This is a genomic window from Streptosporangium sp. NPDC087985, from assembly GCF_044741965.1.
Classification (GTDB): Bacteria; Actinomycetota; Actinomycetes; order Streptosporangiales; family Streptosporangiaceae; genus Streptosporangium.
This window is the reverse complement of the sequence record NZ_JBIUTQ010000018.1, coordinates 1-113,941: the sequence shown is the minus strand read 5'-3', so window position 1 is coordinate 113,941 and position 113,941 is coordinate 1. Positions and strand designations below refer to the sequence as shown.

Genomic DNA, 113,941 nt, shown 5'->3' with positions numbered 1-113,941 from the left:
ATCGCTGCCGATGACGCAACCATCGGGGACGAGCACATCAAGCGGAACCTGTTGCCCGGCGGCGGGGGCTCCCAGCGACTGCCGAGGCGGATCGGGCTGTCGCGTGGTCTGTTCTGCCTACTCACCGGCCATCGCATGAGCGGTAAGCAGGCGGAGGAGTGGGGCCTGGCTTGCGCCAGTGTGCCGGCCACAGATCTCGATGCGGCCGCCCTGGACATGGCGCGTGGGCTGGCCGAGCGGGACGGGCGGGCGTTGGACTCGATGAAGGCCATGGCCAGGCACGGCTACGAGATGCCGCTTCAGGACGCGCTCTGGTGGGAGCTGTGGACCCAGCATCGCTACAGGTCGGCATCGGGCGCCATGGACGCAGGCATCGCGGCCTTTGCGCAGGGTTCCGACAAGGGTGTGGCCCCGGCTGCCGGGGGGCGTTGATGGACCTATCTCTCGAGGGGCGCACGGCGGTTGTCACCGGCGGAGCCTCGAACATCGGCCGCTCGATCAGCAGGTACCTCGCGGAGGGTGGAGCATCCGTGGTGATCATCGACCGGGACGAGGACCAGGCCACACGCACCGCTGAGCTGTGCGGCGAGCGCACCTCCGTGCTCGTGGCGGATCTCTCCGACCTCGCCCAAGTGAACGACGTGGGCCAACGGCTTGTCACCGGCCATGAATCGATCGACATCCTGGTCAACAACGCCGGTTGGGTGAACACGCTGCCCTACCTGGAGAAGGAGCTCGATGAACTCCATCTGGAGGTCCGCCTCAACCTTCTCGCGCCCATGCTGCTGACCAAGATCCTGGTGCCCGGGATGGTCAACAAGGGCTGGGGACGCGTCGTGTCGGTGGCCTCGGAGGCAGGCCGCGTGGGTCAGCGTGGCCAGGTGGCATACGCCGCGGCCAAGAGTGGCGTGATGGGCATGACGCGCGCGCTCTCCCACGAAGTCGGTCGCCACGGCGTCACCGTCAACGCGGTATCGCCGGCGATGACGGTCCCAAGGTCCGCCGACGAGATCGGCGAGGGAAGCATGCAACAGACGCGCAACCGGCCGCCCGAGTTGATGGACAAGATCATCAAGAGCTATCCAGTGGGCCGAGTTGGCACGCCGGACGACATCGCGGCCGCCGTCGCCTTCTTGTGCAGCGAGCAGGCCGGGTTCATCACCGGCCAGACGCTCCCGGTCAACGGCGGATTCGTTACCACCTGAGAGAGACAGACATGTCAGCTGAAGAGTCGACCGTGGAATGGACGCCGTGGGTTGTCCCGCCGAACGCGCCGAAGCTGGACGAGGTGATCTACGAGCGCTGCAACAGGACGACCGGCGGGTCGGTAGCTCGGATCACCATCAATCGGCCCGATCGTTTGAACGCGATGACCAGCCACACCATGCGAGAGATCATGGAGGCGGTGAACGCCGCCAACGACGACGACACGGTCGGAGTCGTCGTGCTGCAGGGCGCCGGCGACCGAGCATTCAGCAGCGGGGGAGACGTCTCCTGGGAGGGGAACCGGACACGGGCTGACTGGTTCTTCGACGTTCCGCCGAACCACACGGTGCGTTTCTCGCTGAAGCCGGTGATCGCCGCCGTGCGCGGCTATGCCATCGGCGGCGGCAACCACCTCGCCTACACCTGTGACCTCACGATCGCTGCCGACAACGCGGTCTTTGGGCAGATCGGCTCTCGGGTGGGCAGCCCCGCCGACGGCTACATGGTGCGTTACCTGGTGCGGGTCATCGGAGCCAAACGGGCTCGGGAGATGTGGCTGACTCGTCGCCGGCTCAGTGCCCAAGAGGCCCTCGAGTGGGGCCTGGTCAACCAAGTGGTGCCGTTGGCCGAGCTCGACGAAGCGGTGCTCGCCATGGCCGACCGGATCCTCGACGGCAGCCCCACATGCATCCGCATCCTCAAGGCGGTCTTCGACCAGGAGATCGACGAGATGGCCGGCGACGTCCGGCGTACCGCCTATCTGACCGCGCCCCGGTTCGTGGGCGGGGACGAAGCCAAAGAGGCGGTGCTCGCCTTCAAGGAGAAGCGGCCCCCGCGCTTCTGGCCGGTCCCGCACGAGAACTGAGGCCGAGCCTGGCGCACGCCGAGTGCCATCGAGCTCTTGCACCCAAGGAGTCACTGTTGACTGACAACACCCGAACAGCCGCGGACATCACCGACGAGATGGCGGACGAGGCCAGGTCACTGATCGGTGTCTGGCTCCGCCGAGACGTGCACACCCCAGCCGTCGCGGAGGACATCGCACCGATCGACATTCGCCGCTGGGCGATGTACAGCGTCGGAGACGACAACCCCCTGTGGAGCGACGACGAGTACGCGCGCCGGACTATATGGGGAGGGATCGTGGCCCCGCCGACCTTCCTCTACACGATCGACAGCACCATCATCGCGCCAGGGTTACGAGGCATCCAGTGGATCTACGGCGGCACGCGCTGGGAGCACCATGTGCCGGTCCGGGTGGGAGATCGGATCACTGCGAGGGCCCGACTGATCAAGGTGACCGAGAAGACTGGATCGCACGCCAAGCGCTTCATCGTGCAGACCGGGGAGACGCTGTACTTCAACCAGCGCGACGAACTGGTGTCCCGGGCGGAGGCAGATGTCCTCCGGATCCCGCGCAAGGGCAGTGGAAAGGGCCTGGTGGGCTTCGAGAGCCGCAAGGCCGCCGGACGCCAGAAGTACACCCCCGAGCAGATCGAGGAGGTGCGACAGGCATACCTCTCGCAGAAGCCGCGCGGAAGCAAACCGCTCTACTGGGAGTCGGTCTGCGTGGGCGATGAGCTGCCGCCTATCCCCAAGGGCCCACTGACCATCGTCGACATCATGGCGTTCTACGTGGGACGCAGGAACACCTATCCACCGTTGAAACTCGCCTTCGCCGAGCGTGAGCGACACCCGGCGAACGTATTCGTGAGCCCGTCGACCGGAATCCCCGTGCACCCGGCCGCCGGCCACCTCGACGAGGAAATCGCCCACGAGGTCGGAATGCCAGGGATCTACGACCAGGGCTGGATGCGCGCCAACTGGCTGGGTCACCTGATCACCGACTGGTGCGGAGACCACGGCTTCGTCCGCAAGCTGGGCATCCGGCTCCAGTTGCCCAACCTCATCGGCGACCTCACCTGGTGCAGGGGCATCGTGGTCCGCAAGTACGTCGAGAATGACGAGCACCTGGTCGACATCGAATGCTGGGGGGAGAACCAACGAGGGGAGCGCAACGTCCAGGGCACCGCAACGGTGCGCCTTCCCAGTAAGGACGTGTCGAGCCTGGAAGGGGTCCGGCGTGGCTGACTCGACGAAGGTCGGTCCCCTTCACGGGGTGAAGGTCTGCGACTTTACGCACGGGGTCGCCGGGCCGTACACGACGATGCTGCTCGCAGACCTCGGCGCGGACGTCTGGAAGCTCGAGAAGCCGGGCCGGGGTGACGCGACGAGGTACATGAACGTCAGCAAGCGCTACCGCGGCGACATTCCGCGCAGCGGCGGCGACTACTTCCTGGCCATCAACCGCAACAAGCGGTCGGTCGGAGTCGACCTCAAGACCGAGGACGGACGCCGACTGGCGCTCGCGCTGGCCAGCCGCGCCGACATCGTGGTGTCCAACTTCCGGCCCGGGGTGATGGAGTCCTTGGGTCTTGGGTACACCGACGTCCGAGCGGTCAACCCTGGTGTCGTCTACGCCTCGCTCTCGGCGTACGGCGAACGCGGCCCGCTTGCCTCCCAGCCCGGCATGGACGTCGCCGTCCAAGCCAGGTCGGGCGTCATGTCCATCACCGGCTATGGCGGGATGGACCCGGTGAAGCCCGGTGTGTCGCTGGCCGACTTCGCAGGAGGATCCCACCTGACCACCGCTGTGCTGAGTGCTCTGTTCCAGCGAGAGCGCACAGGAGAGGGTCAGCAGGTCAGCATCTCCCTGCTCGAGGCCACCATGTCGATGCTGATCAACTACTCCGTGGCGGTCATCGACGGTGGCGCCGTCATCGCCCCGATGGGCTCGGGGCATCCCCAACTGGTGCCCTTCCAGGCCTTCCCCACCTCCGACGGCTACGTCGTCATCGGGACCGGCACGAACCGACTCTTCGGTGACCTCTGCGACGTGCTCGGGGCGCCAGAACTCAGGGACGACCCGCGGTTCCTCACCAACGTCGACCGGGTGGCGAACCGGGAGGAGCTCATCCCGCTGATCGAGAAGCTCACCCGGACGCGGGACACCGCGGAGTGGCTTGCCATCTTCGAGGAGAGCAGCATCCCGTGTGCGCCGGTCAACACGATGGAGCAGGCACTGACGGACCCTCAGCTGCTGGCCAACGACGCCATCGTTGAGGTCGACCATCCAGTCGTCGGGCCGTTGCACGTGCTCGCCAGCCCGTACCACTTCAGTGCCGCGTCGGCCGACGTGCGGATGCCGCCGCCGCAACTCGCCGAGCACACCGCCGAGGTCCTGTCCGAGGTGCTGGGGCTCGACGAGGACCAGATCGACTCACTGCGGTCGCGAGGAGTGATCTGAGATGTCCGCCGGCAGAGTGGTGGTGGCCGGCGGTGGACTCGGCGCCCTCCGCACCGTCGAGGCCCTCCGTGCACAAGGGTGGCCGGGGGAGATCCTCGTGGTCGGCGACGAGATCTACGCGCCGTACAACCGGCCGCCGCTGTCCAAGCAGCTGCTCCTCACTGAACCCGACCACAAGGCTGTGGCATTCAAACTGCGGCAGAGCATCAGCGACGTGACCTGGCGACTCGGAACCCGAGTAGAGCACGCCGATCTGATGGCCCACCAGCTCACGCTCAGCGACGGCAGCCACATCACGTACGACGCACTCGTCGCAGCGACCGGGGTGCGCGCCCGGCGCCTGGCGCCGGCGGCGGGTCGTTTGGACTGCCACGCCCTCCGGACCCTGGACGACTGCACGGGCCTGCGTCGGGCGCTCGTTCCGGGTTGTCGCGTGGTCGTCGTGGGAGCCGGCTTCATCGGCTGCGAGGCGGCCACCGCGCTGCGTGCGGCCGGCTTCGGCGTCGACGTCGTCGAGTGTGACCAGGAGGCCATGCAACGGCCGCTCGGCCCCATCATCGGCGGTGCGATCCGGGCCCGGCATGAGGCGCTCGGAGTGCGGTTCCATCTAGGCAGAAGAGTCCTGGACATCGTCGGCCCCGCCGGCTCGCCGGTCGTCGTCCTCGATGACGGGCGGGAGCTCCCCTGTGCGGCGGTGATCCAGGCGGTTGGTTCCATACCCAATACCGAATGGCTCGAGGGCAACGGACTCGACCTGACCGACGGGGTGGTCTGCGACTCCGACCTGCGAGTGCCTGGCTTCGATGACGTCTTCGCCATCGGAGACGTGGCGCGCTTCCCCAATGCGTTGTACGACGACGCGCCGAACCGGTGCGAGCACTGGCAGATGTCGATACTCACCGCGAAGCGAGCAGCCACGTCCATCGTCGCCGCCCTGCAAAGGGAACACCACGAGACGACCGCATTCGCCCCCGTGCCCTGGTTCTGGTCGGACCAGGACCAGGTGAAGCTGCAGGCCTACGGCAGGCCCGGTACTGGTACGGAGATGAACATCGTCGAAGGAAGTCTCGATGGCGACCTGATTGCCCGGTTCGTGAGGGAGGGACGCGTTGTCGGCGTCGTCCTCGTCGGCCTTGCCCACCGGGCCGCGCAGTACCGGGACTCCATCGGAGTTCCGGCGTGAGCCGTCATTCGAGGGAGCGGAGAGAGACACCTATGACAGAAGGTTCACAGCCGGTTGCGGGCGAGCAGGCCTCTGGGGCCCCGTTGGTCAGCCGGGCAGCGTTGTTGCGCGGTGTGCGGCAGAAGGTCGACATAGTCGGCATCGACGTGGAACAGCCACGCCGCGGCGAGGTGCTGGTGCGGATGGGTGCGACCGGAGTGTGCCAGTCGGACCTGTCGATCTACGAGGGTCGTCTGCCCAACCCGCTACCCATGGTCCTCGGTCACGAGGGTGCCGGATCGGTCGTCGCAGTGGGTGATGGCGTCACGTCGGTGTCGCCCGGGGACCACGTCGTACTTAGTTGGCTGGCCCAGTGTGGGCACTGCTACTACTGCCTTGCCGGCCAGCCGTCAGTGTGTGAGACCGCGAACGACGCGATGCTGCGCGGCACGCTGCTTGATGGGACCACCCGTTACTCGCTTGACGGATCGACCGTCTACCACATGGCCGGACTCGGCACGTTCTCCGAGCTGTGCGTGGTCCCTGAGGGCGCGGCAGTCAAGGTACCGCAGGAGATCGGGTTCGCCCAGGCGGCCCTCCTCGGGTGCAGCGTACTCACCGGCTTCGGTGCCGCGGTCAACACCGGCGGGGTCCGGCCCGGTGAAAGCGTGGCGGTGATCGGCTGCGGCGGGGTCGGGCTCAACGCCGTGCAGGGCGCCAAGCTGTCGGGGGCCAGCGAGATCGTTGCGGTGGACCTGCATCCCGAGCGGCTGGAACTGGCGCGCCAGCTCGGTGCGACATACGCCGTCACACCCCACGACATGCTGGTCAAGCAGATAAGGGGACTGACCCAGGGACGCGGCGTCGACGTCGCGATCGAGGCGGCCGGCAGACAGGAGTCGATCCGAGATGCGCTCCGCATGACCCGTAAGGGCGGCCGGATCGTGCTCGTGGGCGCCGGCCCGGAAGAAGTGCGGCTGAACGTGTCTGCCTTCAACGGGATCGTCCTGACTGAGAAGGTCATCCGCGGCTCTTTCTACGGCTCCTCTTGGGCGGCACGAGATGTGGAGCGGCTGACGAAGTTGTATGCGTCCAATCAGCTCAAGCTTGCCGAGCTCGTCTCGCAGACCTTCGCGTTCGAGGAACTCAACGACGCGCTGAGCTACTGCGCAGACGAACGGGGGGCTCGCGCCGTGATCCTCTTCGAGGACGGAGGAGCCGCGTGAGCCCGATGATGAAGCCGGTCCTTCTGGAGCTGCTCGACGCTTGGGCCGAGCAGTGCGGAAGCGACGCCGTTGTGACTGACTTCGACATCGCGAGGTCGCGCAACTCGGGTACGCCGCACCCCCGCGCGGCGCTTGCTCCGTCGTCCATTCGTGAGCAAGTCGGCGCGCTTGCCGCAGGGCTGCGCCGAGAGGGTGTGGTCAGGGGAGACGTGGTTGCGGTCCAGCTCCCCAACTGGCATGAGTACCTCGTCACCCACCTGGCCCTCTACACGCTCGGTACGATCACCCTGCCCATCTCCCCGATCTACCGGTCGATGGACGTACGTCGTCAGCTCGAGCTGAGCGAGGCGGCCATGCTGATCGTGCCGATGGCTCATAAACAGCGGTCCTACGTGGAGGATGCCGTCGCGCTGAGAGACGAACTGCCGTCGCTCAGTTCTGTCGTGGTGGTCGGCGAAACGGGTGGGGCGGGCGACGTGCGGCGATGGAGCGAGGTCCTCAACGACGGAAGGTCTCCCGAGCTAGAGGAGGAACGCCGGTCGCTTTTGCGTGGGGACCATGCTCTGGGCTCCAACGAGCTCATGCTGCTCAACTTCACCAGTGGCACCACCGGAGACCCGAAGGGCGTGATGCACTCGTGTGCGACCCTCTTGGCCGGCTTGGCGTCCATTGCGCGCCGACTACAGCTCACGGTGGAAGACGTCTTCCTTGTTCCGTCGACGCTCGGTCACGCAGCAGGGTTCGTAAACGGGATGTACCTTCCGCTCTTCCTGGGCGCCCGCGTCGTGTACATGGACGACTGGGACGCCGGGCTCGCGCTACGCATCATGGAAGACTGCGGGGTCAGCTACACGGCCGCCATGCCCACGTACCTACTCGACCTGTTGAGGCACGACGACTTCGCGGCTCGTGACATCAGCACCTTGTCGACGGTCCGAGTAAGCGGTGGCCCGATCTCACGCGCCATGATGGCCGACCTGCATGAGCGGCTGCCGAACGTGCGGCTGTGCCCTGGATGGGGAATGACCGAGTGCCTCTACCTCACATCAGCGGATCCCGACGACGACGTCGAACTGCGCAACAACACAGACGGGCGACCCTTCGACCTGTGTCAGGTCGAAGTGCGCGACCCGAGTTCGGCCCGGGCGCTACCCGAGGGCACGGTGGGTGAGCTGGTGGTGAGGACGCCTTCGATGACACTGGGCTACTACGGCCGGGAGGACCTCACGGCCGCCGCCCTGACCCCCGACGGCTGGTTCAAGACCGGCGACCTGGGCAGTATCCGTGGTAGCCACCTCCAGATCGCTGGCCGCAGCAAGGACATCGTCATTCGGGGCGGTGAGAACATCCCCGTCGTGGCGGTCGAGCAGCTCCTCGAGCAGCACCCGAAGGTGCGCAAAGCGGCCGTGATCGGGGTCGCCGACGCCAGGCTCGGAGAACGGGCCTGCGCGGTCGTGGAATGCCACGGCCAGGATCCGCTGACCTTCGACGAGATGAGGAGGTTCTTCGCCGACCGCGGAGCGACCAAGCACTTCATCCCCGAGCTGCTGGTGGTCACTGAGGAGCTCCCCCTCACCCCCACAGGCAAGATCCGCAAACACGAGCTGGTGTCCAAGTACGCACCCGCAGACGACTTGCCCCGGGCCGGGCGGCTGGCGGGTGGCTCGCGTGCCTGAGGCGCTGCCGTTGGCCGGTGTGCGGGTGCTGTCCCTGGCGGAGCAACTCCCGGGTCCGATCTGCGGCCTGCTGCTCGCCGAACTGGGGGCGGAGGTCACCTTGCTGGAGCGCCCCGACGGCGGCGACCCGCAACGGCAGGTGGGCCCTTGGAACTTCCGCTTCGCCGGGCGTGGCAAGCGGAGCGTCGCCCTGGACCTGAAGGACCAGGTCTCCCTGGCAGCAGCCCGACGTCTTGCTGCGAGCGCGCACATCCTGATCGAGGGCTTCCGGCCCGGCGTACTGGATCGCCTCGGGCTCGGGTACGAGGCGGTGAGCGCCACCAACCCCGCGATCGTGTACTGCTCCATCTCGGGGTATGGAAGCACCGGCCCGTTTGCGCAGGCGGCCGGCCACAACCTGAACTACGAAGCCATGAGCGGGATGCTCGCCCCGTTCGTCACCGGTGCGGCGAAGGAGTACTTCTTGGAAGCCCCGCCGTGGGGCGACATCACCTCCGGCATGCTGGCCGCGCTCGGTGTCGTCGCCGCTCTGCGTATGGCGGAGTCGACCAGCCAGGGGAGTCGGCTGGACCTGTCGATCACCGACAGCCTGGTGTTCGCGCTCGGTCCGGCCCTGTCACGGCACCTCAACGGGGCCGAGGCATTTCCCCGTCGCGAGGGGGCCTATGGGATCTTCCGATGCTCCGACGGCCACGTCGTGCTCGGCATCAACCACGAGGACCACATGTGGCGCGCGTTGTGCAGAGAGCTGTCCCTCGAGGGGTATGCCAGCCTCGATCACGAAGAGCGGCTTCGGCGCCGCAGCGAGATTCGCGAGGCGATCCAGGATGCGATGCTCACCCGGCCTGTGGAGCACTGGGTGCGCGAACTCTCCGAGGTGGCTGCGTGCTCGCCGGTCAACACGCTCGACGCCGTGGTGGGCGACGAACAGCTCCGCACCAGAGGGATCTTCACTGAAGCGACCACGGAGGCCGGATCGACGTTCGTGACAGTCCAGTCTCCGCTGGGACACCGTTACGTGAAGGGATCGCGGGTGCCGCAGTTGGGAGAGCACACTGCGTCCGTGCTGGCAGGGGTGGGAGTGACTGAACAGGAGATCGACCAGATCCTCCAGCACAACCAGAGGTTTGCGTCGTGACCACCCCCCTGACGGAGGCTCTTGAGCTGCGGTCAACGGGCACGGACGCATTCACCGGTCGCGTCCCGCCCACCGAGCTGCGCCAGGTCTATGGAGGGCACCTGGTGGGACAGGCGGCGCTTGCCGCGCGTACGACGGTGAGCCCAGGCCGACGGCTACACTCGCTCCAGACCTACTTCCTTCGTCCCGGCCGCAACGATGCCGAGCTGGAGTACCGCATACGGCGAATCCGAGACGGCGCATCGTCCTGCACTCGCCTCGTGAAGATTCGCCAGGGCGGCGTACAGATCGCGCAGGTCTCGGCATCCTTCACCTCTTTCGAGGCCCTCGAGCTCTCGTACCAGGTGCCGATGCCGACGGCGCCGCCGCCGGAGGCACTGCCCACCCTCCACCAGCGGGTGACGGACCACCCCGACGACTGGCCACTGCTCTATCGCACGTGGCGACACTTCGACGTGCGCTACGTCGAGGCGCCACGCGACCGACTTTCGGGATCGACGAATGGTCCGCGGACGTCGGCCCAGGTGTGGCTCAGGGCGGACGAGCCCCAACCGGACGACCCCGGCTGGCATGAGTGCGCGCTCGCCTACGTGAGCGACCTGACGCTGCTGTCGGTCGTGCTACCCGCGATGTCATTGCGTCCTGCGCTGCCAGGACTGCGGATGGCCTCCCTCGACCACATGCTGTGGTTCCACCAGCCGTGCCGGGTGGACGGTTGGATCCTCTATGACCAGTCCACCCACGCAGTCGGGGGAGGCCTGGGGCTGGCCTCGGGCCACCTGTTCCAGCAGGACGGCACGCTCCTGGCAACAGTTATGCAGCAGGGCGTGATCCGCCGTCCCGACGGCTGTTGACGTCCCCTGACTTGGATGTCAAACTTCGAACACTGACGACAGATTGGTCGTCATTCACTGGAGGCGTATCCATGAACCAAGTGGCGCAGGCACCTTCTTCGCCCATGATCGTGGACGGTCAGGAGATCGTCATCGACCCCACCGCTCCGAGCAACGTGGAGTGCCCCTTCCCGATGTACCGCCACCTTCGTGCTGAGTCGCCCGTCGCCTACATCGCCGAGCATGACTTCTACATGGTCACCACGCACGACTTGTGCATGACGGTGCTCCGCGACCCGGCGACCTTCCGCCAGTGGGATGGCGACGAGATGTTCGAGCCCGGCCAGGGGCCGCCGCTCGGCCGGCCAAGCAACTGGTCGCCTGAGGTGGCCACGGCAATGGAGGGCGCCCATCACCCGGTCTCGACTCTCGTGAACGCGAACCCGCCGCGGCACACCAGGTATCGCAAGCTTGCCAACTCCCTCTTCTCGGCACGTCGTACCGCGGATGCGATGGAAGGGCGGATGCACGAGATCGTCAACGACCTGATCGACGCCTTTCCGGCCGAGGGTGAGGTCGACTTCGTGGAGGCCTTCGCCGTTCCCTTCCCGATCCGCGTGATCTCCGAGGTCCTCGGCTTCCCGGCAGACCAGTACCAGACGTTCAAGCGCTGGACCGACTCGGCGATGGTTGCGATCGCAGGCGGTGTCGAAACGGATCGTCTGGTCCAGGCTGCCAACGACATCGTCGAGTTTCAGCGATTCCTCCTCGAGATGGTCGAAAGCCGGCGCAAGGAGCCGAAGGATGACGTCGTCGGCTACTTGGCAGCAGCCCAGCTCCAGGACGTCGACGGGCCGAGGCTGCTGGATGAACGGGAGACGATCGGTCTCGGTTTGCACCTGCTCACCGGTGGTGGCGAGACGACCACCAACCTGCTCGGGTCACTTGTGTACCGGATCAGCGTCGAGCCGGGCCTGCTCGAGAAGGTCTGTGCCGACCCGGCCAGCATCCCGTCGGTGATCGAGGAGACGCTCCGTCTGGACTCGCCGTTCCAGGCGCTTTTCCGGCGCACAACTCGCCAAGTCGCGCTCGGCGGTGTCGATCTCCGGGAGGGCGCGAAGGTGCTGGTCGCGTTCGGCTCTGCCAACCACGACGAGGCGCTCTTCTCCAATGGAGACGAGTTCTCCCTCGACCGCGAGGACTCCGGAGCCCACATCGCCTTCGGCTTCGGCACCCACTTCTGTCTCGGTGCCCCGCTGGCCAGGCGTGAGGCGCTGATCGCGGTGGAGACGTTGACCCGTCGGCTGCCGGGGCTGCGGCTCAAGGCCGGTGGCGACGTTGTCCAGCACGAGCACGCCTTCCTGCGTGGACTGCGCAAGCTCGACATCCACTACGACGCGGTGCTGCCCGCGTCGGCCGACGGCTCATGAGGAATCGTCAGGAGAACGCGCATGGTTGATCACTCCCATCTCTTGGGCGCGCTCCCAAGGGCAGAGATGCTCATCAGTGACAAGTGGCTTTCACATGGAAGTGCCGGGACATTCGACCTGATCGACCCATCGACCGGTTTACGGGTGACCGAGGTGCCCATGGGTGGACCGAACGAGGCCGGAAAGGCAGTGGCCGCGGCGTCTGCCGCTGCTCCCGCCTGGCGACGATTCCCACCGCATAAGCGGCGCGATCTGCTCCTGCGCTTGGCCGACCTCATCTCCGCGAACCGCGACCTGTTCGGGACAGTCGCCGCGGTGGAACAGGGGTTGCCCGGGGGGAGCATCTACGCCCGGCACTGCGCTGAGTGGGTGAGGTACTACGCGGGCTGGTCTGAGAAGATCCACGGCACCGTGAACCCGTCGTACCCGGTGGATGCGCTGGCCTATGTGGTCAAGGAGCCCTACGGCGTCGTTGCGGTGATCACCCCGTTCAACGAGTCATTGTCGGCGCTTGGCATGAAGGTGGCGCCGGCACTCGCGGCCGGCAACTGCGTCGTGGTCAAGCCGCCCGAGCAAACCCCTTTGCAGACCACGCTGTTCGCACGCCTGGCCTTGGAGGCTGGCATCCCGCCCGGTGTACTGAACGTGATCACCGGTGGCCCTGCAGCAGGGGAAGCGCTCGTCCGCCACGCCGACGTGCGCAAGGTCTCCTTCACGGGCGGAATTCGCACAGCGCGGGCGATTCTCAAGGCCGCCGCGGAGACGGTGACGCCCGTGGTCACCGAGCTCGGGGGAAAGTCGGCGAACATCGTCTTTGCCGATGGCGACTGGCAAGCGGGCGCGCGACTCTCCGCGATGAACGCATGCGTGAACATTGCGGGGCAAGGCTGCATGTTCCCGACCAGACTGCTCGTCGAGGAGTCGGTGCATGACGCCGTCGTCGAGGAGGTACGCCGTCTGCTCGCGCCTGTGACGATCGGCGATCCGGCTGACGATGCGACCGAGATGGGTCCGGTCATCGACCGAACCGCGATGGATCGCATTATGGGAGTGATCGAGCGAGCAGCGACGCACAGCAAACTCATCGTTGGCGGAAAACGGCGTGGCGGTGACCTCGCCGACGGGTTCTTCATCGAGCCGACGGTCTTCGACGACGTCGACCCTGACAGTGAGCTAGCTCGGGAGGAGGTCTTCGGGCCGGTCCTCGCCATCACCTCCTTCCGTGACGACGCCGAGGCGGTCGCCATTGCGAACGGATCGGAGGCCGGACTCGCCGCGTATCTCTACACCGACAATCTTCGGCGAGCGCATAGCATCGCCCGCGAGCTCGAGGCCGGCACGGTCGGCATCAATGGTATGACCACCGTGCCGCCGACCTTCCCGTTCGGTGGCTACAAGCAGAGCGGTGTCGGCCGAGAGGGAGGGCAGGACGGACTGCTCGAGTTCCTCCAGACCAAGACGGTCTACGTCCCGCTCGGCGAAGCCTGAGTCGCGCGCCACCCCACCATCCATCAGTCGTCAGGCCTGGATGGAACCCCCGAGCCCAGGACCGATCAACACGACGAGGGAGAAACAGCATGCACATCGAAGTTGACATGGATCTGTGTGACCTGCACGGTCAGTGCACCTTCGCGGCTCCCGATGTCTTCCGCTTCACCGACTCTGGGGACCTGAACTACGACCCGGAGCCATCCGAGGACCAGCGTGAGGCGGTGGAAGAAGCCATCGACGTCTGCCCCGTGCAGGCGATTACCATGCGCGTCTCGGGAGTGTTAAGCAAAGGGTAAGTAAAGGGTGTAACTAGAGCGCCGGTCATGTAATCCTGCCTGAGTTCGTGGTACCTCTTCCTGGTCGCGTGTTGCTCGGGGTCAGGGAGAGGCTCGTGGTTCATGCGTCCCAGGACATGGCGTCCACCGGTGGAACCGTCCGCGGCTGAGCAGACCGTCATCAAGCTGATCAAGCGGGCGAAGCTGTTCGTCTTCTTGCGCCTTAGCCGGCACGAGCTGTTCGACGAGGTGTTCCAGGCCGAGCTCACGGGCATGTACGGCCAAGCCGCCAAGGGGCGTCCGCCGGTGGCGCCCGCGCGGCTGGCGCTGGCCCTGATCCTGCAGGCCTACACCGGCGCCTCCGATGATGAGGTGATCGAGGCGATGGTGCCAGCGGCATGCGTACCTCTTCACCCGCCTCATCGACGTACGCGACCTCGAACCCGGCAAGGCCTGACCGCGAACTGCCTCCGATGGCAACGATCCACAGTGCGACGTTCATGAGATTTCTCCTTATAAGGGTTGTAGGCGGATCCGGTCTTGAAACCGGAGCGGCGATCGGGTCCCGCGTGGGGGCCAGGTCAACGCCCCCGGCCCCCTGGCGAGCGGTGTCTGGGCCGTACTGCTGATGCGAGGCGGCATCCGGCCAGGTCCTGCTCGTTATCCGTGCTGGCCGGGCTGGTAGTCGCCGGCGGGCTGCTGGGTGATGACGTTCACGCGGTTGGCGGCGTTGATGAAGGCGAGGAGGGACACCAACGCGGCGAGTTCGTCCTCGGTGTAGTGCTTGGCGGCATTCGCCCAGACCTCGTCGGTGACGCCACCGGCCGCGTCGGCGATGCGGGTGCCCTGCTCGGTCAGCTCCAGGGCGGCGCGTTCGGCATCGGTGAACACCGTGGCCTCCCGCCAGGCCGCGACCAGGTTGAGGCGGGTGAGGGTCTCCCCGGCGTGTGCAGCGTCCTTGGTATGCATGTCGACGCAGACTCCGCAGCCATTGATCTGACTGGCGCGGAGCGTCACCAGTTCGCGCGTCGCGGCCGGCAGCGTCGAGTCCGCGAGTGCCTTGCCCGCCGCGATGATGTGCTTCAGGATCTTGCCTGCGGTCGGGTTGCCGAAGAGGTTCAAGCGAGCATCCATTGTGCACTCCTTGCTGTTTGTAGCTGGTCGACCATGAGATGCCGGCGACCCGATCCTTGTGACAGCCCACATACGTGACGTGCGCCACAACCAGGCGACCGGCATCAGCCCATTCCTCTTGGCCCGGTGATCAGGAGGGCCCGCAGTGACCCACCCGCGGCATCCGAGCGCACCGCCGCATCTCGCGCACCTGCGGCCGTGGCGCCTGCCTTGACGTACCACAGGGCCGCCGGTTACTCCTCCGGAAAGGGCGACGCGTGGCGTTGATCATGTTCGCACTACGTTCTTCACCGTCGTGGTGTCACAAAACGGTGGGGCCCGGTGTCTTACGGGGGACACAACCGAGAGCGAACAGACAGGAGCCACCCATGGCCAGCGTTGCGGACCACGCCGGAGGTCGCGGCGGGGACATGAACGAGAACGTCCGCCCTGACCTCGCTACTGAGGCGTTCGTCACCCACCGCAACCTGCTCTTCACGGTCGCCTACGAGATGTTCGGCTCGGCCGCCGACGCCGAGGACGTCCTTCAGGAGACCTGGCTGCGGTGGGCGGCCGTCGATCACGCCACGGTGCTGGACCAGCGCGCGTATCTGGTCAAGATCGCCACCCGGCAGGCGCTCACCCGGCTGCGCACGCTCGGCCGCCGCAAGGAATCCTACGTCGGCCCCTGGCTGCCCGAGCCGCTGCTGACCGCGCCCGACGTGGCCGAGGACGTCGAGCTGGCCGACAGGGTGGCTCGCGTGTTCGCCGCCGGCTTGAAGAAGGTCGGCGCCGAGATGTCGCTCGAGCCGGTACAGGTCAATGGCGGCCCGGCTCTGATCGTCCGGCTCAACGGGGAGATCGATGGCGTCATGGCGGTCCGGGTCGAGGACGGCTTGGTCACCGGGCTCTACTACGTACGCAATCCCGAGAAGCTGTCGCGTGTGGAGCGGGAGACTGCCGTGAGCCGCTGAACCCCAGGGGACTCCGTCGGCCGCCGATGTGCCGGACGGGTCGGAGGACCGGCTGACCTCGGGGTGGGGCTACTCCCCGGTGAGCCCGTCCACCGACTCCCGGAGGAGGTCGGCATGGCCGTTGTGCCGCGCGTACTCCTCGATCATGTGGCTCAGGATCCATCGCAGGCTCGGTGCCCGACCGTCGGGCCAGGTGCGCCGGGCCCGACGCTCCAGGCCGCCGTCGGCCAGCGCCTCCGCGACCAGGGAGCGGGAGCGGGCCACGGCGTCCTGCCAGAGCGCATGGAGTTGCTCGGGGGAGTCCTCGGCGGCCGAGTGCCATTCCCAATTGGGGTCGGCCCTCCAGTCCACTGTGTCCCACGGGGGCTGCCGGTCTCGCCCGTGCAGCCACCGGGAGAACCAGTCGTCCTCAACGTAGGCCAAGTGCTTGAGCAACCCGCCCAGGGTCATCGACGAGGCGCCGACGGTCGCCCTCAGGCCGGCCGCGTCCAGTCCCGCGCACTTCCACGCCAGGGTCGCGCGCTGGAACTCCAGGAAACCCAGGAGGGTGGTGGTCTCGTCGGCCGCGAGGGGAGGTTCCGGACGGCCCTGCTCGTCTAGAGGGATCATGGGCGGTGAGTCTAGGCGCTGAACCGCCCAGTGGCATCGTCAGGGAATTCGTCGGTTTCGCCGCTGCACTCATTTGCTACCGCCGCCTCATCAAATGGTTGGCGGCCGGGGAGGCGGTGCTCGTGGTGGCCGCATGAACCCGAGTTGGCCACCAGGGTCACCAGGGTCCCTGGTGGCCACAGAACCCTCTCTGTGACCTGGTGGCTTGGGCAGACCGGGCAGGAAGTCCCAGAGTTCGGCGCCGCACCAGCCGCCGGGGGCGGACCAGCCGCCGCGCCGGTTCTGACCTCAGCCAAACCCACCGGGACGGCGCGACTGGCGCCGTCCCGGCCCTGGCAGAGACATCCGATGTAACGAGATCATCTGACGACGCTACGTTTGGTCTTCGGGAGTGCCTCGATCATCGACCTCGGGACGTTGAGCGTATCGGCGCTGACTTGCGGCGGAGTGTTGGCCATCCACTGCATCGCTGAAATGTCCTCGAAGAGCGGATTGCGGAACATCTCGAGGAAGACCAGTGGCTCGTTCCCGAGGTTCTCGATGTAGTGCCCGTAAGCGAACGGCACATAGCCGACGTCACCGGCCTGGAAGTTGAACGTCCGTGCCAGGCCCGAGCTGGCGAACACGCCCATCCGGCCGAACCCGGAGATCCAGTACTGCCACTCGTCGTCGGTCGGATGCCAGTGCAGCTCACGCAGACCGCCCGGTTCCACCTCCACGAGAGCGGCCGAGATGGTGGTGGCCGCCGCGAAGGTCCTCGAGTCGACGATCCGCACCGTGCCGCCGTCGAACCGGATCGGCTCCTGTGCGTGCATCCGGTGCTTGAAGGTCCGCGGCACGTCACCCGTGGGGCTGACCACCCGGTCGGACTCCAGGGGAGGCGGCACCTGGCCCTGGAAAATGTATTTCTCCTTCTCCGGCATGTTCTCCATCTGCTCGAGCGTCCAGCCAAAATTCTTCGCCAGGACACTCTTCGGCGTGTGCGCGAAGAAGTCACTGATCATAAATGTGGAATTCTCGGAGAATGATCCGTCATCGAAGACCAGCAGGAACTCCACACCCTCCTCGAGCGCCTGGATGTAGTGCGGCACACCCTTAGGGAAGAACCACAGGTCGCCCTTCTGCACGTCGTCGAGGAAGTTGCAGCCCTCCTGGTCGACGGCGCCGATCCGGCAGCTGCCCTCCAGTACGTAGGCCCACTCCGCCTCCTTGTGCCAGTGCAGCTCACGGTAGGCGCCCGGGTTGAGGTGCATGTCGACGCCGGCCAGCGTGGTGGCGATCGGTAACTCGCGCGCGGTGACCTCCCTGGTCCATCCGCCCTCCTCGATCCGGGTGTGCGCCATGGAGAAGGAGAATTTCATGTTGGGCACGGTGCCGTGGTCGGTGACCGGCGGCGTGAGCAGGTCCGGATTCTGAATGTCCAACTCGATGTTCCGGGGGCCCGTGTCGACGCCTCCCTGGCCGTCTCGTTGGGGCTGCGGAATGTTCTTGTACGTACGGTTGCGCATGTGAGTTCATCCTCTGTATCGGTGTGATGGACAAATGACGCGGGTGAATGACATAGGGGCGACTGGCAGCGACTTCCGTGCTGTTTCGGAAGTGAACGGGGGCTTCAGAAAAGGAGCGTGAACGGCAGGCAGACGCCGAGCGCGGCCACAATCGCGCCCGTCACCCCGGCGACCCGCGTGGTGAGCGGGGCGTTGACGAGCGGGCCCATCAACGCCCGGTCCCGGCAGAACCCGACGAGGAGGAACAACGCCACCGGTACCCCCAGCGAGATCACCACCTGGCTCGCGATCAGCAAGGCGGTGAGGGGCACGCCGATGCTCAAGGCCAGCACGGACGGCGCCATCGTCACGATCCTGCGCACGTGGGGGGACACCCGCCAGCCGAGGAATCCGTGCATGACCACATCTCCCGCCAACGTGCCGACCCCGGCCGACGAGATCCCGGAAGACAGTAGTGCCACGGCGAACGCCAGGGCGGCGAAGCCGCCGACCCGGCCGGCCAGCTCGGAGTGTGCGTCGATAAGGTCGCCGGTCCACGTCCCGCCCGTCGCGGCACCGAACCCGGCACCCAGGGCGATCATCGACACGTTGACGCCGGTGGCGATGCCTAGGGCGAGCATGCAGTCGAGGCGCAGTGCACGACGTACGAGCCCGGGCTGCCTGCGAGCGGCGTCGGCCGACATCCCATGGCCCTGGACCAGCGCGGAGTGCAGATAGACCGCATGCGGCATGACCGTGGCGCCGACGATTCCCATCGCGAGGACCAGCGAGCCCGAGCCGGCAAAGCCCGGGACGAGCCCGGCCGCGAGCCCGGCGGCTGACTGGTGGCCCACCGCGACAATGTCATAGCAGATGCCCGCGCCCACCAGCACGAGTGCGGCCGCGCTCATCAGCTCGAACCGGCGGGTACGGCCCTGCCGCCGCAGTTGTAGCAGCAGGAGCGACACCGCGGCCGTCACCGCGGCGGAGAGAGCTGCGGGCATCCCGAACAGCAGCCGCATACCGATCGCCGCGCCGACGAACTCGGCCAAGTCAGTCGCGAGCACGACGATCTCGGCCTGGGCCCACAGGAGTCGGATCCCCCACCGCGGGAGTCGCTCGCGGCACAGTCGCGGCAGACTCTGGCCGGTCGCCATCCCCAGCTTGGCGGCCTGGAACTGGATGAGGATGGCCACGAGGCTGGCGACCACGACCACCCACACGAGCAAATATCCGTGCGTGGCGCCGGCCGTGAGATTGGTGGCGACGTTGCCTGGGTCGACGTAGGCGATGGCCGCCACGAACGCCGGACCCAACATCGGCGCAATCCGCGAACGACGGCCCTCGCCTCCCGAGACGCTGAAGTCCGCCGAAACGACCGAGGCGCCCGGGATGGCGTCATGGTCGATGGTATTACGAACGATCACTTGCTTTTCCCGTCCAGGTCGACATCCGATAAACCTGCAATTCGGCTCGTACCCCAGAGATGAGAGCCAGAGGGTTTGAGGCACGAATACCCGCGCCTCCGGATATCGACACGGAAAGCCATCCCACAAGTGAGCAAATAGAAGGCAGCATAACGAGAAGCGGCGAATTCTCTCACAAATCTGAATTTATCAGTTGGGTATCCTGAGAAATAGGCACGAATGTGGCTGCACAACTACCGCAAAAGCCGTCGTGCTGTATCGACACCTGACAGATAATCCGCTACGCATGCATATCGGTCCTGGAGACCCAGGTCGAGGCCGTGACCGTGGCCATCTCGGGGAACGGCTTTGCGCACCATGTACGCGACCCCGGGCCTCGGTGGAATCCTGACGGTCGCTCCTCGGCCAGTCCCAGCTCGTCGCACAGCGGGTCTCCGTGCATTACCGCGGCCTGCGGCGCACGGTCCGGTCCGGCTGCGGCACCGAGTGCGCGCCGGTCCTGAGGGGACAACAGCCGGGTGGCGTGGATCAGTGAGGCGGTGCCGAAGCCCTGGCAAGACCGCGCTTGTGGGCGCGGTGCACGACCTCTCATTACGAGGGCATCGCACGGGCATGCCGGCCAGGCCACGCGACGAGCGCCATCCCGCGCCAGACCGAGACGAGCCCGGCGAGCAGCGTTGGAATCGGCCGGCGTCCATTGTCCGTCGCGGGAGAGGTGCAGGATCTCCCCGCTAATTACGTCGGAGTACGCGTGGGCGGTCAGTGAATGGGTACGTTTGTGTTGGTTTATGTTGATTTAGGTCAAAACTGGGCGTATGGCGGGGGCGGTGCGTGTAGTGCGGCCGCCGGCCGCCGGATGAGAGACGGGGGTACGGATGGGCACCAGCGATGGGCGGCCGGTATGAAGGCCGTCGTCTTCGCCGGCACCCGCTCCGTCGCGGTTGAGGACGTCCCCGACGCGGTGCTCGAGGAACCCGAAGACGTCGTCGTCCGGATCAGCTCGAGCGCGATCTGTGGGACCGACCTGCACATGTACGACGGGCGCACGGGAGCCACGCCTGGCCTGGTCCTGGGGCACGAGCCTCTCGGTGTCATCGAGCAGGCCGGTTCCGCGGTCGAGATGGTCAAACCCGGGGACCGGGTGGTGATCCCGACCCACGTGTACTGCGGAGTGTGCGTCAACTGCGCGCGGGGACTGTCGGCCGCCTGCCTGCGAGTGCGCCCGGGTGGCTTCGGCGCGGCGTACGGTTACGCGGGTATGGGGCCTTACCGCGGCGCACAGGCCGAGCTGCTGAGGGTGCCCTTCGCCGACGCCAACTGCATCCCGGTGCCCGGGGAACCGGGCGACGATCGTGAAGACGATCTGGTGTTGCTGGCCGACGCGTTCGTGACCGGGTGGCATGCAACTGAGTTGGCGCAGGTGACCGCGGGCGCGACGGTCGCGGTGTTCGGCGCCGGGACCATCGGCCTGCTCGCGGCCTACAGTTCCCTGCTGAAGGGTGCCGCCGAGGTCTACGTCGTTGATGCGGTACCCGAACGGCTGGACAAGGCCGGGGAGATCGGCGCCGTTCCCGTCGACTACCGGCTGGCGGATCCCGTGGACCAGATCTGCGAGCTTCGCCGGGCTGGTGGCCTGGCGCCCGGTGAGGCGGCGATGAGCGGGGTCCAGGTGGGCATCGACGCAGTGGGATTCCAGTCTCACGACCGCCTGGAGCCTGGCGTGGAGAACCCGACTCAGGTCATCAGCGATCTCGCCCGGCTGGTCAACCCGACCGGGCATCTGGGCATCATCGGTGTCTACGCCGAGAAGGATCGGCATCCAGCCCCCGAGGGGCACGCCGACGGCCGCCTGACGGTGCCGTGGGCGACGTTCTTCTCCAAGGGGGTTTCGGTGAGGTTTGGTCGTACGCACGATCGTCGCTACACGGTGTTGCTCCGCGACCTCGTGCTGTCCGGCCGGGCCCGTCCCAGTGTGGTGGTCACCCATCATGGGCGGCTTGATGACGCGCCCGGGTTGTTCCGGGCCTTCGACCAGCGCGTCGACGGAGTCATCAAGGCCGTCCTGCGGCCGTGACAGCTGGCACATCGGGGGGTGGATGGCGATGGCAGGGCCGGGGCGGGAGGTGATTCCGCAGGCGGTGCTGAGCCCGCTGACGAGGGCGGCACTCTTCCTCGTGGTGACCGTCTACCGTGCCGTGGCCACACCAAGTGACCTGCTGTTCCACATCCGGGCCCGTGGCGGCCGGGTGGATGGGGTGGTCTTCCATATGGGTGATCGCTTCTTGGCGCTAGAGAAAGGGCAACCATGAGTGACATTCCTCTCAGCAAGCAGATCAGGGTCGTCCATAGCGAAGCCCTCGACAGAAACACGACGCAGACTCCTGGGCTGATCCGCGAAGTAGCCTTCGATGCCCGGAACCCGGACGCGGCACATCTTTCGGCGTTCCTGAGCACGGTCAAGCCCGGCGCGGCAACCGGAGCGCACCATCACGGGGAGCAGGAAACCGTCCTGTACGTCATCAGCGGCATGGCCCGGTACCGGTGGGGGAACCGGCTGGAGAACGTGGCGGAAGCGGGACGCGGTGACTTCGTGTTCGTCCCCGCCCATGTCATTCACCAGGAGATCAATGCCTCCGCCGAGTACGAGACGGTCTGGGCAGTTGTGCGGTCCGGCGTGGACCCGATCGTTGTCAACCTCCCTGAGCTCGACAAATACATCGAGGCGCCGGCGGTCGAGTACACCGTCCCGGAATAGACCGCTGAGGGCGGCTCGAAGACCGAAGGCCCCACTGTGCGTTCGCGTGCACTGCGATGTGCAAGGCGGTGAGCAGACAGGGCCCCCGCCTTGATTCGCTATGTCCAGTTCCGGCATGTTGATCAGATGTTGTAGACGGCGAAGGCGGCATCGCGGTCGAGGAGGTTGCGGCGGGCGCGGGCGCTGTTGGCTCGATCAGCCAGACGCATGGAGCCGATTTTCCACGCCCCAGTGGGTACGTTCGTAATGGTTGAGGTGGGCGGCCCCGGCCAGGTCGGCGGGCAGGCTGGTGATGCCGTACACGATTTCTTTGCTGGTCCAGATGCCGTCCAGGTCACCGACGTCGCGGCGGAGCCGGAATGCCTGCCGGGCGCCGGGGAACAGCGTGTCATTGGCTTTTACGGTGCGGATGGTCCGGCGTTCGGTACAACCGTGCCCGTGATCATCGTCGATGGCGGCGCTCTGGGTCCAGTCGGCGTCCGGGCCCGACAGCAGGACCTGGGCGGCGGCACGGGCCAGCAGCTGGTTGCGCTTCAAAATGAGGACGTAGTGGGCGTTCAGCTGGCACGAGCGCGACCCCTGTGACGATCTTCGGATTAGTCCCCCTATCCCTTCCGGTGACGCCGCGCAGGCGTGAAAATGGGTCGGGTTGCCCGCCGACGTCGGTGTCTTATCTGGGATCTGGAACCCGTGGATTAGTCTGACGCCGGGGCCCGACCTGGAAGGGTCACGCACTGTCGCTTCGAGCACGCCGGTCAGAATTTCGGTTCCCGACCGAGGCCCCCGGGCATCCCCCCACCTACCCCCGACAGGTGATGGAGGACGGTTCGCGTGGCGATACGAGAACCTCATGAAATCCCCGATGAGGAACACGAGCAGATCTTCGAGCGGGTCTGCGCGATCGATGTGGCCAAGGACTCCGGCAAGGTGTGCATGCGCGTGCCACACGAGTCCAAGCCGGGCCGGCGGCTCAGCAAGGTGTGGGACGTTGCCGCCACGTTCAACGCGGTCACCGAGCTCGCCGATCATCTGGTGTGCCAGGGGATCGAGATAGTCACGGTCGAGTCGACCTCCGACTACTGGCGGATTTGGTTCTATCTGCTGGAAGCGGGTGGCCTGAGGGTCCAGCTGGTCAATGCCCGCGACGTCAAAAACCTCCCCGGCCGCCCGAAGACGGACAAACTGGACAGTGTCTGGTTGGCCAAGCTGACGGAGAAAGGGCTGCTGCGGCCCTCGTTCGTGCCGCCGAAGGAGATTCGTACGCTGCGGGACTACACCCGGATGCGGGTGGATCTGACTCAAGAGCGGACTCGGCACTGGCAGCGCCTGGAAAAGCTGCTGGAGGACTCGCTGATCAAGGTGTCGTCGGTGGCCAGCAAGCTGGACACCGTCTCGGCCCGGGACATGGTCGAAGCGCTGATCACGGGGGAACGCAACCCCCGGGTCCTCGCCGATCTGGCCCGCGGCAAGATGAAGGCCAAGAACGCCGCCCTGATTGAGGCGTTGACTGGCCAGTTCGACGACCACCACGCTGAACTCGCCCGGATACTGCTGGACCAGATCGACGGCCTTACCAGGCAGATCGATCACCTGACCGTCCGGATCGAGCTGTCACTCTCAGCCATCCCCGCCGCTCAAGCTTCCCCGCACAGAGACGGCCACGGCTGTGACTGCGGCTCCGATGAGTGTGACCACTGCCAGGTGGCACACGTCCTGCTCCCGGCGCTGGAGCGGCTGGATGAGATCCCCGGTATCGCCCCGCACATCGCTCAGGTGATCATCGCAGAGGTCGGACTGGAGATGAGCCGGTTCCCCACCGCGGGACATCTGGTGTCCTGGACCAAACTCTGCCCGCGCACCATCCAGTCAGGGGCCAGGAGCAGATACGGTCAAACCGGAAAGGGCAACCCGTACTTGAAGGGTGTACTGGGAAACGCGGCCGCCGCTGCGGCCAGGAGCGACACCTTTCTGGGCGAACGCTACCGGCGGATCGTCAAGCGCCGCGGCAAGCTCAAAGCCCTGGTTGCCATCGCCCGGTCCATCCTTGTCATTGTCTGGCATCTGCTCGCCGATCCCACCGCCCGCTTCAGTGACCTGGGCGCCGACTACTACGCCAACCGCATCGACAAGGGGAAGAAAGCCCGTAACCACATCCGGCAGTTGGAAGCGCTGGGCTTCACCGTCACCCTGACCCAGGCCGCCTGACCCATACCGCCGCTGACCAGCCCCCGACCGACGATCGCCGGCCGGGGTTCGCTGCCGCCTGCCCAGCTGAGGTGGTTATTTACCGGTCAGACCTGAAAGATCATCAGAAGTCGCGCTCTTTTGCACTCCACCTGCCGAAACCCTCAACCACGCCATAGACACGGGCGCACCAGCATGCCGCTGGAGCGCGTAAAAAGGGGGATCTGCCTGGATCGGCGCTTCGGGCACGACGGTCGCGGCCGTCGAGGGCGAGACGCTCGGCCGGTCCCGGGGCGGCCTGACCAGCAAGCTGCATCTGGCGGTGGATGCCCGCTGCCGGGTGCCGGCGGTTGTCCTCACCCCCGGTCAGACGGGTGACAATCCGCGCTTGACCTCGCTGGTCGACCAGATCACGCCGCCTGCCGGCCGCAGGCGGCGTGGCCGGCCGTACACCTTCGACGCCGAGATCTCCGAGCGGCGCAACGTGGTGGAGCGGGCCATCGCGCGGCTCAAGCAGTACCGCGCGCCGGCCTCGCGCTACGCCAAACGCGCCGTCATCTACCGCGCGCGGATCCTACTCATCGCGGCCCTGACCTGGCTCTCATGATTCACAAGACAGGATCTAGAGGCAACGTTCGCCCTGCTCCGATGTGACGTACCAGGTGGGACGGACAGCGGTTGGTGACGGCTGTGGTGGGTCAGGCTCGCGGTGCGAGCTTTTCGAGGTCGTCGATGGTGCCGGACATGATGACCCGGAGATGCTCGGTGATGTGTTCGGCGGGCCAGTCCCACCAGGCCAGCTCCAGAAGGCGGGCGATGTCGTCGTTGTTGTAGCGGGTGCGGATGAGTTTGGCTGGGTTGCCGCCGACGATGCCGTAGTCGGGGACGTCGTCGACGACTACGGCGCCGGAGGCGATGATCGCGCCGTGTCCGATGCGGACGCCGGGCATCACCATGGTGTTGTAGCCGAACCAGACGTCGTTGCCAATGATGGTGTCGCCGCGGCCGGGCAGGCCGGTGAGCAGGTCGAAGTGTTCGGCCCAGGATCCGCCCATGATGGGGAAGGGGAAGGTGGAGGGGCCGTCCATGCGGTGGTTGGCGCCGTTCATGATGAACCGGACCCCGGTACCCAGCGCGCAGAACTTGCCGATGACCAGCTTCTCCGGCCCGTAGTGGTACAGCACGTTGCGGGTCTCGAACGCAGTCGGCTCGTCCGGGTCGTCATAGTAGGAGTACTCCCCGACCTCGATGAGTTCGGAGGTCACCAGCGGCTTCAGCAGCACCACGCGCGGCTGGTCGGGGAACGGGTGAAGGGCCGTCGGGTCAGCGGGGATCCGGGTCATGGCAGTGGCTTTCAGCTCGGGAATGGCTGGCAGGTACCGGTCGCGATGGGGACAGGTCCGGACGTCATAGCGATCAAATGTCAAAGGCCCATGGTCAGGCCGCTCACGGCGACCGCGATCTCGTCACGGAACGTCCGGCCGGCGGCGTCCCGGGCGACCTCTGGATCCGTACCGGGCCACAGATGGGTCAACAGCAGGCGTGCGGCGCCAGCCTGGGCGGCCTGGTGCCCGGCTTGGCGGGCGCTGGTGAGGTAACCAGCGTCGTCGGGCGGCATGCTGTCGGGATAGGTCGCTTCGGCGATCAGCAGGTCGGTGTCACGGGCCAGCGTGACCAGGTCCGGGCTCGGTCCGCCATCTCCGGTATAGGTCAACGACTTACCCCCGGCCATCACCCGCACCCCCGCGTTGGACACCCAGTGCGGAAGCAGCACCGTGTCGACCGTGAACGGGCCAAGGGCCAGCCGGTCACCGGCGTCGAACTCACACAACCGGTACGCCTCCTCCAGCATCCCCGGCCGATCCAATGACAAGACCACCTTCAACGCTCCGGGCAAGGCATAGACCGGCAGGGGCGGTGGCCGCCGGCCGCCGAGCGCCCGCGCCCGCAGCAACGGGTTGAGGTCGGCGCAGTGGTCCGGATGCCCATGACTGATCACGACCGCGTCGATCTGCTCGGCCGTCGTCGATTCCAGCAACCGTGGCAGAGCCGCATACCCCAGGTCGAGCAACAGCCGGAAACCGCCGTATTCCACTAGAAAGCCACTGCACGCCTGTTCCGCAGTGGGTCATGCTCCGCAACCACCAAGAATAGTGATCTTCATACGACCGATAATGCCATCGATCCGCTGGCAGGAGCCGGGACCCGGCGGGTCCCGTTACAGGTGATCGACAGCCGCCGCGAACACGACCGGGTCACCAACGACCCGCAGGAACCAGCCGACCTCGATTACGAGGAGGACGGACTGTGATCCCCGTTCAGCAATGGGGCGAGCGCCCGGCGCAGATCGTCAGGCTCGCGGTAGACGACGCCGGTCATGCCCAGCTCGATCGCGGCGTCCACGTTCGAGGCTCGGTCGTCGACGAACAGGCAGCGGCCGGCGGCGACCCCTGCCGCCCGTGCGGCGGCCTGGTAGATTCGCCGGTCCGGTTTGGCCGCTCCCACCTGAGCACTCGTGACCACCGCGTCGAAGGAATAGTCCAGCCCGGCCGCCTGGAGGACCGCGTTGATCTGGATCGTCGAGTTGGACACCAACACGACGGGCACCTGGGTTCGGACCTGCCGCAGCAGGCCGACAACCTCCGCGTCGATCCGGCACCCCGCCTCGACGAACCCCCGGCTCAGCTCCGCAGCCTCCTGCGGGCCGACCAGCCCGGTGAGTCCGGCGGCGATCGCTTCCGTCCACTGCCCGGCCGTGATCTGCCCCAGGGCCGCCGGAACGGCCAGCTCCGGAGCGAAGGCGACCTTCTCCGTGGTGCCCGCGGCCAGGCCGCAGATGCGTTCACGCTGCTCGTGCTCGGTCAGGTCGACGTAGCCGATCACGTCATAGAAGTCACACAGCACCGCATCGAAGGGCATCGGTTCTCCTGTTCATCCACGTAGCCGCTCCCGCCAGGGACGCGTGCCGTACTCGGTCGCCAGAGCCTCGTCCAGCCAGCCCCGCTGCCTCTCGGCCAGCAGCGGCAGTACCCGGTCGAAATCCAGCTCGTCCTTTCGTCGATGCGCTTGTCGTTGACCCGCGGGGCCTTGACTTCGATCGCGCCGGCCGCGGTGAGGATCTCACGCGGCTGGTGGGAGCCGTTGCGGACGACCAGGCGGTGGCCGTGCTCGTCGCGCTCGTCGGCGAAGGCGGCGATGTAGGCCTCCACCTCGGCCTGGAGAGCGGCGGCGAGCATCTTGCGGGCTCCTTCGCGGACGATCTGGTCGATCAGCGAGGACGAGGCGGCGCTCGCCGTACCGTCGTGGTCGTCAGCGGGCAACTCGGGCACTACGGTAAGCGGCACGGGTGTGCCTTCCCGACCGACGTTGGCGCGTCGGCCTTATCTCGAAACCATCATCGGATGATCCGGGAAGGTACACCCCTTCCCGGCAGATCCACAGGTTTCGATCATTGCTCCGTTGTGACGGCGGTTGGTCCTATGAGCTTGAACTGATCGCCAGGCGCGTCAACTATCTCGCGTAGCGGCCGACAGCCGGCCTTCAATCAAGAAGATCCGACAGTTCGGCCATAAGGGCGGGTGGCACCTCACTCCTGAGAAAGCGGTTGTCGATGCCGCATCCCTTGGTCCAGACCGTTACGCCAGCGGGAGGTCCTTGAGAGTATCGGAAGATAAGACGTATGGACGGCGTCGCTCCTGCCGGGCAGGATCCCTCTTCTTTCTCCGTCGGTCGAGAGACGATCTTAGCCGATATTTCTTTCGCAACGTCTTCGCCGTATGTCTTCTTTCGCGGCGCCGTGGCGCTGAGCTTGCAAACGGTAAGCCCAATCGCACCCTTGGGTACCATCTGCCTGTCCTGTCCAGTCCTTCCGCGCCCCGGATCGCACTGGTCTGTCGGGTTGAGAGACGGCCAGCGCCTTGTATTGTAGGCGGCGCTCACCGCGTCTCCGATATAGGACATTGTGTGGAACGCGCCGTTCGTCGTTACCACACACTGATTATCGTCATATGCGGTTCCGATCCATGACACACTGCCATTGCTGTAGCGCAAGCGGATGAGGTAGCTGCGCGGTATAGAACCGATCAGAGTGCAGGCTCGCCAGGATGGCGAAGCGGCAACGGGAAGATGATTGAAATCAGTCACCATCGCTGTCAGACCATCGGTCAACTGTCGCGGTGCGGTCGCTCGAAATCCCTTCGCATCGTAGGCACAGATATCTGCCTCTAGAGGGGTACCCGGCACAAGGCGTTCGCGGGTTCCTGATCCAACGGATGGCACCCAATCTCCTGGTGTCCTCCCTGCCCAACTAGTCGGACACTCCGGGGGGGACGATGCCGGCGGTGGGGCAGGTGGGGCGCATGCTGATGCAGCGAGCAACCCGAATGCGCTCACCATCGCAGAGATGGTCTTTCTCATGGTCTTTAGACGCGTGGCATCCTTAGTCGGTTGCTGGACTGATATCACAGTGCTGGTCGGTCGGGCGCGAAGAGACGTCAGGCGTCCGAGACGAGGCCTGGACGCCTGACCTGTGTGCTTGGCGTGTTTAGTTCGTCACGGATACACGGGAGTGATCGTTTCGAAGGATCTTCGTGTGCCCGAACCCGCTGCCTTGCTTGGCGTATCCGTAGGTCCGTTTCTGCATCGAGTCCACGTCGAGGAAGGCGAGCACGTCTGCTCCGGGCAGCAGCGGCGTATGCGCGGCCAGACGGGCCGGCAAGGCGCGGGAGACTTTCTCGATCTGGCGGACGTTCCCCCACCTCAGGCAGCGCAGGAACGAGCCGAGGGTGGACGGGGCGCGGATACCGGACAGCAGCTTGTCCATGCCGCCGTGCCGTAACGCGTCCAGATCGGCGATGGAGTCGGCCCCCGCGGCCAACCCGGCCAGGATCGAGCCGATTTTCGCCGCCGCGTTCACGCCGAGCCGGTCGGCGATGGCGACGTGCTCGTCCACGAGTCTGTCCAGGTCGCAGCGCTCGGCCAGCCGCATCACCGGCTCCAGCCCGGCGTAGGCGACGAGGTGCTCGTCGTCGAAGCTCGCATGGGTCCTGGCGGGGGCATGAAACAATCGCACTTACGAGGTGTCCTTCGGTTGCGGATCTTGGAAGCGTAGAGAACTCCCATCATCCCAGGCCGGAGGGCACCTCCTCTCATTTCAGCGCAATCAAGTCAGATTCGACTCGGTGCATCCAGGTTCAGCGTCTTGTTGTGAACACGAATGCGGGAGGTGGGGGGCGGTGGCGCCTTGCTGAACGCGGTGCTGTATGGGAGATGGAGGTTTGTCTGGCCCTCCAGAGTCGCTCTGCGGGGAGAGGCTCCTAGTGCTACAGACCCGTGAAGCAGAATGAAAACGCTCACTTATCCAGAAATTGCTGGTTCTTTCCGATCCCGCGATGCTACGGATAACACATGCGAAGATCACTGGTGGTGCCGGTAACGATCATAGGAATATTGCTCGCCCTCGTCGGGGTCGTGGTCGCAGCCGTGGCGCTGGTGTTCGCCGCGCTGGACCCGGCGCCCCTCGGAGTTGGAGCCAGCGCGTCACCGGGGCCTGTGGGTTCCCTGCCGTCGCCGACTCCGGTCGCGGATACGGGCGCGGCGACAGCCCCCGAGGAGAACCCCGACGAGAGCGCGGACGAGGACGAGGAAGGTCCCGAGGAGCGCCTGGCCGCCGGGAGGGCGTGGCCGCTCAAGATCAGCCAGGCTACCCGCGACAAGCTGGTCGCCGCGAGCCGCGCCGCCGTCGGCCCTTCCGCGGAGTCCGCCGGGGTGGCCACCGGGGGAGTCGTCTACTACGGCGTGGTCTACGGCGAAAGCGAGGCGGCCGACACCTACTACGTAGTTGCGGCGCTGGGCGGGCTGCACTTCTGGACACGCGAGGGGCACGGCGACTGGCGTTTCCGAGGTGACTACGACGTGCAGGTCTGCGCGCCGCCCGTACCCACCCCGTTGTATGCCGCGTGGGGGTTGAATTTCTCGACACGGAAACCGGGCGAATACGAGCTTTGCCGCCAATGATCGTGTTTTCTGATCGGATGCCTCGACATGCAACTTCAGGGTGAAAAAGGCTCATTGGGGCAGGGACTGCAACGCCCGCCCGCGCAGATGGCCAGGGCTGCCATGACGAGCACAATGTGGCGCAGGATCGCGTGATAGAGGCTGTCGATCACTGTCAAAGGCGCGGCCCGGGCCGAGGGAGAGCGCGGCGAAGGCAGGCGGGGTGAGTGGGGAGCCCGGTCTGTCGGCACCCCGTCGACGACCGGACGGCGCTCCGGACGTCCTCCCCGGCCATGACCGTGCCACCGTGTCCGTCCCCCGTAGGGCGGCGCAGCCGATGCGCGGCCCCCGGCCACTCCGCGCGGCAACCTGTTTGGCCATATGCGTATCTCGAGGCAGGCCGGCCACACCGTGACAAGACCCTTCCAGTCGGACGTCAGTTGGTGTGGGTGTTGGGTAGGTGGTCGCCCACGTGGCCGACCCAGATCTTGCCGGTGCTGCCGCCGGAGTCGTCGTGGAAGTGGATCCGGGGTGCCGGATGGCCGCCTTTGCGGATCTTGATGTGCGCCTCCATCAGCACCTTGCCGGAGGGGTGCACCTCCTGGGGGACCGCGAACATCCGCCTCGCGCTGTACTTGCCGTTCGTGGTCACCGTCCGGGACTCGCTCATGGCGACCATGCCCGCGGGGATCGTGAGCCGGGCGGCGCTCCTGCACCAGTCGAAGAACCCCCCGGCGAACTCGCCCGCCGACCGGGCCTGCGCGAACGCGTCCAGCGCCCGCAGGGCATCCCAGGTCTTGGCGGCCCAGGCCCGTGCGAGCGTGGGGTAGGCGAGGTCGAGTTTCGTCGCCTCCGCGTCCGTGTCGCCGATCTCCACGTGGACGAGCGTCTCCCGGGCCAGGTTCAGGGCGTCCATGAGGCTGGCCGGCTCGGGGGAGGGCTCACCGGAGGTCAGTCCGAAAGCCGGCTGACCGGCCTCGGCCAGCCGGGCCTCCAGCCAGCGGACCCGCTCTTCGAGCTTGCGGGCGCCCGAGACGGCCTCGGCGTACTCCTGCTGGAGGATCTCGTGCTCGGTGCGGAGCCGGTCGACCTCGCCTGCCAGCCGGTCGCTCTCGTCCTCCGCCTCGGCCAGCAGCGGATCGCCGCCCTGCCGTACGGCGATCAGATCGCGCAGCCCCTCGACGTGCGCGCCGAGGGTACGCATCCGGCGCAGTATCTCCCCGTTCTCCGAACCGTTCCCCGCCGATGCCGCCGCGAGGTCGAGTGCCGCCTCCAGTTCGCCCCGCATCTTGCCGGCCACGACGTCGGCGACCGTCTGGGCGAATTCCCCCATGTCGAAGGCGGACTGTCCCGGCTGTGGGGGCTGCGTGATCACGGCGGGCTCCGGCGCCGCCACGGTCGCAACGTGAACCTCCCTGTCGGGAACGCCCCCTCCGGGCTCGACGGCGGGTTCGGCGACGGGTCCGGCCCCAGGAGGGGCCACCCGGGGAGGGATCACCTCGGGCGCGGGCCGCCCGTTCATCGCCAGCATCCAGCGGCGCAGTTTCTCTCCCGGACCGGAGTCGGCCGAGACCGGCCTTGATGCCACCGCCTCGGCGATGGCGCCGATCTGGGCCTTGCCCGCCAGGACCCTGGAGACGATCCGATAGGTGCGTTGGACGTCGTCGGGCAGCGGACGCCGGGAGGTCTCGCCGACGACGCCCCCCGCCACCAGGGCGAGAGCCTGCTCGCCCTGCTTGCGGATCGTCGGCCCGCCCATCGGGCGGTGCCGGTAGGGGTAGCTCTCGGTGGCCGGGTCGAAGTCCGCCACGTAGGTGCGGAGGCCCCCGCCGAACACCCCGAGATCGGAGCCCATCGCCTCGTTGAAGCGGCCCTGGGCGCGTAGATCGGCGAAGCGCACGACCACGCCCACTCCGGCGACGGCGTCGGCCAGGTGCTCGGCCCTCGTCCTGGCGCCCTGCGGATCGTGGGGGACCACCGACACGACGATCACGGCGACCCGGCGGTCGCGCTGGGAGAGCAGGTGGACCAGCCGGTGGACGTCGCCCTCGTCGACCGCGTCCGCGGTGTCCGTCAGGTGCACCGCTCCGTCGGTGATCCGCGCGGTGCGCAGGTAGGCCTGGACGAAGCCGGGGGCCTGCCAGGCGTCTGTCTCCCCGTCCTCCTCGACCCTGACGACCACCCAGCCCGTCATCCCGGGTACCGACTCCGCATAGGTGACCCGCGTGCGTACCAGCCTTCCGCCGCGGGTCTCCTCCAGGACATACCGGCCACAGTCGGGCTTACGGTCCAGGCGGACTCTGGCGCCGTCCGTCTCGAACTCCTGTGACGGCTTGCCCGCCCCCGGCGCCGGAAGCCCTTTGGCGACGAGCCAGTCTCCGAAGGTACGGCGGAGCCGGAGAGAGATCGGCGCGGTCCTGTCGCGGAGGACCGCCTGGTAGACGGGGTTCATATTCGGGGGCATGAGGCACGTTATCCAGCACTGTGGGGGTACGGCCTGCCGAATGCGGAGAGCTGTACCAGAAGTGACCGGAAAAGCCTGCCGTCGAGCGCGCCCCCGGCCGGAGCCGATGCCGTTAGGTCGTCACGGCGGGAGCAGCTTCTCCGACAGGTGTTTGGCCAGCCCATCGGAGGCGGCCCTGACCATCTCCAGCACGTCGGCGAAGCCCTCGCGGCCGCCGTAGTAGGGGTCGGGCACCTCGGCGTCCAGCGGTGCGGCCGGGTCGAACGAGCGGAACAGCCGCACATCCGCGCCGGTCGGAGCCAGGCGGTGCAGAGCCCGCAGGTTCTCCCCGTCCATCGCCAGCACCAGGTCCACCCGTCCGAACCAGTCGGCCAGGAACTGCCTGGCCCGGTGGGAGGAGCCGTCGTAGCCGTTCTCGGCCAGCATCGCCGCGGCCCGCTCGTCCATCGGGTTCCCCTGGTGCCAGCCGCCCGTGCCCGCGCTGTCGACCGAGACGGCGTCGCCCAGTCCGTGGTCGGCCAGGGTCTTCCTCAGCACGACCTCGGCCATCGGTGAGCGGCAGATGTTCCCCAGGCACACAACACATATGCGGTAGCTCATCGTCCCAGGATGCCGTCTGCCGGACCATCCGCAAAAGCGACGGATCGCCTCTTGCCGCCCGGCAGGGTCCTCCGGGTGACCAGCCGGCGCGGTGGAGCGGCCGCTCCCACCGCGCCGGACACCCTGTCACCGCCTTTGGAAGGTCAGTGGTAGAGCCGTGCCGAGAGCCGGAGGGTGTCCGCGGCGACCTGGCGGCCGAGCGTCGCCCCGGCCTCGTCGGCGGATCGGGTGTGGATGCCCGACCAGACACGGGCGTCGATGTTCTCGTTGGTCAGTTCCCTCCAGGCCGTGTAGGCGTGGGTGGTCCCCGGCGCGGTCGGGCTGGTGAGGATGAGCGTGCCGGCGATGCGGGCGCCGGTCAGCGCGGTGAGGATCTGCTCGGCGGCACCGGCGTAGGTGCCGTGGCCGCTGGGGTAGTCGGGATGTGGCGGCGTCGCGTGCAGCGGTATCCAGGTCGGGTCGGGGACGGTGAGGGGGTCGCCGTCGACGTCGGCGTGGTGGATCGCGGTGATGGGGCGCCACCGCAGGTAGGCGTACTTCGCGTCGGATGTGGCGATCTGGGTGTCCACCAGTGCCACGTGGAAGAGCGCGACGAGCTCGGTCCGCGAGAGCAGCGAGCCCGGCGCCCCGGCGAGCGCCGCCCGCAGCACCCCGGTGTAGATGACCACTGGGGATCCCAGCCAGAACTGGGCGTTGCCCGTCTGGGCCGGGGTGCGGGCGAAGCTGTTCGCCGCGCCGTACACGCGCACCTCCTCAAGGTCGGCCCGGTAGCGGGCGGAGCCCAGCGCGGGCGGCGGCCCCGGGCGGAACCGGTCGGCGCGCTCCAGGAGGAAGGGCCTGGCCTGGCGTACGCCGGCGTGTATGGCGGGGCCGTAGTACGGGGGTGTGGGCTGCCAGATGCCGGGCGCGGGGTAGGGGACCTGGTACGGCGGGCTGACCGAGCCCGGGTCGAGCCCGTCCCCGGCCCGCTCCGCGAGTAGCTCCTCCGCCCTGCGCACCCCCGTCGTCACGCCCAGGTCCTTGGCGGGGCCGTCGGGTATGCGCGCCAGCGTGGCCGCCAGTGCCGCGTTCAGCTCGGCGGTGCGGGCAGGGATGAGGCTGACGAGTGAGGTGCGGACGGCCGAGGCGAGCGCGGCGTCCTGGAAGGCGTCCGAAGAGGGGCCTGATTTGAGGGCGCGGGCGGCGGACAGCCAGCTGATCGCCCAGGTGCGGTTGTCGGTGACCTGGCCCGTGAGGTGGGCGGTGACGGCGGCGGCGGTGATGTCGTACCACTCCAGCGCCACGTCACCACGGCGGGAGGAGCCGGTCGTAGGTGAGGAGGGGGCCGCGGGCGCAGCCCCCGCGGTCACGGTGGTGAGCGCGGTGACGGCCGTCATGACTACTGTCCGCAGCCGGGCGCGGCGCCGTACGGCCGCGCGCGGAGGGTGAAGCGACTCGATCGTCATCTCGTGAAGATTCCTCTCTGGACATCGCGGAAGATGTGGGCGCTTCGCGAGGCCCAGGTCATGAGGGCACGGGAGCGCTGTACTGGCTGGCTGGCCGGCCATGGCAGGTCGAAGCAGTCGCGGAGGGCTGTTCCGGTGTATTCGCTCCGTAACAGTCCGTGTGCTCTCAGTATGGACATAACCTGCCCGGCAAACGCGTCAAACCCGCCGGTCAGCTACGGAGATATGACATTGAACCCGTCGAGGGCGCCACCGGAATCCGCACGACGGGTTCTCCCGTCCGCCGCCGAGCGGCCGCCGTCAGGCGGTGGTGGGCAGCCAGACGCGCATGGTGGCGGGGCCGCGGTTGCCCCACCGGTGGTACGGCACGAGCCGCAGGGGCTCGCCGGCCGGAGCCGGGGCGGGCTGACCCGGCGGGGCCGCGCTCTGCGGCGCCTGTGGTGAGGAGTACGGCCAGGCGTCCGCGGGCGGGTGGAGGAGCGAGGCCTGGACGTCGAGTTCGACGACGCCGTCGAGGAGATGGTGTTCCACCGGCGTAGCCGTCCCTGCCCGGATGAGGGAGAGCGGGGGCTCGTCGCCCACCGATTCGGCGCAGTACACGAGCGGGCCGCGTTCGACCGCCGCACAGCCGCGGACGGCGTCGGCTCGCGGGTCCGGGTAGGTCCAGCGGGGCGTCATCGGCAGGTCGAGACGGATCTCGTCGCCCGCCCGCCATTCCCCCTCGGCGACCGCGTAGCCCGGGGACACCGGGCGGACGGCTCCGCCGTAGGAGAGACGGGCGCCGGAGGCCCACGGCGGGACCCGCAGGGAGATCCTCCCGGAGCCGGCCTCCAGCACGCGGACGGTCACCGCACCGGACCACGGATAGCCGGTCTCGACGCGCAGGGCGAGGCCGCCGTGGCGGATCTCGGCCGGGGCGTGGTGGTGGATCTGCACGCCGGAGGCGTCGGAGGTGGCCAGATAGGCGGCCAGCGAGGCGTACGTGCGGGCGATGTTGCTGGGGCAGCACGACACGGTGAACCACGGGGAGCGCAGGCCGCCCTCGGCCACCTGGTTGACGCCCTCCAGCGGGCTGGCGGGTACCCGGACGTGCAGCGGGCTGGCGTAGAAGAACGAGCGGCCGTCCAGGGCGAGGGCGGTGGCCAGCACGTTGAACATGGTCCGTTCCGCCAGGTCGGCGTAGCGCACGTTACCTGTGGCCAGCAGCAGCCGGTGGGAGAGCATGATCGAGCCGATCCCGGCGCAGGTCTCGGAGTAGGCGCGGTCCGGGGGGAGCTCGAAGTCCTCACCGAAGGACTCGTCGGAGTGGCGCGAGCCCAGGCCTCCGGTCAGATGGATGCGCCGGGCGACGGTGCGCTCCCACTGCGCCTCGATCGCCGACAGCAGTTCGGAGTCCCCGGTCTCCACGGCGACGTCGACCGCACCGCTGGCGAGATACACCGCCCGTACGGCGTGGCCGCGGAACACCCGTGCCCGCCGTACCGGCAGGTCGTCCTGGAAGTAGGCGCGGCCGAACGTGATGTCGCCGAGAGCGGGCAGGCCGCGGCGCTCGACGAACCGGCGGGCCATCTCAAGGTAGCGTTCGGTGCCGGTCGCCCGGTACAGCTCGACCAGCGCCATCTCCACCACCGGATGGCCGCATGTCTCCTGGGTGTTCATGAAGCGCCGGCAGATGTGGTCGGCCGCGCGGAGGACGACCTTGGTCAGCTCGTCCTCCCCGTGCGCGCGCAGCCGGGCCACGCCCGCCTGGATCAGGTGGCCGTAGCAGTAGAGTTCGTGGCCCCACTCGAAGTCGCTGTAGCGGTCGTCGTACCAGCGGGTGTTGAGGTAGCCGTCCTCCTCCTGTGCGGCGGCCACGGTCGCGGCCAGCTCCGGCAGGTTCGGGTGGTCCGCCCAGGCCATCGCCTCCAGCAGCTTGTAGATCTCCGAATCGCTGAACTCCCGGCCCTGCCGGGGGTGGGCGCCGCGCTGTGCCGGAGTCGCGCCGAGCCGGCGGAAGTTGCCGATCCAGCCGGTCCGCTCCATCCATTCCTGGCAGTGGGCGATGGTGACCTCGCGGTTGAGCGCGATCCGATCGCCCCAGAATCCGGGTGCCGGCCGTACCGAATCGGTTCCCAGGGGAGACAGCACGCCCGAGGAGGGCAGGACAGGACTAGCCACGCAAGGCTCCTGACATGAATCCGCGCACGTAGTGGCGCTGCAGGACGATGAAGAGGATCAGGCAGGGCACGGCCATGACCATGACCCCCGCCTGCAACATGCCGTAGTCGATGGCGCCGAACGTGCGCTGGGTCATGCTGACCACGGCCACCGGCAGGGTGAAGCTCGCGCCGTCGTTGAGCAGGATGAGCGGCGCGAAGAAGTCGTTCCAGGAGGCGAGGAAGGCGAACAGCCCGACCGTGATCAGGGCGGGCCGGACCGCGCGCAGCAGGATGAGGGCGAAGGCCCGGAAGGTGCCGCAGCCGTCGACGAGGGCGGCCTCCTCCAGTTCGCGCGGGAGCGCCTCGAAGGCGTTGCGCATCATGAACAGGGCGAACGGCAGCTGGAACATCACGAAGACGAGGGAGAGCCCGACCAGGGAGTTCTGCAGGCCGATGTAGCCGAGCAGGACGTAGAGCGGGATCAGGATGGTCGCGTAGGGCACCATCAGGATCGCCAGCGTGGTGAGGAAGAGCAGGTTCTTGCCGGGGAAGTCGAAGCGGGCGAAGGCGTAGCCGCCGAGGGCCGAGGTCGCCAGCGTTCCGGCGACGGTCATCGCCGACACCAGCACACTGTTGGTCAGGTAGGTGCCGAGTCCCTCCCCGAAGCCGGCCATCTCGGTGTAGTTGCCGATCCCTCCGTCGAAGGAGGACCAGCCGCTCCACAGCAGCGGAAACAGGAAGAGCACCGCCAGAGCCGACATCGTGCTGTAGTAGCGCGTTCTCGCCAGCGGTCGCCGGCTTCTCACTTCGACCTCCTGAGTACTCGCATCTGCAGGGCGTTGAGCGTGACCAGGGCGACCAGCAGCACGACCGACAGGGCTGCGGCGCCGCCGAGGTCGAAGCGGAAGAAGGCGTCGCGGTAGACGACCATGACCATGGAGACGGTGCTGTTGTCCGGGCCGCCGTTGGTGAAGACGAAGAACTGGTCGAAGGCGAGTAGCGAGCCGGTGATGCTGAGGATGAGCAGTAGGGCGAGCGTCGGCCGGAGCAGCGGCAAAGTGATCTTGGTGAAGGTCTGCCACCGGGTGGCGCCGTCGCTCCTGGCGGCCTCGTAGACCTCGACCGGGATCGACTGCAGGCCGGTGAGCAGGATGAGCATGTTGAACCCGGCGAACCGCCACAGAACCAGTGCGATCGTGGAGAACAGCGCCATGTTCGGGGTGCCGGTCCACTTCACCGGCTCGTCGGTGATCCCCAGGGCTCGCAGGATCGGGTCGATCGGCCCGAAGTCGTTGTTCAGCATGCCGTAGAAGAGCAGCGCCGCCGAGGCGAAGCCGACCGCGCCCGGCAGGAAGAACGCCGTGCGGAAGAACCCGACGCCGGGTCTGCGCTCCTGTACCAGCAGGGCCAGGCCGAGCGCCACGGCCGTCAGCAGCACCGTCGTGATGGCGGTGTACTTCAGGGTGAAGCCCACCGCGTCGAGGAAGAGCGGGTTGTCGGCGATCTTGGTGTAGTTGTCCGGGGCGTTGAAGGCCGGCCGGCCGAGCAGCGGCCAGCGGTTCAGCGACATCCAGACGACCAGCGCCAGAGGCACGACGAACAGCACGCCGACGACCAGTGCGGTGGGGGCGGCGTAGAGCCAGCCCTGGATCCTCCGGGTCCGCCACCGGGGCGGCAGGGACGCTGCCCGTACCGCCCGCCCGTCGTGTCTTGGCAGTGTCACCGTCATTGCTGCAGCGACTTGGTGATGTCGGCGTTGAGTTCGGCGACCTTGCTCTCGTCGCCGAACACCGCCTCCCGGGCCAGCCGGAGCCATGGTCCCTGCGGGTCGTTGTAGGTCTGCCCGAAGCGCAGCGCGTACGGCGTCTGCCCCTTGGCCACCAGCGAGTTGATCATTACCACCCTCGGGTCGGTGGCGGAGTACTTGTTGCCGGCCAGGTCGGTGCGGGCCGGGATGTCCTTGTTCTTGGCCATGACCTCGACCTGCGCGTCGTCGGAGACCGTCCAGGACAGGAAGTCCCAGGCGGCGTCGGCGTTCTCGGTGGTGGCGGAGATGCCGATGGAGTCGCCGCCCACGAACGTCGACTCGCCGCCGTCGGGGCCGGCGATCGGCGCGACGCCGATCTTCATCTCCTTGGGCATCAGGCCCAGGGTGGTCGAGGGCATCGGCATGACGCCGATCTCTCCCTTGGGGAAGAATCCGGTCCAGGTCGGGCCCTGCTCCTCCTTGGCGGTGGGGCCGGTGACCCCCTTGGCGTACAGGTCGCGGTAGATCTTGAACACGTCGGTCATCGCGGCCTGGTCGTTGAGCGAGGTCGTGCCCTCGGGGTTCATGACCTGCCCGCCGGAGGCCCACACCGAGGGCCAGAAGGTGAACACGTAGCAGCCGCCGCAGTTGCCGCCGAAGAACGTGCCGTGCACCTTGCCGTCCTTGCCGAGCTTCTCGTTGATCGTCGTAGCCTGCTCGGCGAACTCCCGGAGCGTCGTGGGCCCCTTCTCCGGGTCCAGCCCGGCCTTCTCGTACAGGTCCTTGTTCCAGAACCAGACCGACAGGTCCAGGGTGTGCGGGAGCGTGTACGACCGGCCGTCGAACGTGCCCAGCTTGATGTGCGAGGGGGCGAGACTGTCCTTGTACGGCAGGGCGCCCAGCCGGTCGGTGATGTCCAGGAACAGGCCCTGTGAGGTGTAGTTGGGCACGAAGATCACGTCAGCGGCGAAGATGTCCGGCAGTTGCTTGGCGCCCGCCGCCGCGGCGATGCGCGGCTGGTAGTTGTCCGTCGGGATGACGGTCAGCTTCACCTGGTTCTTGTGGCTCTTGTTGTAGGCCTCGACCAGTCGCTCGCTCTGCGCCTGGGTCGCGGCGCGCGTCCACATGGTGATCGTGACGCCTGCGGCGTCCGCGGGCTGTGCGGCTTTCGGGTCGCCCCCGCCGCAGGCCGCCACCGAGGCGGCGGTGAGCAGGCACAGCAGTGCGATCCCGGCCTTGCGGCCCCGGGGCGAACGTGGATTCATGGCCTCTCTCCTTCTGGTATCCCCCGAGACACACGAAACAGAACTAAAAGGTTTTCGGAAACGTAGAAGAAACCTTGGAGGGTGTCAATGGCCTTGATGGTGCTGCTCTGCTGAGATGACACTTGCTCATCAAGGGAGCCCTGGTTAAAGTCTGTCCAACAACCTAGGGCTGTTGCAGTACCCAGGGGGAAGTTGGAGAGAAAAGGATTTCGGTAGATGGCCGGTAGGGGATCACGCGCGGTGACCATCAGTGATGTGGCCACCCTGGCGGGGGTGTCGATCGCCACCGCGTCCAAGGCGCTGAACGGGCGCGACCAGGTGCGGGCGGAGACCCGGCAGCGGGTGCTGGAGGCCGCGGAGGAGCTCGCCTTCCGGCCCAACGCCCTGGCCAGAGGGCTGCTGTCGGGACAGACCAGGATGGTCGGGCTGCTCACCAGCGACAGCGTCGGCAGGTTCGGCATCCCGGTGCTGCTCGGCGCGGAGGACGCGTTCGGCGCGGGGGAGATGGCACTGCTGCTGTGCGACGCCCGCGGCGACGCCATCCGGGAGCAGCACTACATCCGCACATTGCTCTCCCGGCGGGTGGACGGTCTCATCGTGGTCGGAGAGAGCACGGACACCCGCCCGTCCATCAGCCGCGACCTGCCCGTTCCCGTCGTCTACGCCTACGGGGCGTCCGACGATCCGGACGACGTCTCCTTCGTCCCCGACGACGTGGGCGGCGCGGCACTCGCCGTACGGCACCTGCTGGCCACCGGGCGGCGCAGGATCGCGCACGTCACGGGGCCGATGGACTACAAGGCCGCGAGGGACCGAGCCGAGGGCCTGCGGACGGCGCTTCAGGAGGCCGGTATCGCCCAGGCCGGCGAGACGCTCTCCGGCGCGTGGTCGCAACGCTGGGGCCGGCACGCGGCGGAGGTGCTGCTGATGGCCGAGCCGGAGGTGGACGCGGTGTTCTGCGGGAGCGACCAGATCGCCGCCGGATTCGTCGAGGCCACCAGGGAGCGGGGGCGCCGCATCCCCGACGACATCGCGGTCGTCGGCTACGACAACTGGGAGGTCCTGTCCACGGAGACGCGGCCCGCACTGACCACGGTCGACATGAACCTGGAGACCCTCGGCCGCACCGCGGCCAAGCACCTGTTCGCCGCCATCGACGGCAGGGCCACGCCGGGAGTCCACCGCATGCCCTGCCGGCTCGTCATCCGTGACTCCACCGCCCCGCGCGGGGCCGGCTGACGCGGCCGAGGTCGTTCTTCCGTAACCGAATTCCTCCGGCGGGCAGGGACGGCGTCAGGGGCCGGCCCGGGCCGACCGGCCGCCGGAGGTCCGGCCGACGCGCCGACCCTTGACACCGGGGTTCCATGGGCTCACTGTGTTGCGCATAGCGCCGCATGTTCCGCCTTATGAAACCGGGGTTGGTCTGTGATGATCCCTGCGTGCCCCCTCGCGGCCCTTCCACGGGGCGAGGCCTACCGGCTCGACATTGACCCGCCCATCGCTGTCTTCCATACCGACGACGGTGAGATCTACGCCGTCGACGACACCTGCACGCACCAGGACGCCTCACTCGCCGACGGATGGCTGGAAGGCTGCGAGGTGGAGTGCCCGCTGCACGCCTCGCGCTTCGACCTGAGGACGGGCAGGGTGGACGGCCCGCCGGCCAGACTGCCTCTGCGCACCCACCGGGTGGTCGTCGAGGACGGCACCGTCTATGTCGTCCCGTCGCAGGAGCCGCCCGGCCCGCGGCCGGAGGTCCGGGCGGGAACGGAGGCGTCATGACCGCGAGAGACCTGCCGCCCAGCCTGATCACCACCCTGCCCGGCGGGCACTACACCGATGAGCGCCTCTTCGCCCTGGAACAGGAGCACATCTTCGAGTCGATGTGGTTCTGCGCCGTCCGCGCCTCCGACCTGGGCAGGCCGGGCGCCTTCAGGACGGTTCAGGTGGGGCGGGAGAGCGTCCTGGTCACCCGGGCCCGGGACGGTTCGGTCCGCGCCTTCCTCAACGTGTGCCGCCATCGCGGCGCCCGGCTCCGCACCGAGGAGTCCGGCGAGGTGAAGCGGGCGTTCCGGTGTCCCTACCACGCCTGGACCTACGATCTCGACGGCAGGCTGGTCGCCGCCCCGAACCTCACCCGGATGCCCGACCTCGACCGGGTCGAGTACGGCCTGACAAACGTCCACGTGCGCGAATGGCTCGGCTACGTGTGGGTGTGCCTGGCCGACGATCCGCCGTCGTTCGAGGCGGACGTGGTCGGCGAGGTGCGGACCCGGCTGGGCGACGAGGAGCTGATCGGCAACTACGGCGTCGACGGGCTCGGGGTGGGGCGCAGGATCGTCTACGACGTGAAGGCGAACTGGAAGCTCATCGTCGAGAACTTCATGGAGTGCTACCACTGCGCCACCATCCATCCCGAGCTCACCGAGGTGCTCCCGGAGTTCGCCGGCGGCTACGCGGCCCAGTCCTTCGTGGGACACGGCGCCCGGTTCGGCGAGGACATCCGGGGGTTCACCGTCGACGGGTCCGAGGGCGTGGACCGGATCCCGGGCGTCAGCGAGGACCAGGACCGCCGCTACTACGCGATCACCATCAAGCCGCAGGTGTTCGTCAACCTGGTGCCCGACCATGTGATCATCCATCGGATGTTCCCCCTGGCCGTCGACCGGACGGTCGTCGAGTGCGACTGGCTGTTCCGCGGGGACGTCGTGGCGGAGGGCAGGGATCTCGGGCCGTCCGTCGAGCTCTTCCACCGGGTCAACGTGCAGGACTTCGAGGCCTGCGAGAGGTGCCAGCCGGCGATGGGCTCCCGGGCCTACGCCCGGGGCGGGGTGCTGGTGCCCAGCGAGCACCACATCGGGGCGTTCCACGACTGGGTGCTCGCCAGGCTGCCCCGGGCGCCGGCGTAGGGCGGACGCCGCGGGGGGCGAGTGGGAACGGGCGCCCGGCAGGCCGGCGGGGCCGGGCTCAGCCGGTGAACCCGAGGCGGTGGCTGATGTCCTCGGCGCCCGCGGTCAGGACCGGGGCGAGCTCGCGCATCCGCTCCACGCTGAACCGGTAGGCCGGACCCGAGGCGCTGACCGCGGCGACGACCTCGCCGTCGTGGGAGCGGACGGGGGCGGCGATGGCGTTCAGCCCGATCTCCAGCTCCTCGGCGGTGACCGCGTAGCCCCGGCGCCGGGCCTGGTCGAGCTGCTCCTCAAGCACGGAGACCGAGGTGATCGTGGCGGGCGTGTAGCCTTCGAGGCCCGCGGCGGCGATCAGCCGGGCCCGGTGACGGTCGTCGAGATGGGCCAGCAGGACCTTCCCGCTCGACGTGGCGTGCAGGGGGGTGAGCTGCCCGACCCAGTTCTGCGCGGTGACCGCCGACGGCCCGCGCACCTGGTCCAGGTTCACCGCGTAGTGGGACCGCAGGACGGCGAGGTTCACCGTCTCGCCGATCTCGTCGGCGAGCCGCCGGCAGACGGGACGGCTCTGCTGGGTGAGGTCCAGCCGGCCGGCCACGCCGCCCGCGAGGCGGATGATCCCGAAGCTGAGCCGGTATTTCCCCCGGTCCTCGGCCTGCTCGACCAGGCCGCGGGACTCCAGCGCCCCGAGCAGCCGGAAAGCGGTCGACTTGTGGACGCCGATCTCGACGGCGACCTCGCTGACCCCCGCCTCGCGGCGCTGGGAAAGGATCTCCAGGATGCTGATGGCCCGGTCGACTGACTGCACCCCGCCGCCGCTGTCGGTCCGATCACTGGAGGAAACATTGCCCATAGCCGGACTGTAGGCGCTGTGCGGAACGTCCGTCCAACGCGTCACACCACATGGGTTGCGAATAGTGCACTATATTGCGCCACTCGATACGATCTTTGCCATCACCCCCTGCTGCGCGAGACGAGGCAGACATGTACGACTTCGTCATCGTTGGGGGCGGATCAGCCGGAAGCGCCCTGGCGAACCGGTTGTCCGCCGACCCCGCCAACCGTGTGCTGGTGCTGGAGGCCGGCCGCTCCGACTTCCCCTGGGACGTCTTCATCCACATGCCGGCCGCGCTGACCTTCCCCATCGGCAGCCGCTTCTACGACTGGAAGTACGAGTCCGAACCCGAGCCGCACATGAACGGCCGCCGGATCTACCACGCCCGGGGAAAGGTGCTGGGCGGGTCCAGCAGCATCAACGGCATGATCTTCCAGCGGGGCAACCCCCTGGACTACGAGCGCTGGGGAGCCGACCCGGGTATGGAGACCTGGGACTTCGCGCACTGCCTGCCGTACTTCAAGCGGATGGAGAACTGTCTCGCCGCCGATCCGGACGACCCCCGGCGAGGGCACGACGGGCCGCTGACGCTCGAACGCGGGCCCGTGCGCAACCCGCTGTTCACGGCCTTCTTCGAGGCGGTGCAGCAGGCCGGGTATCCGCTGACCGACGACGTCAACGGCTACCGCCAGGAGGGATTCGCGCCGTTTGACCGTAACATCCGCCGGGGGCGCCGGCTGTCCGCCGCCCGCGCCTACCTGCACCCCGTCAAGCGGCGCCCCAACCTGGAGGTCAGAACGCGGGCGTACGTCACGAAGATCCTCTTCGAGGGGAACAGGGCCGTCGGCGTCGAGTACAACGGCCGGACGGTCCGCGCGGGTGAGGTCATCCTCTGCGGCGGCGCCCTCAACTCGCCGCAGCTGCTCCAGCTCTCCGGCGTGGGCAACGCCGGAGAGCTGAAGGCCCTCGGCGTCGACGTCGTGCACGACCTGCCGGGGGTCGGGGAGAACCTGCAGGACCACCTGGAGGTCTACATCCAGTACGGCTGCAGCCGGCCGGTGTCGATGCAGCCCGCGATGAAGTGGCGCAACCGGCCGTGGATCGGCGCGCAGTGGCTGTTCCTGCGCCGGGGACCCGGGGCGACCAACCATTTCGAGGCGGGCGGCTTCGCCCGCGGCAACGACGACGTCGACTACCCCAACCTGATGTTCCACTTCCTGCCCGTCGCGGTGCGCTACGACGGCTCCGCGCCGGTGGGCGGGCACGGCTACCAGGTGCACATCGGGCCGATGTACTCCGACGCGCGCGGCTCGGTGAAGATCAGAAGCACCGACCCCCGGGTCCACCCCGCACTGCGGTTCAACTACCTGTCCACCGAGCAGGACCGGCGGGAGTGGGTGGAGGCGGTCCGGGTCGCCCGCGACATCCTGACCCGGCCCGCCATGGACCCGTTCAACGCGGGGGAGCTGTCGCCCGGGCCGGGAGTCCAGACCGACGAGGAGATCCTGGACTGGGTCGCCAGGGACGGCGAGACCGCGCTGCACCCCTCGTGCACCGCGAGGATGGGCACCGACGCCCTCGCCGTCGTCGACCCGCTGTCCATGAGGGTCCGCGGCCTCGACGGGCTGCGCGTCGTGGACGCCTCGGTCATGCCGTACGTCACCAACGGCAACATCTACGCGCCGGTCATGATGGTGGCGGAGAAGGCGGCCGACCTGATCCTGGGCAACACCCCGCTCGCCGCCGAACACCTCGACTTCTACCGGCACCGCTCACAGTGAGAGGCCCACTCCGGCACGCCGGATGCTCGCCGGCCGCGGCGGCACCGCCCGTCGGGAGAGGCCCGCCCCCTCCTTGACAGCGTGACGGCCGCGGGAGAATCTGTTGCGGAAAGCGCACCGCGTTCCGGGTCGCGCAACGACGGAGGTGTGCATGGCAGGCCGGCGCGTCGTCATCATCGGAGCCGGAGTCGTCGGGGCGGCCCTCGCGGACGAGCTCTCGGCGAAGGGCTGGGACGACGTCACCGTCGTCGACCAGGGCCCCGTGCCCGTCACAGGCGGATCGTCGTCCCACGCACCCGGACTGGTCTTCCAGACCAACCCGTCCAAGACGATGACGGAGATGGCCCGGTACACGGTCGAGAAGTTCAGTGCGCTCGGCTGTTTCCTCCAGGTGGGCGGCCTGGAGGTGGCCACCACCCCCGGACGGCTCGCCGAACTGCGCCGCCGCCACGGCTGGGCCACCGCCTGGGGCGTCGAAGGGCGGCTGCTCACCCCCGCCGAATGCGTGGCACTCCACTCCCTGCTCGACCCCGGCCGGGTGCTGGGCGGGTTCTTCGTGCCCACCGACGGCCTGGCCAAGGCCGTCGACGCCGTCGACATCCAGCTCCGGCTGGCCCGGGAGCGGGGCGTGCGCGTGCTGGAGCGGCACGAGGTGCGGGGCATCCGCGTCGAGGACGACCGGGTCGCCGCCGTCGTCACCGACCGGGGCGAGATTCCGGCGGACCTCGTGGTCTGCTGCGCGGGCATCTGGGGACCGAAGATCGCGGACCTGGTCGGCATGGCCCTGCCGCTGACGCCGCTGGCACACCAGCTCGCCTGGACCGGCCCCGTCCCCGCGCTGCGCGGGCAGGCCGAGGAGGCCGTCCGGCCGATCCTGCGCCACCAGGACGCCGACCTGTACTACCGGGAGCGGGCCGACCGGCTGGGCATCGGCTTCTACGGTCACCGCCCGATGCCGGTGCGGCCCGCCGACATCCTCCCCGTCGAGGCGGCGGAGGTGATGCCGTCGGTGCTGCCGTTCACCGCCGGCGACTTCGCCCCCGCGTGGGCCGAGACTCAGGCGCTGCTGCCCGCCACGCGGGAGGCCGAGATCGAGGAGGGCATCAACGGCCTGTTCTCCTTCACCACCGACAACATGCCGCTGCTCGGTGAGTCCCCGCAGGTCAAGGGCTTCTGGGTGGCCGAGGCCGTATGGGTGACGCACTCGGCGGGCGTGGCCAGGGCCATGGCCGAATGGCTGGTGGACGGCCACTGCTCGTCCTTCGACCTGCACGAGTGCGACGTCAACCGCTTCGAGCCGCACCAGCTCGCCCCCGACTACGTTCTCACCCGCGCCGCCCAGAACTTCGTCGAGGTCTACGACATCATCCATCCGCTGCAGCCGCCGGAGAACCTGCGCCCGCTGCGGGTGAGCCCCTTCCACGCGCGGCAGCGGGAGCTCGGCGCGTGCTTCCTGGAGGCCGGCGGCTGGGAGCGCCCCCAGTGGTACGGCGCCAACGCGCCTCTGCTCGAAGGCCGGGACATCCCCGAGCCGGACGGGTGGGCCGCCCGCCACTGGTCGCCCATCGTCGGCGCCGAGGCCCAGGCCTCCCGGGAGTCCGTCGCGTTGTACGACATGAGCGCGCTCAAGCGGATCGAGGTCAGCGGGCCCGGAGCCGTCGCCTTCCTGCGGCGGCTCTCCACGGGCGACATCGGCAGACCCGTCGGCTCGGTGACCTACTGCCTGCTGCTGGACGCCGACGGCGGCATCCGCAGCGACATCACCGTCGCCCGTCTCGGCCGTGACCTGTTCCAGGTCGGCGCCAACGGCAACCTCGACCTCGACTGGCTCCACCGCCACCTCCCGGCCGACGGCTCGGTCGTGGTCCGCGACATCACGGCCGGAACCTGCTGCGTCGGCGTCTGGGGACCCCGCGCCCGCGACCTCATGGAACCGCTGGCCGGCGCCGACTTCTCCCGCGACGGCTTCGGCTACTTCCGCGGCCGGCGGGGTCACGTCGGCACGGTGCCCGTCACCGCGCTCCGGCTGTCCTACATCGGGGAGCTCGGCTGGGAGCTCTACACGACGGCCGACCTGGGCGCGAAGCTCTGGGACACCCTCTGGGAGGAGGGACAGAGCCACGGGATCATCGCGGGCGGACGCGGCGCCTTCTCCAGCCTGCGGCTGGAGAAGGGCTACCGCGCCTTCGGCACCGACATGACCTGCGAGCACGACCCCTACGAGGCGGGCCTGGGCTTCGCCGTACGGCAGGCGGGCGAGGACGACTTCATCGGCCGCGCGGCTCTGCGGGAACGCCGCGCCTCGGTGCGGCGACGGCTGACCTGCCTGACGATCGACGGCTCCGCCGCCGTCGTGATGGGCAAGGAGCCCGTCTACGACGGCGACACCTGCGTCGGATACGTCACCAGCGCCGCCTACGGCCACACCATCGGCAAGGGCATCGCCTACGCCTGGCTGCCGGCCGCGCTCTCCACGCCCGGTCAGGCGCTCCGGATCGGCTACTTCGACCGGCGGATCGCCGCCGTCGTCGCCGAGGAACCCCTCTACGACCCGGCGATGAAGCGTCTGCGCGGTTAGGAAGGACCACGATGAGCGCCCACGATCCCGCGGACGGCCTGCCCGAGCACCCCGACCGGCTGTGGAACAGCCCCGAGCCGGAGCGCTCCTACGACGTGGTGATCGTCGGCGGGGGCGGCCACGGCCTGGCGACGGCTTACTACCTGGCCAGAAACCACGGCATCACCAACGTGGCCGTACTGGAGAAGGGCTGGCTGGCGGGCGGCAACATGGCCCGCAACACCACCATCATCCGGTCCAACTACCTCTGGGACGAGAGCGCGGGCATCTACGAGCACGCGCTGAAGCTGTGGGAGGGACTTGAGGAGGACCTCGGCTACCCGCTCCTGTTCAGCCAGCGCGGGGTGCTCAACCTCGCGCACAGCCGGCAGGACGTCCGGGAGGGCGTGCGCCGCGTCAACGCCAACCGGCTCAACGGCGTCGACGCCGAATGGCTCGGCCCCGACGAGGTCGCCGAGGTCTGCCCGATCGTCAACGTCTCACCCGACGTGCGCCACCCCGTGCTGGGCGCGACCTACCAGCCGAGGGCCGGGATCGCCAAGCACGACCACGTCGCGTGGGGATTCGCCCGGGCCGCCGCCGCGCTGGGCGTCGACCTGATCGAGCACTGCGAGGTCACCGGGATCGACGTCGGGGGCGGGCGGGTGCGGGCCGTACAGACCACCCGGGGCCGCATCGCGGCGGGCAGGGTCGCGCTGTGCGCGGCCGGCCACTCCTCGGTCGTGGCGGGGCTGGCGGGGGTGGAGCTCCCGCTGCAGAGCCACCCCCTGCAGGCGCTGGTCTCGGACCTGCTGGAGCCCGTGCACCCGACGGTGGTCATGTCCAACGCCGTGCACGTCTACGTCAGCCAGGCGCACAAGGGCGAGCTGGTCATGGGAGCGGGCATCGACGCCTACAACTCCTACCGGCAGCGCGGCGCGTTCCACATCATCGAGCGGCAGATGGCGGCGGCCCTGGAGCTGTTCCCCGTGTTCGCACGGGCGCACGTGCTGCGGACCTGGGGCGGGGTGGTGGACGTCAGCCCCGACGCCTCACCGGTGGTCGGGCTCACCCCGGTGGACGGCCTCTACGTCAACTGCGGCTGGGGCACCGGCGGGTTCAAGGCCACGCCGGGCGTCGGCTGGTGCTTCGCGCACACGGTCGCCCACGGCGAGCCGCACCCGCTCAACGCCCCCTTCTCCCTCGACCGATTCACCACGGGCGCGCTCGTCGACGAGCACGGCGCCGCCGCAGTGGCCCACTGAAGGAGATCCCCACCGATGCTGCTGATCCCCTGCCCGTGGTGCGGGCCCCGCGACGAGGCCGAGTTCCACTACGGCGGGCAGGCGCACGTCGCCTATCCCGATGACCCCGGCGCCCTCTCCGACGCCGAGTGGGCCCGCTACCTGTTCTTCCGCGACAATCCCCGGGGGCCGTTCGCCGAGCGGTGGAGCCACACGGCCGGCTGCCGCCGCTGGTTCAACGTGGTCCGCGACACCGCCACCAACGAGATTCACGCCGTCTACCGCGTCGGCGAGCCAGGGCCGGTGATCGCTTGAGCTCCCAGCCGTTCCGCAGGGCCGGACACCGGGGCGAGAGGCTGCGGTTCCGGTTCGACGGCCGCGACCTCGAGGGGTACCGGGGTGACACGCTCGCCTCCGCGCTGCTCGCCAACGGGGTGCGCACGGTCGCCACGAGCGTGCGGCTGGGCCGTCCCCGGGGCGTCTTCGCCGCGTGGACCGAGGAGCCCAACGCCCTCGTCCAGATCGAGCACCCCTTCCCCGAGCCGATGCTGCAGGCCACCGTCGTCGAGCTGTACGACGGGCTGGTGGCCAGGGGCCTGCCGGGGAGAGGACGGCTGGGCGGGGAACCCGACCCGGCGCGCTACGACGGCGTGTACGCCCACTACGACGTCCTGGTGGTCGGAGCCGGACCCGCCGGGCTCTCGGCCGCCCTGACCGCCGCCGCGACGGGTGCCCGGGTGATCCTCGCCGACGACCGGCCCGTGGCCGGCGGCAGCCTGCCGGACACCGCCGAGACGGTCGGTGGCGTCCCCGGCGCGGACTGGGCCGCCGCCGCGCTGGCCGAGCTGGCGGGCCGTCCCGAGGTGCGGGTGCTCGCCCGCACCAGCGTGTTCGGCTACTACGACGACAACTACCTGGTCGCGGTGGAACGCCGCGGCGAGCGGGCGTCCTCCCGGGAGCGCGTCTGGCGTATCCGGGCCCGCCGCGTCGTACTGGCCACCGGCGCGCACGAGCGGTCCATCGCCTTCGCCGGCAACGACCGGCCCGGCGTGATGCTCGCCTCCGCCGCCCGCGCCTACGTCAACCGCTACGGAGTCCTGCCGGGCCGCCGCGCGGTGGTCTTCACCGCCGGCGACAGCGCCTACGACGCCGCCCGCGACCTGGCGGCCGCCGGCGTCGAGATCGCCGCCATCGCCGACGCGCGGCAGGCCGTACGGCCCGGCGCACCGCAGGGCGGACCGCGCGACGCGCGGCAGGACTTACGGCGAGGCGACGGCCGGGCAGGGGACGGGACAGACCTGCTCACCGGGCACGTCGTCACCGGCGTCGCCGCGGGCGAGGACGGCGCGGTCTCCTCGGTGACCGTCTCCCTGGTGACCGTCCCCGGGAGCCGGGAGATCGAGGCGGACCTGCTGCTCGTCTCGGGCGGCTGGAACCCCGTACTCCATCTGTTCGCGCAGGCGGGCGGAGAGCTCCGCTACGACCAGGAGCTCGGCACGTCCGTCCCCGGAGCGGTCCGCCAGGCGGTGGAGGTGGCGGGAGCCGCGCGGGGACTGTTCACCCTGGACCGCTGCCTCGCCGACGGCGCCGAGGCCGGGGCACGGGCGGCGGAGGCGGCCGGCTTCCCGGCGGCCCGCCCCGGGCCGGCTCCCCGCGCCGGGGACGTCCCGGTGGCCGCCGAAGGCGTCACCGCGGCACGCGCCGAGCACGGCACGGCGGCGCATGAGGAGGATGGCACGGCGGAGCGAGCCGAGCACGTGTGGCTCGTCCCGGCCGACGACTACCGGACCCACTTCGTCGACCTGCAGCGCGACGTCACCGTCGCCGACGTCATGCGCGCCACCGGGGCAGGGCTCCGCTCGGTCGAGCACGTCAAGCGTTACACCACCGCCGGGACCGCCCACGACCAGGGCAAGACCTCGGGCCTGCTGACCAGCGGGGTCGTCGCCCACCTCCGCGGAGTGGACATCGCGGAGCTCGGCACCACCACCTTCCGCGCGCCGTACATGCCGGTCTCCTTCGCCGCCCTCGCCGGGCGCGACAGGGGAGTGCTGCACGACCCCGTCCGGGTCACCCCGCTCCACGAGTGGCACGTGGCGCACGGCGCGGTGTTCGAGAACGTCGGCCAGTGGAAGCGGCCCTGGTACTACCCCCGCGCCGGTGAGGACATGGAGGCCGCCGTCCTGCGGGAGTGCGCGGCCGTACGGCAGGGCGCCGGATCGATGGACGCCTCCACACTGGGCAAAATCGACATCCAGGGACCGGACGCCGCCGAACTGCTCGACCGGCTCTACACCAACATGATGAGCACGCTCGCGGTGGGCGCGATCCGCTACGGGGTGATGTGCCGGCCCGACGGGATGGTCTTCGACGACGGGACGGTGATCCGCCTGGCACCGGACCGGTTCCTGGTGACCACGACCACGGGTAACGCCGCCGCCGTCCTGGACTGGATGGAGGAGTGGCTGCAGACCGAGTGGCCCTCCTTGCGGGTGTACTGCACCTCGGTCACCGAGCAGTGGGCGACGGTGGCGCTCGCGGGACCCGGCTCCCGGGCCGTACTGGCCGGACTCGCCCCCGGACTGGCCGTGGACAGGGTGAGCTTCCCGTTCATGACGTGGCGCGACACCACGGTGGCGGGCATCGAGGCGCGGTTGTGCCGGATCAGCTTCTCCGGCGAGCTGGCCTACGAGATCAACGTCAGCGCCTGGGACGGGCTCGCGCTGTGGGAGGCGGTCCAGGCGACCGGCCTCGTCACGCCGTACGGGACCGAGACCATGCACGTGCTCCGGGCGGAGAAGGGCTACCCCATCGTCGGCCAGGACACCGACGGCACGGTCACCCCCGCCGACCTCGGCATGGACTGGGTGGTGTCCAGGAAGAAGGCAGACTCCGTCGGCAGGCGCTCCCACGCCCGCGCCGACACCGCCAGACCCGACCGCAGGCACCTGGTCGGACTGCTGCCGGTCGACCCGGACCGGCTGCTGCCCGAGGGCGCCCACCTGGTGGCCGCCGACCGGCTGCCCGAGCCGCCGGTCCCGATGCTCGGCCACATCACCTCCAGCTACCGCAGCGCGGCGCTCGGCCGGACCTTCGCTCTCGCCCTCGTCAGCGGCGGCCGTGAGCGGCTCGGCGAGCGGCTCTACGTGCCGGTCGGGGCCGAACTGGTCCCCGTCACCGTCACCCACCACGTCCTCTACGACCCCGAGGGAGCGCGCCGGGATGGCTGAACGACTGAGCCCGCTGGCCCGGGTCGAGCCGGTGTCGGGCGAGGGCCTGCGCATCGCGGAGGTGCCGTTCCTCACCCAGGTCGATCTGCGCGCCGATCCCGCGAGCGACACGGCCCGCGACCTCGGGATCGCCCTGGGCGTGCCGCTGCCCACCGAGCCCAACACCTATGCGCGTGGGGACGCCGACGTGCTGTGGCTCGGCCCCGACGAGTGGCTGGTCGTCGGGGCGGCGGGCGACGACGGTCTGGAGGCCAGGCTGCGGGCCGCCGCCGGAACAGGTCATGCCGGCATCACCGACGTCTCCGCCCAGCGGACCACGCTGCTGGTGGCCGGGCCGCGCGCACGTGACCTGCTGGCCCACGGCTGCGCCCTCGACCTGCATCCCCGCCTGTTCGGGCCCGGCCGCTGCGCCCAGACCATGCTCGCCCGGGCCCAGGTCATCCTCGCCGCCCACGAGGACGACACGTTCCGGGTGTCCGTCCGGTCGTCCTTCGCCGGCTACCTCGCCGCCTGGCTCCTCGACGCGGCAGTCGAATATCTCGACGCCGGAAAAGCCATGGAATCAGCGCCGGGACATGGGCCATGATCCCTCCATGACCTCACCCATGTCCTCGCCTTCGATCGAGATCCGCTCCGCGTCCCCCGAGGACGCCGCGCTTCTGGCCGAGCTGAACGACGCCGTGCACTCCGTCCACGCCCTGCACCGGCCGGACGTCTTCCGCTCCCAGCCCGCTCACGACGACCTGGTCCCGATCTTCAAGGCCCACCTGGCCCGAGAGGACGCCCGCGCCTTCATCGCCCGGTCATCAGGGCGACCGGTCGGATACGCTCTCGCCGTGATCGTCGACCGTCCCGGTGACGCCCTTATGCAGGCAAGGAGGTTCATCAGCCTGGAACACCTGGCCGTCACCTCCGAAGCGACCCGGACAGGCGTCGGCACCGCCCTGCTCGACGCGGTGCGCACATCGGGCAGGGAGGCGGGATGCTCCCGCCTGATCACCGATGTGTGGGACTTCAACACGGAGGCCCGGACTTTCTACGAGGCCGCGGGATTGGCTCCGATGCGGCACTGGCTGGAGCAGCCGCTCTGATGATCTCCTCACCGCCTCGTCGCCGGTCTACGCGGGTGCGTACGTCAGGCAGTCGGCCTCGTCCTGCGTGTAGCCGATGTCGATGCCGGGCGCCTGGCATTCGAGTTGCACGTTGTGTCGGCAGTCGGCCATCTTGCAGGCGCCCACCCGGCCCACCGTCGCCTGGTCGCCTCCCTGTGCGGGGGCGGTGAGGAACGTGTCGCAGTGCGCGTGGGACAGGTCACCGACCGTGATGGCCGTCGCGTGACACATTCGGTCGCGGTTGTACGCGCACGACACGGCCTCGCAGCGATTGATGACAGGCATCTCCATGACGGTTCCCCTAATAAATTGCGTTGATAGTCACGGTTTTCGTCCTGGCTCATACCACTGTCGACCAGTTCGTTAAGCTCCGCCGCAGTCCTAGGCTTGGTAAGGAGGCGCCCGGCGGCAGCTGACCCGGGCGGCACCTGCACGTGGCCTGGGGCATCAGGTCGTAATGTGACCGCAATCTCGAATTAAGGGCATGTACAGGGGCCATCCCGATCGCCCCTGTACATCGAAACCGGGATTAGCGTGGAAGGCAGACGACGCCTCGACGAGGAGAGATCATGTCTAACACTCGCGAACTGTTCGACACGATGACCGCCAAGGCCGGACTGAGCAGCGACGTCCTCGCCAATGCCGTGGACACCCTCCAGGAATGCGAGGAAGTGGTGACCGCCTGCGCCATGGGCATGCTGGGCGAACAGGACGCGCTGCACATGGCGTCGGCGATCAGCCGGGACCTGGACTGCGCTGACGTCGCAGGGACGACACGCCGCATACTGACCCGGGGCAGCGGTCCCGACAACAGCCTGATCAGTGCGCAGGTCGAAGCCTGCCTGCTGGCGTGCGAACGTAGCCACGCGCTGTGCAGCCAGCACGCCGCTCGCCACGCCCACTGCCAGATGTGCACGGATGTCACGCGCCGCTGTGCCGATATGTGTCGGCAGATTCTCGGAGAACTTCGCAGGTAAGCACGCGCTGCCGCGCGGTCCAGTGTCTTCCGAGGGGCCCGGCGAACACGTGCGTGTCCTGGTCCAGCAGGAACACCATGAGCTCGCCGGGCATCCGGAACGGAGAGAACCCGTCCTGGACGAGGACCGCTACTCCGCCGCCGTGGCGGCGCCGAGCAGGTCGCGGATCCGCGCCGTGGACTCGGCGAACTGGGGCTGGGCCATCGTCTCGGCGTAGTCGCGGGAGTCGGGCAGGTCGACGGTGATGACCTCGGCGACGGTGCCCGGCCTCGCGGTCATCACCAGGACCCGGTTGGCCAGGTAGACCGACTCGGCGATGGAGTGGGTTACCAGGAGCACGGTCGTCCCGGTCTCCCGCCAGATCCTGTGCAGCTCGATGTTCATCTGCTCGCGGGTGAGCGCGTCGAGCGCGCCGAACGGCTCATCCATCAGCAGGACCGGCGGGCGGTGCAGCAGCGCCCGGCACAGTGCCACCCGCTGCTGCATGCCACCCGACAGCTCGTGCGGCAGAGCGTCCTCGAAACCGGTGAGCCCGGTCATCTCGATGAGCTCGTCCGCCCGCTTGCCGGCCTCACCGGCGGGCATACCGCGCATCTCCGCCTGGAGCAGGATGTTACGGCGTGCGGACCGCCATTCCAGCAGGGCCGCCCGCTGGAACACGTACCCGATGTCGTTCCTGGTGCCGCCGACCGTATCCCCGAACAGCCGTACGGCTCCCGCCGACGGCTTGAGCAGTCCCGAGACCAGCTTGAGCAGGGTCGACTTGCCGCAACCCGAGGGGCCGACGATCGAGACGAACTCCCCGGGAGCGACGCTCAGGGAGACGTCTCGCAGCGCGGTCACCTCCTTCTTCTTGGCCCGGAACCGGACCGCGACGGCATCGAGCTCCACCGCCGCGACCGTGCCCGCGCTGCCGGGCGTGCGCTCGGCCTCCAGGTTGCCTTTCATCAAAACTCCTTGAGCGTGGAGACCCGGGGCTTCAGCCCCGGGCAGGAAGTCGACGTGCTCATCCCTTCGGAGCGAAGCTCTCGTCCCAGTAGGTGGCCGGCGACTCGGCCTTGGTGATCACACCGGCCTTGGCGAAGGTGTCGATCGTCGCCTGCCAGTCGGCCTCGGTGTTGATCCCCGGCGCCATGTCCTTGGTCGCGTCGGTGTGCAGCAGCGTGACGGTGGTCTTGAACTGGTCGAGCAGCACCTGCGGGCTGGGAAGCTGCTCGGAGGCTCCCGCCATCGCCTCCACAGCTGCCTGCGGGTCCTTCTCCGCGACGGCCCAGGCCTCGCTGGTCGCCGCGACCATGCGCTTCACCAGGTCGGCCTTGCTCTCCAGCGTCTTGGTGGAGGCCAGCAGGCCGTTGCTGTAGAAGTTGAGGCCGAACTCGGAGAACCGCAGGTACGAGACCTTCTTGCCGGCCTTCTCCTGCATCGTCGGCCCCTGGTCGGAGGCGTAGCCCAGCAGGGCGTCGGTCTGCCCCGAGATCACGGCGGCGATCTTGCCCGCCGGGTCGGTGTTCTGCATCTGCACGTCGGTCTCCGCCAGGCCGTTCTCCTTGAGGAAGGCGGGGAACGTCTTGGACAGGGCGTCACCGGCCGTGCCGGCGATCTTCTTGCCCTTGAGGTCGGCCGGCGTGCTGATGTTCTTCTCGTCGAAGAACTGGACGGAGGCGGGCGTGGTCTGCAGGTAGACACCGAGGCTCTTGACCGGGACCCCCTGGCCGATGGACGCCAGCAGCGCCGGGGTGTCGGCCCAGCCGAAGTCGGTCTGATCGGCGCCGGTGGCCTGGATGGTCTTCTGGGAACCCTGACCGGCCTGGATCTTCAGATCGATGCCGTGCTTTTCGAAGACGGACTGCTTCTTGCCGAGGTAGAACGGCGCGTGCTCGCCGTACGGGTACCAGTTGAGCGTGAGGGTCACCTGGTCGAGCTGCTTGCCCGACGCGTCGGTGGTCGTGCCGTCTCCGCCGGTGCCGCAGGCCGCGACGAGGAGGGCCGGCATCAAGGCGGCGATGAGGAATCGAGATTTCACGGGACTGCCCTTCTTTGGGGGGATGATGGTCACTGCCTCGTCTTTCAGGGGGTGGCGGTTACCGCCTCGCCTCTCCGGCTGGCGTGCCAGGGCAGCATCCACCGCTCGGCGATCTCGACGAGGACGAACAACACGACACCGATCAGCGACATCACCAGTAGTCCCGCGAACAGCATGGGAGTGTCGAGGTTCCCGTTGGCCTGCAGGATCACGAAGCCCAGGCCCTGGTTCGCCCCGACGAACTCCCCGACCACGGCGCCGGTCACCGCGAGGGTGACGGCCACCTTCAGCCCGGAGAACAGATGGGGGAGGGAGGCGGGGAAACGGATCTTGGCGAAGGTCTTGAGCGGGCTCGCGCCCATCGTGGAGGCGAGCTGGAGCATCTCCGGGTCGACCGACTTCAGACCGGTCACCATGGCGATCACGACGGGGAAGAACGCGATCAGGACGGCGACGACGATCTTGGGGGTCAGTCCGAAACCGAGCCAGACCACGAACAGCGGGGCGATCGCGATCTTGGGGACGACCTGGGCGAAGAGCAGGATCGGATAGAGCGTCTTCTCCACCGTCGTGGAGTAGACCATGACCACGGCCGCCAGCACACCGAAGATCGCGGCGATGGCGAAGCCGAGGATGGTCTCGTAGGTGGTCACCCAGGTGTGCTGCCAGAGATAGGGCCACTTGTCCGCCATCACGGCCAGGGTCGTGCCCGGCGAGGGGACGAGATACGGCGGCACCAGCTGAGCGAAAGTGATCGCCCACCAGACCGCGAAGCAGGCGGCGAGGAGTGCGGCCGGGCGCCAGCTCTTTTCGAGCGCGGCGAGCAGCCGACCCTCGGACCCGCCGAGGTTCATGCTCATGGTGAGCACCTTCCTTCTACTCGCGTGTGGGCGTGGCCCTTACGCAAGCGCTTTCTCAATGATCGGAAAGCGCTATCCGAAAGCGCTTTCCGGTGTACGGTAGAGCCCTCTCACATACGGGTCAAGAGGAGGTGACGGGCAACGTGGGCGAACAGACGCAAGTTACCCTCAGCGACGTCGCGCGGGCAGCGGGCGTGTCACCCGCCACCGCCTCCCGTGCGCTGAACGGCACCACCCGTGTACGCGCCGACCTCCGAGAGCGCGTCCTGGCCGCCGCCGGACGGCTCGCCTACACCCCCAATGCCCACGCCCAGGCGCTCGCCCGCGCTTCGAGCCAGGCGGTGGGCGTCATCTGCCATGACGTTAGCGACCCCTACTTCGCCGGGATCGCCCGGGGGGTCATGCGCGTCGCCGCCGAGCACGACCTCCAGGTCATCATGGGCAGCACCTTCCGCGACCCGGCCCGCGAGATCTCCTACGTCTCCATGATGCGCGGCCAGCGCGTCAGGGCGATCCTGCTGATCGGCTCGGGATTCGAGGATCGCGCCTGGCAGGCGGCGATGCGGGAGGAACTGGCCCGCTGCAGCGCCGCGGGGGCCAGGATCGCGGCGGTCAGCCGCCATCAGGGCCTCCGCATCGACTCGGTCCTGCCCGAGAACCGCACGGGGGCCACCGCGCTCGCCAGGGCGCTGCTCGACCTCGGCCACCGCGACTTCGCCGTGCTCACCGGGCCGGCCACGCTCACCACCGTGATGGATCGCCTCAACGGCTTCCGGGACGCGCTCACCGAGGCGGGGGTCACGCTGAACCCGGGCCAGATCGTGGAGGGCACCTTCAGCCGTGACGGCGGCTACCGGGCCGCCACCGAACTGATCGCCCGTGGACTGCGGGCCACCTGTGTCTTCGCCTCGACCGACATCATGGCGGTCGGCGCGCTCGCCGCCTTCCGGGACCACGGGCTGGGCGTGCCCTCCGACATCTCCCTCGCCGGATTCGACGACATTCCCGTGGTCGGTGATCTGACACCGCCGCTGACCACTGTGGCGCTGCCGCTGGAGGAGCTCGGAAAACGCGTCATGGCGATGGCCCTGCGGCCCGCCACGGCCGGGCGGAGCCGCATCGAACGCATCCCGAGCACGGTCGTCCTGCGGGCGAGCACCTCGGCCCCGACCAGAAACCCGCTTATCGAAAGGATCTCACCGTGACTCTGACCGGACTCTCCATCGACCGGGTGGAGACCTACGCCGTCGCGCTGCCGACCCTGCGCTCCTTCGGCGTCTCCGGCGGGTCGGTCGCCGTCGCGGGGCAGCCCAGTATCCGTGTCCTGGTCAAGGTGAGCGCCGAGGGCGTCCACGGCTGGGGCGAGGCCACCCCGATCCCCGCGTGGACCTACGAGACGGCCGAGTCGATCGTCACCACCATCGACCGTTACCTGGCGCCCGCGATCATCGGCAGGCCGGCCTGGGACCTCGACGCCGTCACCACGGCGTTCGACCGGGCGATCAACCGGGGCCTGTCGATCGGCGCCCCCCTGGCCAAGTGCGCGGTCGACGTGGCCCTGCACGACCTGCTGGGCCGGGCCGCCGGTGTGCCCGTCGGCGTGCTGTGGGGGCAGCGCCGCACCGAGGAGGTACAGCTCGCCTGGATCGTGTCCGGGCAGACGGCCGAGGAGGTGGCCGAGTGCGTCGCCGAGGGGAAGGACGCGGGCTACCGCGCGTTCAAGGTCAAGATCGGGTTGCACTCCGAGGAGGCCGACCTCGCCGTGGTGGCCGCCGTGCGCGACGCGGCGCCGGACGCGCCGCTCTGGGTCGACGCCAACCAGGCATACACCTGCGACACCGCCCTCCGGCTGGCCGGACGGCTGCTCGAGCTCGGGGTGACCGCTTTCGAGCAGCCGCTCCCCGCCAACGACTTCGCCGGGATGCGGCGGATGCGCGACGTCTCACCCCTGCCCGTGGCTCTCGACGAGAGCCTCAGGCACCCCACCGATCTGGCGGCCCTGGTACGGCTCGGCGCGGTCGACGTGGCGATCGCCAAGGTGCAGCGGAGCGGCGGTCTGACCCTGTCGCGGCGCCTGTGCCAGCTCGCCGAGGACTGCGGCGTCCGGCTGATGGGCTCGGGACTGACCGACTCCGACCTCGGGCTGGCCGCTTCCCTGCATCTGTTCGCGGCGCACGGCATCACTGGGCCGGTCGACCTCAACGGCAGGCAGTTCATCGCCTCGCCCTATGCCGCCGGCGCGACGGTCAAGATCGCGGACGGTGTCGCCCACGTCCCCACCGGACCGGGGCTCGGCGTCGAGGTCGACGAGAGCGTGGTCCGCGAGCTGGCGGTCGACGTCCTGACGGCACGTCCCTGACGGCGACGCGCGGCCGGCCGCCTCTCCCCGTGGCGGGGGGAGGCGGCCGGCCGTCTCCGCTACGCCGGTGACATCGCCGGATCGGAGCGTTCGGCCGGCGGCGGGGGCTGGTCCTCGTCCAGCAGGGTGGTCTCGTCGAACGGGACCCGGCCGGCCAGCACCTCGGCCGCGCGTTCCCGGTCGAACTCGCCCGTCCAGGTGCCGATGAGGACGGTGGCGACCGCGTTGCCCGCGAAGTTGGTCAGCGCCCGGGCCTCGGACATGAAGCGGTCGATGCCGACGATCAGGCCGACGCCGTCGACCAGCTCGGGCCGGTGGGACTGCAGGCCCCCGGCGAGGGTGGCCAGGCCCGCGCCGGTGACCCCGGCGGCCCCCTTGGAGGCGATGATCATGAAGACCAGCAGGGAGATCTGCTCGCCGCCCGAGAGGGGGGCGCCGGTGGCGCTCGCGATGAACAGGGTGGCCATCGTCAGGTAGATGGCGGTGCCGTCGAGGTTGAAGGAGTAACCGGTCGGTACGGTGATGCCCACTACGGGGCGGCTGACCCCGAGGTGTTCCATCTTGGCGATCAGCCGGGGCAGGGCCGGCTCGGAGGAGGAGGTGCCCAGGATGAGCAGGAACTCCCGGCCGAGGTAGCGCAGCAGGGACAGCAGGCTGACCCGGGCGAACATCCAGAGCACCGGCCCGAGCACGCCGAACACGAAGAGCAGGCAGGTCGCGTAGAAGGCGAGCATGATGAGGCCGAGGCTCTTGAGCGCGTCGACACCGGTGGCGCCGACGACCGCGGCCATCGCGCCGAAGGCACCGACCGGGGCGGCCCACATGATCATGATGAGGACGCGGAAGACCAGCCGCTGGATGTGCCCGACGCCGGTCAGGATGGGCCTGCCGCGCTCCCCCATGGCCTGCACGGCGAATCCGGCGAGCAGGGCCACCAGGAGAGTCTGCAGCACCTGCCCCGCGGTGAACGCCGACACCAGCGTGGTCGGGATGATCCCGAGCAGGAAGGTCACCGTGTCGCTCTCGCCACCCTTGGCCGCCTCGGCCTCGGCGGCCTTGCGGAGCTCGTCGGTGAGCTGGAGGCCGTTGCCGGGATCGATCAGGTTGCCCACGACCAGGCCGATGACCAGCGCGACGGTCGACATGACGAGGAAGTAGCCGAGCGCCAGGCCGCCGACCCGGCCGACCTTGGCGGCCTGGGTGACCGAGCCGACGCCGAGCACGATGGTACAGAAGATGATCGGACTGATCATCATCTTGATCAGCGCGACGAAGGCCGTGCCCAGCGGCTTCAGTTCCTTGCCCAGGTCGGGGGCCACGAGCCCGACGGCGATCCCCGCGATCACCGCGACAATGACAGCTATATATAGGTAATGAGTACGATCTCGGGACATAGCGGACACTCCATCTTCCCGGTCCGGACGGAAATTCTGGTCGAGTGACTATGTGCCGACGATGTGACCCACGTCACCATTGCGTACATTTCGTTCGTGGACGTAGGGAAGCTCGTGGGATTGAGGACGTTGTCCGGATGGACGCGCCGCTGGAGCCTGGCCCGGCAGATGCTGGCACTGCAGATCGTTGTGGTCGGGGTCACCGTCGCGGGAGGCGCGGTGCTGACCCTCCTGCAGGCCCGCGAGCTGCTCGTCGAGGAGGCCGCCGGGAAGGCCAGGGCGGTGACCGTCAGCGTGGCCGGCTCCCCCTCGGTGCTGGCCGCCCTCGGCGACTCCGCCGTGCTGCAGCCGTACGCGGAAAAGGTGCGGCGGGAGACCGAGGTCGACTTCGTCACGATCATGAGCACCGGCGGGCTCCGTTACACCCACCCCAACCCGGCCCAGATCGGCCACCTGTTCCTCGGCACCATCGCGCCCGCCCTGAGAGGGGAGACCTTCACCGAGACCTACACCGGTACCCTCGGCCCCTCGGTGCGCGCCGTCGCCCCGGTGCGTGACACCGACGGCAGGGTGCGGGCACTGGTCAGCGCGGGCATCACCGTCGAGAAGATCGGCGTCAGGCTCCACGGGCAGCTCGCCGGCGCCGCCCTCATCGGCCTGCTCGGCCTGTCCGCCGGCGGTGCGGGCACCTACCTGGTCGGGGCCCGGCTGCGCCGCCAGACCCACGGGATGGGCCCGGGCGAGCTCCGCCGGATGTACGAGTACCACGACGCGATCCTGCACGCCGTACGGGAAGGACTGCTGCTGGTCGACGACACGGGCAGGCTGACGCTCTGCAACGACGGCGCCAGGGGGCTTCTGGGCCTGTACGGCGAGGCGGACGGGCGGCACGTCACCGAACTGGACCTGCCCGCCTCCCTCACCGAGCTGCTGGTGAGCGGGGAGAACCGGACCGACGAGATCCACCTGACCGGGGAGCGGACACTCGTGGTGAACGTCGCCGTGGTCCGCTCAGGCAACCGCTCGCTCGGCACCGTGGTCACCCTGCGCGACCACACCGAGCTGCAGTCCCTGACCGGGCAGCTCAACGCCGAACGCGGCTTCGCCGACTCCCTGCGCGCCGCCGCGCACGAGTCGGCCAACCGCCTGCACACCGTCATCGCCCTCGTCGAGCTGGGCCGCGCCGAGCAGGCAGTGGCCTTCGCGACCGCGGAGATCCGGGCGGCGCAGGACCTCACCGACCGGGTGGTGGGCGCGGTACGCGAGCCGGTGCTCGCGGCGCTGCTGCTGGGCAAGAGCGCCGAGGCCGCGGAGCGCGGTGTGGAGCTGGTGATCAGCCCGGACACCGGACTCGACGACATCGGCCTGGACGACCGGGACCTGGTGACGATCGTCGGCAATCTGATAGACAACGCGGTGGACGCGGCCATGGCGGGTGTCCCGCCCGCGCGGGTGGAGGTCCGCATGCTGGCCGACGAGACGTCCTTCCTGGTCAGCGTCGCCGACAGCGGGCCGGGACTGGACACGGCCACGGCACGGGAGGCGTTCCGGCCAGGCTGGACCACCAAGGGCGACGGACGTGGCCTCGGGCTGGCCATGGTGGGACAGGCGGTCCGCCGCCTGGGCGGTACGGTCGACGTCGGCGGCGGGCCGGGAGCGGTGTTCACCGTACGGCTGCCGCTGCGTGGGGAGGGCGTTTCATGATCTCGGTGCTGGTCGTCGAGGACGAGGAGATCACCGCGGAGGCGAACCGCCTCTTCGTGGAACGGGTGCCCGGTTTCCGGGTGGAGGGAGTGGCCAGGTCCGGCGGGGAGGCTCTGCGCTTCCTGCGCCGGCGGCCGGTGGACCTGATCCTGCTCGACCTCTACCTGCCTGACATGCACGGGCTGGAGGTGTGCCGGGCCCTGCGGGCGGCGGGTGTGCTCTCCGACGTCATCGCGGTCACCTCGGCGCGCGACCTGGCGGTGGTCAGGGCCGCGGTCTCCGTGGGCGTGGCCCAGTACCTGCTCAAGCCCTTCACGTTCGCCTCGCTGAGTGAGAAGCTCACGCGCTACGCGGCGTTCCGGTCGTCGATGGAGGGCTCGGGTGAGGCCAGCGGCCAGAGCGAGGTGGACCGGGCCCTGGCCGCCCTGCGCGGCCCGGCACACAGCCCGCTGCCGAAGGGGTTGGCCCCGGTCACCCTCGACGCCGTACTGGCGGAGCTGCGCAAGGCTCCCGGAGGCGTGTCGGCGCAGGCGGCCGGCGCCGCGATCGGCGTCTCGCGGGTGACCGCCCGCCGCTATCTGGAACACCTGACGGGCAGCGGCGTCGCGCGCAGGGTGCCGCAGTACGGCGGGGTCGGGCGGCCCGAACTGCTCTATCGGATCATCTGAGCCCTCCGTCGAGGAAGCCCTGCCGGAGATGTGATCAGCTGGCGCGGTCGAGCGGTTCCCGGGGCGCGTCCACGATCACGTCGGAGAAGATGTCGACCAGCAGGGCGATCACACCACCGACCACGATGATCCCGACGCCCACCCAGACCAGCATCCAGTTGGGGCCGAGACACAGGGCCACACCACCGACGGTGAACCCGAGCAGAATGACGATAACCGCAAGCCAAGACTTGGGGCTTCCTCCGTGGCTTCCAGCCATGAGCCTTTCCTGTCCTCTCTGTGAATCAGTGATGCGCGCCGTTCGCCGCGGCGATCACCCTGGTCAGTGACTGGTGGAGCTCCTGCAGCTCTTCCAGTCCCATACCCAGGCGATCCACGACGGACGACGGGATCCCCTCAGCTTCGCTCCTCAGTTTCCAGCCCTCCGGAGTGAGCGTGACCTCCAGGACACGTTCGTCCCTGCTGTCGCGCCCTCGCCGGATGTAGCCGCTCGCCTCAAGACGTTTGAGGAGCGGGGACAGCGTACCGGGGTCGAGTTGCAGTAGCTTGCTCAGCTCCTTCACAGACAGCGGCGCGTGCTGCCAGAGCGCGAGCATCACCAGATACTGCGGGTGGGTCAGCCCCAGGGGTTGTAGCAGCGGCCGGTAGACCCCGATGACGCTGCGCGAGGCGACTGCCAGGGCAAAGCACACCTGCCGCTCCAGATTAAGCGGATCAGTCATATCGCTCACATACACCTCCTACCCGACATAGTACGATAGTTAGTACACAAACTATTGTGACCCCAAGTATCGGGCGGCCCAAAGGAGTCCCATGTTCAACCGCAAGCCGATCGAGGAGCGGATCGCCGAACGGGAGGCCCAGCGGCCGGTCCTCTCCGAAGGCAAGCACTTCGAACACGGACCGGCGAAATTCATCTTCATCTTCGTCATCGTGTTCGTGGTGATCGGCCACCTCGCCGGCCTGCTCCTGTTGATGGCCATGGACCTGAAGTGAGGTTCCCCTCGGCTCCGCCCGGGGTACTTTTTGACGGCTATCCTTTCGGATAAGAGTCTTGCGTATTTGTAGCCAACCGGATCCCGTTGAGGACGTGAGAGGATGATGGTCCGGTTGGCCGAGGTGGACTGCCCGCCCAGATCAGGAGGTCCGTATGTCTGACGTCACGCCGGAACCCGAGAGTTCCGAGGATGAGCTGAAGCGCAAGTTCCGTGAGGCCCTGGAGCGGAAGAAGGTCGCCCAGACGGACGCGAACGCCGGTGGCAGGGGAAACAACTCCTCGAAGATCCACGGCGCCCACGGCCCGGTCGGGGGCAAGCGTTCCTTCCGCCGCAAGAGCGGCGGCTGAGCACAGCCTGACAGCCTCCTGGGCTGCGTCCACGGCCGCCGTGTACGGCGCCCGGGAGGCCGAGGAACCCGGCACTAACCGTCCCCGCGCCCGTCGGAATCCCCGATGAGCACCTCCAGCCCGTCCAGTAGCCGCCGCAGCCCGAACTCGAACAGCGTGTCCAGGTCGAGGGAGTTGGGGGGGATCTTCGACAGCAGCGGGAACTCCTCCATACGCGGGAGCAGCTCCGAGTCGATCCACTCCTGGTCGGTCATGCCGGTCTCCTGTGCGGCCTCGGCCTCGGCCTCCAGGTTGATGGCGGTCCCGCGCACGTAGTTGGCCACGGTGGCATAGATGTGAACCATCGTGACCGGGTCAAGGCCGAGGCCGTCCACCGCGCGCATCGCCCGCTCGGCCTGGACCATGGCGTTGGGCGTGGGCAGCGGGCGGGTGAAGGAGGCGGCCTGCGCCAGCCAGGGGTGGCGGTGGTAAAGGGCCCACTGCGTCCTGGCGGCCAGCTCCATCCAGGCCCGCCAGCCCGGCGGCGGCTCGGGGAGCGCGCCCTCGGCCAGCACGGCGTCGGTCATGAGCATGAGCAGCTCCTCCTTGCTCGCCACGTACCGGTAGAGCGACATCACCGCCACCCCCAGGCCGGTCGCGATCCTGCGCATGGACAGGGTCGCCAGCCCCTCCACGTCGGCGATCCCGATCGCGGCGCGCACGACCCGCTCCCTGGTGAGCTCGGGCCCGAGGGTGGGTCTACGGGGGGCGACGGCCTCCGTGACGGTGTCCGCGACGACGGTCCCGATCCCCGGTACGGCCCGCACGAGCCCCTCCTGGCGCAGGGTCGTCAGCACCTTGCTGGCGGTCGCCATCGCCACGCCCCACTCCTGGACGATCTGCCGGGTGGAGGGCACCCGGTCGCCGGGGCGCAGCCGGCCCGCCGCTATACGCCGCCGCAGCTCGGCGACGATCCGCAGGTACGGAGGCTCTGTCCCGTCCACTGTTCACGCTCCCGGTGCTCTAGTGCACTAGATTTTGGTTTTCCCGGCTTCATACTGCCACAACCCCAGTGCACTAGTGCGTTATTTACATCGTAAGTGCACTATGGGTACGGTGTACGCACCACGGAACAAGGAGCGCGTCATGAAGAACGTCCTGATCTCCGGCGCCAGCGTCGCCGGGCCCGCCCTGGCCTACTGGCTACGCCGCCACGGCTTCACCCCGACGGTGGTCGAGCGGGCTCCGGCCCCGCGCCCCGGCGGCCACGCGATCGACCTGCGCGGTGTCTCCGTCGACGTGGTCAGGCGCATGGGGCTCCTCGAGGAGGCCCGGCGCGTGGCCGTCGACTGCAGAGGGATGTCCTACGTGGACGCCACAGGCAGGCGCGTCGCCGACATGCCCGCCTCCTTCCTCGGCGGAAACGGCGTGGTCGGCGAGGTGGAGATCCTCCGCGGTGACCTGGTCGACATCTTCTACCGGGCGACCGGGGACGAGGTGGAGTACGTCTTCGATGACACGATCACCTCGCTGACCCAGACCCCCGACGGCGTGCATGTCACCTTCGAGCGGTCCGCGCCGCGCGTCTTCGACCTGGTGGTGGGCGCGGACGGCGCGCACTCGGTGACACGGTCCCTGGCCTTCGGCCAGGAGTCGCGCTTCAGCCGGGAGCTCGGCTGTTACGTGGCGTACTTCACCGCGCCCAACGTCTTCGACATCCAGCACTGGGACCTCTTCCACAACATGCCGGGCAGGAAGGTGGCGGCGCTGCGCCCGTCCCGGCGGCCCGAGGAGGCCAAGGTCCTGTTCGGGTTTGCCTCAGGGCCGCTCGACTACGACCACAGAGACACCGAGAGGCAGAGACAGATCGTGGCCGAGGTCTTCGCCGGAGCGGGCTGGCAGGTGCCCAGGATGCTCCAGGCGATGGAGGCGGCCACCGACTTCTACTTCGACTCGGCCACCCAGATCGTCATGGACGGCTGGTCCCGCGGCAGGATCGTGCTGCTCGGCGATGCCGGATACAGCCCGTCGCCGCTGGGTGGCGGAGGCACAGGGCTGGCAGTGGTGGGCGCCTACGTGCTGGCCGGAGAGCTGGCCGAGGCCGGTGGGGACCACGCGGCCGCCTTCGCCGCCTACGAGCGGGAGATGCGCGACTTCGTGAGACAGAGCCAGAAGCTCCCACCGGGCGGCGTCAACGGCTTCGTGCCCAGATCGCAGCTGGCCATCCGGATGCGCAACCTGTCGATCAGGACGCTGCCCCACCTGCCGTGGGCAGGCCTGATCGAGAAGGCGGTCAACAGGTCCGACGCCATCACTCTCAAGGACTACGGCCTCACCGCCACCCCTTTCGGTGAGCCCGGCATCACGAGGTCCCGCTGAGATAGACCTCCTTGGCCAGCTTGGTCACCTGTCCCGTGGAGCGCTGCCAGGTGGTCCCCGAGGGGTGGGCGGTGAGCAGGACCATGATCCATCGTTCTCCCGGGCCGACGAGTCCGGTGGTGTGCAGCACCGGGTGACCGAAGTCGGGGACCGGACTGCTCACCGCGGTTCCGGCCGTTGCTCCAGCAGCCGCTCCAGCAGGTGCGGACCCGGGCGACGCGGCCACGTCCTGCGCCGGGCTCAGGACCGGTGCGGCCCCGGGCGCTGCAGTCTGCTCGCACCGGACCGGGGGCGTCGGGCCGTACCCTGACCAGCCCTGCTTGACCGCCCACGGCCCGGTGACCCCGCGCGGGATACCGAAATACTGGTCGAAGCCGTCGGAGCCACACTGCCCGGCCTTGCGCAGGTGGCCCAGGATGAGGCCGCTGACTTTCGGGTCGGCGCGGTCGAGCAGGTAGCGGTAGGTCCGGACGACGTCCAGCGCGCTGAGTGAGGTGTAACCCCAGAACCCCGGCAGGTTGGCGGGCGGGGGAGTGGTGTCCGTCAGCTGCAGCTTGCGTGCCATCCGCTCGATGATCTTTCCTTGGCCGCTCCGGGTCCAGAAAGAGGTCGCCGCGTGGTCGTCGCTGATCCGCAGCATGGCCTTGAGCAGGGCGAGGTCTCTCGGGGGGACGCTGCTGTGCGACTCCAGGTAGTCGATCGCGATCATGATCTTCACCACCGACGCGGACCGGAACTTCCGGTGCGCGTTGCGGTACAAGGTGACTCTGCCCGTCTGCCGGTCGAAGACGGCATATGAGGCGGTCATCCCGGCCGGGACCTGTGGCTTGCCGGGGGGTGAGGCGGAGGCCGGGGAGGTGGCCGCCAGGAGGGGGAGGGCAGTCGCGAGGAGTGCCAGGAAACGCGTCACGCGTAAATGCCTACCAGATCCCGCCGGGGAGCGGGGGTGGCTCTCCGGAGGCGGCACCCCCGCCCGCCTTGGCCGGCGGGGGTGCCACTGGGCTTTCCCGGCGCGTGGACCCGGCAGGGGATCACGCGCAGGGAAGGTCGTCCGGGGGGATCAGGCCCGTTTGGCGATGGCGGTGATGAGGGGCTGGACGAGGCGGGCGGCAAGGGGGCCGAACGCGGCGAGGATGAGAACGTAGGCCGCGGCCAGCGGGCCGAGGTCGGGGTGGGCTCCGGCGGAGACGGCAAGACCGGCGATCACGATGTTGAACTCGCCCCGCGGGATGAGCGCGATTCCGGCCCGTGCCCGGCCGGCCTGGGCGATGCCCGCCCGTTTGGCCGCGTAGGCGCCGGTGAGCAGCTTTGTGATCATGCTGATCACGGCGAGCGCGATGGCCAGCCCGGCGACCGGGCCGATCTTGGTGGGGTCGGTCTGCAGGCCGAAGAAGACGAAGAACACCGCGGCGAACAGGTCCCTGAGTGGCGTCAGCAGTGCCTGGGCGTCCTCGGCCAGCTGACCCGACAGGGCGATGCCGACCAGGAACGCGCCGACGGCGGCCGAGACCTGGAGCTGCTGGGCCACTCCGGCGACCAGCAGCGCGAGCCCGACGACCTTCAGCAACAGCACCTCGGAGTTGGGGCTGGAGACGAAGGCCTCGATGAACCTGCCGTAGCGGAGCGCGATCAGCAGCACGACGCTGACCGCGGTCAGTGCGATCCCCACGGAGATCGCGCCGCCGACGAAGCTCACTCCGGCCAGCACAGCGGTGAGGATCGGCAGGTAGACCGCCATGGTCAGGTCCTCGAAGACCAGCAGCGACAGCACCACCGGGGTCTCCCGGTTACCGATCCAGCCCAGGTCGGACAAGACCTTGGCGGTGATGCCCGAGGAGGTGGCGTAGGTGACACCGGCCATGGCCACCGCGGCCACCGGCCCCCAGCCGAGGAGCAGGGCGACGATCGCGCCGGGCGCCGCGTTGAGCACCAGGTCCACGACTCCGGCGCGGGCGTTGCCCTTCAGGCTGGTGACGAGTTCATCGGCATTGTACTCCAGGCCGAGGGTGAGCAGCAGCAGGATGACGCCGAGTTCGGCACCGATCGCGATGAAATCCTCGCTGGTGGCCAGGGGCAGGATGCCACCCTGGCCGAAGGCCAGTCCGGCGATCAGGTAGAGGGGAATGGGAGAGATGCCGACGCGCATGGCCAGCGCGCCCAATACACCGAGTCCGAGAAGAACAGCTCCGAGTTCCAGAAAGAGAATTGCTGTGTGCACCCGCTGCCCTACCCGTTTGTCAGGATGTCGGCGGCGGCGGCAGTGCTCTCCGGGCTTCCCACCACGACAACCACATCATCATTGGAGAACACGAACTCAGGACCCGGGCTGGCGAAGACCTGCCCGGCGCGGACCACGGCCACGATGGAGGCACCGGTACGGGTGCGGACGCGGGCGTCGCCCATGGGCCGTCCTGTGTACGGCGTATCGGGAGGTATGGGGAACTGCAGGCTGACCAGCCCCTCGACCTCGCGGTGCAGGGCGTTGAGACGCTGCACGATGCGCGGGGCGCCGAGCAGCTCGCAGAGCGCGTCGGCCTCCTCGTCATTCAGCTTGACGGTCTCACATACCCGATCGGGATCGTCTGGGTCGTATATCACCAGATCGCGGCGGCCGGTCCGGTGGGAGACGATCCCTATTCGCCGGCCGGAGCGGGTGGTGAACTCGTGCCGCAGTCCGATTCCGGGCAGTGCCGTCTGCTCGACCTCCACGGTGTCAGTCCTCCGTTTGTGCATGTATCGGGTGTTTGGACGAACCTACCAATCATGTGGCAGACGAGCGCACTCGGAATAACGTATATTACCGGCTTCCTTTGTGGGTAATCTGTCTCCGGGTTGATCCCGCCGTACTCCCCGTCGCGAAAGGCTACGGCGGGCGGCATCGTTGCCGCCCGCCGTAGCGGTCTGTCCGGGTGGGCCACCCATCTACCGGTGGCCCACCCGGACGGTGTGCTTGTTTGCCGAGACGACCACCGTCAGGGCCGGGGTCCGTCCGGCGTCACGGGCAGGACGCCTCACCGCTCCCGGCAGAGACGTTCACCGCGCTCCAGGCGGCCTTGACCGCGTTGACCTCGACGCAGCTGCCCGGGAAGAGCTGCTTGGCGGCCGCCACAGTGGTCGACCTCGCCTTCGCGTGCGTCCACGGGACGGTCTTGCTGTTCAGCCCGGCCATGAAGATCTGGCCGGCCTTCTGGATGCCGATGCCGGTCAGTTTCGTCGGGCCCGAGCAGACGGAGCTGGCCGGCTTACCCGTCGGGTTGGTGCCCTCGGCGAGCAGGTAGAACCAGTGGTTCTGCGGACCCGCCGCCGCGTGCACCTCGGTGGAGGGGATGGACGAGCTGTAGCAGTTCGGGTGCCCCTTGGCCGAAGGGTTGTACATGTTACGGATCTCGCCCGTGCCGGTCAGGTTGACCATCTCGCCGACCAGGTAGTCCGGCGCGTCAAGAGTGGCGGGCTGGTTGGCGAAATGCTCCAGCAGCGCGCCGAAGATGTCGCCGGTCGACTCGTTCAGACCCCCTGTCTCATTGCCGCTACCCGCGCCGCCACTCCCGGAGTACTGGAAGATGGCGTGACCGTACTCGTGACCGACCACGTCCATCGGGGTGGCCTGCCGGGTGTTCGCCTGGTTGTGCCCGAAGTTGGTGTAGCTGCCGTTCCAGTAGGCGTTGACGGCGTTCAGGCCGACCCGGGCGGGGAAGCCGCGGCCGGAGCCGTTGAACCCGTTGCGGCCCAGCCAGGTGCGGAGCATGTCCCATTCCTTCTGGGCCGCGTACATCGCGTCGACGCAGGCCGTCTCCAGGTTGGTGCCCGTGCCGTTGCCCCAGGAGTCGGTCGTCTTGGTGTAGGCGGTACCGCCCTGCCCGCCGCAGCTCAGGCCGGGACGGGTGGTGTCGGTCATCGAGTACGAGCTGCCCGATCCCGAGGTCTGGATGGTCACCGGGTTGCCGTTGTAGAAGCTGTTGCCGCTTCCGTGGCGGACGTCGTCGTAGGAGTCGATGATCGACCCGTCGATGGCGTTCACGAAGACGTGCTGGACGCTCGGGGCCTCCTGGGTGGCGCCGTCGACGACCACCTCCCAGGCCAGCTTGGGATCCGTGCCGGCCGCGTACACGATCAGCTCGGGGGTGCCCACGCTCTCCACGACGGCCAGCTGCGCGCGGGCGATGTCGGCCGCTGCGGCGGCGTCCACCTTGCTCGTGACGTCAATCGCGATCCTGGCCCGCTGGCCCGAGGCCACGGACCCGACCTGCGCTCCCGTGCTGTCGGTCGACACGATCACGTCACCGCCGTAGACCCGCAGCCCGCGGTAGGTCCGCGAGTAGGTCAGGTACTGCAGGCCGCGGGCGCCGGAGATGTTGTTGGCCAGGGTGAACTTCTCGTCCTGCCCCTTGAGAAGGGCGTCGCGTCTGGCGGCGATGGCGCTGTCGGCGGTGGAGGCCGCGCGCCTGCGCGACTCCGGGTCCGGCGGCGCGAACGCCGGCGGGTCCGCGGACACGGTACGGGCGGCGGTGCCCGCCGGTGTGGAGGCGGCGCTCACCGCCGTGGGGGTGATCATGGCGGAGACGGCCAGTACGGCCACGGCGCCAAGCTTGACCTTCGGATTCACGCGGGGTGACTCCTCTCGGTGTCCCTTGGGGGGAAGAGGGATACAAGGAGCCCTAAAGATCCGGGCTCCACCAAAATGGCACCGAGAAAGGCGGGTGAATACTCGCAAAACCCCATAACGTCGCGGTATGGGCGATTACGCGTACTGCGAGACCCTGGCCGGCACGTGTGCGGGGCGACGTGGTCAGGCGCGCGCGGCGGCGCGGCGGGCGGCGGCCACGTCGGCGAGGGCCACGGCCAGCGCGGCCAGCACGGAGCCGATGGTGACCAGCAGCGCGTACCGGAACGCCAGGGCGTAGTCGCCGTGCGAGGAGGCGACCTCGGTGAAGAACACCGAGCCGATCACCGCGATGCCCATGGCCGCGCCTATCCGCTGGCCCGTCTGCAACACGCCGCCGGCGGTGCCCGCCTCCGCGACGGGTACCTCCCACAGGGTCAGCGTCTGGTTCGGGGAGATCACCAGGCCGCTGCCCAGGCCGGCGAAGAGCAGTGGCAGCGCGATGGCCCAGGCCACGTACCGGCCGGGGACCAGCTGTACGGCGAGCTCCGTGGCGGCCAGCCCGACGGCGACCACCACCAGTCCCGCCGCCACCATCAGGCGGCCGAACCTGATGACGGTCCGGCCCCCCAGTACCGAGGTCGCCGCCGACCCCGCCGCGAACGACGTGCTCGCCAGGCCCGCCTGCAGGGGTGAATATCCCAGGCCCTCCTGCAGATACAGGGTGAGGATGAAGAAGATCGAGGTGAAGCCCGCGAAGTAGAGCGCCATGAGCAGGGCGCCGAAGGCGTACGACCGCCTGCCGAACAGGGACAGGTTGACGATCGGGTCACTGCGCCGGCCGTACCAGCGCTCCCACCCCAGGAAACCGGCGATGACCACGGCCCCGGCCACCAGCAGCAGCCACCTGCCCTGGCCCTGCCACCGCTGCCCCTCAACGAACGGCAGCAGCACCAGGACCACGCCGACGGCGAGCAGCAGCACGCCCACCGGGTCGACGCTCTGCCGCCGTCGCCCCTTCCGCGACGTGGCCGGGATGTAGTGGTAAGCCAGCAGGATGGCCAGGATGCCGATCGGCACGTTGACGTAGAAGACGAGCCGCCAGCCGTTCTGCTCGCCTCCCAGGTGGATGAGCAGCCCGCCGAGCAGCGGGCCGATCGCGGTCGAGACGCCGATGGTGGCGCCCAGCAGCCCGAACGCCCGGCCCCGCTCCGAACCCCGGAAGAGCTGCTGGATCAGGCCGCTGACCTGTGGGTTGATCACCCCTCCCGCCATGCCCTGGACGAGCCGCGCGATGACCAGCCAGGTCGAGCTCTGGGTGATTCCGGCCGCCGCGCTGGCCAGGGTGAAGAGGGCGACGCCGAAGACGAACACGTTGCGCCGGCCGCGCATGTCGCCGAACCTCCCGGCGGGGACCAGCACCAGCCCGAAGGTGAGCGCATACCCCGACACCACCCACTCCAGGTCGCTCTGCGGGGCGTGCAGCCCGGTGCTGATGGAGGGCAGTGCCACGTTGACGATGCTGACGTCCAGCAGTGTCATGAAGCCGGCCACCAGGCAGACGGTCAGCGCCTTCCACCGGCGCGGATCCGCCCCCTCCTGTCGCTGTCCGGGCGGCGACGTCCCCTCCGGCCGTGCCCCCGGGCTCATCCGGCCACGCGTCGGCTCGCGCGGCCGGGTCTCGTGCCCTCGGGGTCTCTGGGCGACGTGAGCGATCGGCTAAGGACGACCATGACAGCCTCATTCTCGATCTCTGGCCGGGTGTCCGTGATCCCCGTCCGGGCCCTCCGTGTTTCAGTAGGACATACCTACCCTTTCCGTACGGCCCAACCATGCCGAGCCCCCCGGCGACCGTTACTCCGTGTCGATGCCCCGGCCTTTCCCGGTGGTTCATCCGCGTGTTCTGTGCGCTCGTAGGGCGTCGATCACCCAGGTGTACGCCGAGGCCTGCGGCACCGGGGAGGGCCGGCCGTTGATGATCCCCATGAGCTGCCGGTACCGCTCCGCGCGTACGTCCATACCGGCCGTCAGCCGGCCCAGCACCTCGGCGCGGTCGGTGTCGCCCAGGAGACGGTCGAGGATCTCCCCGGCCTCCGGCGACTCGGGGGCGACGCCGCGTTCGCGGGCCTCGTCGCTGAGCCAGGTCAGCTTCTTGGCGAACCACAGGTAGGCGCCGGGTGTCTGCTCCTGCCCGGCCCGTCCCCGGGCGTGGAGCTCCATCACGTGACGCATGTGCTGCCGGAACGCGCGGTCCTGGACCAGCTCCGCCATCTCCACCCAGGCATCGACCTGCTCGGCGGTGGGATCCTCGGGCAGTTCGGGGGTCGTGTCGCGCATGCGGGCCTTTAGCTGCGGGTCGGCGTCCAGGTCGCCGAAGACCTCGTCCACGAAGTCCTCGATGATCTGCCTGCGCTCCTGCGCGGAGAGCTTGGCCAGTCTGTTCATGAGTGTCATCTCCTCGGTGTCGGACCGCCGGTTCGCCACTGTGGACAGCACGGCCCGGCGCAGCCGCAGGGTGCGGATCTGCGCGTCCAGTGCCTCCACGTGCGTGGCGGCGACGTCAGCGACGGTGGTCTCCTTGGCCAGCACGCGCCGGACCTCGTCGAGTCCCAGACCCAGCTCACGCAACGTGGCCACCAGCTCCAGCCGGGCGACGGACTCGGCTCGGTACAGCCGGTAGCCGCCGTCCGTGCGTCCCGCAGGGGGCACCGCGCCGATGTCGGACCAGAAGCGGATGGTCCGCACCGGCAGCCCGGTGAGCCGAGACAGCTGCCCGATGGTGAGCAGCACCGCACTGTCGTCGTTCATGCCGGTGAGTGTGGACCCTCCAGCGGCTGGAGACTCAAGTCCCCGCCGCGAGGTGACCGGTCCGTTGAGGAGACCTCATCGACCGAGGACGTGCTGCCAGTAGGGATCGCGGTAGAGGACAACGGTGGTGCCGCGGAGTAGCTCGTCCGGGGCGGAGACCAGGGTGAGCTCGCCCGCGGCCTCAAGCTGGCGCAGGACGTCGCGGACGCGCGGACCCACGGGCAGGCGGCCGACCGGCAGGCCGAGGGTGGAGCGGACCGTGTCGGCCACCTGGGAGAGCTGGAACGGCCCGGTGAGCGGGGCGATCAGCGTGCGGACGAGATCGACGGTGATCATGGTTTCCGCCTCGACGTAGGCCAGCTCCCAGGTGAGCTGCGCCTTGCGCCGGCCGGTCCCCGCGCAGGCCGTGCACTCCTGGGAGAAGCCCGGCACGATCTCCTCGATGGCGGAGCCCAGGCATGTGGTGCACTGGTTGGTCTCCGCCGCGTGCAGCTCGGCGGCCGGCCGGTCCGCCAGATGCGTGCCACACAGGCACAGGTAGAGCCGGAACCCACCGCGGACCAGGACGAGATCGTCGGCGTCGTCGGGAATCTCTTCCCACAGTGCGGTGATCGTGTGCTTTCTCATGGTTGTGCGACTCTACCGAACTGTGGGCCAGTGCTCCGGCGTTCACGCCGGGGGTGAAGGCCCACGCGGGAGTGCCCGCCAGGGCGCGAGCGTGCCCTGGCCTTCCGTGCCCGTGAGCAGGCCGGCTCACACGGGTCGTTTCCGCTGTTCGATGTCCTGCTCAAGGACCGTAAGCGGTGCGCCGCCCACGCTTGCGGCGAAGGAGGAACCGGACCACAGATGCCCGCCCCACAGGCACCGGCGGACATGAGCGCCGTATTCCTTGCCAAGCATCCGCGCCCAGAGGCCCTTCGGTGAGCCGGCGAGCGTGGACAGGGCGACCTTCGGCGGGTGGTGGACCAGCGGGTGGACGTGGTCGTGGTCGCCGTTGAACTCGCGAAGTTCGACCTCGAAGCCGGCGCGGACCTCGCGCCTGGGTTCCTCGCAGCGCACCGGCCTCGGGTCGCTGCACCCCCCACGCCGGTACCTCGTCACGGACACCACGGGTGCGTGCGGGGTGCGGACAACACGGCGTCCGGTGCGCACCTTGGGGTTTGGATTCCATCACGGTGACGTAAACCAGACGATACGATCACGGTGTGGAGTTGGTGAAGCGGGCTCGGGCGCATGTGGCGCGTCTCGACCTCGGCGCGGCCCAGGTGGCGGTGCTGGACGCTCAGGCGCACACCGCCCGCGCGCTGTGGAACCTGCTGCATGAGTACGTCACCTTCCGCCAGGGCCGGTTCGCGACGTTGAAGGACTGCGACGCGGCGATCCGGACAGCCCGCCGCGAGATCTACTGGATGGGACAACTGCCCGCCCAGGCGGCGCAAGCGGTGTTGAAGACGTATCGGCAGGCGTGGGCGAATTTCTTCAACCCCGACCACCCCGCCCGGCGGCCCACGTTCAAGGGCCGGGTGCGGTCCCGGTTGGCCGTGGACGTCCCCTAAGCCCGCGATCTGCAGATCAAGCGGGTCAACCGGCGCTGGGGCGCGCTCAATCTCCCCAAGGTCGGGCGGGTGCGGTTTCGCTGGACCAAGGACCTGCCCGGCCTCACCAGGGGCGGCCCCGCCGGACAGATCACGGGAGCGCGGCTGGTCAAGGATGCTCACGGCTGGCAGGTGGTGTTCCGTACCCAAATTCTCCTCGCGCCGGCTCCGGCCGCGCACCCGGGCCACACGGTAGGGATCGACCGGGGCCTCACCGTCGCGCTGGCCCTGTCGGACGGCACGATGCGTGAGCACGCCCCCTGGCTCACGCAGGGGGAGAAAGAACACCTGCGCCGGCTGGAGAAGACGTCGGCTCGCCGGCGTGCGGCCCGGCCGAAGAAGACCCGCCCCTCGGGGCGGGAGCAGCGCACCTACGATCAGATCGCCCGGCTGCGCGCGACAGCCAAGCGCCGAGCCGTCGACTGGCAGCACCAGACCACCACCGAACTCGCCGACACCTTCAGTGTGATCAAGGTGGAGAACCTGTCCATCGCGAACATGGTCAAATCCGCCAGGGGCACGATCGAAGCCCCAGGCAGGAACGTCGCCCAGAAGGCGGGGCTGAACCGGTCGATCAGTGGCGAGGCGTGGGGCCGGACCGTCACCCTGCTCGAATACAAGAGTGCCGACCGGGGCGGACAGGTCGTCAAGGTCCCCGCCGCGGGCACCTCACAGACGTGCCACCGATGCGGTCACCGTGATGCGGCCGGCCGCAACAGAACCGTGTTCGCCTGCACCAACCCCGTGTGCGGTTGGGTCGGCCATGCCGATACCAACGCCGCGATCAATATCAACAACGCCGTCGGAACGCCGGTGTCAGGACGTGGAGACCTCGGGGTTACCCGGTCTGTGAAGCGTCAACCCCCGCGCGCCGCTTAACCGCGACGCGACGGGAGAGTCTCCGGCCTTCAGACCGGGGAGGAGTTCAACTATCTTGACCACCGCCGCGCAGTTCGACGGGGACCAAGCGCATCGGAGCGCTCCACAGCCATTCCTCGGTGACGTAGGTGGCGGTCAGCAGCGTCATCAGGGCCAGGATGCGCTCCACGGAGGTGGAGGGGTGCGCGCCGCAGTCGCCGAACCGGCACATCCAGAGCTCGAACAGGCTGTCGTCGCTGAGCTGGTCGTGAACCGAGGGCCTGGCGACGCTGAAGCCGTCCTGCCAGATGTCGACCGAGGAACCGGCGAACGGGAAGGCGCCGGTCAGGATGCCGCCCCCGGAGGTGACCAGCCGGGCGACGCGGTCGTGTACCGGCAGGACGCCCTCCGTCTGGAAGAGCACGACCCCGCCGCCGGGCGGGCTGGCGACCCGCAGGAACTCGACGGGGAAGGCCCGCTCGGTCTCCCACAGCGCGCAGGCCTCCACCGGCGGGCAGAGTCCGGGGTCGGCTCCCAGACGGCGGATGACCTCGTCCTCGGTCACCCCTCCGACGAAGGCGATGCAGAACTCCTCCTTGTAGTTCTCATAGGAGAACATCATCTCGTCGACGGTGTCCTGGAGCTCACGCAGCCGTGGGCTGACGCGCGGTGCCCCCGGGAGATGGACGAACAGGTCGGACAGCTCGGTGAAGAGCGCCTGGAGGCCGGGGGAGCGCCCGGCGATACACGGCCGCCAGGGGTCGGCGCCCGCGGCCAGCAGGAGCCGGACGGCGTCGTCCTGGCCGTACCGCACGGCCTCCCACAGGGGGGTGGCCCCGTAGCTGTCGGCGGGGTCCACCTCGGCTCCCGACTCCAGGAGCAACTCGATCACCTTGACCGCGCCCTCCTGGGCGGCCTGGTGCAGGGGGGTCGAACGCAGCCAGAAAAGTCGTTGCCCGGGGTCGAACCCGTCGGCCAGCCGTTCCCGGATCTCCGCCAGGTTCGTGTCGCTCCAGGCACCTATGCCGCCGACCCACTCGTCGTCGCTCACTGTTGTTCCCAATCTTGTAGCGCTGAGTGGATCAAATCAGTCTAAGGCGACATTTTCGGCTAGGGCAGTGCGTGACAACCGGTTGGAAACGCGCGTCGTCTCCGGAAGGTGGTAACGGGGGGCCGGAGCCCGTCCTGGATCGCTTCGGTCTCCAGGACGGTGCGGGGAATCCGCGCCTTCATGTGTATATGATCGCCATTTTTAGAACATGACAACACATAGCGGTAGTTTGCGGCGATTACCAAGGGCGCGGTAAGCAGATTTCGGGGAAAGAGGTCGGACATGTCAGTGCTTGTGGCGTTCAGTGTGACTCCGATCGGGGCGGGAGAGGACGTCGGCGAGCTCGTCGCCGAGGCGGTGCGGGTGGTCCGCGCGTCGGGACTGCCGAACCGGACCGACGCCATGTTCACCACGGTCGAAGGGGAGACCTGGGACGAGGTGATGACCGTGGTGCGGGACGCGGTCGCGGCGGTCGAGGCGCGGTGTGGGCGGGTCAGCCTGGTGCTCAAGGCCGACATCCGAACCGGGCAGGGCGGGCGGCTGGACGCCAAGGTGGCCACCGTCGAACGGCACCTCGCCTCCTAGACTCCTGGACGCGCCTCTCGGAGCCCGCGGTTTCACCGTCCGCGTACGCGGAGCGGTCATTCCGGCGGGAACATCGGCGGGGCCGGGGTCCGTTGCATGATCAGGACTATTCGGGAGCGTGGGCTGGTGGCGGGAAAAGGATCGATCGGGCGCGTTCTGGCGGGCGGGCTGGCACTGGCAGCCGCAGGGTGGGTGCTGAGGGACATTCCGGCGGAGCTGGGCGGCCGGGCCACGGGGGAGCGGCTGGCCCGGATGCTGCGCTCCCCGCGGTTCCGCGACGGCGCCTTCCACAACACCGTGCCAGGCTCCTCCACGCCACCGGTGAGCAGCGTCCCGGAGTTGCTCCGCGAGTTGATCTTCAACCGTGACGCCCGACTGCCCGCCGGCCCGGTCCCGCTGGTGACCTCCCCGGTCACTCCGCCGTCGGCGACTGGGCTGAGCGTCGTCTGGTACGGCCATGCCACCACGCTCGTGGAGATCGAGGGACGGCGCGTCCTGTTCGATCCGGTGTGGAGCGAGCGCGCGTCACCCTCACAGCTGGTCGGCCCCCGGCGGCTGCACCCGCTGCCGGTCCCGCTGGCGGCCCTTCCGGCGCTCGACGCGATCGTGATCTCCCATGATCACTACGACCACCTCGACCGGGCCACGGTCCGCGCGCTCACCGCCGCCGGACGCGCGCCCTTTCTGGTCCCGCTGGGCATCGGCGCCCACCTGGAGCGCTGGGGCGTCCCCGCCTCGCGGATCGTCGAGCTGGACTGGGAGGAGGAGACGAGCGTCGCGGGCCTGCGGTTCGTCGCCACGGCCGCCCGGCACTTCTCCGGGCGCACCCTCACCCGCAACACCACCCTCTGGGGCTCCTGGGTGGTCGCGGGAGCGACCAGGCGGGTCTTCTACGCGGGGGACTCCGGCTACTTCGACGGATACGCCGGCATCGGCGCCGCGCACGGCCCGTTCGACCTCACCCTGATGCCGATCGGCGCCTACAGTCCCGCCTGGCCCGACATCCACATGAACCCTGAGGAGGCGGTCAACGCCCACCTCGACCTGGGCGGCAGGCTGCTCCTGCCCGTCCACTGGGCGACCTTCACCCTGGCGGTCCACCCGTGGGCCGAACCCGCCGACCGGCTCTGGCACGAGGCCAAGGCCCGCGACGTCCACCTCGCGGTCCCCCGCCCCGGCGACCGCGTCGACGTCGACGACGTCCCCCTGCTGGACGGCTGGTGGGAGCTGCTCGGCGGCGGGGAGACGACCGGCCGGTCGAGATAGGCGTCAGACCGCCGAGGCCCGGACCACCCGGCTGGCCACTCCGGGGCCGGAAGGGGGCCGGGACACGGTGTCTCCGTGGAATGTTCCACAACTGTCCAGAAAGGTGAGATCCGTCTCGCCAGTCACAATATGATGTCTAACTTCTTGTCGATCTATGGGTCAGGCTTGACCGTACCTCCGTGCGGGTAACCGGTCTGATCCGTCTGGGGGGACAGTGCCGGTCTTCGTCATACGTGGTGCGGGGTCGTCGAACCGATGAGTCCTCCGGCGGAGCAGTCGAAGATCATCCTCTACGACTACGAACGGTTCAGCCAGCTGGCCGGACCCTTGACCGAGCCGGAGCCTGGCCGGCCGTACCGCGTCCAGTACCGCTCCATGCTGGCCAGCGAGCCGCACCAGGTGCGGGCGGTGCTGCTGATGGCCGCCGCGCTCGTCGTGGAGTTCACCATGATGGGGTGGCTGCTGCTGCCCACGCACTGGACGACGCGTCCCGACCCCTACGGTGTGATCCCCTGGTACCTCCCGGTCGCCGACAGGTTCATGCTCGTCGCGATCGCACTGATCGAGATATTCCGCCTGGTCAGCGTGGTCTCCAATGTGCACGCCATGCTGGCGGCCAGGGATCCGATCCCGGTCTCCCCCGAGCCCGGCAGCCGGGTGGCCTTCATCACCACCTGCGTGCCCGGCAAGGAACCGCTGGAGATGGTCAGGGAGACGCTGTCGGCCGCTCTGCAGATCCGCCATGACGGCGTGTTCGACGTGTGGCTGCTGGACGAGGGGAACGACCCCGAGATCCGCGAACTCTGCGAATGGCTGGGTGTCCACCACTTCAGCCGCAAGGGCGTGCCCAGGTGGAACCAGCCCAAGGGCTCCTTCCGGGCGAAGACCAAACACGGCAACTACAACAGCTGGCTGGACGCCCACGGCGACGACTACGACTTCTTCGTCTCCGTCGACACCGACCACGTGCCTCTGCCGGAGTTCTGCGAGCGCATGCTCGGATACTTCCGGGACCCGCGGGTGGCGTTCGTCGTCGGTCCGCAGGTCTACGGCAACTACACCGCCGGGGTCACCAAGGCCGCCGAGAGCCAGCAGTTCCTCTTCCACTCCCTGATCCAGCGCGCCGGCAACCTGTACGGGGCGCCGATGTTCGTCGGCACCAACAACGCCGTGCGGATCCGGGCGCTCAAGCAGATCGGCGGCCTGTACGACTCGATCACCGAGGACATGGCCACCGGCATCGAGTTCCACCGCTCCCGCGACCCGGAGACCGGGGAACGCTGGATGTCGGTCTACACCCCGGACGTGCTCGCCGTGGGAGAGGGGCCGTCGTCGTGGACCGACTTCTTCACCCAGCAGCTGCGCTGGAGCCGGGGCACCTACGAGACGTTGCTCACCCAGTTCTGGAAGGCGGCGCCCCGGCTGTCGCCCGGACGGTTCTTCAACTACAGCCTGATGGTGACGTTCTACCCGATGTCCGCGCTCAACTGGCTGCTGGCCGGCCTGAGCGCGACCCTCTTCATGGCGGTGGGCGGCTCCGGTGTCACCGTTCCGATGGACGTGTGGCTGATGCTGTACGGCGACGCGGCGCTGCTACAGGTCATGCTCTACACCTGGAACCGGCGGCACAACGTCAGCCCGCACGAGCCGGAGGGCTCCTCCGGGGTGGCCGGCATGGTCATGTCGGCGCTGTCGGCGCCCATCTACGTAGCCTCACTGCTGGGGGCCGTGCTCCGGCGTCCCAGCAAGTTCGTGGTCACCCCCAAGGGAGACTCGGCCAGCCCCGACCAGATCGCCACCTTCCGCATCCACCTGTGGTGGGCCGTGATCTTCGGGGGCGGGCTGCTGCTCAGCACATTCTGGACCGGTCATATGCACCTGGTCATGACCCTCTGGGCGATCCTCGCCCTCACGATCTGCCTGGGGCCCCTGGTGACCTGGGCATGGACCAGCCGAGGTAACCGTTGAGTCGTCTACGTAAGAACCTGATCGCCGGTGCGGTGGTAACCGCGATCGTCGGGGTCAACATGCCGGCCGTCGCCGGCTTCGCCGCCGAGAAATGGCACAGCTACCAGATCAACCGGGACGACTACAAGGCGCGTTACGGATACTGGAGCTTCCTGAACGTCCCCAACGAGTTCAAGGTCAACGCCATCCACGCGGCGCTGCTGCGCACCGGCAAGGTGATCATCGTCGCCGGCTCCGGCAACAACGCCGCCAACTTCGCCAAGGGCACCTTCAAGACCCTCCTGTGGGACCCGGCCAAGCCGGGCCAGCCCGGCGAGTTCAAGATGGTCGACACCCCCGCAGACCTCTTCTGCTCCGGCCACGTGATGCTGCCCAACGGGAACCTCCTCATCGCCGGTGGCACGCTCCGCTTCGAGGTGCTCAAGGACAAGGTGAAGCGGGCCGGAGGGCCCCTGGTGGTCAAGAACGAGAGCCCGCACCTCACCCGGAACCTGCACCCCGGCACCCTGCTGGCGGCCCCCAACGGAAGGCTCTACCGCACCACCGCCCACATCACGGTGCCACCCGCGAAGAAGATCGAGAGCGGGGTGCCGGGCAAGGTCCGGATCAAGCCCAGCGAGACCAAGGTCTTCGCCGAGTCCGTGGTCGAGGGGGCGCCCGGTGTCTTCACCTCGCCCGACGGCTACGTCAAATACGAGATCCAGGGGCTGAACGGCCGGGAGAAGCAGAACCTCTACGCCATGGGCGCGAGCATGACGCTCGAAAAGCAGGACTTCCAGGGCATCAACGACGCCTACGAGTTCGATCCGATCGCCGAGCGCTACATCAAGGTCCAGAACATGGCCGAGGGGCGCTGGTACCCGACGATGACCGCCCTGCCCGACGGCAGGGTGATGACGGTCTCCGGCCTGGACACCGTCGGCCAGATCACCAGGGACAACGAGATCTACAACCCGGAGACCAAGACCTGGAGTCCCGGGCCCAAGCGTTTCTTCCCCACCTACCCCGCGCTGTTCCTCCTGGACAACGACACCCTCTTCTTCTCCGGGATGAGCGCCGGCTACGGTCCGGGCCAGCTCGCCCTCCGCCCCCCCGGCATCTGGGACTACCGCCACGACACCGACCGCCTGGTGAAGACCCCCGGCGGCATCGGAGGCGTGGCACCGGACGAGATGGAGGCGTTCACCCCGGTCCCCGGACTGCCCGAGCCCGAGCTCAACGAGACCGGTGCCTCGGTGCTGCTGCCCCCCGCGCAGGACCAGCGGATCATGGTCATGGGTGGGGGCCCGGTCGGGGAGCGCCAGCCGGGCCTGCCGAACTCCACCGACCGGACCGCCATCATCGACCTCAAGCAGCCCTCGCCCCGATATGTCCGCGGTCCGAACCTCTCCGACCCGGTGCGCTACCCCTCGGCGGTGCTGCTCCCCGACGACACCGTGTTCTCCTTCAACGGTTCCGGCGACTACCGCGGCCGGGGGAAGAGCGACGTCCTGCGAGCCGAGGTCTACCGCCCGCAGACCAACAGCTTCCACGAGGCGGCGGCGCCCGCGGTGGGCCGCAACTACCACGCCGAAGGACTGCTGCTGCCGGACGGCCGGGTGCTCAGCATGGGTTCCGACCCGCTCTTCGACGACGAGGCGGGCACCATGCCCGGCACGTTCGACCAGCGGATCGAGATCTACACCCCGGCCTACCTGTACAACGGCGAGAGGCAGCCGATAATCACCAATGGGCCGCGGATGGTGAGCCTGAGCTCCCGGGTGGGCTTCAAGACCCCCGACGCCGAGCGCATCAGGGAGGTCCGGCTGATGCGGCCGAGTGCGGTCACCCACGTCACGGACGTGGAACAGCGCTCCATCAAGGTCGAGTTCACCCGGGTGGCCACCGGCATCGTCGTGACGGTCCCGTCCAACCCCGCTCTGGTTCCGCCCGGCTGGTACATGCTGTTCGGCGTCACCGAGAAGGGGACCCCGTCACCGGCCCGCTGGGTCCATATCCAAGGAGACTGGTCAACGACCCCCTCCTGAGGGAGGGGGCTTGAGGTGCAGTAATGCGCTTTGAAGCCCCGCGTTGACCAGCCCTGGTCATCAGCTCAAGGAGGTGCATTTTGATGGCTACGTTGAACACAAGATCGCAGACCCACCGGCAGGTGCTTCCTCAGCCTGCCGCTCTGGAATCCGTGGGAGCAGACACGCCCGAGGGTGGGCACGGAACGGCTCACGGACACCGCCCCACGGCGGTACCTGGTGTTCAACCTGGGCGAGGGGAGATCGAGCGGACCGGCACCCGATCTACTCGGCGTCACCCCGACCCGGCTTCGGCTGGGAAGGGAGCGAACCGTGAGGTTCACCCCGTCGTGTTCGTCCTGGACAGGCACGGCCAGCCGCTTGACCCGTGCCACCCTGCCCGTGCCCGCCGCCTGCTGGCGGCCGGCCGGGCGGTGGTGGCGCGTCACACTCCGTTCGTCATCCGGCTGAAGGACCGCACGGCAGCTGATTGCGTCGTGGCAGGTGTGCGGGTGGGCATCGACCCCGGCTCCAAGCACACCGGCCTGGCGGTGTTCACCGAGCGCGGCGGGAGCCGGAGGGGAAGGTACGCGATCCAGCTCGACCACCGAGGCGCGGCGATCCGCGACCAGCTCACCGCCCGCTCCCGGTATCGGCGTCGGCGCCGCAGTAAGAACCTGCGTTACCGCGCGCCCCGGTTCTCCAACCGGACCAAGCCGAAGGGGTGGCTGGCGCCGTCGCTTCGCCACCGCCTCGACACCACCCTGTCATGGGTGACCCGGCTCACCCGGTGGGCGCCGGTGGTCGCCGTGCATGTGGAGCGGGTCGCGTTCGACACCCACAGCATGTCGGCGGGCCGACCGCTCGAAGGAGCGGAATACCAGCAGGGCACCCTCGCCGGGTACGAGGTGCGCGAATACCTGCTGGCCACATGGGGGCGGGCGTGCGCGTACTGCGGCCAGCAGGACGTGCCGTTGAATATCGATCACATCCACCCGCGTTCCCGGGGCGGTTCGGACCGGATCAGTAACCTGACCGTGGCGTGCATCCGGTGTAACCAGGCGAAGAACGCCACCCCGGTGGAGGAGTTCCTGAAAGGCAGGCCCGCCCTGCTGGTGAGGATCCTCCAGCAGGCGAAGGCTCCGTTGCGGGATGCCGCCGCCGTCAACGCCACCCGGTGGGCGCTGTGGCGGGCCCTGGTGGCGACCGGTCTGCCCGTTCACCCCGCCTCCGGCGGCCGCACGAAGTGGAACCGCTCCCGCACCCAAGCGCCGAAGTCGCACACGTTGGACGCGTTGCACGTCGGCCCCCTGGAGACCGTGACCGCCTGGCCGTCGACGGTCTTGGTGGTCAAGGCGACCGGGCGCGGCACCTACGCCCGCACCCGCACCGACCGTTACGGTTTTCCCCGGCTGCGGCTGCCCCGGACCAAGCAGGTCAAGGGGTTCGCCACCGGCGACCTGGTCCGCGCCGTCGTCCCGAGCGGCAAGAAGAGCGGTGTCCACCGCGGCCGCGTCGCGGTCCGCAGCACCGGCAGTTTCAACATCACCACCCGGCACGGCACGGTGCAGGGCATCCACCACCGCCACGTCCGGCTGCTGCAGCGAGCCGACGGCTACGGCTACACCACCCACCCAGAAGTGCGGCACTGAGCCGCGTTTCCTCCCGGCCCTGAAGGACTCCGTTGGCCGATCCGTTTTCGATTTTCACGATCTGTGCGTTGGGGGTCGGATGACGTCACCGGACATTGGTCGACTGGAATCGGCCAACGGAGTCCTGAAGGACCGGGTCTCCACGCTGGAGGTAGTTGATGAACAGGTGCGGCCGCGCGGTCGCCGCGCTGGCGTTCGCTTTCGTGGCGACCGCCTGCGGCGACGGCCCCTCCTCGCCCGCGGCGGGTCACGGCGCGACGCAGTTCTACGTGGATTCCGGCGGTGCCGCGGCCAGAGAGGTCCGCAGGCTGGAGGATGAGGGGAGGACCGAGGAAGCGGCGCTGATCCGCAGGATCGCTGACCGGCCGAACGCGATCTGGATCGTCGATGACGATCCGCAGCCCGAGGTCGCCGCAATCACCGCGGCGGCCCAGGAGGCCGGTCAGGTGCCGATCTTTGTGGCTTACCACATCCCCGACCGTGACTGTGGCCGGTTCTCGGCGGGCGGCGCCGTGAGTGCCGAGGAGTACCGCTCCTGGATCGGCCGGTTCGCTGAGGGCATCGGCGACCGGCCCGCCTGGGTCGTCGTCGAACCGGACGCGCTGGCGCACATCCTGGACAGCTGCACACAGGGCGGCAGGGCGGCCGAACGTCTCGACCTGCTCCGGGGAGCGGTGCAGACGCTGAAGAAGCAGCCGAACGTCAAGGTCTACCTGGACGCCGGGAACGCCGGCTGGATCGAGAACCCCGACGACTGGGAGGAACCGATGCGGCAGGCCGGGGTGGGCGAGGCGGACGGCTTCGCCTTCAACGTCAGCAACTTCTTCACCACCGAGGACAGCGTCGCCGCGGCCCGGGGACTCTCGGACAGGCTCGGCGGGGCGCATTACGTGATCGATACCTCGCGCAACGGCAACGGCCCGCTGCGCGAGGGCGACGATTCCTGGTGCAACCCCAGGGGCCGGGCTCTGGGTGCGGAACCGACGACCCGGACCGGCCACGAGCGGGTCGACGCCTTCCTGTGGATCAAGCGGCCGGGGGAGTCCGATGGCGACTGCCACCGGGGAGAGCCCAAACCCGGTGACTGGTTCACCGACTACGCGCTGGAACTCGCCCGCAACTCCGGATGACTGTCTGATCCGTGCGCGGCCTATCTCGTGGAAAGATTTTCCACTTTCAAGGGCAGGGAGATCCCTGAGAAGGGACCCTGGCTTGTCCCTGACTTCGGCTCGCGGCTCTGCCGCTCGGACCCACCGGCCCATATGGTGAAGGCATGGGACGAATTCTGTTGATCGTGGCGGCCGTGGTGCTCGCCTTCCTGCTGCTGGGCTGGCTTCTGGGCATCGTCTTCACGCTGCTCAAGTGGGCGCTGATCATCGGCCTGGTCGGCGCGGTGGTCATGTTCGCGGCCAAACTGTTCCGTTCCTCCGAGGTCCGGGACTGATCTCCGGCCCCCGGGTTCCGGGACCGGGAGCCTGAGAGGGCCGGCCGGGCCCGGCGGGCCCACCCGGCCGCCCGTGCAGGCTCCACGCGTTTACCGCCTGGAGCCGGGACGCGGGCGGGCTCTACCAGCGGCGTTCCGTGCCGAGTCCGAGGGCCCTGGCGACCTCTCCGACGGTGTGGAACTCCGTGTCGGGCAGGTCGCGCAGGAGCTCGATGACGGAGTCGGGGGCGACCGCCGCCTCGGCGTGTGCGACGAGTCCGTCGCGGTCGGACGGCCAATGGGCGTCGCTCAACCATTTCGCGAGGGCGCTGCGGCGCTGGACGTCGGCCGGGGTGATCCCCCGGGGGGTGCCGGGCTCGTGTCCCGGTGGATACCTTTTCGGGGTGGCCTCCTGTTCGGGGTCCACGACACCCTCCGGGTCCGCCCACTCCTCGGTGCGGGTGGGACCGCCGCCGCGCACGACCCCTTTGGTCTCGTGCTTCCGCTCCTCGTCGACGCGTGGGCTGTGTTTGGCGCTGCCACGTTCGGCATCCATGACCTGACCTCCTGAAACGTGCTCGTGAGATGTCCCGTACCCACTGACGGCATTCCCATCGCCCCTTCCATGGGGCAGCCGTGTAAACCCCTGGAAAAGGGGCACGTGGCCGGTACCGGGCCCTTGCCCGCAGGTTCCCCTCTCAAGCCGACCGGCCGTCGTCCGAGAGCGACGGTTGTCGAGGAGGCAACGATGGCGATCGCGACGATCAACCCCGCCACGGGGGAGACTCTGAAGACTTTCGAGCCGCTGAGCGAGCAGGAGGTGGACGAGCGGATCGCGCTCGCCGCCGCGGAGTTCGCAACCTACCGGGCCACCGACTTCAAACAGCGGGCGGCCTGGATGCAGAGCGCCGCCGCCCTGCTGGAGTCCGAGCAGGAGCAGGTGGCCCTGCTGATGACCACCGAGATGGGCAAGACGCTGGCCGCGGCTCGGGGGGAGGTGGCCAAGTGCGTGAAGGGGATGAGGTACTACGCCGAGCATGCCGAGGGGTTCCTGGCAGACGAGCCGGCGGACGGCCCCGCGGTGGGCGCGCGGCGGGCGTACGCGCGGTACCGGCCACTGGGGCCGGTGCTCGCGGTGATGCCGTGGAACTTCCCGCTGTGGCAGGCGGTCCGGTTCGCCGCGCCGACGCTGATGGCCGGCAACGTGGGGCTGCTCAAGCATGCCTCGAACGTGCCGCAGACCGCGCTCTACCTGGGCGAGCTGTTCGCCAGGGCGGGCTTCCCGCGCGGCTGCTTCCAGACCCTGCTGATCGGGTCCGGCCAGGTCGAAGCGGTGCTGCGGGACCGCAGGGTGGTGGCGGCCACCCTGACGGGGTCAGAGCCGGCCGGCCGCTCGGTCGCCTCGATCGCGGGGAGCGAGGTCAAGAAGACCGTCCTGGAACTGGGCGGTTCTGATCCCTACGTTGTGATGCCGTCCGCCGACCTCGACGCCGCCGTGGCCGTCGCCGTCACCGCGCGGGTGCAGAACAACGGCCAGTCCTGCATCGCGGCCAAGCGGTTCATCGTGCACACCGATGTGTACGACGACTTCACCGGCCGGTTCGTGGCGCGGATGGAGGAGCTGCGGGTGGGAGATCCGACGGACGAGTCGACCGACGTGGGGCCCCTCGCCACCGAGCAGGGGCGTGACGACGTGGAGATGCTGGTGGCCGACGCGGTCGGGCGCGGCGCGCACGTGCTGTGCGGGGGGTTCATCCCCGACCGGCCGGGCTGGTTCTACCAGCCGACCGTGATCACCGACCTCACCCCGGAGATGCGGATCTTCAGGGAGGAGGTGTTCGGCCCGGTGGCCTCGCTGTACCGGGTCGCCGACATCGATGAGGCGCTCGCGCTGGCCAACGCCACCGACTTCGGGCTCGGCTCCAACGCCTGGACCACCGACGAGATCGAGCAGGAGCGCCTCATCGCCGATCTGCGGGCCGGGGCGGTCTTCATCAACGGCATGGTCACCTCCTACCCCGAGCTGCCGTTCGGCGGCGTCGGGAACTCCGGCTACGGCCGGGAGCTGTCCGCGCACGGCATCCGCGAGTTCTGCAACGTCAAGACCGTCTGGATCGGCTGAACCGCCGCCCGCCGTAGCCCTGCCGCCGGCACCACAGGGGGAGGACGAGGTTACGGACCGGCCCGCCAGGGGTCCGCGGGCCGGTCCGAGATCATGGGGTGGGGTGGCGCAGGGTGACCGCGTCCTGCAGGACCTTGACCGGGTCCTGGCCGTCGATCAGCAGGCGGCGCATCAGCACCGCGATCTCACCCATGGCCTCCGGGCCGAAACCGCGGCGGGTCACCTCCTGGGTGCCGATCCGCAGGCCCCGCATGGGCTCGCCCGGAGCCTGGTCGGGCAGGCCGATACCGCTGAGGTAGACGCCGCCCTCGGCCAGCAGCCGGGCCGCGTCGTCCCCGCCGCCGAACGCGGCGGCGTCCACCGCCACGTGGTGGGAGACGGTCCAGCCCAGGTGGGAGGCCGCCACGGCGAAGCCCTCGCCCTCCAGCGCCGCGGCCAGCACCTGGGCGTTGGCGATGCAACGGTCGGCGTAGGTGGGGCCGCCGGCGGCGTGCTCGGCGGCGGCGACAGCCAGCGGGGCCAGCCGGGAGGCGTCGTAGTTCGCGGTCAGACCGGGGTAGGCGGCGGTGGACACCCGGTGCGCGAGGTCCTCGTCGCGGGTCACGATGGCCGCCCCCGGCGGCCCGCCGAAGGACTTGTAGGTGGACATGGTGATCAGGTGGGCGCCCTCGTCCAGCGGTCGCTGGAACCGGCCGCCCGCGATCAGCCCGGCCATGTGCGAGGCGTCGTAGACCAGGACCGCCCCCACCTCGTCGCACGCCGCCCGGACCCGCGCGACGTCGTGCGGGAACAGCATCAGGCTCGCGCCGATCACCACCAGCGCGGGCCGGTGCTCCCGCAGGAAGGGCGGCAGCGCGTCGTAGTCGAGGTCGAACCGTCCGGCGTCGTAGGGCAGATCGACCACCCGGAGGCCCCGGACCCCGGCCGCCCCCTGGGAGTGGTGGCTGGCGTGGCCGCCGGCGGCCTCCGGCAGCACCGCGATCGTGTCGCCCGGCTGGGCGAAGGCGGTGTAGCAGGCGAGGTTGGCCAGCGTCGCGCTCTGCAGCCTGACCTCGGCGAACTCGCCGCCCATCAGTGCCGCGACCTGGAGGGGGGCCAGCACCTCCAGCACGTCCAGTTCCTCCAGGCCGGTCTGGAACTTCTCCCCCGGCCAGCCCATGGACGGCCGGCTGCCCAGGGAGATCTCGTGAGCGGCGCGGGCCCGCTCGCTCATCGTGTTGGTGCCCGCGTACAGGACGATGCCGTCCTTGTCGAGGCGGCCCCGGTGCTCGGCCAGCACCGCTTCGACCAGGCGGGTGACCTCGGTGAGGTCCAGCCCGCCCAGTTCCGACTCCAGCTCCAGCAGACGCCGCTGGGCCCGGGGCGGTGCCCAGGGGGCGATTCGGCTGCGCTCTTCCACGGCGGTTCCTTCCGGAATGGGGATTGATGTGACGGTACGGCCCGCACCGGAGGCCAGTCATCATCCCGACGGCGGAGGCCTTTTATACATCTGTAGGATTCACCGATGATCTCGCATGATGTCCAGGACCTTCTCGACTCCCTGGCCATGGCCGTCGGACGAGGGATGGCCGTGGACGACCCCGAGGGCCGCGTCGTCGCACACAGCGTCCACCACGGTGAGGTAGATCAGGTCCGGGCCCGGGCCATCCTGTCCAGATCCGTCCCCACCGAGGTCGGGGCCTGGCAGGAGGCCCACGGGGTGGCCACGACCCGCGCTCCGGTCAGGGTCCCGGACAATCCGGCGCTGGGTATGGCGGCCCGGCTCTGCGTGCCCCTGGTCCATCGGGGCAGGCGCGTCGGCTCTCTCTGGATCATCGAGGGCTCCGGCCCGTTGACCCCGCAGGAGGAGGCCAGGACCCTGCGGGACGCCGCCGCCATCGCCGCCCTGCTCGACGACGGCGAGGGCTCCCCCACCCTGCGCCGGCTGCTCGGCGGGGAGATCACCGTACGGCGGGCGGCCGGTGTGCTGGGTGAGGGACCGATGCACGTCCTGGCCGTCCGCGCCGATCAGGGAGGTCCGGGGGAGGCGGTCGGTGACGAACTCGCCCGGATGCGACGCCCTCCGGCCTTCACCGTCCTGGACCGGCATGCCGTGGTGCTGCTCAACAACGGTGAGGACGCACGGGAACTGGGGGAACTGCTGGCCGCCAGGACCCATGGCCACGCGGGGGTCAGCGCGCTCCATCCCGGACTGGAGTCGGTCCGGGAGGCGCACGGGGAGGCGGTCGCCTCGGCCCGGGCGGCCGCGGCCGAACCACGGCTCGGGCCGGTCGCCTGCTGGCCCGACCTCGGCGTCTACCGACTGCTCGCCGATCCCATGGCCAGTCCGCTCGGCGTGCTGCGCAAGCATCCGGCGCTCGTGGTCACGCTGGAGACCTACCTGGACCACGGGGGAGACGCGCAGGAGACGGCCCGGCTGCTGCATCTGCACCGCACCAGCCTCTACTACCGCCTGGCCAGGGTCGAGGAACTGACCGGGCGGAGCATGAAGGACGGCTCCCACAGGTTAGAACTCCATCTCGCGCTGAAGCTCGCCCGCTGGAATGCGATTAGAAGCGGATGATCCGGGCAAAGCTCTGCGGTGTTGCAGCTGATCAGCGAGATCGTTTCCATCGCCGTCGTTCTGGGACTCGCCGGCCTGGCGATGCTCGTCATATCCGTGGTCGTCCTCCTGGTGCTGGGCGCGTTGGCCCTGATGACACTCCGGGAGCAGGATAGGGAGAGGACTTCCAGGAGGTAGACGGTGCGACAGCTCAGCGCGGTGGACACGCAGTTCCTGAACTTCGAGACCTCGACGAACGTCGCCAACATCGGCGGACTGGCGATCCTGGCCGGCAGGCTGACCCGTGCCGACCTGCTCTCCCTCCTGGCCAGGCGGCTGCACCTGGCCCCGCCGCTCCGGCGGCGACTCGTCTCCGTGCCGCTCGGCCTGGATTATCCGTACTGGACCGAGGAGGGCAGGATCGACCTCGACTACCACGTGCGGGAGATCGCGCTGCCCGAGCCGGGAGGCGACGAGCAGCTCGGCGAGCAGGTCGCGCGGCTGCACGCCCGCCTTCTGGACCGGCACCGCCCGCTCTGGGAGATGTATCTGATCCACGGTCTGACCGGTGACCGGACGGCGCTCTACATGAAGGTCCACCATGCCGCGATCGACGGGGTCACTGGGGCCGGCGTTCTCGCGGCCCTGCTGGACGTCTCTCCCGAACCCGCCGAGACGGCCATGGCGCCCCAGGATGAGCCCGAGAAGCGGGTCGGCATGCAGGAGATGATCGTCAGAGGCGTGGCCAACGTCGTGCTCAACCCGGCGAACATGGTGCGGTTCCTGGTCAACGCGATCCCTAGCCTGGACGAGATCCCCGTGGTCTCACAACTGCCCGGGGCCGGGCTGGTCTCCCGGGCCACCCGGGATCTGGCCCATCGCCTGTCCGGCGGCGCCCCGGTGCCCGCGCTGCCCCGGATGGCCGTTCCGCGCACGCCGTTCAGCGGCCGGATCACCGGCCACCGCCGCTTCGCCTTCATCGCGTTGCCGCTGGAGGACGTCAAACAGATCAAGGACGCCTTCGGCGTCACGGTGAACGACGTGGTGATGACGGTGTGCGCGGGAGCGCTGCGGCAGTGGCTGCTCAAACATGACGCGCTGCCGGACCAGCCACTCGTCGCGGGGGTGCCGTTCTCGCTGCGCGTTCCCGGCGACGAGAGCGAGGGCAACCAGGTAACGATGATGATCGCCGCGCTGGCCACGCAGATCGCCGACCCGGTGGAGCGGCTGCTCGCCGTACGGGACGCGATGGAGATGATCAAGGACCGTTCCTCGCTCGCACCGGCGCGCTGGCTCCAGGAGGTCAGCGACATGATGCCCTCGGCGCTGGCCGGCCTGGCCGCCCGGGCGGCCTTCAACCTGTTCGCCGACACCGCGGGCCCGATCAATGTGGTGATCTCCAACATTCCCGGCCCGCAGCTTCCGCTCTACGTGAGCGGTGTCCGGCTGCTCGCCTACCACCCCGTCTCGGTGATCACCGATATCAGCGGCGGTATCAACATCACCGTCTTCTCCTACGACGGCTCACTGGACGTGGGCGTGATCGCCTGCAGGGAGATGGTTCCCGATGTATGGATCGTCACCGACCATCTCCGGGACGCCCTGTCCGAGCTCAAGCTCCTTGTTGAGCAGGAGTGACATCCCCGGGGCGTCCTCGACGAAGCGCAGCTTCTTCTCCAGGCAGATGATCGAGCCCCGCTCGGGCCGGTTGACGAAACGGATGTCATCGGCCAGAGCCTTCATGATGAGCAGGCCGCGGCCGTGCTCGGAGGTGGGGGAGGGCACCGGACGCGCCCCCGAGAAGTCGAACCCGTTGCCCGTGTCCACCACCTTGATGATGCAACGGTCGCGGTAGAGCTCGGTGCTCACCACGTAGTCGTCGCTGGGGGTGGCGTGCTGTATCACGTTGGAGCACGCCTCCGAGAGCATGAGCTGGATATCCTCGCGGATCTGTGGCTCCACACCCAGGGCGCCGAGTGACGCATCCAGGAGCTGTCTGATGACGGGAACACTCGCGGCGTCGCGCGGCAGGCGCAACGCGATCGTGGCCTCCACAGTTCCTCCTTCAACAGATGACCTCTAAAGCCCTGCCCCACCCCGGTGGTTCTAACCGGACATCTGGGTGGCGCGATCGCTTGAGGTCAGCCGGAGAACGCGTCCACGGCGGCCTGGGAGAAGGCCTTGAGATCGTCGGGCTTGCGGCTGGTGATCAGGGTGTTCGGCCCCGAGGTGCAGACCACGACCTCCCGGTCCTCCCAGCTGGCCCCGGCGTTACGCAGGTCGGTCTGGAGGCTGGGCCAGGAGGTGACCTTCCTGCCGCGCACCACGTCGGCCTCGATCAGGGTCCAGGGCGCGTGGCAGATGGCCGCGACGGGTCTGCCCGCGTCGAAGAACGCCTTCGCGAACCGGACGGCACCGGGCACGGTGCGCAGGATGTCGGGGTTGGCGACACCGCCGGGCAGCACGAGCCCGTCGAAGTCCGCCGCCGACACCTCGTCCACCGTCGCGTCCACCGGGAACCGGTCGGCCCTGTCGAGGTGGTTGAACGCCTGGACCTCACCCGCCCTGGTGGAGACGAGCTTGGGCGTGCCTCCCGCCTGCTTGACGGCCTTCCACGGTTCGGTGAGCTCGACCTGTTCGATGCCCTCCGGGGCTACGAGGAACGCGATCGTCTTATCGTTGAGCATGATCTCCCCTTTGACGTGCGGCGATGTCTTCAGGGGGCGATCATGCCCGGAGTGTCGCCAGCTATGCGGAGGGGTCCGATTCAAGGAAAGAACTTAGGCCGATGAGGACGCTCACCGCCGGACGAGATCGAGCGCGACCTCCAGGGCGGCGGCCCCGCGCTCGTCGTCGGTGATCGTGTCCTCTCTGAGGACGAACCAGGCCGCGTGCAGGGTGAACAGGGCCATCGAGTTCCTCAGCCGGACACTCGCCGGGTCGTCCGGCTCGACGAGGAAGGTGAGCAGGTCGAACATCCGGCCGCGGTTCTTCTCCATCACCGGGTGATGCTTCAAAGCGGTCTGGTTGCGTTCGAAGAACCGCATGACCTCGCGGTGCCGGCCCCGGTGCAGGTCCTCGGAGTAGCGGCGGATCAGCTCGCGGCGGGTCTCCTCGGTGCGCGGCTGGGTCTCGGCCCAGGCGATCAGCTCCTCGACCGCGCGCACCCGGTCCTCCGTCAGGCTGAGGACGATCTCGTCCTTGCTCTTGAAGTGGTAGTAGAGGGCCGCCTTGGTCACGCCGAGGGCCTCCGCTATCTGGCGGAGTGAGGTCGCCTCGTAGCCCTGTTCGACGAAGAGCTTCAGGGCGATCTCCTGGATGCGGGTCCGGGTGTCCGCGTTTTCCCTCATGGTTCCCTTTACAGAAAAATCAGCTTGACGGCCGATAAGTGAGCGGCCTACATTCCCAGCGTATCCGACACTAGCCGGTCGGCAAGTAAGTAAGATCATTTTCTTTAGGGGGAGATTACGAGGTGACAGAGAACGTAACCGCACCGGGGCGGCGGCGTGAGGTCATGGTGGTGCTGCCGGGCCTGATGCTCGCGATGGTGCTGGCCATGCTCGACAACATGATCGTCGGCACCGCGATGCCCCGCATCCTCGGCGAACTCGGCGGGCTGACCCACCTGTCCTGGGTGGTGACAGCCTACGTGCTCGGCACCACCGTCTCGACCCCGATCTGGGGCAAGATCGGCGACCTGTACGGCAGGAAGAACATCTTCCTCGCCTCCATCGTCATCTTCATGATCGGGTCCGTGCTCTGCGGCATGGCCGGGTCCGAGATGCTGGGCGGTCCCACCGACGGCATGGCCCAGCTCATCGCCTTCCGCGCCCTCCAGGGCCTCGGCGCCGGCGGCCTGATGGTCAACGCGATGGCGATCATCGGCGACCTCGTCCCGCCCCGCGAGCGCGGCCAGTACCAGGGCATCATGGCCGCCGTGATGTCGCTGGCCATGATCGCCGGTCCGCTCGTCGGCGGGTTCATCACCGACCACCTCAACTGGCGCTGGGCCTTCTACGTGAACCTGCCCGTCGGGTTCATCGCGCTGGCGTTGCTGGCGGTCAAGCTGAAGCTGCCCACGTACCGCACCGAGCACCGCATCGACTGGCTCGGCGCGGCCCTGCTCTCCATCGGCATCACCGCGCTGGTCCTCATCACCACCTGGGGCGGCAACGACTACCCGTGGGGCTCATGGCAGATCCTCGGCCTGGCCGCGCTCGCCATCGTCACGCTGGCCCTGTTCATCCCGGTGGAGCTCCGTTCCGTCGAGCCGATCATGCCGCTCAACGTGTTCCGCAACCGTAACTTCAGCCTGATCTCGGGTGTCGGCTTCCTGCTCGGCTTCGCGATGTTCGGCGCCATCAACTTCCTGCCGCTGTTCCAGCAGACCGTCCAGGGCGCCTCGGCCACCAACTCCGGCCTTCTGCTGCTCCCGATGATGGGCTCGGCCATGGTCGTCTCGCTCTTCGTCGGCCGGGCCATCACCAAGACCGGCAAGTACAAGATCTACCCGGTCCTCGGTGGAGTGATCATGGCGGTCGCCATGTGGCTGCTGTCCATGATGGACGTCAACACGCCCTCGTGGCAGACCGGCGTGTTCATCGCGGTGCTCGGTCTCGGCATGGGTTTCCTGATGCAGACCACCATGCTGATCGCGCAGAACAGCGTGGAGCAGAAGGACCTGGGTGTCGCCAGCAGCGCCTCCACCTTCTTCCGCTCCATCGGCGGCTCGTTCGGCATCTCGCTGTTCGGCGCGGTCTTCAGCCACAACCTCACCTCCAGCCTGCAGAGCAAGCTGGGAGCCGAAGGTGAGAAGCTCGCCGCGGGCGGCGGCCAGTTCAACCCGGCCGCCCTGCACGAGCTGAACCCCCAGGTGCGGGTCGGCTTCCTGGAGTCGCTGGCCTCCTCCATCTCCAGCGTGTTCTGGTGGGCGATCCTGTTCGCCGTCCTGGTGCCGCTGCTGGCCGCCTTCATCAAGGAGATCCCGCTGCGCGGCGCCCCCCAGCAGGCCGGCGAGGCCGAGAAGGCAGGCGACGCCGAGACCCCGGCCCCGGCCTTCGACTGACGACAAGTAATACGCCGGTGAGATCCAAGTCACGCTGGACAGACTGGGGCCATGGAACCAACCGCCCCCGCCGCCGGGTACGCCACCCGGCGGCCGCTGACCGACGACGCCCACGACATCCACGAGCTGATCTCCCTCTGTGACAGGAAGGTGATCGGCAAGGCGGACATGACGCTGGACGACGTCACCGACGAGTTGAACGACCCCTCCTTCGACCGGGAGACCGACGGCTGGGTCGTCCACGACGCGTCCGGACGGCTGGTCGCCTGGGCCTGGGCCTGCCGCAAGGGCGCCAGTGACAACGTGGACATCGACGTGGTCGTGCATCCCGAGGCTCCCGAGCTGACCGACCCGCTCTGGGACACCGTTACCGAGCGGGCCGGGCAACTCGCCGCCGGGCTCGGCCACGACAAGGCCGTGGTGGACATCGGCCTGTACCGGGAGGACAGCGGTAAGCGTGCCGTCGCCGCAGCCCGCGGGTTCACCGCGGCGACGAGCTTCATCCGCCTCCTCGCCGACCACGGAGCCCCGGTCCCCGAACCCGGCCTTCCGCCTGGTGTCTCGGTCCACCGGGGGCTCACCGAGGAGGTGCGCCGCCAGGGGCACGCCGTCCAGCAGGCTGGTTTCGCCGAGCATTTCGGGTTTGTCCCGAAGGGCTACGACGAGTGGTCCGCAGAGCTGGGCTCCTCTGCCAGCAGCGACTGGTCGCAGCTGACGGTCGCCCGGGTCGACGGCGAGCCGGCGGCGATGCTACTGGGCACCAACGCCTTCGCCGGGGACGAGAACTGCGGCTACGTCCGCCAGCTGGCCGTGCTGCCGGCCTTCCGGGGCCGGGGGCTGGGCCGCTCCATGCTGCGCAGGGCCTTCGCGGACGACGCCCGGCGTGGCCGGGTGGGCACCTACCTCCACGTGGACGCCAACAACAGCACGCCCGCGCTGGACCTGTACCTGTCGGTGGGCATGCGCCAGGTGCTGGCCATCGACGTCTGGCGCCGGACCGTCTGATTTTTTTTCCGGGTACGGCTCCGCGCGCCGTACCCGGTACGAAAAGTCCTTCTCCGGGCGCGCGCCGGCCTTCAAAGTACGGCGTCCGTGAAATACCCCGGTTCGGTTCCCCGGGGGCGGTCGACTCCGTCGGACAGGAGAAAATAAGTCGAACAGCACTGTTCGGATCATGCTACCTTCTAAGTCGAACAACACTGTTCAATTTAGAAGATAGGTCATGATGACCCATTCCTCCACCCACGCTGAAGCCGCGCACCACATCCCTACCGATCCTCGGCGGTGGTGGGCGCTCGTCGTCCTCTGTCTCGCCCAGTTCATGGTGATTCTCGACGTCACCGTGGTGAACATCGCGCTTCCCGCCATCGGTGCCGAACTCGGTCTCGGCCGCTCCGCCGCGACCTGGGTCGTCACCTCCTACACACTCTGCTTCGGCGGGCTGATGCTGCTCGGCGGACGGCTTTCCGACATGTACGGCCGACGCCGCACCTTCCTGACCGGGCTCGTCCTGTTCACGGCGGCCTCGCTGATGGCCGGACTCACCGACTCCGGCCCGGCGCTCATCGCCGCCCGAGCCGTACAGGGGGTGGGCGCCGCGCTGCTGTCGCCGTCCGCACTGTCGATCGTGACCACCACCTTCCACGGCCCCGAGCGACATCGGGCACTCGGGGTGTGGGCGGCCATCGGCGGAGGAGGAGCCGCCGTGGGCGTCCTGCTCGGCGGGCTGCTCACCTCGGGGCCCGGGTGGGAGTGGGTGTTCTACATCAACGTGCCGACCGGCGTCCTTGTCGCCGTGCTGCTGCCCCGGCTGGTGGCCGCAGGCGCGCCATCCGGTCGTGGCGGCGGTCTCGACCTGCCCGGTGCGCTGGCCGTCACCGCGTCGACCGCCCTGGTCATGTACGGCCTGCTCCAGGCAGGCGATCAGGGCTGGACCAGCGTCGCGGCCCTGGCGCCGCTGGCCTCGGGACTCGTCCTGGCCGGAGGCTCCGTGCTGATCGAACGGCGCGCCTCGGCACCGCTGGTCCGCCTCGAACTGCTCGCCAGACGGCCGATGATCGCCGGGAACGTCGTCATGCTCGCCGCGTCCGGACTGCTGCTGTCCGCCTTCTTCCTCACCTCGCAGTACCTCCAGCACGTCGCCGGGCTCACCGCGTTGCAGACCGGCCTGGCGTTTCTGCCGGTGGCCGTGGCCACGGTCGCCGGCGCACATCTCGGCGCGCATCTTGTCACCCGCCTCGGCGGCCGGATCGTGGCGGCCACCGCCTTCCTCCTCACTGCGGCAGGGATGGGGCTGCTCTCCCGCCTGCCGGCGGACCCAGACGTGCTGCTCGACGTCGAGCCCGGATTCGTCCTGGCCGCTCTCGGCCTGGGCGCCGCCTTCGTCACCGCGACCATCACCGCGATGGCCCACGTCTCCCATGACGAGGCGGGCCTGGCCTCAGGACTGATCAACACCGGTCACGAGCTCGGCGCCGGCCTCGGCATCGCCCTCATCTCCACCCTCGCGGCAGGCAGCATCGGTACGGCGGCGACCAGCGGGTTCACCAACGCCTACCTGGCGGCGACGGCCGGCGCCGTCACCGTCGCGGTGATCGCGGCACTGCTCCTGCCCAAGGGACGGCCTCCGGCGACGGACGGCCCGATCTTCGCGCACTGAACAGGCCGTACGCTTTCCTCATGCCCACCGACCAACACCACGCGCGGGGACGATCGTCCCAGGGCGCCCCCGCCCAGGGCAGGCGCAGAGCCGACGCCGAGCGGAACATCGAGGTCATCGTCGACGCCGCGCTCATCGCGTTCTGCCGGAATCCGGACGTCAGCATGACCGACCTCGCTCGCGCGGCCGGAGTCGGCCGGGTCACCCTCTACGGGCACTTCCCCTCACGGGAAGAACTCCTCGACGCGGTCATGGCTCGCGCCATCGAAGACGCCCAGGTCGCGCTGGACGGCGTCGCCACCGCCGGGCTGCCCGCACGTGAGGCACTCGCCGCGCTGATCCGGCAGGCGTGGCAGGTCCTCGACCGCTACCGTCGCCTGCACACGACAGCACTCCGGATCCTCGGCCCCGATCGCATGCGCGAGCATCACGAGATCCCTCTCCTCGAAGTCCGGGCCGTGATCGAACGCGGGCGGCGTGACGGCACCATCCGTACCGACCTCCCGGCCGACTGGCTGGTCACCACGGTTTACAGCCTCCTGCATGCCGCCGCCGTCGAGGTCGACGCCGGCCGTCTCACCTCGCAGAGCGCGCCGGACGCTCTCGAAGCGACCCTGCGATCCGCACTGTCTCCTCCATAGACTCAGCGTTCAAGGTGGGCCTCCTCATCCGGCTGGGGTCACCCGGTGCTTGGCGAGGTGGGAGAGCACGGCCTGGTTGGCCTCCCAGCCGTCGGGGAACCTCACCGGCACGCCGAGCTGGACCGGCTCGGCCGACGGGTGGGCGTCCAGCAGCTCGGGGATGCCCGCCCTGGCCACCACGACGCAGGCGTGCCGGTGCCGCGAGGTGAGCACGCACAGCCGGCCCGACTCCAGATGGAACGCCGTGGCGTCGCGGCGGCCGGACAGGGGGTGAAGCACGATCGTCACGTCGTACTCCCGGCCCTGGAGGCGGTTGGCGGTGTCCACCGTGATCTCCTCCGGCACCCCGGCGGCACGGATCGCGGCGACCTGGTCGCGGTGCGCGGCGCCGATGGCGATCCGGTCGGCGGTGACGCGGTGGCTGCCGCGTTCGGAGTGCGCGACCGGCGCCCGCTGCAGCAGCCGTACGGCCAGCACCGCCACCGCCTGCACGGCTTCGGCGTCGGTACGCACGGTGTGACGGCTCGGCAGTTCGTACAGCGCCCAGCCCGACGTGGCCGCCTCCTCCAGCGCGCGGTCGTAGGAGGTGCGCATGCCGTTCACGGTCAGCTCCAGCGACCGGTCCGCGTGGCCCGTCCCCGCCCGGAAACCCGTGAACGGGTAGAACGCCTCGGAGACCACCGGGGCCGCCGAGGCGGGCAGCCGCCAGGAGACGGGCAGCCGGTGCACCGGCAGATCGGGGTTGTGCCGGAGCAGCACCGAGACCGCGCTCTGCACCGGGTCCCACGACAGCCCCGCCCAGCGGTCGCCGTCCACGATCGAGAACGGGTCGAGCTGGCCCGGGTCGCCCACGAACAGCGACCTCTCGAACAGTGAGGCGATGCGCAGCAGCTTGTCCGAGCGCATCTGGTAGGCCTCGTCCACGATCGCCCAGGGCCAGGTCCGGTCACCGACCCAGGCCCACTTGTCCGCGGTGGCGATCACCACGTCGGGGTCGCCCAGGTCGGGCAGCTTGCCGGCGACCGAGACGTTGGGATGGGCGAGGACGCGGCCGGGCGTGACGTAGCCGCCCGCCGACAGCCGGCCGATCGTGAGGTCCGGATGCTCGGTCGCGAGCCGCTCCACCAGGTCGTCGACCTGTTCGTTGGTCTGCGCGACGATCATCAGCGGCTCGCCGGTCCCGGCGATGTGCCCGGCGGCCTTCACCACCAGGGTGGACTTGCCGGCCCCGGGAGGGGAGTCCACCACCACGCCCCGGTGGCGGGGCAGGTCCGTCAGGACCGCGTCGACGACGGCCCCTGCCTCCTCCTGAGGCGTCATGCCCGCACCCCTGTCACCGCCGGGCCTCTCCACGGGGCGGGCGGCGCCGTACGGCGCGCTCCTCGGTGAACGTTCACGACCACTCCTCCTGCGCGTCGTCGTCGCCGGGCACGTACTCCTCGGGCGGGCCGCCGTGGGTCCACGGCGTCCGCTCGGGGTCGGGGAGCGTCGCCGAGGTCTGGAAGTCGTCGGTCAGGGAGGTGTAGGAGACCCGCTCGCCCGGTTCGGGGACCGCGCCCGGGGCGGGCACCTTGCCCCGGCCCATCCCCTTGGTGATCTTCAGGGTGATCTCGCCGTCCGCGACCTCGACGATCTCGGCGGCGTGGCCCCGCCGGTCGGGGCTGCCGACCACGGTGCCGGGCGCCAGCCGTACCGGATCGCCGGTCCGGACCGTGATCAGCGGCCGCAGCTTGCGTGAGCGGCCCTCGCCCTCGGTGTGCTCCGGATCCGCGCCCGTCACCGTCCCGGAGAACGCCTCACCGGTCAGCCGGTACTCGGCCATGACCAGCGGGTCGTCGTAGGCCCGCTGTACGTCGTAGCCCGCCCGGGCCCGCTCCAGCGCCGCCAGCCGCGCGGCGGCGGCGACCGCCCCGTCCCTGCGTGCCTGCGGCGGCCCGCCCTCGGCGAGCCGCTCGACGAACCTGGTGAACGACCCGCGGTCGGCGTCCCAGCGGTCCTTCACCCGTCCGCCCTCGGGCAGCGCGCGCAGCAGGTCGGCCGCCCGCCACATCAGCCGCCAGGTCGGTTCGAGCTGGGGCCGCAGCGCCTGGGTGACGCGTTCCACCGCCCGGTCGGTCGGCGCCTCCTCGTGGGCCCGTACGGCGGGGCCGAGCACCTCGTTGTCGAAGCCCGGGTCGGTGGCGGGACCGGCGGGCGGCCAGAGCAGCGGGTCCTCGGCCTCCTCCGCGGCCCGCCGGCCGGTCATCCCCTCGGGCGGGTCGATCCAGCCGAGCAGCGCCGCCAGGTTGGCGTCCTCCAGGTTGCTCTGCCCGGTGGCCCAGTGGGTGCTCAGCGCCTCGGTCGCCGCGAGCAGCAGGCAGGAACCCGGCTGCCGCGACCGGTCGGCGAGGTAGGTCAGCCACCGGCCGAGCAGCGGTACCGACGGATGCACCGGATAGGGCCCGTCGGCCCGACGGAACCGGGTGGACCGGCCCAGCAGTCCGACGAACGCGGCCGCCGACCGGTTCGGCACGAGGATCTGCGGCGCGTCCAGGCACCGCTCGTACGGCTCGCCGCCCTTCTTTTCGACCGTCTCGGTGGTCTTGCCGAACCCCTCGATGTACGGCAGGAGCACCTCGGCCAGCTCGGCGGTGAAGGAGAACCGCAGGTCCCGGTTGCGCGGCTGGGGGACGACCAGCAGCCGGGGATGGCCCGGATCGGTGCCCACCATGGCGGCCAGGGGCGCGGCGGCCTCACCGGCGAGCCTGAGCGGGATGAACACCATCGGGCGCGGGGCGAGATGGCAGTGCCGGACCGTGGTGATCCGTTGCGCGACGCCGTCCCGGACGGCGCGCAGCTGTGCCAGGGCGGTGAGGGCGCTCAACGCAGGCACTCCTGGCGCAGGCGTTCCGCCAGGCGGAGCAGGCCGGCGATCTCCTCCTGCCCCTCGGCGGGGTCGACGGTGCCCTCGGCCAGGCCGAGCGCCTCGGACATACGGGAGACGCCACCGAGCTGGTCACGGACCTGACGGCCGAGCAGGTCGGTGGAGCCGCAGCCGCGGGCCTCGTCGCGGCAGAACATGCACATGTCGCAGGTGGACAGGCAGTCGGGCGCGTAGCGGGCGGGCACCCGGCACAGCGACTCGGCCAGCTCCTCCGCCGGCCGGGTGGGCACGCCGCCGGCATCGAGGGCCAGGTCGAAGGTCAGCCCCCGCGGGAGCCCTTCGAGCAGGCGGTCCACCGCGGTCATCCGGGCGAGCTGCCGCCTGAGCACCGCGAGCTGCTTGCGCACGTCCACCAGCGTCGCGGTCGGCCGGTTGGCGAAGTTCTCCGGGCAGACGAGCACCACGTCGTGGGAGACGCGCTCGGGGTCGTGCCCGAGGTCGGCCAGGAGCGTACGCAGGGCCAGCACGTAGACGGCGGCCTGCCTGGCCGCCGCCGCGACCTTCTCGGGCTCGGCCTGGCCGTCGATCACGCCGAAGGACTTGATCTCCACGATGTGGAAGCGCCCCCCGAGCTGGAAGGCCACCACGTCGGGCTCCAGATAGGAGGTGTGCCCGGCGATCTGGAGGCTGAGCAGGGGATGGTCGTAGAAGACCGCCGTGTCGTCGTTCTCACGCGCCGCGCGGTCGATCAGCGTGCGGGTGTGGGAGTGGCGCAGGTGGGAGCCGACGTTCTGCACGTCCTGGTAGCCCACCTGGGTGACGGGCAGGCCGAGCAGCTCGCGCAGGAGCCGTAGCAGTTCGGCGCAGCCGTTCTCCTTCACCAGCGCCTCGAACACGTTCCCGCGGGTGATCGCGAACTGCGACTGGCCGAAGGGGGCCGGGAAACCGAGGTGCCGGGCGGTGCGGTCCTTGTCCACCCCGGCGGCGTCCATCAGCGCCCGGCGGGCGCAGCCGGGGTTGGCGGCCAACGCCGCGATGGCCCGGGCGTCGTGGGCATGGGAGGGCACCGGCCCGCGCAGCTCGTCCAGGCGGTTCACCGGCCACCCCCGAGGACGCCGTGTCGCGGCGTGTTCCGCCTGTTCACCGGCCACCTCCGCGGCCGTCGTACCGCCTGGTGCTCCGCGCGTTGACCGGTTGTCTCCGGAGGGCCGCACGTCCACGTCATGTCCCGCCCGTCCATCAACAGGCCCCCCTCAAGGTGCTCATCGCGGCGGCGCCGAACAGGCGCTCCACGTCCGGTAGTTGCCTGCTCGCCCGTGCCGCCACCTCGGCCCGCTGCGCGGCGTCGGCGGCCCGGTGCACCTCCAGTTCGGCCCGGGCCGCGCGGAGCGCGGTCGCCGGATCGGCCGGGGCGAGGCCCTCGACGGCGCCGGGGATGTTCTGCGCCATCCGTGACAGCAGCCGCAGCGCGCCGGGTGGCGGCTCGGCCAGCCGGGCGAGGTGCTCGGCGATGCGCATGGTCGAGGTGAGGAAGTCGACGCGGGGGCTCAGCGGACCCAGCACCCGCAGCTCGGGCGCCCAGGTGCTGTCGGCGAGCAGCCCACGGGCGGGGGAGAGGCGGTCGGTCAGCGCGGCGCACAGGTAGTACGGCCGGGCGTAGGGATCGCTGCGGAAGGAGCGTTCCTCGTCCCTGCGCAGGCTGCTGAGCTGGGAGCCGCGCAGCGCGCCGGAGAAGAACGCGTCGTTCACCGCCACGATCAGCCTGGCCGAGGTGGGCACGCCGAGCAGGGCCAGAGCCTGGTGCACCTGCTCCCTGATCGGCAGCAGCGAGGTCTCGGGCTCGCGGGGCGTCGGCTCCTCGGCGGTGATCGCCGCGTCCCACGCCTGTTCGGCCCGGCGGAGCTCTCCGCGCAGCGACCGGGCCAGTGAGTTCTCCCTCGCCTTCACGGCCCGCCGCACCTCGGCGCGGAGCTCGGCTATCCGCCGCTCCAGCGCGTCCAGTGATTCGCTCACGGCCCGGAGCGTAACAGGAGTCCCACCAGCCTCCCGGGAATTCCAGCGAATTCCAGCGTCAAGTGTCGCGGTCGAGCGCCCCGGGCGTGTGGGCCCGGGGCGCTTTGATCACGACCCGCTCTCGGCGTGTCCGGTGATCATCCCGGCGGACGCGCCGGTCACGCTGTCAGGGCCGCGCTCTCGGCGTGCTCGACGAGCATCCCGGCCGGCAGGCCGGTCACACCGGCCCTGCCGTCCAGGTCCACCGCCGCGCTCACCTCGGCACCGGCGACCCGGAACCCGCGTGCGGAGACCGCGCCCAGCGGGGCACCCGCGAGCGGACGGAGCAGCACCCGGCCGGCGGGCACGTCGGGATAGAGGCCCAGCGCCGCGTGCGTGATCGTCACCGCGGCCGCGGCCGACCACGCCTGCGGGCGGCAGGCCGCGGGGTAGGGCAGCGGACGCCCGAACGCCTCCCGGTCGTCGCCGCCGAACAGTTCGGGCAGCCGGTAGTCGAAGGTCTCACCGGCGGTGAGCAGCCCCTCGGCGAGTTCCGCCGCCTGCGTGCCGAACCCGGCCCGGGCCAGACCGGCGATCACGATCGCCGTGTCGTGCGTCCAGATCGACCCGCAGTGGTAGGACAGCGGGCTGAACCCGCCCTCCTCCGCCGACATCGTCCGCAGCCCGAAGCCGCCGGCCATCGCCGGTGAGGTCAGCAGGGCGGCGACCTCGGCCTCCTCGGCGCCGGTGAGCAGGCCGGTGCCCAGCAGGTGCCCGATGTTGCTGGTCAGCGAGTCCACCGGCCGCTTGTCGCGGTCCAGGGCCAGCGCGGGGAACCTTCCCTGGGGACCGTCCACCCAGAAGCGGGCGCGGAACCGTTCCGCCAGCGTTCCGCAGTGGTCACGCCAGCGCTCCGCGCCGGGGCGGCCGAACGCCTCCAGCAGGTCCGCGGCCTGCCGGGCCGCCTGGTGGGCGTAGCCCTGCACCTCGGCCAGGGCGATCGGCGGCTCGGCCTGGCGGCCGTCACGGAAGCGCACCGCGTCGCCGGAGTCCTTCCAGCCTTGGTTGGCCAGCCCCCGGCCACTGGTGTCGACGTATTCGATGAAACCGTCGCCGTCGGGGTCGGCGTGCTCGCCGAGCCAGCCGAGGGCGGCCTCCAGATGAGGCAGGAGCGCGGCCAGCTCCGCCTCGGGGGCGCCCCAGCGCCAGGCGTCGTGCAGCAGACTGATCCAGAGTGGGGTGGCGTCGATCGTGCCGTAGTAGGCGGCCGGCAGGTGCAGGTTGTTGCCCTTGACGGCGAACTCGTGCCGCCGTAGCTCGTGCATGATCTTCCCCGGTGCCTCACCGGAGCCGGAGTCGAGCCGGGTGCCCTGCCGCCTGGCCAGCACCCGGAGGGTGCCCATGGCCAGTTCGGTGCCGAGCGGCAGCAGCATCCGGGCGCCCCAGATGCTGTCGCGCCCGAAGAGCGTGAGGAACCAGGGCACACCGGCGGCGAGGAAGGCGTCGCCGGGGGCACCCGTCTCGGCCAGCCGCAGTGATCGCAGGTCGTCCATGGACTGTTCGAAGAGCCGGGTCAGCCGGCGGTCGGTGGCGGTGACCTGGGGTTCGCCCCGCTCGGTCACCCATTCGGCCGGCTGGGCGGGGGCGATCACCACCGCTTCCGGGTCGTGCACCGCGACGTCCCAGCGGAGCGTGACCCGGCCCCTGGGCTCCAGGGCGACAGGCCAGTGCAGCCGTGCCGTGCGTTCTGATCCCGCTGTCTCCGCCCGCGCGTCCGTACCGGTCACCGTGACCCGGATGCCGCCCGAACTCCATGACAGCTCACCGGGCGCGCCGCCCGCGGCGACGGCCGGTGTGGTGTCACCCCCCGACTTCACCACCTCGATCGGGGCGAAGTCGCAGCTCAGGTCTATGGTGACGGTGGCGGTGACCGGCCTTGAGGAGGTGGAGACGATCTCGATGTGCTCGTTCATGCCGCCGGGCACGACCTGCCGGATGCGATGGATCCGTACGGTGGGGTCGGGGGAGGGGTCCCCTAGCCAGCGTGCCAGGGCGGCGAACCGGGCGCCGCCCGCTCCCTGCGGCGCGTAGCCGACGGCCTCGGGCTCCCGGCCATCGATCTCCAGCCGGGCCTGGGACAGCGCGCGGGAGTCGGCATGGAACAGGCCCTGGACACCGGCCGGTCGGATCTGTCCGTCGTCGCTGCTCAGCGCGGTCGTCGGTGCCATGACGGCGCTGACGAGATCGTGCAGCAGCGGCTGGAGGCGGTAGGCGGTGGGGGGTTCGGTCACCGTGGCGGCCGGGGACGGGGGGATTGCTCCGTCGAGCACGAATGGCTCCCTGAATCATGTCGAGCCGGTCAAGTCTTGACAGACCGTGTCCGGCAGGTGCAGATTGCGACACACTATTTTTACTTGAACGATCCAATGATTACACTCAGCTTACTTGAACGATCCAATCGTGCTGTACGGGATCTTGAATGCTAAAGCGGTAGAAGGGCACAAATGGCAGAGAAGGCGACAATCACTGACGTCGCGCGGTACGCCAACGTGTCCCGCCAGACAGTGTCGAACGTGCTGAACAGTCCCGGACTGGTCCGCGAGGAGACCCGCAACCGGGTCCACGAAGCCGTCAAGGCGCTCGGATACCGCGTCAACCAGGCCGCGCGGCAGATGCGCACCGGCCGGTCCCGGATCATCGCCACGCGTATCGAGCCGGACCGGGACGGCATCAACGGCTCGGTCTTCGACCGCTTCCTGCACAGCCTCACCGCGTCGGCCGCCCAGGCCGGATACCGGATCCTGCTCTACACGGCCGACGACGAGCGCTCGGAGTTCGCCACCTTCGACGACCTCATCGGCGCCTACGAGCCGGACGCCTTCGTGCTCACCAACACCTTCCACAGAGACGGCCGTCCCTCCTGGCTGGGGGAGCGCGGCGTCCCCTTCGTCACCTTCGGCCGGCCGTGGGACGGCACCGGAGGCGTGCACGGAGCCGCTCACTCCTGGGTCGACGTCGACGGCGCGGCCGGCACCGCCGAGGCCACCCGCCACCTGCTCGACACCGGCCACCGGCGGATCGGGTTCCTCGGCTGGCCGGCCGGATCCGGCGTCGGAGACGACCGCAGATCCGGCTGGTCCCGGACCCTTGCCGCCGCCGGAGTGGATCCGACCGGCCTCGACCGCGCCACCGCCGACGGCGTGGCCGACGGCGAGGCGGCGGCCCGCGACCTGCTGGACGCCGGACACCCGGTGACCGCGCTGGTCTGCGCAAGTGATTCGCTCGCCCTCGGGGCGCTGAACGCCGTCCGCCTCATGAAGACCGGGGAACGGCCGGACGCCCCGCCGCCCGTCGTGATCGGCTTCGACGACACGCCGGTGGCCAAGGCGGTGGGGCTCAGCAGCGTCAGCCAGCCGCTGGCCGAGGCCGCGGCCGGCTGCGTCAGCCTGCTCACCCGCCTGTTCGACTCAGCTCCGTCCCGCCCGCCGGAGCCGGCCGCCCCTCCCGCGCACCTTCTACTCCAGCCCTCCCTGGTCGTACGGGGATCGGCGTGATCGCCAGAGGCGTGGGACAACCGGCCTGACCATCAGCACTCCTCCTTCCCTACTCCCATAGAGATCAGGAAAACACGATGAAACACCCCAACCTCCGGACCGCCGCATTTGCTGTGATCGCCTCCGGGACCCTGCTGACCTCGGCGGCCTGCGGCAGCGGCTTCGACGACTCCGCCGACAAGAGCAGCACCCCGCAGAGCAGCGGACCGGTGTCCCTGCAGGTCCTCTTCGGCTCCTCCGGCGACGCCGAGACCGCCGCCGTGCGCTCGGCGGCCGACGCGTGGGCCAAGGCGTCGGGCAACACCGCGACGGTCACCCCCGCCCAGGACCTCACCCAGCAGCTCGGCCAGGCCTTCGCCGGGAGCAACCCCCCCGACGTGTTCTACGTGGACGCCTCGCGCTTCGCCGACTACGCGAGCGTCGGGGCGCTGGAACCGTACGGTGACAAGATCTCCGAGCCCGACGACTTCTACCCGAGCCTGCGCGCCACCTTCACCTACGACGGCACGTTCTACTGCGCGCCGAAGGACTTCTCCACCCTGGCGCTGATCATCAACGACGGCCTGTGGAAGAAGGCCGGGCTGACCGACGCGGACGTGCCCACCACCTGGGACGAGCTCACGGCGGTGGCGAAGAAGCTCAAGGCCACGGGGGTCACCCCGCTGGTCGTCGGCGACACCCGTGACCGGATCGGCGCCTTCATGGTGCAGTCCGGCGGCTGGATCATCAGCGACGACGGCAAGCAGGCCACCGCTGACAGCGCCGAGAACACCACCGCCCTGCAGTACGTGCAGGGACTGCTCAAGGACAAGCTCGCCCAGTTCCCCAAGAACCTCGACGCCGGCTGGGGCGGCGAGGCCTTCGGCAAGGGCAAGGCCGTGATGGCCATCGAGGGCAACTGGATCAAGGGCGCGATGAAGGCCGACTTCCCCGATGTCGCCTACACCGCCCACGAACTGCCGGCCGGCCCGAAGGGCAAGGGCACGCTGTCCTTCACCACCTGCTGGGGCATCGCCGCCAAGAGCAAGCACAAGGAGGAGGCGATCAGCTTCGTCGAGGCGATGACAAAGGCCGACCAGCAGCTGACGTTCGCCAAGGCGTTCGGTGTGATGCCCTCACGCCAGTCCGCCAAGGACTCCTTCACCCAGGAGTTCCCGAACGACGCGCCGTTCGTCAACGGCGCCGAGTACGCGCACGGCCCGGTGAACGCCCCGAAGATGGACAGCGTGCTGGCTGACTTCGACGCCAGCCTCCTGCAGCTCGCCTCCACCGACCCGAAGACGCTCCTGGGCCGCCTGCAGAAGAACACCCAGGCCGCGCTCGGCAACTAGCGGCATGGTGTGCGGCCCCGGCTCCGAGCCGGGGCCGCACACCGGCGAAAGGAGGCCGATGTGGCCGAGACAGCGACCAAGCCAGACCGGAGCGTGCGCCACCGTACCGGGGAGAGCAGGGACAACGTCGCGGGCTGGCTCTTCGTGACACCGGTGGTGGTGATCCTCACCCTGTTCATGCTGCTGCCCATCCTGATGGCGCTCTGGGTGAGCCTGACGGACTGGAACGGGCAGGGCAGCCCGTTCCGGGCCGGAGTGCCGTTCGTCGGGGTGGACAACTACACCGGGCTGTTCACCAAGGACGACCTGGCCCGCCAGAACTTCATGACCAGTATCCGCAACAACATCTACTACGTGGTGCTCGTCGTACCCGCGCAGACGGTGCTGGCGCTCGGTCTGGCACTGATCGTGAACCGCCGGATGCTCAAGGGCAAGACGTTCTTCCGCACCGCGTTCTACTTCCCGTCGGTGACCAGCTCGGTGGCCGTCAGCGTGCTGTTCCTGTTCATCTTCAGCAACTCCGGCGCGGTCACCAAACTGCTCGCGTTCTTCGGTATCCAGGGGCCGCAGTGGTTCTCCGACTCCCGCGGCGTGCTGCACCTGCTCCTGAGCGGCCTCGGCCTGGTCGACTCGGCCGCACCGCCGGCGGCGCTGACCGGCGGCGGCCCCTTCGGGCTGTCGTGGTGGGAGTGGCTGTCGGGCCCCAGCGTGGCCATGTGCACGATCATCATGCTGGTCGTCTGGACCACATCCGGCACGTTCATGCTGATGTTCCTCGCCGCCCTGCAGGACATTCCGGTGACGCTGGAGGAGTCGAGCATGCTGGACGGCGCCGGCCGCTGGCAGCGCCTGCGGTACGTGACGCTGCCGCTGCTCAAGCCGACGCTGTTCCTTGTGCTCACCCTCGGCCTGATCGCGACCTGGCAGGTCTTCGACCAGGTCTATGTGATGAGCCAGGGCAACCCGGCGAAGACCACGCTGACCCCGGCCTACCTGTCCTACCGGACCGCGTTCCGTGACTTCGACTACGGTTCCGGCGCGGCAATCTCTTTTGTCCTGTTTTTGGTCATCGTGGTGCTGGCGGCGTTCCAGCGGTGGGTGATGCGCGACCGTGACGTGGCCGGCGACCGCCGCCGTCCGATCCGCCAGAGGAGGTCATAATGTCCGCGACCGGAGACCGGAACGTCACCTCCCGTACGGCGACGCACCCCCGGAGGCCCATGACGGAGGCCCGCTCGCTGGCCTCCACCTTCACCGGATACGCCATCCTGATCTTCTTCGCGCTGGTCTTCCTCTATCCGTTCGTCATCCAGGTCGCCAACGCCTTCAAGACCGATCCGGACGCCGCGGCCAGCCCGCTCTCCCCGATACCGGACCCGTTGTCGATGGGCGGCTTCGAGCGGGTGTTCCTCGGCACCGACCTGCCGCTCTGGCTGGGGAACTCGCTGCTGGTCACCCTCGTCATCACCGTCGGCCGGGTCTTCCTGGACTCCCTGGCCGGCTACGCGCTCGCCCGGCTGCGCTTCCGCGGACGGCGGACGCTCTTCTCGGCGGTCGTCGCGGTGATGGCGGTCCCGGGCGTGGTGCTCTTCATCCCGAAGTTCCTCGTCCTCAACCAGCTCGGCATCTACAACAGCTACACGGCACTGATCGTGCCGGTGATCGCTGACGCGGCCGGGGTCTTCATCATGAAGCAGTTCTTCGAGTCGATCCCGGTCAGCGTGGAGGAGGCCGCCCGGATCGACGGGGCCGGGGTGTTTCGCACCTTCTGGTCGGTGGTGCTGCCGATGGCGCGACCGGCCCTGATCACACTGACGATCATCTCCTTCCAGGGAAGCTGGAACGAGTTCCCGCACACCCTGGTGGCGGTGCAGGACCCCAGCCTGTTCACCCTCCCGCGCGGGCTGGCCGACCTGGTCAGCGGCTCCCTCGGAGCGGGCACCCAGTATCCGCTCAAGCTCGGCGCGGCAGTGCTCGCCACCATCCCGGTGGCGATCATCTTCGTGGTCTTCCAGCGCTACTTCATCCGTGGCGCCAACGAGGGTGCGGAGAAGGGGTGACGGCGCCGCCCAGGTGATCAGGCCCGTATCCGTGGGCTGAGATGTCCGAGGCCGGTCGGCGACCTGACCGGCCTCAGGCCTCGATCTCCGTACGGTCACCGGACCACAGGGTGTGGAAGGAACCCTCCCGGTCCACCCGCCGGTAGGTGTGCGCACCGAAGAAGTCCCGCTGGCCCTGGATCAGAGCCGCCGGCAGGCGCTGGGCCCGCAGCGAGTCGTAGTAGGCCAGCGCGGTCGAGAAACCGGGCGTCGGGACACCCAGCTCGGCCGCCTTCGCCACCACCCGCCGCCACGACCCCTGCGCCAGGCCCAGGGCCTCGGCGAAGAGCGGGGCGGTCAGCAGGGTCACGGGCGGGGTCTCCTCCTGGTAGGCCTCGCGGATCCGGTTCAGGAAGACGGCCCTGATGATGCAGCCGCCGCGCCAGATCGTGGCCAGCGTGCCCGGATCGATGTCCCAGCCGTACTCGGCGCTCCCGGCCCTGATCTGGTCGAACCCCTGCGCGTAGGCGATGATCTTCGACGCGTACAGCGCCCGCCGTACGTCCTCCGCGAAGCCCTCACCGACAGATCCGGCCGGCACCTCCGCAGGGCCGGGCAGGCCGCGGGTCGCCTCCCGCAGATCCACGTGACCGGAGACCGAGCGGGCGAACACCGCCTCGGCGATGCCGCTCACCGGGACACCCAGGTCCAGCGCGATCTGCACCGTCCACCGGCCGGTGCCCTTCTGCTCGGCCCGGTCGGCGATGACATCCACGAGCGGCTTGCCGGTGGCGGCGTCGGCCTGCCGGAGCACCTCGGCGGTGATCTCGATGAGGTAGGAGGACAGCTCGCCCTCGTTCCACTCCTCGAAGACGTCCGCGAGCTCCGCCGGAGTCCGGCCGAGGCCCTGCCTGAGCAGGTCGTAGGCCTCGGCGATGAGCTGCATGTCGGCGTACTCGATGCCGTTGTGCACCATCTTGACGAAATGCCCGGCGCCGTCGGGGCCGATGTGCGCACAGCAGGGCACGCCGTCCACCTTCGCGGCGATGTCCTCCAGCAACGGACCCAGCGCCTCGTAGGACTCGCGCGAACCGCCCGGCATGATGCTCGGTCCGAGCAGCGCGCCCTCCTCACCGCCGGACACCCCGGCACCGACGAAGTGAATGCCCTGCTCGCGCAGGGCCGCCTCCCGCCGGCGGGTGTCGAGGAAGTGCGCGTTACCGCCGTCCACGAGCATGTCGCCCGGCTCCAGCAGGGGAGCGAACTCCCCGATCACGGCGTCGGTCGGTGCGCCGGCCTGGACCATGATGAGGACGCGCCGGGGACGTTCCAGCGCGGCGACGAGCTCCTCCGGGGTGTCGCAGGCGATGAAGGCACCCTCGTTCCCGTGCTCTTCCATCAGCGTCCTGGTCCGATAACGGGACCTGTTGTGTACGGCCACCGTGTGCCCGTGCCGCGCCAGGTTGCGGGCGAGGTTCGCTCCCATGACCGCCAGTCCGGTCACACCGATCTGTGCCTGAGTCATCCGCTGACACCCCCTGCGTTCAAGGATGTCAGCCCCCCGTCGGACGGGCGGAGGTGGCCTCGGCTCGCCGGCGGCCGGGGCCGCTCCGGCGCGTGGGTCCGGCTGATTTGACGAGGTGGGCCGGGATCCATAAAGTTCACCAGGCCTGAGGGAGTCGGCGGCAGCGCCGAGGTCTCGGGAACCCCTCTCTGATTAAATCCACTCATTGGGATATTTATGTCTCGATGAGGTCCAATTCGACACGAAGCGGATAACAGACTAAGTTGGAGGGGTTGCCCCGGAAACGGGGCGGCCGGAATTCCGGTAGGGAAAGCTTGATCGAGTCAAGTAGTTCGAAACGGACTGGTTTGACACGGAAAAGCGGGCCTGAAAGAATAAAGGCACAACGGAACGAACGAAACGCCCCAGAGCCGGGACCACAGGGTCACGGGGATGGAGAACGCGTCCGTTTCTTGAGAACTCAACAGTGTGTTAAAAGCCAGTGCATGAAGCAC

104 protein-coding genes and 3 pseudogenes (1 of these 107 cut by a window edge) are annotated in these 113,941 nt (G+C 69.1%); 60 read left to right on the top strand and 47 right to left on the bottom strand.

Annotated elements, in window-relative coordinates; translation table 11 throughout:
* The 14 genes and pseudogenes from ACIN94_RS26520 to ACIN94_RS26455 form a co-directional block, all read left to right on the top strand.
* Positions 1-432, top strand: the 3' portion of a protein-coding gene (locus ACIN94_RS26520) for an enoyl-CoA hydratase/isomerase family protein (RefSeq protein ID WP_400711319.1). It extends 375 nt beyond the left edge of the window; only the last 432 of its 807 coding nucleotides appear in the window; its start codon lies off the left edge, out of view; its stop codon occupies positions 430-432.
* Entirely contained in the window at positions 432-1,205 is a 774-nt protein-coding gene (locus tag ACIN94_RS26515) for an SDR family NAD(P)-dependent oxidoreductase (protein ID WP_400711316.1), read from the top strand. Before ACIN94_RS26520 ends, ACIN94_RS26515 begins: the two co-directional genes overlap by 1 nt.
* Before the next feature lie 11 nt (positions 1,206-1,216).
* On the top strand, positions 1,217-2,071 hold the full coding sequence (locus tag ACIN94_RS26510) for an enoyl-CoA hydratase-related protein (RefSeq protein WP_400711313.1): 855 nt from the start codon (positions 1,217-1,219) through the stop codon (positions 2,069-2,071).
* A 56-nt stretch (positions 2,072-2,127) separates the two neighbouring features.
* A complete protein-coding gene (locus tag ACIN94_RS26505) occupies positions 2,128-3,297 on the top strand; it encodes a MaoC family dehydratase N-terminal domain-containing protein (RefSeq protein WP_400711311.1) in 1,170 nt (389 codons plus the stop codon).
* A complete protein-coding gene (locus ACIN94_RS26500) occupies positions 3,290-4,513 on the top strand; it encodes a CaiB/BaiF CoA transferase family protein (RefSeq protein WP_400711308.1) in 1,224 nt (407 codons plus the stop codon). The genes ACIN94_RS26505 and ACIN94_RS26500 overlap by 8 nt, the downstream gene beginning before the upstream one ends.
* A 1-nt stretch (position 4,514) precedes the next feature.
* Positions 4,515-5,696, top strand: a complete 1,182-nt coding sequence (locus tag ACIN94_RS26495; protein WP_400711305.1) for an NAD(P)/FAD-dependent oxidoreductase — start codon at positions 4,515-4,517, stop codon at positions 5,694-5,696.
* A 32-nt stretch (positions 5,697-5,728) separates the two neighbouring features.
* On the top strand, positions 5,729-6,901 hold the full coding sequence (locus ACIN94_RS26490; RefSeq protein WP_400711302.1) for a Zn-dependent alcohol dehydrogenase: 1,173 nt from the start codon (positions 5,729-5,731) through the stop codon (positions 6,899-6,901).
* Between the two features lie 5 nt (positions 6,902-6,906).
* Positions 6,907-8,577, top strand: coding sequence for an AMP-binding protein (locus ACIN94_RS26485; RefSeq protein ID WP_400711366.1), 1,671 nt, complete (start codon positions 6,907-6,909; stop codon positions 8,575-8,577).
* On the top strand, positions 8,570-9,715 hold the full coding sequence (locus ACIN94_RS26480) for a CaiB/BaiF CoA transferase family protein (protein WP_400711299.1): 1,146 nt from the start codon (positions 8,570-8,572) through the stop codon (positions 9,713-9,715). The genes ACIN94_RS26485 and ACIN94_RS26480 overlap by 8 nt, the downstream gene beginning before the upstream one ends.
* Entirely contained in the window at positions 9,712-10,569 is an 858-nt protein-coding gene (locus tag ACIN94_RS26475; protein WP_400711296.1) for an acyl-CoA thioesterase, read from the top strand. The genes ACIN94_RS26480 and ACIN94_RS26475 overlap by 4 nt, the downstream gene beginning before the upstream one ends.
* Positions 10,570-10,640: 71 nt before the next feature.
* Positions 10,641-11,978, top strand: a complete 1,338-nt coding sequence (locus ACIN94_RS26470; RefSeq protein WP_400711293.1) for a cytochrome P450 — start codon at positions 10,641-10,643, stop codon at positions 11,976-11,978.
* Positions 11,979-12,044: 66 nt separating this feature from the next.
* Positions 12,045-13,466, top strand: a complete 1,422-nt coding sequence (locus ACIN94_RS26465; RefSeq protein ID WP_400711290.1) for an aldehyde dehydrogenase family protein — start codon at positions 12,045-12,047, stop codon at positions 13,464-13,466.
* Positions 13,467-13,555: 89 nt separating this feature from the next.
* Positions 13,556-13,765 (top strand): ferredoxin, encoded by a 210-nt coding sequence (locus tag ACIN94_RS26460; RefSeq protein ID WP_400711287.1) that lies wholly within the window; start codon positions 13,556-13,558, stop codon positions 13,763-13,765.
* 102 nt (positions 13,766-13,867) lie between these two features.
* Positions 13,868-14,131: pseudogene (locus tag ACIN94_RS26455) on the top strand (IS5/IS1182 family transposase); the annotation flags it as partial.
* 273 nt (positions 14,132-14,404) lie between these two features.
* Here the strand turns inward: ACIN94_RS26455 and ACIN94_RS26450 are convergent.
* Positions 14,405-14,878: a carboxymuconolactone decarboxylase family protein gene (locus ACIN94_RS26450; protein WP_400711284.1), complete on the bottom strand. Its 474-nt coding sequence runs from the start codon at positions 14,876-14,878 to the stop codon at positions 14,405-14,407.
* Positions 14,879-15,246: 368 nt separating this feature from the next.
* Between ACIN94_RS26450 and ACIN94_RS26445 the strand changes: the two genes are divergently transcribed.
* Positions 15,247-15,831 (top strand): sigma factor, encoded by a 585-nt coding sequence (locus ACIN94_RS26445; RefSeq protein ID WP_400711280.1) that lies wholly within the window; start codon positions 15,247-15,249, stop codon positions 15,829-15,831.
* Between the two features lie 69 nt (positions 15,832-15,900).
* On the opposite strand, the gene ACIN94_RS26440 is transcribed toward ACIN94_RS26445, so the two are convergent.
* From ACIN94_RS26440 to ACIN94_RS26430, 3 genes are all read right to left on the bottom strand, one after another.
* Positions 15,901-16,440, bottom strand: a complete 540-nt coding sequence (locus ACIN94_RS26440; RefSeq protein WP_400711277.1) for a DinB family protein — start codon at positions 16,438-16,440, stop codon at positions 15,901-15,903.
* Between the two features lie 359 nt (positions 16,441-16,799).
* The gene (locus ACIN94_RS26435; protein ID WP_400711274.1) at positions 16,800-17,948 is read right to left on the bottom strand and encodes an oxalate decarboxylase family bicupin; all 1,149 of its coding nucleotides are present in this window, start codon (positions 17,946-17,948) and stop codon (positions 16,800-16,802) included.
* A gap of 104 nt (positions 17,949-18,052) precedes the next feature.
* A complete protein-coding gene (locus tag ACIN94_RS26430; protein WP_400711271.1) occupies positions 18,053-19,354 on the bottom strand; it encodes an Nramp family divalent metal transporter in 1,302 nt (433 codons plus the stop codon).
* A gap of 901 nt (positions 19,355-20,255) precedes the next feature.
* On the opposite strand from ACIN94_RS26430, the gene ACIN94_RS26425 reads away from it, so the two are divergent.
* The 3 genes from ACIN94_RS26425 to ACIN94_RS26415 are packed head-to-tail and all read left to right on the top strand — an operon-like array spanning position 20,256 to position 22,109.
* Positions 20,256-21,428 (top strand): glutathione-independent formaldehyde dehydrogenase, encoded by a 1,173-nt coding sequence (locus tag ACIN94_RS26425; protein ID WP_400711268.1) that lies wholly within the window; start codon positions 20,256-20,258, stop codon positions 21,426-21,428.
* 28 nt (positions 21,429-21,456) lie between these two features.
* Complete coding sequence (locus tag ACIN94_RS26420) at positions 21,457-21,663, top strand: hypothetical protein (protein WP_400711265.1); 207 nt, start codon at positions 21,457-21,459, stop codon at positions 21,661-21,663.
* Positions 21,660-22,109, top strand: coding sequence for a cupin domain-containing protein (locus ACIN94_RS26415; RefSeq protein ID WP_400711263.1), 450 nt, complete (start codon positions 21,660-21,662; stop codon positions 22,107-22,109). Before ACIN94_RS26420 ends, ACIN94_RS26415 begins: the two co-directional genes overlap by 4 nt.
* Before the next feature lie 195 nt (positions 22,110-22,304).
* Here the strand turns inward: ACIN94_RS26415 and ACIN94_RS26410 are convergent, their stop codons facing one another.
* Entirely contained in the window at positions 22,305-22,646 is a 342-nt protein-coding gene (locus ACIN94_RS26410) for a hypothetical protein (RefSeq protein ID WP_400711260.1), read from the bottom strand.
* Positions 22,647-22,940: 294 nt separating this feature from the next.
* Here ACIN94_RS26410 and ACIN94_RS26405 point away from each other — a divergent pair, with 294 nt between their 5' ends.
* Together ACIN94_RS26405 and ACIN94_RS26400 are read left to right on the top strand one after the other, a co-directional pair.
* Positions 22,941-24,314, top strand: coding sequence for an IS110 family transposase (locus tag ACIN94_RS26405; RefSeq protein WP_400711257.1), 1,374 nt, complete (start codon positions 22,941-22,943; stop codon positions 24,312-24,314).
* A 367-nt stretch (positions 24,315-24,681) separates the two neighbouring features.
* The gene (locus tag ACIN94_RS26400; protein WP_400711254.1) at positions 24,682-24,900 is read left to right on the top strand and encodes a transposase; all 219 of its coding nucleotides are present in this window, start codon (positions 24,682-24,684) and stop codon (positions 24,898-24,900) included.
* 91 nt (positions 24,901-24,991) lie between these two features.
* Here ACIN94_RS26400 and ACIN94_RS26395 read toward each other — a convergent pair whose 3' ends face one another.
* The 6 genes and pseudogenes from ACIN94_RS26395 to ACIN94_RS26370 form a co-directional block, all read right to left on the bottom strand.
* A complete protein-coding gene (locus ACIN94_RS26395) occupies positions 24,992-25,636 on the bottom strand; it encodes a CatB-related O-acetyltransferase (protein ID WP_400711251.1) in 645 nt (214 codons plus the stop codon).
* 80 nt (positions 25,637-25,716) lie between these two features.
* A pseudogene (locus tag ACIN94_RS26390) lies at positions 25,717-26,391 on the bottom strand (MBL fold metallo-hydrolase); the annotation flags it as partial.
* 191 nt (positions 26,392-26,582) lie between these two features.
* Positions 26,583-27,212, bottom strand: a complete 630-nt coding sequence (locus tag ACIN94_RS26385) for an HAD-IA family hydrolase (protein ID WP_400711248.1) — start codon at positions 27,210-27,212, stop codon at positions 26,583-26,585.
* Between the two features lie 128 nt (positions 27,213-27,340).
* Positions 27,341-27,613: pseudogene (locus tag ACIN94_RS26380) on the bottom strand (transposase); the annotation flags it as partial.
* A gap of 220 nt (positions 27,614-27,833) precedes the next feature.
* Positions 27,834-28,439, bottom strand: coding sequence for a hypothetical protein (locus tag ACIN94_RS26375; RefSeq protein WP_400711245.1), 606 nt, complete (start codon positions 28,437-28,439; stop codon positions 27,834-27,836).
* A 397-nt stretch (positions 28,440-28,836) separates the two neighbouring features.
* Positions 28,837-29,364 carry a hypothetical protein gene (locus ACIN94_RS26370; RefSeq protein WP_400711242.1) on the bottom strand — a complete coding sequence of 176 codons (528 nt, stop codon included), beginning with the start codon at positions 29,362-29,364 and terminating at the stop codon, positions 28,837-28,839.
* A gap of 335 nt (positions 29,365-29,699) precedes the next feature.
* Here ACIN94_RS26370 and ACIN94_RS26365 point away from each other — a divergent pair, with 335 nt between their 5' ends.
* Positions 29,700-30,308 (top strand): hypothetical protein, encoded by a 609-nt coding sequence (locus ACIN94_RS26365; protein WP_400711239.1) that lies wholly within the window; start codon positions 29,700-29,702, stop codon positions 30,306-30,308.
* Positions 30,309-30,723: 415 nt separating this feature from the next.
* Here the strand turns inward: ACIN94_RS26365 and ACIN94_RS26360 are convergent, their stop codons facing one another.
* The 7 genes from ACIN94_RS26360 to ACIN94_RS26330 form a co-directional block, all read right to left on the bottom strand.
* Complete coding sequence (locus ACIN94_RS26360) at positions 30,724-32,751, bottom strand: hypothetical protein (RefSeq protein WP_400711236.1); 2,028 nt, start codon at positions 32,749-32,751, stop codon at positions 30,724-30,726.
* A gap of 120 nt (positions 32,752-32,871) precedes the next feature.
* Positions 32,872-33,351, bottom strand: a complete 480-nt coding sequence (locus tag ACIN94_RS26355) for a low molecular weight protein-tyrosine-phosphatase (protein WP_400711233.1) — start codon at positions 33,349-33,351, stop codon at positions 32,872-32,874.
* Between the two features lie 143 nt (positions 33,352-33,494).
* On the bottom strand, positions 33,495-34,796 hold the full coding sequence (locus ACIN94_RS26350; protein WP_400711230.1) for a vanadium-dependent haloperoxidase: 1,302 nt from the start codon (positions 34,794-34,796) through the stop codon (positions 33,495-33,497).
* A gap of 300 nt (positions 34,797-35,096) precedes the next feature.
* Positions 35,097-36,956 carry a glycoside hydrolase family 127 protein gene (locus tag ACIN94_RS26345; RefSeq protein WP_400711227.1) on the bottom strand — a complete coding sequence of 620 codons (1,860 nt, stop codon included), beginning with the start codon at positions 36,954-36,956 and terminating at the stop codon, positions 35,097-35,099.
* The gene (locus ACIN94_RS26340) at positions 36,949-37,743 is read right to left on the bottom strand and encodes a carbohydrate ABC transporter permease (RefSeq protein ID WP_400711224.1); all 795 of its coding nucleotides are present in this window, start codon (positions 37,741-37,743) and stop codon (positions 36,949-36,951) included. The genes ACIN94_RS26345 and ACIN94_RS26340 overlap by 8 nt, the downstream gene beginning before the upstream one ends.
* Positions 37,740-38,666, bottom strand: a complete 927-nt coding sequence (locus ACIN94_RS26335; RefSeq protein WP_400711221.1) for a carbohydrate ABC transporter permease — start codon at positions 38,664-38,666, stop codon at positions 37,740-37,742. The genes ACIN94_RS26340 and ACIN94_RS26335 overlap by 4 nt, the downstream gene beginning before the upstream one ends.
* Positions 38,663-39,949 carry an ABC transporter substrate-binding protein gene (locus ACIN94_RS26330; protein ID WP_400711218.1) on the bottom strand — a complete coding sequence of 429 codons (1,287 nt, stop codon included), beginning with the start codon at positions 39,947-39,949 and terminating at the stop codon, positions 38,663-38,665. The genes ACIN94_RS26335 and ACIN94_RS26330 overlap by 4 nt, the downstream gene beginning before the upstream one ends.
* Positions 39,950-40,189: 240 nt before the next feature.
* On the opposite strand from ACIN94_RS26330, the gene ACIN94_RS26325 reads away from it, so the two are divergent.
* From ACIN94_RS26325 to ACIN94_RS26315, 3 genes are all read left to right on the top strand, one after another.
* Positions 40,190-41,188, top strand: coding sequence for a LacI family DNA-binding transcriptional regulator (locus ACIN94_RS26325; protein WP_400711215.1), 999 nt, complete (start codon positions 40,190-40,192; stop codon positions 41,186-41,188).
* 189 nt (positions 41,189-41,377) lie between these two features.
* Positions 41,378-41,731, top strand: coding sequence for a bifunctional 3-phenylpropionate/cinnamic acid dioxygenase ferredoxin subunit (locus ACIN94_RS26320; protein WP_400711363.1), 354 nt, complete (start codon positions 41,378-41,380; stop codon positions 41,729-41,731).
* Positions 41,728-42,858 carry an aromatic ring-hydroxylating dioxygenase subunit alpha gene (locus tag ACIN94_RS26315; RefSeq protein ID WP_400711212.1) on the top strand — a complete coding sequence of 377 codons (1,131 nt, stop codon included), beginning with the start codon at positions 41,728-41,730 and terminating at the stop codon, positions 42,856-42,858. The genes ACIN94_RS26320 and ACIN94_RS26315 overlap by 4 nt, the downstream gene beginning before the upstream one ends.
* A 58-nt stretch (positions 42,859-42,916) precedes the next feature.
* Here ACIN94_RS26315 and ACIN94_RS26310 read toward each other — a convergent pair whose 3' ends face one another.
* Positions 42,917-43,708: an IclR family transcriptional regulator gene (locus ACIN94_RS26310; RefSeq protein WP_400711209.1), complete on the bottom strand. Its 792-nt coding sequence runs from the start codon at positions 43,706-43,708 to the stop codon at positions 42,917-42,919.
* Positions 43,709-43,839: 131 nt separating this feature from the next.
* Here ACIN94_RS26310 and betA point away from each other — a divergent pair, with 131 nt between their 5' ends.
* From betA to ACIN94_RS26275, 7 genes are all read left to right on the top strand, one after another.
* Positions 43,840-45,471, top strand: coding sequence for a choline dehydrogenase (betA, locus tag ACIN94_RS26305; RefSeq protein WP_400711206.1), 1,632 nt, complete (start codon positions 43,840-43,842; stop codon positions 45,469-45,471).
* Positions 45,472-45,622: 151 nt separating this feature from the next.
* Positions 45,623-48,049, top strand: a complete 2,427-nt coding sequence (locus ACIN94_RS26300; RefSeq protein ID WP_400711203.1) for an FAD-dependent oxidoreductase — start codon at positions 45,623-45,625, stop codon at positions 48,047-48,049.
* An 11-nt stretch (positions 48,050-48,060) separates the two neighbouring features.
* A complete protein-coding gene (locus ACIN94_RS26295) occupies positions 48,061-49,293 on the top strand; it encodes a sarcosine oxidase subunit beta family protein (RefSeq protein ID WP_400711200.1) in 1,233 nt (410 codons plus the stop codon).
* Between the two features lie 15 nt (positions 49,294-49,308).
* Positions 49,309-49,587: a sarcosine oxidase subunit delta gene (locus tag ACIN94_RS26290; RefSeq protein WP_400711197.1), complete on the top strand. Its 279-nt coding sequence runs from the start codon at positions 49,309-49,311 to the stop codon at positions 49,585-49,587.
* The gene (locus ACIN94_RS26285; protein WP_400711194.1) at positions 49,584-52,502 is read left to right on the top strand and encodes a 2Fe-2S iron-sulfur cluster-binding protein; all 2,919 of its coding nucleotides are present in this window, start codon (positions 49,584-49,586) and stop codon (positions 52,500-52,502) included. The genes ACIN94_RS26290 and ACIN94_RS26285 overlap by 4 nt, the downstream gene beginning before the upstream one ends.
* Positions 52,495-53,088: a sarcosine oxidase subunit gamma gene (locus ACIN94_RS26280; protein ID WP_400711191.1), complete on the top strand. Its 594-nt coding sequence runs from the start codon at positions 52,495-52,497 to the stop codon at positions 53,086-53,088. Before ACIN94_RS26285 ends, ACIN94_RS26280 begins: the two co-directional genes overlap by 8 nt.
* Before the next feature lie 7 nt (positions 53,089-53,095).
* Complete coding sequence (locus ACIN94_RS26275) at positions 53,096-53,593, top strand: GNAT family N-acetyltransferase (protein WP_400711188.1); 498 nt, start codon at positions 53,096-53,098, stop codon at positions 53,591-53,593.
* A 27-nt stretch (positions 53,594-53,620) separates the two neighbouring features.
* On the opposite strand, the gene ACIN94_RS26270 is transcribed toward ACIN94_RS26275, so the two are convergent.
* Positions 53,621-53,899 (bottom strand): DUF1540 domain-containing protein, encoded by a 279-nt coding sequence (locus ACIN94_RS26270; protein ID WP_400711185.1) that lies wholly within the window; start codon positions 53,897-53,899, stop codon positions 53,621-53,623.
* A gap of 284 nt (positions 53,900-54,183) precedes the next feature.
* On the opposite strand from ACIN94_RS26270, the gene ACIN94_RS26265 reads away from it, so the two are divergent.
* On the top strand, positions 54,184-54,591 hold the full coding sequence (locus ACIN94_RS26265; protein WP_400711182.1) for a four-helix bundle copper-binding protein: 408 nt from the start codon (positions 54,184-54,186) through the stop codon (positions 54,589-54,591).
* 129 nt (positions 54,592-54,720) lie between these two features.
* On the opposite strand, the gene ACIN94_RS26260 is transcribed toward ACIN94_RS26265, so the two are convergent.
* From ACIN94_RS26260 to ACIN94_RS26250, 3 genes are read right to left on the bottom strand one after another with little or no spacing between them, the layout of a single operon-like run.
* Complete coding sequence (locus ACIN94_RS26260) at positions 54,721-55,539, bottom strand: ABC transporter ATP-binding protein (protein WP_400711179.1); 819 nt, start codon at positions 55,537-55,539, stop codon at positions 54,721-54,723.
* A gap of 58 nt (positions 55,540-55,597) precedes the next feature.
* Complete coding sequence (locus ACIN94_RS26255; protein WP_400711176.1) at positions 55,598-56,614, bottom strand: ABC transporter substrate-binding protein; 1,017 nt, start codon at positions 56,612-56,614, stop codon at positions 55,598-55,600.
* 44 nt (positions 56,615-56,658) lie between these two features.
* Positions 56,659-57,474 carry an ABC transporter permease gene (locus ACIN94_RS26250; RefSeq protein ID WP_400711173.1) on the bottom strand — a complete coding sequence of 272 codons (816 nt, stop codon included), beginning with the start codon at positions 57,472-57,474 and terminating at the stop codon, positions 56,659-56,661.
* Positions 57,475-57,605: 131 nt separating this feature from the next.
* Here ACIN94_RS26250 and ACIN94_RS26245 point away from each other — a divergent pair, with 131 nt between their 5' ends.
* On the top strand, positions 57,606-58,679 hold the full coding sequence (locus ACIN94_RS26245; protein WP_400711170.1) for a LacI family DNA-binding transcriptional regulator: 1,074 nt from the start codon (positions 57,606-57,608) through the stop codon (positions 58,677-58,679).
* Positions 58,676-59,833 (top strand): mandelate racemase/muconate lactonizing enzyme family protein, encoded by a 1,158-nt coding sequence (locus ACIN94_RS26240; protein ID WP_400711167.1) that lies wholly within the window; start codon positions 58,676-58,678, stop codon positions 59,831-59,833. The genes ACIN94_RS26245 and ACIN94_RS26240 overlap by 4 nt, the downstream gene beginning before the upstream one ends.
* Before the next feature lie 59 nt (positions 59,834-59,892).
* Here ACIN94_RS26240 and ACIN94_RS26235 read toward each other — a convergent pair whose 3' ends face one another.
* Positions 59,893-61,227, bottom strand: a complete 1,335-nt coding sequence (locus ACIN94_RS26235) for a cation:dicarboxylate symporter family transporter (RefSeq protein WP_400711164.1) — start codon at positions 61,225-61,227, stop codon at positions 59,893-59,895.
* A 96-nt stretch (positions 61,228-61,323) separates the two neighbouring features.
* On the opposite strand from ACIN94_RS26235, the gene ACIN94_RS26230 reads away from it, so the two are divergent.
* Positions 61,324-62,931, top strand: coding sequence for an ATP-binding protein (locus ACIN94_RS26230; protein ID WP_400711161.1), 1,608 nt, complete (start codon positions 61,324-61,326; stop codon positions 62,929-62,931).
* Positions 62,928-63,599, top strand: a complete 672-nt coding sequence (locus ACIN94_RS26225) for a response regulator (protein ID WP_400711158.1) — start codon at positions 62,928-62,930, stop codon at positions 63,597-63,599. Before ACIN94_RS26230 ends, ACIN94_RS26225 begins: the two co-directional genes overlap by 4 nt.
* 34 nt (positions 63,600-63,633) lie before the next feature.
* Here the strand turns inward: ACIN94_RS26225 and ACIN94_RS26220 are convergent, their stop codons facing one another.
* Together ACIN94_RS26220 and ACIN94_RS26215 are read right to left on the bottom strand one after the other, a co-directional pair.
* Positions 63,634-63,858, bottom strand: a complete 225-nt coding sequence (locus tag ACIN94_RS26220) for an HGxxPAAW family protein (RefSeq protein WP_400711156.1) — start codon at positions 63,856-63,858, stop codon at positions 63,634-63,636.
* A gap of 25 nt (positions 63,859-63,883) precedes the next feature.
* Positions 63,884-64,321, bottom strand: coding sequence for a MarR family winged helix-turn-helix transcriptional regulator (locus tag ACIN94_RS26215; RefSeq protein WP_400711153.1), 438 nt, complete (start codon positions 64,319-64,321; stop codon positions 63,884-63,886).
* A gap of 91 nt (positions 64,322-64,412) precedes the next feature.
* On the opposite strand from ACIN94_RS26215, the gene ACIN94_RS26210 reads away from it, so the two are divergent.
* Positions 64,413-64,595, top strand: a complete 183-nt coding sequence (locus ACIN94_RS26210) for a hypothetical protein (RefSeq protein ID WP_400711150.1) — start codon at positions 64,413-64,415, stop codon at positions 64,593-64,595.
* 154 nt (positions 64,596-64,749) lie between these two features.
* Positions 64,750-64,944 (top strand): DUF5302 domain-containing protein, encoded by a 195-nt coding sequence (locus ACIN94_RS26205; protein WP_345003561.1) that lies wholly within the window; start codon positions 64,750-64,752, stop codon positions 64,942-64,944.
* Between the two features lie 74 nt (positions 64,945-65,018).
* Here ACIN94_RS26205 and ACIN94_RS26200 read toward each other — a convergent pair whose 3' ends face one another.
* Entirely contained in the window at positions 65,019-65,927 is a 909-nt protein-coding gene (locus ACIN94_RS26200) for a TetR/AcrR family transcriptional regulator C-terminal domain-containing protein (protein WP_400711146.1), read from the bottom strand.
* 142 nt (positions 65,928-66,069) lie between these two features.
* On the opposite strand from ACIN94_RS26200, the gene ACIN94_RS26195 reads away from it, so the two are divergent.
* Positions 66,070-67,302, top strand: a complete 1,233-nt coding sequence (locus tag ACIN94_RS26195) for an FAD-dependent monooxygenase (RefSeq protein ID WP_400711143.1) — start codon at positions 66,070-66,072, stop codon at positions 67,300-67,302.
* Here ACIN94_RS26195 and ACIN94_RS26190 read toward each other — a convergent pair.
* From ACIN94_RS26190 to tnpA, 8 genes are all read right to left on the bottom strand, one after another.
* Positions 67,286-68,212, bottom strand: coding sequence for a hypothetical protein (locus tag ACIN94_RS26190; RefSeq protein ID WP_400711140.1), 927 nt, complete (start codon positions 68,210-68,212; stop codon positions 67,286-67,288). The two genes, ACIN94_RS26195 and ACIN94_RS26190, sit on opposite strands and share 17 nt — an antisense overlap.
* 150 nt (positions 68,213-68,362) lie before the next feature.
* The gene (locus ACIN94_RS26185) at positions 68,363-69,520 is read right to left on the bottom strand and encodes a cation:proton antiporter (protein WP_400711137.1); all 1,158 of its coding nucleotides are present in this window, start codon (positions 69,518-69,520) and stop codon (positions 68,363-68,365) included.
* Between the two features lie 8 nt (positions 69,521-69,528).
* The gene (locus ACIN94_RS26180; protein WP_400711134.1) at positions 69,529-70,011 is read right to left on the bottom strand and encodes a cation:proton antiporter regulatory subunit; all 483 of its coding nucleotides are present in this window, start codon (positions 70,009-70,011) and stop codon (positions 69,529-69,531) included.
* Positions 70,012-70,297: 286 nt separating this feature from the next.
* On the bottom strand, positions 70,298-71,905 hold the full coding sequence (locus tag ACIN94_RS26175; protein ID WP_400711131.1) for a M4 family metallopeptidase: 1,608 nt from the start codon (positions 71,903-71,905) through the stop codon (positions 70,298-70,300).
* 183 nt (positions 71,906-72,088) lie between these two features.
* Positions 72,089-73,552 (bottom strand): MFS transporter, encoded by a 1,464-nt coding sequence (locus ACIN94_RS26170; protein ID WP_400711128.1) that lies wholly within the window; start codon positions 73,550-73,552, stop codon positions 72,089-72,091.
* Positions 73,553-73,792: 240 nt separating this feature from the next.
* Positions 73,793-74,710: a MerR family transcriptional regulator gene (locus ACIN94_RS26165; RefSeq protein WP_400711125.1), complete on the bottom strand. Its 918-nt coding sequence runs from the start codon at positions 74,708-74,710 to the stop codon at positions 73,793-73,795.
* A 75-nt stretch (positions 74,711-74,785) separates the two neighbouring features.
* On the bottom strand, positions 74,786-75,337 hold the full coding sequence (locus ACIN94_RS26160) for a hypothetical protein (protein WP_400711122.1): 552 nt from the start codon (positions 75,335-75,337) through the stop codon (positions 74,786-74,788).
* A 126-nt stretch (positions 75,338-75,463) separates the two neighbouring features.
* Positions 75,464-75,862: an IS200/IS605 family transposase gene (tnpA, locus tag ACIN94_RS26155; protein ID WP_400711119.1), complete on the bottom strand. Its 399-nt coding sequence runs from the start codon at positions 75,860-75,862 to the stop codon at positions 75,464-75,466.
* Between the two features lie 53 nt (positions 75,863-75,915).
* Here tnpA and ACIN94_RS26150 point away from each other — a divergent pair, with 53 nt between their 5' ends.
* Positions 75,916-76,266: a hypothetical protein gene (locus ACIN94_RS26150; protein ID WP_400711116.1), complete on the top strand. Its 351-nt coding sequence runs from the start codon at positions 75,916-75,918 to the stop codon at positions 76,264-76,266.
* Between the two features lie 9 nt (positions 76,267-76,275).
* Positions 76,276-77,184: an RNA-guided endonuclease InsQ/TnpB family protein gene (locus ACIN94_RS26145; RefSeq protein ID WP_400711360.1), complete on the top strand. Its 909-nt coding sequence runs from the start codon at positions 76,276-76,278 to the stop codon at positions 77,182-77,184.
* Between the two features lie 46 nt (positions 77,185-77,230).
* On the opposite strand, the gene ACIN94_RS26140 is transcribed toward ACIN94_RS26145, so the two are convergent.
* Positions 77,231-78,214: an ankyrin repeat domain-containing protein gene (locus ACIN94_RS26140; protein ID WP_400711113.1), complete on the bottom strand. Its 984-nt coding sequence runs from the start codon at positions 78,212-78,214 to the stop codon at positions 77,231-77,233.
* A 288-nt stretch (positions 78,215-78,502) separates the two neighbouring features.
* On the opposite strand from ACIN94_RS26140, the gene ACIN94_RS26135 reads away from it, so the two are divergent.
* The 7 genes from ACIN94_RS26135 to ACIN94_RS26105 all read left to right on the top strand — a co-directional run bounded on the left by ACIN94_RS26135 (position 78,503) and on the right by ACIN94_RS26105 (position 87,135).
* Positions 78,503-78,799: an MTH1187 family thiamine-binding protein gene (locus ACIN94_RS26135; protein ID WP_400711357.1), complete on the top strand. Its 297-nt coding sequence runs from the start codon at positions 78,503-78,505 to the stop codon at positions 78,797-78,799.
* A 96-nt stretch (positions 78,800-78,895) separates the two neighbouring features.
* Positions 78,896-80,065, top strand: a complete 1,170-nt coding sequence (locus tag ACIN94_RS26130; protein WP_400711110.1) for an MBL fold metallo-hydrolase — start codon at positions 78,896-78,898, stop codon at positions 80,063-80,065.
* A 255-nt stretch (positions 80,066-80,320) separates the two neighbouring features.
* Positions 80,321-82,033: a glycosyltransferase family 2 protein gene (locus ACIN94_RS26125; RefSeq protein ID WP_400711107.1), complete on the top strand. Its 1,713-nt coding sequence runs from the start codon at positions 80,321-80,323 to the stop codon at positions 82,031-82,033.
* Complete coding sequence (locus ACIN94_RS26120) at positions 82,030-84,060, top strand: galactose oxidase-like domain-containing protein (protein ID WP_400711104.1); 2,031 nt, start codon at positions 82,030-82,032, stop codon at positions 84,058-84,060. The genes ACIN94_RS26125 and ACIN94_RS26120 overlap by 4 nt, the downstream gene beginning before the upstream one ends.
* Positions 84,061-84,389: 329 nt before the next feature.
* A complete protein-coding gene (gene iscB, locus ACIN94_RS26115; RefSeq protein WP_400711101.1) occupies positions 84,390-85,691 on the top strand; it encodes an RNA-guided endonuclease IscB in 1,302 nt (433 codons plus the stop codon).
* Positions 85,692-85,849: 158 nt separating this feature from the next.
* Positions 85,850-86,821, top strand: a complete 972-nt coding sequence (locus ACIN94_RS26110; RefSeq protein ID WP_400711098.1) for a glycoside hydrolase family 6 protein — start codon at positions 85,850-85,852, stop codon at positions 86,819-86,821.
* 143 nt (positions 86,822-86,964) lie between these two features.
* Positions 86,965-87,135 (top strand): hypothetical protein, encoded by a 171-nt coding sequence (locus ACIN94_RS26105; protein ID WP_400711095.1) that lies wholly within the window; start codon positions 86,965-86,967, stop codon positions 87,133-87,135.
* Between the two features lie 121 nt (positions 87,136-87,256).
* On the opposite strand, the gene ACIN94_RS26100 is transcribed toward ACIN94_RS26105, so the two are convergent.
* A complete protein-coding gene (locus tag ACIN94_RS26100) occupies positions 87,257-87,670 on the bottom strand; it encodes a DUF2795 domain-containing protein (protein WP_400711092.1) in 414 nt (137 codons plus the stop codon).
* 192 nt (positions 87,671-87,862) lie between these two features.
* Here ACIN94_RS26100 and ACIN94_RS26095 point away from each other — a divergent pair, with 192 nt between their 5' ends.
* Positions 87,863-89,236 (top strand): NADP-dependent succinic semialdehyde dehydrogenase, encoded by a 1,374-nt coding sequence (locus ACIN94_RS26095; RefSeq protein WP_400711089.1) that lies wholly within the window; start codon positions 87,863-87,865, stop codon positions 89,234-89,236.
* Positions 89,237-89,327: 91 nt separating this feature from the next.
* Here the strand turns inward: ACIN94_RS26095 and glyA are convergent, their stop codons facing one another.
* A complete protein-coding gene (gene glyA / locus ACIN94_RS26090; protein WP_400711086.1) occupies positions 89,328-90,635 on the bottom strand; it encodes a serine hydroxymethyltransferase in 1,308 nt (435 codons plus the stop codon).
* Positions 90,636-90,740: 105 nt separating this feature from the next.
* On the opposite strand from glyA, the gene ACIN94_RS26085 reads away from it, so the two are divergent.
* From ACIN94_RS26085 to ACIN94_RS26075, 3 genes are read left to right on the top strand one after another with little or no spacing between them, the layout of a single operon-like run.
* The gene (locus ACIN94_RS26085) at positions 90,741-91,799 is read left to right on the top strand and encodes a helix-turn-helix domain-containing protein (protein ID WP_400711083.1); all 1,059 of its coding nucleotides are present in this window, start codon (positions 90,741-90,743) and stop codon (positions 91,797-91,799) included.
* An 18-nt stretch (positions 91,800-91,817) separates the two neighbouring features.
* Complete coding sequence (locus ACIN94_RS26080; protein ID WP_400711080.1) at positions 91,818-91,976, top strand: hypothetical protein; 159 nt, start codon at positions 91,818-91,820, stop codon at positions 91,974-91,976.
* 3 nt (positions 91,977-91,979) lie between these two features.
* On the top strand, positions 91,980-93,416 hold the full coding sequence (locus tag ACIN94_RS26075) for a wax ester/triacylglycerol synthase family O-acyltransferase (RefSeq protein ID WP_400711077.1): 1,437 nt from the start codon (positions 91,980-91,982) through the stop codon (positions 93,414-93,416).
* Here ACIN94_RS26075 and ACIN94_RS26070 read toward each other — a convergent pair.
* The 3 genes from ACIN94_RS26070 to ACIN94_RS26060 form a co-directional block, all read right to left on the bottom strand.
* The gene (locus tag ACIN94_RS26070; RefSeq protein ID WP_400711074.1) at positions 93,303-93,833 is read right to left on the bottom strand and encodes an ATP-binding protein; all 531 of its coding nucleotides are present in this window, start codon (positions 93,831-93,833) and stop codon (positions 93,303-93,305) included. The two genes, ACIN94_RS26075 and ACIN94_RS26070, sit on opposite strands and share 114 nt — an antisense overlap.
* A gap of 86 nt (positions 93,834-93,919) precedes the next feature.
* Positions 93,920-94,465: a type 1 glutamine amidotransferase domain-containing protein gene (locus tag ACIN94_RS26065; protein ID WP_400711071.1), complete on the bottom strand. Its 546-nt coding sequence runs from the start codon at positions 94,463-94,465 to the stop codon at positions 93,920-93,922.
* Positions 94,466-94,576: 111 nt separating this feature from the next.
* Positions 94,577-95,128: a TetR/AcrR family transcriptional regulator gene (locus ACIN94_RS26060; protein ID WP_400711068.1), complete on the bottom strand. Its 552-nt coding sequence runs from the start codon at positions 95,126-95,128 to the stop codon at positions 94,577-94,579.
* Between the two features lie 122 nt (positions 95,129-95,250).
* Between ACIN94_RS26060 and ACIN94_RS26055 the strand changes: the two genes are divergently transcribed.
* The 4 genes from ACIN94_RS26055 to ACIN94_RS26040 all read left to right on the top strand — a co-directional run bounded on the left by ACIN94_RS26055 (position 95,251) and on the right by ACIN94_RS26040 (position 100,143).
* On the top strand, positions 95,251-96,843 hold the full coding sequence (locus ACIN94_RS26055) for an MDR family MFS transporter (RefSeq protein WP_400711065.1): 1,593 nt from the start codon (positions 95,251-95,253) through the stop codon (positions 96,841-96,843).
* Between the two features lie 51 nt (positions 96,844-96,894).
* Positions 96,895-97,848, top strand: coding sequence for a GNAT family N-acetyltransferase (locus tag ACIN94_RS26050; protein WP_400711062.1), 954 nt, complete (start codon positions 96,895-96,897; stop codon positions 97,846-97,848).
* 217 nt (positions 97,849-98,065) lie between these two features.
* Positions 98,066-99,502, top strand: coding sequence for an MFS transporter (locus ACIN94_RS26045; protein ID WP_400711059.1), 1,437 nt, complete (start codon positions 98,066-98,068; stop codon positions 99,500-99,502).
* Positions 99,503-99,522: 20 nt separating this feature from the next.
* Positions 99,523-100,143, top strand: coding sequence for a TetR/AcrR family transcriptional regulator (locus ACIN94_RS26040; protein WP_400711056.1), 621 nt, complete (start codon positions 99,523-99,525; stop codon positions 100,141-100,143).
* Between the two features lie 24 nt (positions 100,144-100,167).
* Here the strand turns inward: ACIN94_RS26040 and ACIN94_RS26035 are convergent, their stop codons facing one another.
* From ACIN94_RS26035 to ACIN94_RS26015, 5 genes are all read right to left on the bottom strand, one after another.
* Positions 100,168-101,463, bottom strand: a complete 1,296-nt coding sequence (locus ACIN94_RS26035; protein WP_400711053.1) for an AAA family ATPase — start codon at positions 101,461-101,463, stop codon at positions 100,168-100,170.
* A gap of 73 nt (positions 101,464-101,536) precedes the next feature.
* Positions 101,537-103,015: a hypothetical protein gene (locus tag ACIN94_RS26030; protein WP_400711050.1), complete on the bottom strand. Its 1,479-nt coding sequence runs from the start codon at positions 103,013-103,015 to the stop codon at positions 101,537-101,539.
* Complete coding sequence (locus ACIN94_RS26025; protein WP_400711047.1) at positions 103,003-104,103, bottom strand: hypothetical protein; 1,101 nt, start codon at positions 104,101-104,103, stop codon at positions 103,003-103,005. The genes ACIN94_RS26030 and ACIN94_RS26025 overlap by 13 nt, the downstream gene beginning before the upstream one ends.
* Before the next feature lie 142 nt (positions 104,104-104,245).
* The gene (locus ACIN94_RS26020; RefSeq protein ID WP_400711044.1) at positions 104,246-105,019 is read right to left on the bottom strand and encodes a hypothetical protein; all 774 of its coding nucleotides are present in this window, start codon (positions 105,017-105,019) and stop codon (positions 104,246-104,248) included.
* 158 nt (positions 105,020-105,177) lie between these two features.
* Positions 105,178-107,328 (bottom strand): glycogen debranching N-terminal domain-containing protein, encoded by a 2,151-nt coding sequence (locus ACIN94_RS26015; RefSeq protein WP_400711041.1) that lies wholly within the window; start codon positions 107,326-107,328, stop codon positions 105,178-105,180.
* 174 nt (positions 107,329-107,502) lie between these two features.
* On the opposite strand from ACIN94_RS26015, the gene ACIN94_RS26010 reads away from it, so the two are divergent.
* The 4 genes from ACIN94_RS26010 to ACIN94_RS25995 all read left to right on the top strand — a co-directional run bounded on the left by ACIN94_RS26010 (position 107,503) and on the right by ACIN94_RS25995 (position 111,943).
* Positions 107,503-108,552 (top strand): LacI family DNA-binding transcriptional regulator, encoded by a 1,050-nt coding sequence (locus ACIN94_RS26010; protein WP_400711038.1) that lies wholly within the window; start codon positions 107,503-107,505, stop codon positions 108,550-108,552.
* 77 nt (positions 108,553-108,629) lie between these two features.
* A complete protein-coding gene (locus ACIN94_RS26005; RefSeq protein ID WP_400711035.1) occupies positions 108,630-109,883 on the top strand; it encodes an extracellular solute-binding protein in 1,254 nt (417 codons plus the stop codon).
* A gap of 60 nt (positions 109,884-109,943) precedes the next feature.
* Positions 109,944-111,044 (top strand): carbohydrate ABC transporter permease, encoded by a 1,101-nt coding sequence (locus ACIN94_RS26000; protein ID WP_400711032.1) that lies wholly within the window; start codon positions 109,944-109,946, stop codon positions 111,042-111,044.
* The gene (locus tag ACIN94_RS25995; protein WP_400711029.1) at positions 111,044-111,943 is read left to right on the top strand and encodes a carbohydrate ABC transporter permease; all 900 of its coding nucleotides are present in this window, start codon (positions 111,044-111,046) and stop codon (positions 111,941-111,943) included. The genes ACIN94_RS26000 and ACIN94_RS25995 overlap by 1 nt, the downstream gene beginning before the upstream one ends.
* Before the next feature lie 73 nt (positions 111,944-112,016).
* Here the strand turns inward: ACIN94_RS25995 and gndA are convergent, their stop codons facing one another.
* On the bottom strand, positions 112,017-113,447 hold the full coding sequence (gene gndA / locus ACIN94_RS25990; protein ID WP_400711026.1) for an NADP-dependent phosphogluconate dehydrogenase: 1,431 nt from the start codon (positions 113,445-113,447) through the stop codon (positions 112,017-112,019).
* Between the last annotated feature and the right edge of the window lie 494 nt (positions 113,448-113,941).

Bases quoted from the DNA above. Each gene is read 5' to 3' on its own strand.
- ACIN94_RS26335 (WP_400711221.1), bottom strand. From the start codon at position 38,666: ATGACGGTGACACTGCCAAGACACGACGGGCGGGCGGTACGGGCAGCG.
- ACIN94_RS26060 (WP_400711068.1), bottom strand. From the start codon at position 95,128: ATGAGGGAAAACGCGGACACCCGGACCCGCATCCAGGAGATCGCCCTG.
- ACIN94_RS26260 (WP_400711179.1), bottom strand. From the start codon at position 55,539: ATGAAAGGCAACCTGGAGGCCGAGCGCACGCCCGGCAGCGCGGGCACG.
- ACIN94_RS26235 (WP_400711164.1), bottom strand. From the start codon at position 61,227: ATGTCCCGAGATCGTACTCATTACCTATATATAGCTGTCATTGTCGCG.
- ACIN94_RS26195 (WP_400711143.1), top strand. From the start codon at position 66,070: ATGAAGAACGTCCTGATCTCCGGCGCCAGCGTCGCCGGGCCCGCCCTG.
- ACIN94_RS26265 (WP_400711182.1), top strand. From the start codon at position 54,184: ATGTCTAACACTCGCGAACTGTTCGACACGATGACCGCCAAGGCCGGA.
- ACIN94_RS26210 (WP_400711150.1), top strand. From the start codon at position 64,413: ATGTTCAACCGCAAGCCGATCGAGGAGCGGATCGCCGAACGGGAGGCC.
- gndA (WP_400711026.1), bottom strand. From the start codon at position 113,447: ATGACTCAGGCACAGATCGGTGTGACCGGACTGGCGGTCATGGGAGCG.
- ACIN94_RS26315 (WP_400711212.1), top strand. From the start codon at position 41,728: ATGACCGCGAGAGACCTGCCGCCCAGCCTGATCACCACCCTGCCCGGC.
- ACIN94_RS26395 (WP_400711251.1), bottom strand. From the start codon at position 25,636: ATGACCCGGATCCCCGCTGACCCGACGGCCCTTCACCCGTTCCCCGAC.
- ACIN94_RS26045 (WP_400711059.1), top strand. From the start codon at position 98,066: ATGATGACCCATTCCTCCACCCACGCTGAAGCCGCGCACCACATCCCT.
- betA (WP_400711206.1), top strand. From the start codon at position 43,840: ATGTACGACTTCGTCATCGTTGGGGGCGGATCAGCCGGAAGCGCCCTG.
- ACIN94_RS26510 (WP_400711313.1), top strand. From the start codon at position 1,217: ATGTCAGCTGAAGAGTCGACCGTGGAATGGACGCCGTGGGTTGTCCCG.
- ACIN94_RS26310 (WP_400711209.1), bottom strand. From the start codon at position 43,708: ATGGGCAATGTTTCCTCCAGTGATCGGACCGACAGCGGCGGCGGGGTG.
- ACIN94_RS26275 (WP_400711188.1), top strand. From the start codon at position 53,096: ATGACCTCACCCATGTCCTCGCCTTCGATCGAGATCCGCTCCGCGTCC.
- ACIN94_RS26050 (WP_400711062.1), top strand. From the start codon at position 96,895: ATGGAACCAACCGCCCCCGCCGCCGGGTACGCCACCCGGCGGCCGCTG.
- ACIN94_RS26435 (WP_400711274.1), bottom strand. From the start codon at position 17,948: ATGCGCAACCGTACGTACAAGAACATTCCGCAGCCCCAACGAGACGGC.
- ACIN94_RS26035 (WP_400711053.1), bottom strand. From the start codon at position 101,463: ATGACGCCTCAGGAGGAGGCAGGGGCCGTCGTCGACGCGGTCCTGACG.
- ACIN94_RS26160 (WP_400711122.1), bottom strand. From the start codon at position 75,337: ATGAGAAAGCACACGATCACCGCACTGTGGGAAGAGATTCCCGACGAC.
- ACIN94_RS26165 (WP_400711125.1), bottom strand. From the start codon at position 74,710: ATGAACGACGACAGTGCGGTGCTGCTCACCATCGGGCAGCTGTCTCGG.
- ACIN94_RS26490 (WP_400711302.1), top strand. From the start codon at position 5,729: ATGACAGAAGGTTCACAGCCGGTTGCGGGCGAGCAGGCCTCTGGGGCC.
- ACIN94_RS26085 (WP_400711083.1), top strand. From the start codon at position 90,741: ATGATCTCGCATGATGTCCAGGACCTTCTCGACTCCCTGGCCATGGCC.
- ACIN94_RS26485 (WP_400711366.1), top strand. From the start codon at position 6,907: ATGATGAAGCCGGTCCTTCTGGAGCTGCTCGACGCTTGGGCCGAGCAG.
- ACIN94_RS26375 (WP_400711245.1), bottom strand. From the start codon at position 28,439: ATGGTGACTGATTTCAATCATCTTCCCGTTGCCGCTTCGCCATCCTGG.
- ACIN94_RS26205 (WP_345003561.1), top strand. From the start codon at position 64,750: ATGTCTGACGTCACGCCGGAACCCGAGAGTTCCGAGGATGAGCTGAAG.
- ACIN94_RS26110 (WP_400711098.1), top strand. From the start codon at position 85,850: ATGAACAGGTGCGGCCGCGCGGTCGCCGCGCTGGCGTTCGCTTTCGTG.
- ACIN94_RS26320 (WP_400711363.1), top strand. From the start codon at position 41,378: ATGATCCCTGCGTGCCCCCTCGCGGCCCTTCCACGGGGCGAGGCCTAC.
- ACIN94_RS26495 (WP_400711305.1), top strand. From the start codon at position 4,515: ATGTCCGCCGGCAGAGTGGTGGTGGCCGGCGGTGGACTCGGCGCCCTC.
- ACIN94_RS26300 (WP_400711203.1), top strand. From the start codon at position 45,623: ATGGCAGGCCGGCGCGTCGTCATCATCGGAGCCGGAGTCGTCGGGGCG.
- ACIN94_RS26350 (WP_400711230.1), bottom strand. From the start codon at position 34,796: ATGACGATCGAGTCGCTTCACCCTCCGCGCGCGGCCGTACGGCGCCGC.
- ACIN94_RS26095 (WP_400711089.1), top strand. From the start codon at position 87,863: ATGGCGATCGCGACGATCAACCCCGCCACGGGGGAGACTCTGAAGACT.
- ACIN94_RS26170 (WP_400711128.1), bottom strand. From the start codon at position 73,552: ATGAGCCCGGGGGCACGGCCGGAGGGGACGTCGCCGCCCGGACAGCGA.
- ACIN94_RS26215 (WP_400711153.1), bottom strand. From the start codon at position 64,321: ATGACTGATCCGCTTAATCTGGAGCGGCAGGTGTGCTTTGCCCTGGCA.
- ACIN94_RS26010 (WP_400711038.1), top strand. From the start codon at position 107,503: ATGGCAGAGAAGGCGACAATCACTGACGTCGCGCGGTACGCCAACGTG.
- ACIN94_RS26330 (WP_400711218.1), bottom strand. From the start codon at position 39,949: ATGAATCCACGTTCGCCCCGGGGCCGCAAGGCCGGGATCGCACTGCTG.
- ACIN94_RS25995 (WP_400711029.1), top strand. From the start codon at position 111,044: ATGTCCGCGACCGGAGACCGGAACGTCACCTCCCGTACGGCGACGCAC.
- ACIN94_RS26225 (WP_400711158.1), top strand. From the start codon at position 62,928: ATGATCTCGGTGCTGGTCGTCGAGGACGAGGAGATCACCGCGGAGGCG.
- ACIN94_RS26105 (WP_400711095.1), top strand. From the start codon at position 86,965: ATGGGACGAATTCTGTTGATCGTGGCGGCCGTGGTGCTCGCCTTCCTG.
- ACIN94_RS26515 (WP_400711316.1), top strand. From the start codon at position 432: ATGGACCTATCTCTCGAGGGGCGCACGGCGGTTGTCACCGGCGGAGCC.
- ACIN94_RS26270 (WP_400711185.1), bottom strand. From the start codon at position 53,899: ATGCCTGTCATCAATCGCTGCGAGGCCGTGTCGTGCGCGTACAACCGC.
- ACIN94_RS26220 (WP_400711156.1), bottom strand. From the start codon at position 63,858: ATGGCTGGAAGCCACGGAGGAAGCCCCAAGTCTTGGCTTGCGGTTATC.
- ACIN94_RS26130 (WP_400711110.1), top strand. From the start codon at position 78,896: ATGATCAGGACTATTCGGGAGCGTGGGCTGGTGGCGGGAAAAGGATCG.
- ACIN94_RS26280 (WP_400711191.1), top strand. From the start codon at position 52,495: ATGGCTGAACGACTGAGCCCGCTGGCCCGGGTCGAGCCGGTGTCGGGC.
- ACIN94_RS26005 (WP_400711035.1), top strand. From the start codon at position 108,630: ATGAAACACCCCAACCTCCGGACCGCCGCATTTGCTGTGATCGCCTCC.
- ACIN94_RS26100 (WP_400711092.1), bottom strand. From the start codon at position 87,670: ATGGATGCCGAACGTGGCAGCGCCAAACACAGCCCACGCGTCGACGAG.
- ACIN94_RS26450 (WP_400711284.1), bottom strand. From the start codon at position 14,878: ATGGATGCTCGCTTGAACCTCTTCGGCAACCCGACCGCAGGCAAGATC.
- ACIN94_RS26355 (WP_400711233.1), bottom strand. From the start codon at position 33,351: ATGAGCTACCGCATATGTGTTGTGTGCCTGGGGAACATCTGCCGCTCA.
- ACIN94_RS26365 (WP_400711239.1), top strand. From the start codon at position 29,700: ATGCGAAGATCACTGGTGGTGCCGGTAACGATCATAGGAATATTGCTC.
- ACIN94_RS26065 (WP_400711071.1), bottom strand. From the start codon at position 94,465: ATGCTCAACGATAAGACGATCGCGTTCCTCGTAGCCCCGGAGGGCATC.
- ACIN94_RS26295 (WP_400711200.1), top strand. From the start codon at position 48,061: ATGAGCGCCCACGATCCCGCGGACGGCCTGCCCGAGCACCCCGACCGG.
- ACIN94_RS26420 (WP_400711265.1), top strand. From the start codon at position 21,457: ATGGCAGGGCCGGGGCGGGAGGTGATTCCGCAGGCGGTGCTGAGCCCG.
- ACIN94_RS26125 (WP_400711107.1), top strand. From the start codon at position 80,321: ATGAGTCCTCCGGCGGAGCAGTCGAAGATCATCCTCTACGACTACGAA.
- ACIN94_RS26440 (WP_400711277.1), bottom strand. From the start codon at position 16,440: ATGATCCCTCTAGACGAGCAGGGCCGTCCGGAACCTCCCCTCGCGGCC.
- ACIN94_RS26415 (WP_400711263.1), top strand. From the start codon at position 21,660: ATGAGTGACATTCCTCTCAGCAAGCAGATCAGGGTCGTCCATAGCGAA.
- ACIN94_RS26250 (WP_400711173.1), bottom strand. From the start codon at position 57,474: ATGAGCATGAACCTCGGCGGGTCCGAGGGTCGGCTGCTCGCCGCGCTC.
- ACIN94_RS26290 (WP_400711197.1), top strand. From the start codon at position 49,309: ATGCTGCTGATCCCCTGCCCGTGGTGCGGGCCCCGCGACGAGGCCGAG.
- ACIN94_RS26360 (WP_400711236.1), bottom strand. From the start codon at position 32,751: ATGCCCCCGAATATGAACCCCGTCTACCAGGCGGTCCTCCGCGACAGG.
- ACIN94_RS26445 (WP_400711280.1), top strand. From the start codon at position 15,247: ATGGCCAGCGTTGCGGACCACGCCGGAGGTCGCGGCGGGGACATGAAC.
- ACIN94_RS26425 (WP_400711268.1), top strand. From the start codon at position 20,256: ATGAAGGCCGTCGTCTTCGCCGGCACCCGCTCCGTCGCGGTTGAGGAC.
- ACIN94_RS26385 (WP_400711248.1), bottom strand. From the start codon at position 27,212: ATGCCCTTCGATGCGGTGCTGTGTGACTTCTATGACGTGATCGGCTAC.
- ACIN94_RS26470 (WP_400711293.1), top strand. From the start codon at position 10,641: ATGAACCAAGTGGCGCAGGCACCTTCTTCGCCCATGATCGTGGACGGT.
- ACIN94_RS26465 (WP_400711290.1), top strand. From the start codon at position 12,045: ATGCTCATCAGTGACAAGTGGCTTTCACATGGAAGTGCCGGGACATTC.
- ACIN94_RS26460 (WP_400711287.1), top strand. From the start codon at position 13,556: ATGCACATCGAAGTTGACATGGATCTGTGTGACCTGCACGGTCAGTGC.
- ACIN94_RS26040 (WP_400711056.1), top strand. From the start codon at position 99,523: ATGCCCACCGACCAACACCACGCGCGGGGACGATCGTCCCAGGGCGCC.